Source organism: Pseudactinotalea terrae (assembly GCF_009733845.1).
Classification (GTDB): Bacteria; Actinomycetota; Actinomycetes; order Actinomycetales; family Beutenbergiaceae; genus Pseudactinotalea; species Pseudactinotalea terrae.
The window spans coordinates 1-113,357 of record NZ_WNXZ01000008.1 but is presented as its reverse complement, the minus strand read 5'-3'; the positions used below and the strand labels follow the sequence as shown (position 1 = coordinate 113,357).

The following is a 113,357-nucleotide window of genomic DNA, read 5'->3' as shown; positions in this document are numbered from 1 at the left end:
CGGCAACGCCGCGTTCACCGCGGCGTGGACGCGGCCAGATCGCTTCCGCCGAGTGATCGCATTCGTGTCCAGCTTTGCGCAGATGCCAGGCGGCAATCCCTACCCTGACCTGTTGCGGACCGAACCTCCGAAAGGGCTGCGCGTCTTCATGCAGGCCGCTCGGCGAGATCTCGGGCACGACCGCCCCGAGCACAACTGGTACGCCGAGAACCTTCGAGTCGCTGCTGCACTGGCGGAGGCGGGCTACGACCACAGGCTTGTGGTCGGCGACGGCGGGCACAGCGCGAACCATGGTGGCGTCCTGCTCCCTGACGCACTCCGCTGGCTGTGGCGGGACTGACTCCGCGCTCCCTGCTGCCCCGATGCACGTGGCTGCTGATTCCGGTCCCAGTTCAGGGGTCGGTCGTAGAACTGGGCGCCGGGAGTGCAGCAGCCACGTCATGGGTCACCGGCTCATGGTCCGGATCGGATGCGGCTTATCCCAGCGCTGCCGCCAGCCGCTTCGTCAGTGCCCGGTCCCGCTCTGCCGTGGCGTGCTGGTACCGCAGCGCGACTGAGACGTCGGTGTGGCCGCCGCGGTGGAGGAGCTCGGCGAGGGTGGCGCCCTGCTGGGCGTACATGGTCAGGCCGGTGTGGCGGAGGTCGTGGAAGCGGAATGTCGGGCGGCTGGCCGCGGCGCGGGCGGCGCGCCAGTGGCGGTCGAACGTCGTCTGCGAGATCCGCTCGAGCTTGCGCCTGGGGTGGGCGAGCACGGGCGCGTCGCGCCCCGCTCCGACGTGCTCGCCGAGGTGCTCCACGAGAGCCTCGAGCATGAACGACGGGATCGCGATGCTCCGCACGCTGTCGGCCTTCGGCGGTGTCAAAGGTGCGCCAGGTGCCTTCGAGTTGACCTGCCGCCTGACCTGCAGCAGCGCGCGATCAGGGTCGTCGAGGTGGACGAAGTCGCCGCGCTGCAGTCCCAGCACCTCGCCCAGGCGCAGCGAGCACCACGCCGCCAGCGGGACCGCGATTCGCATGTGCTCAGGCATCGCCTGGGCCATCGCCTCGATCTCCTCCGGCGTCGCGACGTCGCCGTCGGGGTCGACCGGCCGCACCCGCCGCGCCGGCGCTTCGGCTCGAACCGGCGAGACCGGGAGCAGCCCGCGCTTGACCGCCACGTTGAGACAGGCACGCAGTGTCCGCAACACGTTCGGCGCTACCCCGTTCGCCTTCGCCCGTGGGTTGCGCTTGGCGGGCCGGGCCCGCACACCCGCGATCAGCTCATCGACGTCCACCGGCGCGATATCCACCAGCCGCGCCTGCCCGAGCACCGGCAGCACGTGCGCCCGCAGCACCGACCGGTGCGTCACGATCGAGGACTCCGCGCCGCCCTGCTCGCGCAGATGCTCCAGCCACTGTTCAGCCCACCGATCGAGCGTCACCGACTCGCGCTCGATCCGCTCGGCCTCTGCTCGACGCTCCGCCCGCAGCTGCGCAGGCGCGACGAACGTGCCACGCACCTTCTCCGCCTTCGCAATCGCGAGCGCCGCCTTGGCGTCGGTGAGCGTGTCATAGACACCCAGCGAGTGGATCTCGCCGTCGACCGTCAGCCTGACGCGGTAGCGATCACCGTGCAGACTGATTCCGCGAGGCAACGTCGCTGCTCGCGCCATCGGTGCACCAGCCCCTCGACTTCCGCGGATCTTCGTGTCAGCTGCGTGGCAGTTTTACTGCCACAAACTGCCACAGGGTGCGCTCTTCTGCCCTCTCCTGCACATCTAGACGACCACCCGTAAACCGCATCATATCAACGAAAAACCCCGGTTCCACAAGGGGAACCGGGGCCTCGCTGCGGAGACGGTGGGATTTGAACCCACGGAGGGCTTACACCCTCACATCCTTAGCAGGGATGCGCACTAGACCTGACTATGCGACGTCTCCAGATCGGGCCCTAGGTTACCCAACGCACGGCACAGGTCCAAAGCGAGCGAGTCCACCGCCGTCGAACGGGGTGTGATCTACGGTTCATCCATGCGCATCACACTGGTGGGCGGGGGCTCGCGAGGCGACGTCCAGCCCATCGTCGCGCTCGCCCAGGGCATCGCGGCGGCGGGCCACGAGGTCACGGTGGCGGCGTCGGTGGACTCAGGCCCGCTCGTCACCTCCCACGGGCTGCGGTTCGCGCCGTTCGACATCTCGATCGCCAGCCAGATGCAAACCAGCGCGGGCCGCGCCTGGATCGCCGACTCGGCCGGGCGGCCGTTCCGCGAGCTCAGGCACATGCGCCAGGTGTACGCGGAGACCGCCGCGCCGCTCGCCGAGGGGATCCTCAGCCTCTCCGGCACGGCCGACCTGTTCATCAGCGGCATCCTCACGCTCGACTCGGTCGCCTCGCTCGCGCAGCACGACAGCGTCCCGCACACCACGGCGCTGCTGTGCCCCTTCCACCCCACCGCGGATGGCCGAGCCGGCCTCACCGCGCAGCTGCCCCACGTGCGCCCGGCGAACCTGACCCGCACGAAGGTGGCCCGGTGGATGCTGTCCCGCTCGGTCACCCAGGCGGGGCGGCTGGTCCGGAGCCGGCTCGGCATGCCGGAGACCGGGCCGAAGGGCTTCGTCCGAGCCCTCGAGACCGTGACCGCCGCGCTGGGCGCCAGCCCCATCCTGGTCCCCACGCCGCGCGACTGGCCCCGCACCGTCACCATGACCGGGCCCTGGACCCTGCCCGCCCCCGAGGCCTGGCAGCCGCCGGCCGACCTCCAGAGCTTCCTCGACGGCGGTGCGCCGCCTCTGTACCTAGGGTTCGGCAGCATGTCGGTGGTGCAGCCCGAGCGGATCCGCGAGGTCGCGACCGCCGCCGCGCGCGCGGCCGGGGTGCGGCTGGTGCTGGCCGGTACGGACCTGGTGGGTCCGGACGGCGACGACGCCCTCGGCGTGGCCGACGTGCCGCACGCCTGGTTGTTCCCCCGCATGGCCGGCATCGTCCACCACGGTGGTGCCGGCACCACGCACGCCGCCCTGCTCGCGGGAGTCCCTCAGCTCGCCGTCCCGCACATCGCCGACCAGCCCTACTTCGGCCGCCGCATCCGAGAGGAAGGGCTCGGCCCGGCGCCGATCGGGCTCGACAAGCTCACGGCCGAGCGCCTCACCGAACGGCTCCGTGCCCTCACCGACCCCGATCTGGTCCGCCGCGCCCGGGAAGCGGGCGAGGAGGCGCGCGCCGAGCGGGGCGTGGTGAACGCCGTCGAGGTGCTCGTGCCCAGCGCGTGAGCTAGTGGCGCATCACCTTGCGCGCGAGCATGTTCCCGAGCGCCTGCACCAGCTGCACGATGATGATGATCACCACGAGCGCCATCCACGTGACGATCTCGTTGTACTGGCGGTAGCCGTAGGTGATCGCCCAGTTGCCCAGGCCCTCGCCACCCACCAGGCCGGCGACCGCCGACATGTCGACCACCGCGATCACCGCGAACGTGATGCCCAGGATCACCGGCCCCAGCGCCTCCGGCAGGATCACGGTGCGGATGATCCGCCACGGCCCCGCCCCCATCGCGCGCGCCGCCTCGATCATGCCGGGATCGACCGAGACCAGGTTCTGCTCGATGATGCGCGCGATGCCGAACGTGGCTGCGATCGCGATCGCGAAGGTGGCCGCCTCGTTGCCGATGCCCTTGCCGACGACGACCCTCGCCAACGGCTGCAACGCCGCGATGAGGATGATGAACGGGATCGGCCGCACCAGGTTGACCAGCGCGTTCAGCACCCACCACACCACCGGCTGCGCCAGGATCCCGCCCCGCCGCGTGACGTAGAGCGCCGTGCCCACCACGAGCCCGGCCAGCCCGCCGAACAGCATGCCGAGCCCGACAATCTGCAGCATGATCGCCGTCTGCTCGAGCAGGTCGGGCAGATTCTCGCGGATCTCGTTCATGCCACGGCCTCCGCGATGCTCACACCCGGTCCGGCCTCGGCGATGGCCGCCTCGATGGCAGCCTCCTCGCCTCGAACCGCGATCGTGAGCAGCCCGTAGACGCGCCCCTGGATGTCGTCGACGCCGCCGTGCACCAGGTTGAAGTCCACGCCGTTCCGCGCGAGCGCCCCGAACACGCTCGCCTCCGACGCCGCGGCGTCGGTGAACGAGATCGTGAAGAACCGGCCGTCGTGCTTGGCGCGCAGGGCCGCGAGCTCGTCCCCCTCGGGCAGCGCCCGCACCACGGTGCGCACGAACCGCTTGGCCGTCTCGGTGCGCGGCGCGGTGAACACGTCATAGGTCGGCCCCTCCTCCACCACGCGCCCGCCCTCCATCACCGCCACGCGGTGCGCCAGCCGGGTCACGACCTCCATCTCGTGCGTGATCACCACGATCGTGACCCCGAGCTCGGCGTTGACGCGGGCGAGCAGGTCGAGCACCTCGTCGGTGGTCTCGGGGTCGAGCGCGGAGGTCGCCTCGTCGGCCAGCAGGATGCTCGGGTCGCCCGCGAGTGCCCGCGCGATCCCGACCCGCTGCTGCTGCCCGCCGGAGAGCTGCTCCGGGTAGGCGCCGGCGTGGTCGGCCAGGCCCACGAAGGCCAGCAGCCGCTCGACCTTGGCGGCCCGCTCGGCGCGCGGCACCCCCGCGACCTCGAGCGGGTACGCCACGTTGCTCGCGACCGTGCGCGAGCGCAGCAGGTTGAACCGCTGGAAGATCATCCCGATGCCGAGCCGCAGCTCACGCAGCGCCCGCGCGCTCAGGGTGGTGACGTCGACGTCGTCGATCAGCACCGACCCGCTGGTCACCGGCTCGAGGCCGTTGATCAGCCGCACCAGCGTGGACTTGCCCGCGCCCGAGTAGCCGACGATCCCGTAGATCTGGCCGCGTTCGACCTCGAGACTGACGCCGTCGACGGCGGTCACCGCACGCTCCCCGCGACGGCGGGCGGGGAATGTCTTGACGACCTCTCGGAGGCTGATGTGCGGCACGGGCTACTGCGCCTCGATGTCGGCCTGGACCTCCTCGAGGCTGGTCTGCAGGTCCTCGACGGCGGTCTGGGTCAGCACCGCCGCACCACCTGCGGCCTCGAGCACCCCCTCCTGCACCTCGGGCGTGCTCTGGTAGATCTCCACGAGCTGGGCGAGGACGTCGTCGTCGGCGTTGTCCTGCGTGGTGGCGAAGATGTTGATGTACGGAAACGCCGACTCGTCAGCGGGATCATCCTGTGCGATCGCGTCCTCGGGCGTGAGGCCGGCGTCGGTGATGAAGTCGTTGTTGATGATGGCGGCCGCCACATCCGGCAGCGACGACGCCGTGATCGCCGCGTCCAGCGCCGTCACCGTCACACGCGAGGCCGCCTCGTCGACGTCGGCCACCGTGGAGAACGGGCTGCCGCCGTCGGCCAGCGTGATCAGCCCGGCCTGCTGCAGGATCAGCAGCCCACGCGCCTGGTTGGTCTCGTCGTTCGGCACGGCCACCTCGGCGCCGTCCGGGATGTCCTCGACGCTCTCGTACTGGGTGGAGTAGAGCCCGAGCGGGTAGATCGCGGTCGAGCCGATCGGCACCAGGTCGTCGCCCGCGTTCACGTTGTAGTCGGCGAGGAAGATGATGTGCTGGAACTGGTTGACGTCCAGCTCCCCCTCCGACAGCGCGGGGTTCGGCTGGTTGTAGTCGGTGAAGTCCACGATGTCGATCGCGATCCCGGCGTCCTCGACGGCCGCCTCGTAGGTCTCCCAATAGGGCTCGCTCGCGCCGACAACCCCCAGCTGCACGGGGTTCTCCTCGGTGCCCAGCTCGGCGTCGCCCTCCCCAGCGCCCGCGCACGCCGACATCAGCATCGCCACCCCGACGGCGCTGGCGGTCAGGACGATGGTGCGGCGTGCAGGCATGGGTGAGCTCCTCGATGTTCGTACGTGACGGCGGCCACGACAGGAGGTCATCGCACCGGTCAGAGGGCCGCTGACGCAGCCCGTCGGTGCGGACCCGCCCGGCCGCCGGAACCAGCCTCACCCGCTCGCTCGCAGCAGTCGCGCGAGCACCAGAGTTGTCTCAGATCGTGGGCACCCGGCTGTCGATACCCGCGTCAGCGCCGCCGTCGGCGATCGATCACCAACGGGAGAACGGCAGCAACCGGTCCGGCCGCACCAGCGTGTGCCGCAGCCGAGCGAGACGTGCGCGAGGACCGTCAGCCGCACGGCGAACAACGAGCGCGTGCTGCTCACCTGTTGGACCGGGCACCCAGCGCAGGCGCCAGCACCACGATCGCGAGCGCCGCCAGCACGTGCCACACCGCGTGCCCCTGCAGCCACGAGTCCGGCGCGCACCAGGGCCAGCCGGGCCGGCTCATCGTCCCGATCGCGCCACCGAGCCCCAGCAGCACCAGCCCTGGCAGCAGGTGTCGGCGCAGCGCAGGCCGCCGCCAGGGAGCAGCGTGATACCGACCGCAGCGGCGGCCACCGCACCCTGCGCAGCGGCCGACCAGCCCGGCCGCCAGAGCGCCAGCGCCGCGCACACCGCGCCCGGCACCACCCACCACCGCGCCCGCAGCTGCCGCCGCGTGAGGTCGGCAACGCCGTCGGCAGCGACCAGCGCCAGCAACGCCATCAACGGCGGGTCGTGCACCACGGGGTTCCACCACGGCGAGGGGCCGTGCTGCACGACCGACCCCACGCCGATCAGCACGGCCAGCACCGCGACGGCGGCCTGTACCCCAGGGCGAGCACCGCCGTCGGGCCTGCGGCTGCGGGTCAGCCACAGCGCGATCCCGGCGATGACGAACGCGAGGCTGGTCACGGTCGAGGACGGCTCGCCCCAGGCCGCACCACCCGCAACCTCGCACTGCATCGACACCTCCCTGCCGGGTCCCGCACGATGCCTGGCGGAGGGTAAGGGATTCGAACCCTTGGTGCTTTCGCACAACGGTTTTCAAGACCGTCACATTCGGCCGCTCTGTCAACCCTCCAGCACCCGGCCGAGACCGGGCGGGAACCATTGTGGCCCACGTACGCTCGTGCTCATGCGCGCGATGGTGATCACGCCGGAGGGCGGCCTGGAGCCGGCCGACCTGCCCACGCCCGAGCCCGGTCCCGGCCAGGTCCTCATCGAGGTCGCGGCCGCCGGGGTCAACCGAGCCGATCTCCTGCAGCTCCAGGGCCACCACCCGCCGCCGCCCGGCGCCCCCGAGCACCCGGGCCTCGAGGCCTCCGGCCGCGTGGTCGCGCTCGGTGAGGGCGTCACGCGCTGGCAGGTCGGCGACGAGGTGTGCGCCCTCCTCGACGGCGGTGGTTACGCCTCCCACGCCCTCGCCTGGGCGGACTGCGTGCTGCGCGTGCCCGACGGCGTGAGCCTCGTCGATGCTGCCGGGCTGCCCGAGGCGATGGCGACGCTGTGGTCGAATCTCATCGGCGTCGCCGGCCTCTCGGCCACCGACAACACCGGCCGCACCGTGCTCGTGCACGGCGGCTCGGGCGGCGTGGGCACGACGGCGATCCAAGTCCTGCGCGCGACCGGCGCCGTGGTCTTCACCACCGCGGGCGGGCCCGAGCGCGTCGAGCGCTGCCACGCGCTCGGCGCCTACGCGATCGACCACCGCAGCGAGGACTTCGTCGCCCGGGTGCACGAGGCCACGGGCGACCGGGGCGTGGACGTGATCCTCGACGTCGTCGGCGCGAAGTACCTGCAGCAGAACCTCGCGGCGCTAGCGCCGCACGGGCACCTCGTGGTGATCGGCATGCAGAAGGGCACCACCGGCGAGATCGACCTCTCCCCCGTGCTCTCGCGGTGGCTCAGCATCCACGGCACGGGGCTGCGCCGTCGTCCGCAGGAGGACAAGGCCGCGATCATGGCCGACCTGTGCGAACGCGCCTGGCGCTACCTCGACCGCGGCGAGGTGCGCGTGGTCGTCCACGACCGGATGCCGCTGGCCGAGGCCGCCGAGGCCCACCGCCGGCTCGCCGACGGCGAGGTCTTCGGGAAGCTGCTGCTCATCCCCTGACCGCCGACGCATGGAAGAAACCTGACGCCAGATAACCTCCGGCGGCCATGCGAGCGTGCACCGGCAGATCTGGCGCCAGATCTGTTCCACATCCGCGGTCAGGCGAACGTGATCTCGATCAGGTGCGGCACGTACACCGAGGAGTCGATGAAGGTCATGTACGTGACCTTGCCGCCCTCGCGCGCGAACTCGGGGTGCTCCTTGCCCGCGTTGAACAGCGAGTCCGGCAGCGTCTTCTCCGGCCGGTACACCACCTGCGGCTCGCTCCACGGCCCGGTCATCTCCGGCGCCGTGCGGATCACGAGCATGTTCTCCCGCTGGAACGTCGTCAGCGAGATGTAGCAACCGAGGTAGTCGTTCCACGAGGAGGACATCTCGTTCGGCACGTCGGAGAACAGGCACGCCGTGGGCGCGAACTCCGCGGCCCAGCGCGGCTGCACGTCCGGGTGCTCCGGCGTGGGCGCCGCGACCAGGTACTCGTACGCCGCCAGGTCCTCGATGTGCTCGGGCCGCACCCGCGCGAGGTACATGTCGCCCGCCGACTTCGACGCCGGCTGGATCGCACCCCACAGGTAGAGGTACTCGCCCACCGGCTGCACCCACACCCCGAACCCGGGCTGGTCGCCCTTCCACCACTCGTAGCTGCCGTCGGGGGCGTGCAGGCGCTCGAAGTGGTGGTCCGGGCCGGCCTTGGCCACGCCCATGCCGTCGAGCACGAAGCTCTCGAACACATCGACCTCGGGGTCCATCGTGATGCGGTGGTAGTAGAGGTACAGCGACTCCCCCACCTGCGCGCCGTGGATCGCCCACAGCCGCTGCGTCTCCTTGCGCTCGGGCGGGATGAAGCCGATGAGCTGTCGGGCGCGGGCGCCGTCGGGCTCGGTCAGGTACCGGAACTCGCGCACGCCCTGCGACAGGTCCTGCTTCGGCACGATCGCACCGGTGTTCGAGAGCACCTCGGTGAGCTCGAAGCCGCGGATCGAGTCGAACGGCCCCTCGATCGTGTCGCCGAAGATCCAGAACGTGGTGCCGTTACCGAGGTCCACGGACGTCACCGCGTCCTGGCCGGTGATGTCCACGTCGTTGTCGAGGAACTGGGTGCCCAGGTCCCGCACCGATGCGATCAAGGGACTTTCGGGCAGCATGCAGCAACCTCCAGATCGTTGGTCGTGCACCGCTGCCGATCCTACCGGCCGCTCGCTGCGCTGGGCGCCGCCCGCTCGTTCGAGACTCAGACCAGCGCCGGTACAGGCCTGGCACGCTGGGCCCACGAGACGGCGGCTGCCGCCAGGCTCCGCTCGCGCGGGAAGGGCAGCAGCGGACCACCGGTGCCCGCGGCACTGATCACCCAGGCGGCCGGCCTGCGCGCCGCGGCGACCACGGCAGCCGCATACTGCCGCATCGCAGACTCGTAGGCCGCGACCGCGCCGACGACCGACTGCTCTCCCGCCTGCACACTCACCATCTCCTTCCAGAGCACGTGCGCGTCGCGGATCGCGGTGCTGGCACCCATACCTCCCGTGGGCGGCATCGCGTGCACGGCGTCACCGAGTGCCGTCACGGTGCTCGGCTGCCACGGGGCGATGCCGGCCGGGTAGCTGGGTGAGACGTGGAACGGGAACCCGGTCACGCTCGCCGTCTCAGCACGTTCGACCACCTCGACGAGCTGCGGCGACCACTCCCGTGAGTGCAGCTCGCGGGCGAGGGCGGTCCGCAGCTCCTCGCCGTAGAGCTCGGACAGCGGCGCGGTCCGCGCCCACTCGAGCATGACGGCGCCCCAGACGATCGTGGCCTCGGCGTGCAACGGCTCGGGCGTGAAGCTCGAGACCAGGTGTTGATCGAGGCTCTCGTGACGCCCGCTGTACAGCCCGCAGCCACCCGGGCCGACCGCGATGAGCGCTCCGGAACCGTACATCTCCAGCGCCGCTGGAGAGAGCTCTCGCACCGGGGTGCGGCCCGCGAAGCCGACGAGGGCACTCGACTCCGAGGTGGGGTGGCCGGCGAGCTGTGTCGCGATGCTGGACCCGACGCCGTCGGCAGCGACGAGCAGATCGGCCTCGATCTCCTCGCTGCCTGACAGCGAGATCGAGACCTTGCCACTGGGCCGCCGACAGTACCCGGTCACCTCCACACCCGGCCGCAGCACCTCATCGAGATCATCGGCGAGCATCAGTCGCAGCGTGAGCCGATCGGTCATGACGCCCTCGGGTGTCTCCACGTCACGGCTGCCGGCCAGCAGCCTGCCTGTCTGGTCCCGTACCGCATAGCCGGTCTCCACCCAGACGCCTTGGGCCAGTGCGTACAGCCGGCGCATCCACGCTGCCGGCATCATCTCCTGGAGCGCCTCCATGGCGACCGCGTCCAGCTGGAGCCCGTGGCCGACCGTCCGCCGAAGATCGGTCTCCCGCTCCAGCACCGTGACGTCGAACCCGCGCTGCCTCAGCCCGTGAGCCAGGACCAACCCGCCGATCCCGGCTCCGACGATGGCGACTGTGGTAGCAGGATCGTTGCTCGCGATGCTCATCTCCGTCTCTCGGCTGCGGCTGGTCGACCAGATGACGGTCATCACCGCGACTACCACCATTGTGTCAGCCGCGGCACCCACCCCACGCCTCAGCTGGCTGGCATGAGGCAGCCGAGGGAGCCTCAGCTGTCCAGCAGCCCCTGCGCGAGCGCGCTCGCGAGGCTCGGCGTGAGCGGGAGCCGCGGGATGAGGGTCGCCTGGATCGAGTGGTAGATGTCCGGCTTCCCCTCCCACACGGTGGAGCTCGGGCCGTTCGACGGCGAGAGCTCGTGCACCCACGAGCCCCTCTCCTCGTCGATGAGGTGCTGGGCGGCGTACTCCCACCACAGCTGGTACCAGGCGTCGAACTGCTCCTCACCGGTGTGCCGGTGCAGCGCTGCCGCAGCCCCGATCGCCTCGGTGACCACCCAGTTCATCCGCTCGCGCACGAGCGGAACCCCCTCGAAGGTGACGGTGTAGACGAACCCGTCGTCGCCGTCGACCGCCCAGCCCTCCTCGACACCGGCCTCGAACAGCGACCGGGCACCGCTGGCCAGCTCGGGCGGCGCGGTGCGCCCGCGCGCCTGCAGCGCCTCGACCACGTGCAGGGCGAGCCGCGACCACTCGAACCAGTGCCCGATGGTGGCGCCGGCGGGCCGGAACTTGTCGGCCGGGTTGTCGGCGTTGAAGTCCAGCAGCGGCTGCCACTGCGGGTCGAAGTGCTCCGGGATCCGCCACGAGTACGCGGGGGCGAGCTCGCCCACCACCCGCTGCGTGATCCGCAGCGCACGGTCGAGCCAGGCGTCGTCACCGGTGACGTCGGCGGCCGCGAGGTACGCCTCGACCGTGTGCATGTTCGCGTTGACCCCGCGATACGGCTCGCACTCTCCGAACGCGGCGTCGAAGGACTCGACGACCATGCCGGCCTTCTCGTCCCAGAAGTGCTTGAGCTGGACGGCGAGCGCCTCGTCGAGCGCCTCGCGGGCGCCGGGGCGGCCCGCGGCGGCGGCGCTCGAGGTGGCCAGCACCACGAAGGAGTGCGCGTAGGCGGCCTTGGTGTCATCGATCGGACCGTCCGGTCCCACCTGGGCGAACCAGCCGCCGTGCTCACGGTCGGCGAGCGGGCCTGCGAGGGCGGCGAGCCCGTGGTCGACCATCGACGCCGCACCGGGCCGGCCCAGCATGGTGCCCAGCGAGAACGCGTGCACCATCCGGCACGTGATCCACAGGTGGGCGCCCTCCGCGGGCACGAGCTCGCCGTCGGAGTCGAGGTAGCCGAAACCCTCCTCGATCACCGAGCCGGAGGCGAACGCCAGCAGCTCATCGGTCTCTCGCTCCAACCAGCGGGTGTGCGCAGGGTTGCCCAGCCATCTCATGGGGTTGAGCCTAGGGTCACGCAGGTGTCCGAGCCAGTTGGCAAGATGGGGGCATGACGGAGCCGAGCAACGAGACCACCCAGCCCGAGCCGAACGAGCCGGGCACAGAGGCGAGCATCGAGCAGCCCGAGGGCGAGGAGCAGGGCGAGCGCGTCGTCGTCGCATCCTCGGAGCGCATCGGGATCCACGACTCCAAGGACGATCCCACGGCCGCCGTCGAGGAGCCCGCCAAGGTGATGCGTCTCGGCATGATGATCAAGCAGCTCCTCGAGGAGGTGCGCTCAGCACCGCTCGACGATGCCGCACGCGAGCGCATGGCCGAGGTGCACGAGCGCTCGCTGAGCGAGCTGGAGAGCGGGCTCTCGCCCGAGCTGGTGGCCGAGCTGCACCGCATCACGCTGCCGTTCGCCGATGACGGCACGCCGCCCTCGGATGCTGAGCTGCGAATCGCGCAGGCGCAGCTGGTCGGCTGGCTCGAGGGTCTGTTCCACGGCATCCAGACCGCGCTGGTCGCGCAGCAGATGGCCGCGCAGAACCAGCTGGTCGAGATGCGCCGCGCGCTGCCGCCGGGCGTCAGCCTGCCCGGCCAGCCCGGGCCGGGTCAGCAGAACCCCCAGCAGAGCCAGCCCGGGACCGGGCACTACCTCTGACGCGTGCGGGTCAGCCCTTGACCGACCCGGCCAGCAGGCCACGCACGAAGTAGCGCTGCAGCGAGAAGAACACGATCAGCGGGATGATGATCGAGATGAACGCGCCCGCCGTCAGCAGGTGCCAGTCCTGACCACGGTCGCCCGTCAGCGCAGCCAGCGCTGCGGTGAGCGGCTGGATGATCCGGCTGCCGCCCGAGAACGTGAGACCGACCAGCAGGTCGTTCCACACCCACAGGAACTGGAAGATCGCGAAGCTCGCGATCGCCGGCAGCATCAGCGGCAGCATGATGCGCAGGAACACCGTGACGTGGCCGGCACCATCGATGCGCGCCGCCTCGATCAGGTCCCGCGGCACCTCGGACATGAAGTTGTGCAGCAGGAAGATCGCCAGCGGCAGCGCGAAGATCGTGTGCGCCAGCCAGAGCGGCAGGAACAGCAGCACACTGCCCGCACCTGTGTCGTTGAAGATCCGCAGCAGCGGGATCAGCGCCATCTGCAGCGGCACGATCTGCAGCGTGAAGACAGCCACGAAGACCAGGTCGCGGCCGCGCCACTCCAGCACGGAGAACGCGTAGGCCGCCATGATGGCCAACGCCAACGGCAGCAGCGTCGCCGGGATGCAGATCACCAGCGAGTTCATGAAGTACTGCGACAGGTTGGTCGAGGTCGAGCCGCCGAGCACCTGCTCGTAGTTCTCGAGCGTCAGCACCGGGTTGCTGAAGAAGGTCCACCAGCCGGTGCGCTTGATGTCCGACTCCGGGCGCAGCGAGCTGAGGAACAGCCCGAACGTCGGAACGGTCCACAGCACCGCGATGACGATCGCGATCGCGCTGCCGATGCGGTTGCCCAGCAGACCGCGCGCCGTCGAGGCGGCGCTGCGGCGCGGTCCGCCGCCCATCGCCTTCGAGGCGTCCGCGAGCGAGGCGTCGGTCTCGGTGACGGCGGCGGTCATCCCCGCACCTCCCGGTTCTTGGCCATCTGTCGGATGTTGAACATCACCAGCGGCACCACCAGCACGAAGATGAACACCGCCATCGCGGAGCCGAGCCCGTTGTTGCCGAACACGAACGACTCGTCGTACATGAGGTTCGCCAGCACCTGCGTGTCGAACTTGGCACCGGTCATGGTGCGGGTGATGTCGAAGATCTTGAGGGTGGCGATCGAGATCGTCGTCAGCACCACGACCAGCGAGGGCCGGATGCTCGGGATCGTGATGCTCCAGAAGAGCTGCCAGGCACTGGCGCCGTCGAGCCGCGCAGCCTCGATGATGTCCTCCGGAACGGCCTTGATCGAGGCGGACAGGATCACCATCGCGAACCCGGCCTCGATCCAGACGAGCACGAGGATGAGGAAGATCGTGTTCATCCAGGAGTCCTGCAGGAACCGCACCGGTTCCAGCCCGACCCAGGTCAGGAGCGCGTTGATGACGCCGATCTGGTCCTGGCCGGCGCCCTTGTAGTCGTACACGAACTTCCAGATGATCCCGGCGCCCACGAAGGAGATCGCCATCGGCAGGAACAGCAGCGCCTTGGCCACTTTCTCGAGCCGCGACTTGTCGATGAGGACCGCGTAGACGAGCCCGATCGTCGTCGACAGCAGCGGCGTGAGGATTACCCACAGGAACGTGTTCCGGAAGCCCACGAGGTTCGAGGGCTCGGTCAGCGCCGTCACGTAGTTGGCGAACCCGACGTAGTTCTCGGAGCGGTTGTCCATGAAGGACATCCACAGCGTCCGGATGAACGGGTAGATCAGGCCGGCCGCCAGCAGCAGCAGCGCCGGGCCGGCGAAGACCGCGACGACGGCGGGTCGCCTCGCACGCTCACGCAGACTGTCGGCGCCCTTCGCGATGAGCAGCAGCACCGCCACGATCGCGCAGAACAGGATCACGGCCAGCACGAGCTGGCCGACCCGGGTGTTCAGCAGGAAACCCACGAGCTCTTCCTCTCAGGTACCCACGGCACAGGCCGGGGTGCGACACATCGTGCCGCACCCCGGCCGTCGAGCCAGTGGATCAGGGCCAGGAGTTCTCGACGGCGGTGAGCGCCTCCTCGGAGCTCTGCTGACCGTCGACCCAGTTGGTCATCGCGGTCCAGAACGAGCCGGCGCCGACCGAGGACGGCATCAGGTCCGAGCCGTCGAAGCGCGCGACCGCGTTCTCGTCCTGCATCAGCTCCAGCGTCTGCCGCAGCATGTCGGAGGATGCGTTCGCCGGGTCGACGCCCTGGTTCGGGCTGGTCACACCGCCGAGGCTGACACGGGTGTCCGCCCACTCGCCCGAGGACATGAAGTTGTGCACGGCAACCGTGGCCTCCTCGTCGTCGAACGCCGCCAGGTAGTCACCGGCGACCAGCAGCGGCTGGTCCTCGGCCGTCTGGGACGGCAGGTAGAAGGCGTAGATGTCGCCATCGGGGGCCACGTTCGTGCCCTCCGGCAGCTGCGCCTCGAAGAACGACGCCGCCCGGAACAGGAAGCAGTTGTTCTCCAGCACCTGAAGACCGGCGTCCGCCCATGCGGTGGTCGCGATCGAGCGCGGGTCACCGATGCCGCCGTTGACACGCTCCGGGTCCTGCAGGATCGAGCCTGCGGCCTCGAGCGCCTCGACGATCTGCGGGTCGTTGAACGGGATCTCGTGGTTGACCCACTGGTCGTAGACATCCGGACCAGCGGTGCGCAGCACCATGTCCTCGACGAAGTCGGTGGCCGGCCAGCCGGTGGCGCCGCCGGACTCGATACCGAAGCACCAGGGCTTGACGGTGTCGGAGCCGTGATCGGTCGCGATCTGGTCGGTCAGAGCCATCAGCTCGTCCCACGTGGTGGGGATCTCGTAGCCGCTCTCGGAGAACGCGGTCGGCGAGTACCAGACGAACGACTTGACCGAGCCCATGATCGGCACGCCGTAGAGCGTGTCGTCGATGGTGCCGTAGGTCAGCCAGTCCTCGCTGAGGCCCTCGCCCGCGGTGGCCGCCACGTCATCGGCGGCGGGCTGCACGTAACCGTCTGCCACCATCCGCGAGAGCAGACCGGGCTGCGGGAAGATCGCCAGGTTCGGCGCGTTGCCGCCCTCGACCTGCACGTAGATCTGCGACTCGAACTCGTTGGTGCCGTTGTGCTGGATCGTGATCCCGGTGCATGAGGCGAAGTCAGCCCAGGACTCCTCGAGGGCGTCGGCCTCGGCCGGGTCGGAGATCGTGCTCGAGATCGTCACGGTGGCACCCTCGAAGGTGCCGTACTCCTCATAGGCGCTGCAGTCGCCGTCGGCGTTGCCGCCGCCACCGCCCCCGCCGCCGCCGTCGAGGTCCCCGCCGCCATCGCAAGCGGTCAGGACGAGCGCGAGCGCTGCTCCCCCGGCAAGCACGGCGCCTGCGCGCCGGCGCGTGGTCGTCATCCTCACTGATGCCTCCTCAGTCACATACGTGTTCACCCGCCAGTCGGCGCGAGCAAAGTCACTGTAAGCGCTTACGGTCGGGGGTGCGCAAGCCGTATCGCGGATCTGGTGATAACGATCCGATCACTAATCGCGCGAGCCGCCGGTGCCTCACGCACCTCAGATGGGCCTCGTGGACCCTCGCTCGAGGAGCTCGGTGGCGCACACGACGTCGCGCACCACCGGTGTCCCGGTGATCATCTCCAGCACCAGGCCCACCGCCGTCGCCCCCAGCTCGTGGGCGTCCTGCGCGAGCGTCGTCAGGCCGATGAGGTCGCCCAGCTCATGCCCGTCGATGCCGATCACCGACACGTCCTCGGGCACCCGCACCCCACGCTCGCGCAGCACGTCGAGCACGCCGAAGGCCATCTCGTCCGAGTCCGCGACGACCGCCGTCACGTCGTCCACCCGATCGAAGATCTCGACGGCGCCGGATCGGCCCCCGGCACGCTCGAACCGTCCGTAGGACACCAGGGCCGGGTCCTCAGGCACGCCGGCCGCGCGGAGCGCGTCACGGTACCCCTGGGCGCGGCAGATCTCGGTGGCCCACGCCGTCGGCTGCGTGCGATAGCCGCCGATGTGTCCGATACGGGTGTGTCCGAGCGCCAGCAGGTGCTCGGTGGCGCGGCGCGCCGTCACGGTGTCGTCGACGTGCACGCGCACCTGGTCCGGCGGTCCGGACCCGACGTAGACCAGCGGCACCCCGAGCGTCTCCAGCAGGTGCACCTCGGTGGGCGTCATCGTCATCCCGACCACGAGCAGCCCATCGACTCGGCGGCGCAGCACGTCCAGGTTGATCGGCTCGCGCGCGGCGTCGTCGTCGAGCTGGAACGAGTACAGCAGCGCGTCGAACCCGGCCACGCGCAGCGCCTGGCAGGCGCCCTCGATCACGTTGGAGTGGAACCAGCGGGACACCCACGGCGTCAGCAGCCCGATCGTGCGGGTGCGCCCCGATGCCAGCGACACCGCCGAGGGCGTCGGCGCGTAGCCGAGCTGCACGGCGGCCTGCTCCACACGCAGCCGGGTGGACTCGCGCACGTCCGGTAGCCCGCGCAGGGCGCGGGACACGGTTGCTGTGGAGACTCCAGCCGCGCGGGCGACGTCGTCGATCCCGACGGGCATGACCAGATTGTGCCCCACCGGTCAAGCAGACCTGCCCATGGACCAGGTCGTCGCGCAGGCCCACACCCTCGTAGAGTGTCGGTTCATGCCCTTCGGTCCCGAGCTCATCATCGCGTTCCTGACGCTCTTCGTCCTCGAGCTGATCCTCGGCGTGGACAACGTCGTCTTCATCTCGATCCTGACGAACCGCCTGCCCAAGAGCCAGCAGCAGCGCGCGCGCATCATCGGTCTCGCCCTGGCGATGGCGCTGCGGATCGTGCTGCTGTTCTTCGCCACGTGGATCGTGGGACTCACCGATCCGATCATCTCGATCGGTGGCGTCGACGCGCTGGAGTTCTCCGGGCGTGACCTGATCCTGCTCGCCGGTGGTCTGTTCCTCATCTACAAGGCCACCACCGAGATCCACCACAAGCTCGAGGGCGAGGACGAGAACAAGGACGAGAACAAGGGCTCGACGACGTTCGGCAGGGTGATCATCCAGATCATCCTCATCGATGCCGTCTTCTCGCTGGACTCTGTCATCACCGCCGTCGGCATGACCGACAACCTGGTGATCATGATCGCGGCGGTGGTCCTGTCGATCGGTCTCATGATGGTCGTCGCGGGTCAGATCGCCGAGTTCGTGAACCGGCACCCCACGGTGAAGATGCTCGCGCTGAGCTTCCTCATCCTCATCGGCGCCACGCTGGTCGGCGAGGGCTTCGGCTACCACGTCGACAAGGCGCTGATCTACGGCCCGATCGGGTTCGCGATCGCCGTCGAGGTGCTCAACCTGATCTACCGCAACCGGCAGATCAAGCGGAAGGGCGCCGAGCGGGCACCCGTGCACCTGCACGCCGGCAAGCGCGTGGGCATCAAGGAGAGCAGCTCCAGCAGCGCCTCCTAGCGGCTACGTGCTTGGCACGGCGTCCAGCACGCTGACCAGGCCGTCGAGCTCGACGGGCCCGGTGACGGCGGTCGCGGCCGCCTTGGTGGTCTCGTCCGCGCCGTCCATCGCCACCGACACGCCCGCCCACCGGAACATCTCGATGTCGTTCTGCCCGTCGCCGACCACGAGCGTGCGATGCGCGGGCACGTGGTATCGCTGTCGCACCGCCTCGAGCGCGGAGGCCTTGGAGACCCCCTCGGGGGTCATGTCGAGCCAGGCGGACCACCCGACGGCGTAGCTCACGCCGTGCAGGCCGCTCTTGTCGACGAGGTCATGGAACTCCTGCGAGGACCACTCGGGCGCCCGGAGGGTGACGCGGGTGGCCGGGGCGGCCACGAGGTCCTCGAAGGAGACGACCTCCTGGGTGCCGGTCAGCTCGCCCTCGGGGAACGGGCGGGTGACCTTGAAGCCGCGGCCGAGGTCCTCGACGGCGAAGATCACGTCGGGCGCGTGCTCGCGCAGCAGGCGCAGCGCCGGGCCGGGGTCGAAGGTGATGACGTCGACCATCTCGTGACCGCGCTCGTCGAAGGCGATCGTGACCGCGCCGTTGGAGCAGACCGCGAATCCCTTCTGCAGGCCGAGGCGCTCGACCACAGGAAGCACCGCGATGAGAGAGCGGCCGGTCGCGAGCACCAGCCGAGCGCCGGACTCCACCACCCGGGAGATCGAGCGCTGGACCCGCCGCGAGAGGGAGTCGTCGAGCCCGAGGATGGTGCCGTCGATGTCGAGACCGATCAGCAGGTCGGGCCCGAGCGTGAGGCCGGCGACGTGCTCGCGGCCGAAGGTGGGCGCCGCGCTCACGCCATCGCCTCGAGGATCTCGCGCCCGCCGAGGTAGGGCCGTAGCGCCTCGGGCACGTGCACGGTGCCGTCCGCCTGCTGGTGGTTCTCGAGGAACGCCACCAGCCACCGCGTGGTCACGCCGGTCCCGTTGAGGGTGGCGGCGGGTCGGTTGGCCCCCTCGGCGGTGCGCTCACGGACGCCGAGGCGGCGCGCCTGGAACGTGGTGCAGTTCGAGGTCGAGGTCAGCTCCAGCCAGCGCTCCTGGCTCGGCAGCCAGGCCTCGCAGTCGAACTTGCGCGCAGCGGAGCTGCCGAGGTCGCCTGCGGCCACGTCGATCACCCGGTACGGCAGCTCGAGGGCCGCGAGCGACTCCTCCTCGAACGCGAGCAACCGCTCGTGCTCGGCCTCGGCCTGCTCGATCGGGGCGTAGACGAACATCTCGATCTTGTGGAACTGGTGCGTGCGGATGATGCCGCGCACGTCCTTGCCGTGCGATCCCGCCTCGCGCCGGTAGCAGGCCGAGAAGCCGGCGTACCGGATCGGCCCCTGGGTCAGGTCGACGATCTCGCCGCTGTGGTAGCCCGCGAGCGCCACCTCGGAGGTGCCCACGAGATACAGGTCGTCGGCCTCCAGGTGGTAGATCTCATCGGCGTGGGCGCCGAGGAACCCGGTGCCGGCCATGATCTCGGGGCGCACCAGGGTGGGGGTGGTCATCGGCGTGAAGCCGCCGTCGACCAGCCGGTTCAGGCTCCACTGCAGCATCGCCTGCTCGAGCAGCATCCCGATGCCGGTGAGGAAGTAGAAGCGGGACCCGCCCACCTTCGCGCCGCGCTCGACGTCGATCGCGCGCAGCCGCTCCCCGATCGCCAGGTGGTCCTGGACCTCGATGCCCTCGGCCGCGAAGTCGCGCGGGGTGCCCACCCGCTTCAGCTCGACGAAGTCCTCCTCACCACCGGCCGGGACGCCGTCGATGATGATGTTCGGCATCGCCCACAGCAGCCGATCGAGCTCGGCAGCGGCATGGTCGGCCTGCGCCTCCGCATCCTTGACCTGCTCGGACAGCTGCTTCGCGCGGCCCAGCACCGCCTCGCGCTCCTCGGGCGCCGCCTTGCCGATCGACCGGGACAGCTCCTTCTGCTCGGCACGCTGCTGCTCGAACGAGCTGAGCAGGGACCGACGCCGTTCGTCAGCGCCCAGCAGCTGGTCCACGAGGGCCGGGTCGGCGCCCCTCGCCACCTGGCTGGCGCGTGCGGTGTCCGGGTCATCACGCAGTGCCTTGAGGTCGATCACCCTCCGAGCGTAACCAGGTCCGCTCGGCCTGCCGTACCCCCGCGCCCGCCCCCGTACCCGCCCCGCGTTCATCGCCCAGCCCACACGCCGAGTTCGTTCCACAACGTCCAGTTCGGCTGGTGCACCCAGCGAACTCGACGATCACCAGCGAACTCGGCGGGAAGGGGCGGGGGACTGGGATCGGCAGGAGGAGTGGGGCCGGTGCGGCGTGCGGGGCCGGGCGCTGTGGAGTGCCGCGGCGGATGGCCGAAGGCTGGTGGGCGCAAGGCCACCGAGTTCGTTCCACCACGCCCAGTTCGGCTGGTGCACGCAACGAACTCGACGATCACCAGCGAACTCGGCGGGAAAGGGCCGGGCGAGTGGCGGCAGGGACGGCGCGGCCGGGCGAGTGCCGGCGGGGCGGGGCAGCGGGCGGGCGGGGCGGTACCGTCACCGGTGTGACATGGGAGCAGGTCGTCAGCGTGGCGGCGCTGCTGCTCGCCGTGGTGGCGGTGGTGGTCGGCCTGCTCGTGTACAAGCGGCTGACCGCGGGGCCGAGCAGGTCTCCCGTGCTCCCGCCACGAGAGGTTCGCGACCAGGGCGACCGGCCGCCGTCGGGACCTGCGGCGATCGTCGTCAACCCGACCAAGCTGGCGAAGCCGGACGCGCTGCGCGACCTGCTGCGCGAGCTGTCGGCCGAGGCAGGGCTGCCCGAGCCGCTCTGGCTCGAGACCACGATCGCGGACCCCGGGCAGGGGCAGGCCAGGCACGCGCTCGAGGCCGGCGCCTCGGTGGTGATCGCGGCAGGCGGCGACGGCACGGTGCGGGCGGTCGCGAGCACCCTCGCCGGCACCGGGCGGCCGATGGGGCTGCTGCCGCTCGGGACCGGCAACCTCCTCGCGCGCAACCTCGACCTGCCGATGGAGCGCGGGACCCGGGCGCTGCTGCAGACCGCGCTGACCGGCACCGACCACCCGATCGACCTCGGCTGGATCCGGGCCGAGCGTGCCGAGCCGGACGAGCCGGACGAGGAGCACGCCTTCCTCGTGGCCGGCGGCGTCGGGTTCGACGCCGCGATGGTGGCCGGCGCCGACGAGCAGCTGAAGGCGCGGATGGGGTGGCTCGCCTACTTCGTGGCCGGCGTGCGGCACCTGCACGGGCGGCGGCTGCGGCTGGCGCTGCAGGTCGACGACCAGCCGCCGGTGCAGCTCAAGCTGCGCAGCCTGGTGTTCGCGAACTGCGGGCGGCTGCCCGGCGGGATGGTGCTGCTGCCCGACGCCGAGATCGACGACGGCTGGCTCGACGTCGCCGCCCTCGACGCCCGCGGCGGGCTGCTCGGCTGGGCCTCGCTGTTCGGCAAGGTCGTGATGCAGGGGGTGGGCGTGCGCCGCGACCTCCCCGGTCAGCCCGGGTCGATCGAGTTCTGGCGTGGCCGCGAGCTCACCGTGCACTGGGACGAGCCCGAGCCGATCCAGGTCGACGGCGACCTCATCGGCAGGGCCGTCGCCCTCCAGGTCCGGGTGGAACCAGGCAGCCTCGTGGTGCGCACCCGCTGAGGCGACCTCAGTCGGGGTGGACGCCGTCGCGCAGGGCCGCGACCCAGTCACGGCCGAGGCGGAAGTCCTCGTCGGTGAAGCCGCGGCGCACGGCCGAACCACCGCCGTCGACCCTCGGGTACGAGCCGAGGAAGCGGACCATCGGGCACACACGGTGGAGCCCCACGAGCGCGGCGGCCACGCGTTCGTCGTCGATATGGCCCTCGACGTCGATCGAGAACCCGTAGCGGCCGAGCGAGTCGCCGATCGGTCGGGACTCGATCCGCGAGAGGTTGACACCGCGCACCGCGAACTGCTCCAGCATCGTGAGCAGCGCGCCGGCCTCGTTGTCGGGCAGATGGACCATCAGCGTGGTCTTGTCGCTCCCGGTGCGCTCCGGCACCGGACCGGGCGAGGAGACGACGACGAACCGCGTGACCGCGTTCGCGTTGTCCTCGATACCTGCCGCCAGCACCTTCAGGCCGTACTGCTCGGCGGTGTGCGGGGCGATGACGGCCGCCTCGAACCCGTGATCACCCGGCTCGGCGAGCAGGGCCGCCGCGGCGGCGGTGGAGGTCGCGGGCACGTGCACGACCCCCGGGAGGTTCGCCGAGATCCACTTGCGGGTCTGCGCCCACGCGTGCGGGTGGGTCGAGACGTGCCTGACGTCGGCCAACGCGGTGCCCGCGGCCGCCGCGAGCACGAACTCGATCCGCACGAGCGCCTCGCCCACGATCACGAGCGGCTGCCCGGAGGCGAGCGCGTCGAGCGTGGCCGAGACCCCGCCCTCGACCGAGTTCTCGATCGGCACCACGGCACGGTCCACGTCACCGCCGCGCACGGCTGCGAGCGCTGTCGGCACATCGGTCTGGGCCACGGCCACGTCATCGGCGCCGGCCACCGATCGCAGCGCGGCCTCGGTGAAGGTGCCGGTGGGACCGAGGAAGGCGTATCGCAAGGACATGGGCACATCCTCCCGCGATCTTGGCCGGATTCTCGCCGGTGGTGCAGACCGTGCACACATCTGAGCCATACGCTCGTGGCGATGACTGCTCTCGTTGCGCCCGCGCGCCTGACCGTCGCCGTGCTGGCGGGGGTGCTGCTGACCGCGCTGGCGGTCGTGATCCCGGCCGCGCCCGCCGCGGCCGAGGTGGACCGGCCGGTGGTGCTGGTCGGGGCTCCGGGACTGAGCTGGTCGGACGCCGAGGCGATGGGCGGTTTCCTCGGCGGCTGGTCCGACGAGCTGGCAGCCGGGTCGCTCGTGGTCCGCAGCACCCGCGCCGAGGCCTGCCCCGTGGACGGCTGGCTCGCCATCTCGGCGGGCAACCGCGCCAGCGGGGAGCTGCTCGAAGGCGGCTGCGCGCCGATCGGCCCCCCCGCCGAGGGCAGCGCGGTGCCGGACTGGGAGCTCTACCTCCAGCGCGCGGACGACGCCGCATTCGGTTCCGAGCCCGGGCTGCTGGGCGATGTGCTCGCGGACGCCGGGATCGGCACCACGGCCATCGGCGGCGGCGCCGCCGTCGCGCTCGCCACGAGCGAGGGCACGATCGGCGACTACCGGCCCTTCGTCCCCTCGTCGCTGACCGAGGACGTGGGTGCGGCGTTGGAGACCAGCGACCTCGTCGCCGTCGACCTGGGTGAGGTCGGGGACGACACCACCAGCGGGACCAGCACACGCGAGGAGGCCGCGGCCGAGGTCGCCGAGCAGCTGGGCGCCGTGCTCGCCGGCGCCGGCGCGAGCGGTCGCGACCCGCTCGTGCTGATCTCCGGCATCTCCGACGACGGCGGCCCGGCCGGCCTGCGCTTCTTCGCCGCCATCGGCGTCGAGGAGCCTGCCCAGATCAGCAGCCCGAGCACCCGCCAGCCCGGCTACCTGCTCGCCACCGACCAGCACGCCACCCTGCTCGACCTGCTCGGCGTCGACTCCGATGGCACGAGCTCGATCGGCGCGCCGATGACGCTCAGCCCGGCCGATCCGGACGCCCTGGTCGCCGCCGCCACGGACCGCCAGCAGCACGCCGCGGCCCAGCGTCCCTTGATCCCTGGCTTCTTCCTCAGCCTCGTGCTGATCAACCTCGCCCTGTACGCCGTCGTCACCCTGGGGCTGCGCCGCCCACGGCTGGCGCGCTCGGTCGCAGACCGCCGGGTGCCGGTGCTGCGCACGATGCGCGTGATCTCGCTCGCCGTCGCGGGCATCCCGGTCTCGTCCTTCCTCACGAATCTGCTCCCGTGGTGGCGTGTCGAACCCCCGCTGCTGGCACTGCTCGCCGGCATCGCCGTGATCGACGCCGCGATCGTCGCCCTCGCGCTGCTCGGGCCCTGGCGGCGCGCCCTGCTCGGCCCGGCCGCCGTCGTCGCCGGGGTCACCGCGATCGTGCTCGCGGTCGACGTGATCACCGGCGCGCAGCTCCAGGTCTCGGCGATCATGGGCATCCCGACCCTTGTGGCCGGCCGCTTCTACGGGATGAACAACACCTCGTTCGCGCTGTTCAGCTCATCGCTGCTGCTGCTCGTGACCGCGGTGGCGAACTCCTTGGTGCGCAGGGGCCGACGACGAGCGGCCGCCCTGGTGATCGCGCTGATCGGGCTCGCGGCGATCGTGATCGACGGCGCCCCCTTCTGGGGCGCGGACTTCGGCGGGCCGCCCGCGATGCTGGTGGCCTTCGGGCTGCTCACGCTGCTGGCCCTGGGGGTCCGGCTCACGATCAAGAAGGTCGTGCTCGTGGTGCTGGGGGCAGGCGTGGTCACGATGGCGATCGCGTTCCTCGACTGGCTGCGGCCCCCCGCCGCCCGCACGCACCTGGGCCGGTTCTTCGCCGACGTGCTCGACGGCGACTTCTGGGAGGTCATTGGCCGCAAGCTCGATCAGAACCTCACGATCCTGCTCGGCAACCGCCCGCTGACGATCCTGGCGATCTGCGGCGTGCTGCTCGTGGTGCTGGTGCTGATCCGCCCGGTCAAGGAGACGATCTCCTCCCCCGGCGGCGGCGAGTACGCATGGCTGTCCAACGGCGCCCCGATCTCCGCGATGGCCAAGCAGGCACCGATGCTCGGGCCCGGCCTGGTGGCGCTCGCCGTGTGCGCGGGCATCGGGTTCGCCGTGAACGACTCCGGAATCGCGATCCCGGCGATCGGCGTCGCCGTCGCGGTGCCGCTGCTGCTCGCCTCGTGCGCGACGTGGATGCTCGCGCGGGGTGGCGAGTCCGATGCCCAGGCGATGGACGACGACGGGGCTCAGGCCCCGCGGTAGGACTCGCCCTCGTCGTCGAGCGCCTCGGGATCGTCGCCCTCGGGGACGTCCGGCTCGTCCATGACCACCGGCAGGTCCGGGTACCGGCGCAACCGGCGGGCGGCCACGGCGGCCATCACGTCGCGCAGCTGTGCCGCGCGGTGCAGCTGCCCCGCCAGGTCGTTGCCGGAGGGGCGGTGTCGCAGGTCGCAGGGGACCTCGACCACGGCGAACCCCTTGAGCAGCACGTCGATCGTCATCGCGGTCTCGACACCCCACCCGCGCGCGAGCGGCAGGGCCGCCTCGAAGGCCGCCCTGCTCAGGCAGCGCTGGCCGGAGAGCGGCTGCGCGGGCGCCCAGCCGGTGAACCGCTGGATCGAGCGGCGGGCGAATCCGGTCACGATGCCGCGCCCACCTGCTCCCGCCTGCTTCGGGAGCGTCGCGATCGACATGTCCGCACGCTCCGCCCACACCGGGGGCACCAGCGGCGCAGCGTTGACAGCGGTCAGGCCGAGGTCGGCGTCAAGGAACAGCAGCATGCGAGGCAGGCCCTCCTCCTCGTCGCGCATCGCGACGACGGCGGCGCCTGTCTCCATCGCCGAGGCCTTGCCGCGGTTGATGGCGTGCCGCACGACGACGGCGCCGGCGGCCCGCGCCTTGGCGCCGGTGTCGTCCTCGCTGCCGTCGTCGACGACCAGCACGAGGTCCACGTGAGGGATGGCTCGTGCGGCGCGGACCGTGTCGGCGATCCGCTCGCTCTCGTCCTTGGCAGGGATGACCGCGGCGACCCGCTGATCGACCGGCGGCCGCCCGGCGGCACCGCCCTCAGGACGGCGCCGGCGGATGACCGTCAGCGGTTGGGCTGCGGTCTCCTCAGCTCTGTGCCCGTCTGGCCCCTCCACGGTTCCACCCTAGTGTCATGGGGCAGGTGGTCAGCGAAGACTGACCTGTCGTGAGACGAGTCCGGCGCGTGCGCGTCGCTGCTCGGGCGTCAGCGGCTCGGTCGAGGCGATCGCCTCGTCCAGCTTCGGCGCGAAGGCGGCCACCGGGCCCTCGATGTCCGCGGCCTCGGTGCCGTCAGCGAGCTCCCACACGGGCACGAGGATCCCGCACGAACGGAAGGCCCCCACGAATCGCGAACCGTCGTCGAGCGCCGAGGCGCGATCGGCGTGCAGCCGAGCCAGCGCGTCGAGCAGCTGCTCCGGATCCTCCGGACGCGCCCAGCGCAGGAACTCGCGCTCACCCATGCGGCACCAGTACGCGGCGTCGACGCCGGTCAGCCGCACCGTGGGCACGATGCCACCGGCAGCCTCCTCGAGGGCGGCGGCGGCCTCATCGGGAGCGCTGCCGTCCTCGGGGACCGTGTAGGCGAAGGTGTCGTGCACCGTGACCTCGAACGGCACGTCGAGATCGAGCACGTCCTGCAGGCGCGGGCCGGACTCCGGCAGGTCGATGTGCTCGAGCGCGCTGCCGGGCTCGGCGTCGAGAACCTGCAGCAGCGCCGCCGCGACGTCGCGCGAGGGATCCTCCGAGGAGCTGGCCGTCTGCAGCGCGACCAGCACCACGCCGTCGGACCGCTTCATCGCGGGCCAGAGCCGCGGCAGGAGGGTGACGACGAGGACGTCGACGGCGCCGTGCTCCGCCGTCGTCCGCGCGGTCGCGCTCGCGGCCGGGACGACCTCGCGCATGGCCACCCAGTCGGGCTCGCTCGGGAGCCCGTGGAACGTCCTCGACGGCGCGACGACTGCCTCCCCTGCCGCGCCGCTGGCCAGCGCCTGCTGCGCCGCCTTGCGGGCAGCGCGCCGCTCCGCGACCTTCGGGTCGGTGGTCTTCTTGCGCTTGGCCATGCCCGCTCCTTGGTTGCCTCGATGCCGCGCCCGACCTTAACCCAGCCGGCCCTCGCCAATCGCGCTGGTGCGATGCGAAGATCGCTGCATGCACGAGCGCGCAGGACAGCCGGCCCAGCCACAGGACCTGATCGACGTCGACGAGGTGGTGAGCGCGTACTACGACCGCGCGCCCGACATCGGGGACCCGGACCAGCAGGTGACCTTCGGCACCTCCGGCCACCGCGGCTCGTCCCTCGACGGAGCCTTCAACGAGGACCACATCGTCGCGATCACGGCCGCGATCGTGGAGTACCGCCGCAAACAGGGCACCGACGGGCCGCTCTACATCGGCCGCGACACGCACGCCCTGTCCGCCCCGGCCACGACGACGGCGCTCGAGGTGCTCGCGGCCGCGGGCATCGACGTGCGGGTCGACGCGCGCGACGGATACACCCCCACGCCCGCGGTCTCGCACTCGATCCTGCGGCACAACGGCGCAGGCAGCAGCGAGGGCGTCCGCACGCACGGACCGGGCCTTGCCGACGGGATCGTGGTCACACCGTCGCACAACCCGCCCCGCGACGGCGGCTTCAAGTACAACCCGCCCCACGGCGGTCCCGCCGACTCCGACGCCACCGGCTGGATCGCGAGGCGTGCGAACGAGCTGCTGGCCTCCGGCGTGGCGGACGTGCCCCGCTCGACCGACGCCATGAGGGCCGAGACCGTCCACAAGCACGACTACCTGCTCACCTACGTCGACGATCTCGACTCGGTCCTCGACATGGACGCGATCCGCGACGCCGGTGTGCGCATCGGAGCGGACCCACTCGGCGGCGCCGCGGTCGAGTACTGGGGCGAGATCGGCGAGCGGTACGGGCTCGACCTGACCGTGGTCAACCCGAAGGTCGACCCGCAGTGGTCGTTCATGACGCTCGACGGCGACGGCAAGATCCGGATGGACTGCTCCAGCCCGAACGCGATGGCCTCGCTGCGGACCATCATGGAAGGCGGCGCCGGGGCGGCGCCCTACGACGTGGCCACCGGCAACGACGCCGACGCCGACCGGCACGGGATCGTCACACCCGACGGGGGGCTGATGAACCCCAACCACTACCTCGCCGTGGCGATCGAGTACCTGTTCACGCACCGGCCGCAGTGGTCCGCGAGCGCCGGCGTCGGCAAGACGCTCGTGAGCTCGGCGCTGATCGACCGCGTGGCCGCCGGGATGGGGCGGACGCTCCTCGAGGTCCCGGTCGGGTTCAAGTGGTTCGTGCCCGGGCTGCTCGACGGCGGCGTGGGCTTCGGCGGTGAGGAGAGCGCGGGTGCGTCCTTCCTGCGCACCGACGGATCGGTGTGGACGACCGACAAGGACGGCATCCTCCTCGCGCTGCTCGCGAGCGAGATCGTCGCCGTCACCGGGCGGAGCCCGAGCCAGCTGCACGAGGAGCAGGTGCTGGCGCACGGGCAGAGCTGGTACGCACGGGTCGACGCCCCCGCGGACCGGGAGCAGAAAGCGAGGCTCGGGTCGTTGACGCCGGAGGCCGTGACGGCGACCGAGCTCGCCGGGCAACCGATTTCCGAGCGCCTCGTGGAGGCCCCCGGCAACGGCGCCAAGATCGGCGGGCTCAAGGTCACGACTGCCGACGCATGGTTCGCCGCGCGGCCCTCGGGAACCGAGGACGTCTACAAGATCTACGCCGAGTCGTTCGTCTCGCCCGAGCACCTCGCGCAGGTGCAGGAGGCAGCGCGGGAGGTGGTCGCCGACGCGCTGCGATGACGGAACCGTGACCCAGTAACCGGTTTCCAGACGCGGTCTTTCCAGGTATCTTCGTGACCCCGGGCCGATGCCGGCGCGGGGCGGAACACCGATCGCCGACGCCGTCGAGAAGGAAACCCCTCATGAACAGCACCATGAATCGCCGCACCCTCCTGACGATCGGAGGCGGGCTCGCACTGACGGGCTTCCTGGCCTCCTGCAGCCGGGGAGGTGGCGGAGGCGCCGACGAACCGACGACAGGTGGGGGCGCGGGCGGCGGCAGCGGCTCCGCGGACACCGTTCGGATCACCTTCTGGGGATCGGAGTTCCGCTTCGAGTACACGGGCGAGGCCGTGGCGGCCTTCATGGCGGCCAACCCCGAGATCACGGTCGAGCAGGAGCCCGGTGAGTGGAGCGGGTACTGGGACCGGCTGGCCACCCAGGTGGCCGCGAGCGACGAGCCCGACGTGATCAACATGGACGGCAAGTACGTCGCCGAGTACGCCGGCCGCGGCGTGCTCGCCGACCTGGAGCAGCTGCCGATCGACCTGTCCGCCATCGCCCCGAGCGACCTGGACTCGGGGCGGCTCGACGGCACCCTCTACGCGCTCTCCACCGGTCAGAACGCCTGGGTCATCATGGCGAGCCCCACCGTGCTCGAGGCCGCGGGCGTGGAGATGCCCGACGACAAGACCTGGACGTGGGACGACTTCAAGGCTCTGGCGCAGGCGATCACCGACTCGGACGCCGACGCCGTCGGGGTCGCCGGCAACGGCTCGTACGCGGACATGACCATCTGGGCGCGCCAGCACGGCGAGGACCTGTGGAGTGCCGACGGCGTGGCGATGGGCCCGGAGACCCTCGAGTCCTGGTTCCAGCTCTACCTCGACCTGCAGACCTCCGGCGCCGGCCTCGGCGCCACCGCGATGGAGGAGGAGGGCACGCTCTCGCTCGAGCAGCAGGCGTTCAGCGTCGGCAAGGTCGGCATGATGTGGGCCTGGACCAACCAGCTCGGGAGCATCCGCGACGCCTCCGGCCAGGATGACGTCGTGATGCTGCGGCCGCCGTCGCTTGCGGGGAGCGCCGCGGAGAACGGGCTGTTCGGCAAGGCGTCGATGTTCTGGGCGATCTCGTCACGGTCGGACGTGCAGGAGAGCGCGGCGAAGCTCGTGGACTTCCTCGTCAACGACCCGGGCGCGAACGTGCTGCAGATGCTCGATCGCGGCGTCCCCTCGAACCCCGAGGTCGTCGCGCGCCTGGAGGCCGACCTCACGGAGACCGACGCGTACGTCGTCGACTTCATGGGCGAGGTGCTGCAGGAGATCGAGTCGGCTCCCGCGGTCCAGCCGATGGGCGCCAGCTCCGCAGCGGACGTGTTCACCCGGTACCTGTCCGAGGTCCGGTTCGGGAGCCTCACCCCGGCCGCGGCGGCGTCAGCCGCGATCGACGAGGTGAACGCAGGCGTCGCCACGGCGTCCTGACGAACGGTCTCGTGTAAGCGGTTCCATTCGGCGGCGGCTGGCGGTATCTTGAGGCCAGACCTCAGTCGTCACCGCCGCCGATAAGGAACCATCATGAACCCGCAAATCACTCGACGCACGCTCCTCACCGTGGCCGGAGCGCTCGGAATCACCGGTGGCCTCGCAGCCTGCGGGCGCGGTGGAACCGGTACCGGCGCTGGCGGCTCCACCAGCGGCGGTACCAGCGGCGGCTCGGCCGCGGCCATCCGCTTCACCTGGTGGGGCCCGACCTTCTACCAGGAGTTCACCCAGGAGATGGTCGACCTCTTCATGGCGGCGAACACCGAGATCGGCGTCGCTTCCGAGCCCGCCGAGTGGAGCGGGTACTGGGATCGGCTGGCCACGCAGGTCGCCGCGAACGACGAGCCGGACGTCATCAACATGGACGGCAAGTATCTCGCCGAGTACGGCGGCCGTGGTGTCCTCGCCGATCTCGAGCAGCTGCCGATCGACCTCTCCAACGTGGCCGCCGCGGATCTCGACTCCGGCCGCCTCGACGGCACGCTCTACGCCCTCTCGACCGGGCAGAACGCCTGGGTGGTGCTGGCGAACCCGCAGCTGTTCGAGTCCGCCGGCCTGGAGATCCCTGATGACAAGACGTGGACCTGGGACGACGCCGCCGAGCTTGCGGCGGCGTTCCCCGAGGCGCTGCCGGACGTCGTCGGCCTCACCAACGGTGGCTCCTACGCCGACCTGACGATCTGGGCAAGGCAGAACGGTGAGGACCTCTGGAACGACGAGGGCATGGCGGTCAGCGCCGACGTGCTGGCCCAGTGGTTCCAGTGGCTCCTCGACCTGCAGACCTCGGGTGGCACGCTCGGCGCCTCGGCCTCGCAGGAGGACAGCACGCTCTCGCTCGAGCAGCAGGCGTTCGCGACCGGCCGGACGGCGATGAGCTGGGCGTGGACCAACCAGCTCGGCAACTACCGTGAGGCCAGCGGTGTGGAGGACGTCGTGATGCTGCGGCCGCCGTCGCTGGCGGGCGAGGCGACCGAGAACGGGCTGTTCGGCAAGGCGTCGATGTTCTGGTCGATCTCCGCACGCTCGGAGGCGCCGGAAGCCGCTGCCGCCCTCGTGGACTTCCTCGTCAACGACGAGAGCGCGAACGCGATCCAGCTGCTCAACCGTGGCGTCCCGTCGAACCCCGACATGGTGGCAACGATGCAGGACAAGCTCACCGAGACCGACGTCTACGTCGCCGACTTCATCGCCGAGGTGCTCACCGAGATCAGCTCGACCCCAGCGGTGCAGCCGACCGGCTCCAGCACCGCGCAGGACGTGTTCACGCGCTACCTCACCGAGGTCCGCTTCGGGAACATGACCGCTGCCGACGCCGCAGCGGGCACGATCGAGGAGGTCAACGCCGCCGTCGCCTCGGCGTAGCGGCGGTGCCGAGGCGCAGCGCACGCTGAGAGCGCACATGCACGGTGAGTGCGCACTGCGCACCGTGCGCTCTCACCGTCGATGTGCGCACTCAGTGAGGGAGCGGCCTGAGCTGGGCGTCTCGAAGTGGTGGAGGGCGGTGGTGATGTCGGCGTCGGTGGTGGCCCAGCTGGTGACGAGGCGGACGACGCCGGGCTCGATCACGTAGAACTGCACGCCCGCCTGCGCCCAGCGGGCGGAGACCTCGTCAGGGACGGCGACGAAGGCGAGGTTCGCACGCGCCGGCACCACGGGGTGATACCCGAGCTCGGCGAGCCCGGCCAGCAGCCGGGCCATGGCCGCGTTCGCGCGGCTCGCGGAGCGGAGCCAGCGGTCCTCGGTCAGATAGGCGTCGAGCTGCGCGGACTGGAACCGGCCCTTCGAGGCCACGTGCCCGGCACGCTTGAGCCGAAACCGCAGCTCCTGGGCGACCGCGGGGTCGAACACCACGATCGCGTCGGCGGTCATGGTGCCGTTCTTGGTGGCGCCGAGGCTGACCATCTCGACACCGGCACGCCAGGTCAGGTCGGCGGGCACGCACCCGAGCGCCGCGAGGGCGTTGGCCAGCCGGGCGCCGTCGAGATGGACGCGTAGCCCACGCGCGGCGGCCAGCGTTGCCAGCGCGCCGATCTGCTCCGGCTCGTACACCTCGCCCATCTCGGTCGCCTGGGTCACGCTCAGCACGGCCGGCTGCGAGTGGTGCGGGTCGTCCCAGCCGGTGCGCTCGAAGCACGCCGTCAGCGCCTCCGGCGTGAGCCGTGACCCGACACCTGCCAGCCCGAGCAGGGCGGCGCCGCCGCTGAACATCGAGGTCGCCGCCGCCTCGTTGACGAGGATGTGCGCACCCTCGTGGCACACGACCGCTCCCCACGGCGGGCACAGCGCCGAGATCCCGAGCGCGTTCGCGGCGGTCCCGGACACGACCGGGAACACGAACGCCTCGCGCTCGAAGACCTCGCTCACCCGCTGCTGCAGCCGCGCGGTGATCTCGTCGTCGCCGTACGAGGCTGCCGTACCGGTGCCGGCCGCCGCGAGCGCCTCCAGCACGTACGGCGCGGCCCCAGCGGTGTTGTCGCTGCGGAGGTCGACGCTCACGGGTCGAGGAGCACGGCGTCGAAGGTCGGCCGGACCACGTCCCAGTCCATCGTCTCCAGCACCCACCGCTGCGCCGACCGGGCCGCCGAGCTCGTCGGCGGGCTCGGCTTGGCGGCCAGGATCCGGGCGGCGGCGGCCTGCGGGCTGTCGACCACCCACTCCGGCGGGTAGAACGAGGCCGGCCCGCCCCACGAGCGCAGCGCAGGCCAGTTCCGCACCACCGGCAGCGCACCGCTCGCCACGCCCTCGAGCAGGGCCTCGTGGGTGCCCTCGAACCGGCTGGTCGACAGGATCACCCCGACCTGCTGCAGCAGCGCCGGCACATCGTCGGTGAACCCCGTGACCTCGACGGCGTCCCGCAGCTTCACGATCCGGCGCGTGAGGTCCTCGTGGTACTCGAAGCTCTCCTCGAGGCTGTCAGCAGGCTTCTGCTCACCGACCAGCAGCAGCCGCCACCTGTCGTCGGTGACGCGCAGCGCCGCGAGCACGTCGAGGGCCCAGGCCGGGTCCTTGACCGCTTTGTTCCACCCGACCAGCGCGAGCGTGTACTCGGCCCCGGGCAGCTTCTCGCGCTCGCACCGCGCGAGCTCGAGCCGGTTGGGCACCACGTGCACCTCAGTGCCTGCCCGCGTGATCGCCGGTGCGGTCGCCTCCACCACGGCGCGGATGGTCGGGGCCACGAACACGGCCCGTTCCACCGAGCTCCACACGGTCAGCAGCGGCATCGGGGTGGCCACCTCGTACCGGTGCAACCGGGTCACCATCGGCGCCTCGATGCCCCGCACCAGCGAGGCCCAGACCTGGGCGCGGTGCCCCCACTCGACGAAGATGACCTCGGCCCATGCCACGTCCTCGGCGAGGTGCTCCGGCAGCGGTGGCCGGGTCCCGTCGAGCCCGTACCGCAGCCGGGCCTCGACAAGCGCCCGCAGCGACAGCAGCGGCCGCACGCCGGCGTCGGCAGCGAGATCCAGCACGCGGACCTCGACCCCTGCGGCCCGGAGCTCGGCGGCCAGCGGCTCGATGAAGTGGCGGTTGTCGTAGCCGAGCACGAGCAGCCGCTCGGTGCGGGCCTCACGGTGGGGCCGGGGGCGCGGCCGCGGGTCCTCGAGCAGCGCTTCGAAGGCCGAGGACCGCTCGAACGGCTCGAAGAAGGTGCGGTGGTCGGAGAGCAACGGGGAGGGCGCGGTGCCGAAGTGCCGGGCCGGGTGGTAGCAGACGGCGAGCGCACCGGCGAGCCGAGCGGCGCTCGGGCCCACCTCACCGCCGTCGAGATAGCGGTCCGCCTCGGTCAGCGCGTCCTCGACGACGCGGTCCAGGTCCTCCGGGACCACGCCGGCCTCGAGCTCCGCGAGCGCCCGCGCGGTGGCGAGCTCGATGCGCGCCTCGGCGCCCTTCGCCTGCGCCTCGGCCGAGCGGAGCACCGCAGCCGCGTCCTCGTGGTGGCCGCGGTCGGCGTAGAGCTGGGCGACCTGGCGGCTGGAATCGACCAGCACGTCCGCGCGGGTCGGCACCAGCAGGTGCACCCGCCAGGCGGCGCGACCGGCCGACCGCGCAGCACGAAGGCGGAGAACCCGGTCCAACGCACTGCCCACGATGCCCACGCCGTCAGCGTAGTGACCCTGCGAGCAGGTGACGAAGGCAACGTCAGCGCGGCCACTCCATGGGCATCCTCGGCTGCGGCGAGGTGACAGAATCTTGCAGTGTTCGCCCCCTATCGGAAGATCCTCAGCGCGCCTGGTGCCTGGGGGTTCTCGGGATCAGGCGTGCTGGCCCGGCTCCCGATGTCGATGGTGACGATCTCCATCGTGCTGCTCGTGGAGGCGGTCTACCACTCCTACGCGCTCGCCGGCCAGGTCGCCGCGGTCTACACGGTCGCGCAGGCGGTCGGCGCACCCCAGATCTCGAAGCTGGTCGACTCGCACGGGCAGGCGCGTGTGATGCGCCCGTCGCTGCTGGTCGCGATGACAGGCCTCGTCGGGCTCGCCGTCGCCGCGATGCTGCACGGACCCTCCTGGCTGCTCTACCCCACCGCTGCGCTCGCCGGCCTGACCGTCGGCTCGATGGGTGCGCTGGTGCGCTCGCGCTGGAACCGCGTGGTCGAGAACGCGCGCGAGCTCCACACCGCCTACTCGCTGGAGTCCGCGCTCGACGAGCTGGTGTTCGTCGTCGGTCCCGTGCTCTCGACCACGCTCGCGGCCGCGATCTCTCCGGTCGCCGGCCTGCTGATCGCGATCGTCGCGGCCGGGGCGGGCGGGTTCTGGTTCCTGGCGCAGCGGGCCACCGAGCCACCGGCCTCGGGCCGCCCCGAGGTGGGCCAGCGGGGCTCGGTGATGCGCTCCTGGGGGATGGTCATCATCGTCGTCGTGTTCATCTCGATCGGCACGATCTTCGGGTCGGTCGACGTGTCCACCGTGGCGGTCGCGGAGGCTGCGGGCGTGCCCGGCGTGGCGGGCATCGTGCTCGGCGTCGTGGCGCTCGGGTCGCTGTTCTCCGGCCTGCTCTACGGCGCGCGCGAGTTCACGATGCCGGCGTGGAAGAGGTTCGTCATCGGTGTCGTGCCGCTCACGATGGGCCTCGGCCTGTTCGCGCTCGTGGACACGTTGTGGGCGCTCGCCGCTGTTGGGTTCGTGACCGGGTTCGCGATCGCTCCCACGATCATCACCGGCAACGCCCTCGTGCAGCAGCTCGTGCCCCCCAACCGGCTGACCGAGGGCCTGACCTGGGTGGGAACGGCGATCGGGCTGGGCTTCGCCGTCGGGAGCTCGATCGCAGGTCGCGTCATCGACCTGCACGACGCCCACACCGGCTACCTCGTCAGCCTGGGCGCCGCCGGCCTCGCCGCCGTCGTGGCGCTCTCGACGGCGGCGGTGCTGCGCGCCATCACCACCACGGGTCCACGCGTCGCCAGTCGTTAGGCTGGGCTCCTACCGTTTGTCTAGGGGGCCACATGTACGCCTTGATCTTCAACCTGATCCCGATCGTCGGAGCCCTGGTCATCGGCGCTGTGATGGCACCGAAGGCGGGACCCGCGAAGGGCAAGATGTGGCTCGGGCTCGCTCTCATCGTCGCCGGCGCCGTGCTCTCGCTGATCTGGCAGGCCGTCCTGATCGCCCCGGTGCTGCACAGCATGATGTGGGACCGCGGGGTGATGGGCATCTCCGTCATCAGCGGTGGGATCGCCCTGGTGAACACCGTGCTGCTCCTGCTCGGGCTCTATTTCCTGTGCGCCGCGGTCGTCATGGGACGCAGCGGCGCCGCCTACCTCGACCCCAGCAGGCCGGGCGCTCCCCCGAGCACCTACCCGGCTGGCGGTGAGCAGTCCGGCGCGCGGCCGTCGTCGGGGCCCGGCAGCAACCCGTACGTCTGAGTCGTGGACGAGCTCGCGCGCTGGCTCCGGCAGGCCCCCTTCCTGCCGCGGAAGCGGGAGCCCGACGGCGTCCCGCACCCTCCCACCGACCCTCGCCTGGGGCTCGTGCTCAGCGGGGGCGGGGCTCGGTCGTCGTTCCAGATCGGCGCACTGCGCTATCTCTACGACGAGGTCGGGATCACGCCGTCGGTGATCGCGGGCACCTCGGCCGGCTCGATCCTGGCCAGCGTGCTGGCGCAGCACGGCGAGCACGCCGGTCAGCGCGACGCCCTCTCCCAGCTCGAGCGCATCTGGCTCGGGATGACCTCGAGCAGCGACATGTTCACGGAGTACCCGTGGTTCGCACGGCTGCGGGCGCACATGCCGACGTGGCGCAAGGTGCTCGCGCTGCGGCAGCGCACCAGCCACGAGGGCGCGGAGGAGCAGAGCACGGCGTGGAAGCCGAGCACGGCCCTGGAGGCGCTCGGCACCCTCTGGGAGGCCGGGCGCTCCAGCGCCGACCTCCAGCTGATCGTCAACGGGCCCACGCAGGAGCGCGCGGCGTTCATGCCGGGCCCGATCGTGGACCGGCTGCTGGAGCCGCACGTGTTCGACCCGGAGCGGCTCGCGGCCTCGCCCGTGACGCTGCGGATCGCGCTGGTCGGGCTCGAGAGCGGTGAGCTGCGGTACGTCACCAACACCGGCACCTTCACCGACAGGCAGGACCGCCCCGTGCCCGAGCTGGGCGAGGTGGACGTGGTCGAAGCGATTCGGGCCTCCTGCGCGATCCCGGGGGTGTTCCCGCCGGTGCCGCTGGCCGGTGAGTACTACGTCGACGGCGGGGTCCGCGAGAACCTGCCCACCGAGGTAGCGCTCGACCACCTCGGCGTGTCCGAGTGCTACGCGGTGGTCGCCTCGCCCTCCGGGGTCCGGACGCAGCAGTCGTTCGCGGCTGCGGACATCTTCACGATCATCATGCGCAGCACGAGCGGCATCATGTCCGACGAGCTGCAGCGCGACGAGATCGCCTACGCACGTGCGCACGGCGCCACCGTGATCGCGCCGACCGTCGACGTCCACGACCTCGTGACGATCGACCCCGGGCTGATCTCGATCGCCGTCGACTACGGGTTCCTGCGCGCGCGGGACGTGGTCACGGGCGCCGATGCGCAGCGACAGCACCTGACCGACGAGATCATCCGCACCCGGCGGCGGGCGTGGGAGACCGAGGAGGCCGCGTTCGCGCACGGCACCGCGTCCGACGACGACGTCCGCGCGCTGAAGACCGAGCTGCGCGACCTGCTCGCCGAGGTGCCGCCGGGCGAGCTCCCGGAGGGCGCCGACCGCTGGTGGCAGACGTGGGAGCGGCACGCGTTCGAGATCGAGCAGGCGCTCGCCGTCACCTGACGCGCCTGACCCACCACGGGTGGCACGATGGAGGCACCGACACAGGAGGAGACACGGTGAGCCAGCAGGGCAACGACCCCTACGGGAGCCCCGGCACCGAGGACGCCCCGGTGCCCCCGGTCGGCGCCCCCGCGCCGGTGAGCCCGTACCTGTCGCCCGCGCGCAACGCCCCCGCCTACGGCTCGCCGAACGCCCAGTACACCGGGCTCAACCCGCAGGAGTCGTGGAACCCCTGGGCGATCGCCTCGCTCGTGCTCGGCCTGTGCGCGACCGCGGTGCTCGCGGTCATCGCCGGCCACCTGGCGCTGTCGCAGATCAAGCGCACCGGCGAGCGCGGCACCGGGCTCGCTGTCGCGGGGCTGATCCTCGGGTACCTGATGACGCTGTTCTACGCCCTGGTCGTCGTCGGTAGCTTCGGGCTCCTCTGGTGGTCCGCCAGCCAGACCTGAGCCTCACACGCCGGCCCAGCGCAGGGCGGCGAGCACACGCCGGTTGGTGCTGTGGTCGTCGCTGACGAGGCCGAGCTTGCTGAACGACCGTGAGATGTGGGCCTCCACCGTCTTCGGGCTCACGCACAGCTGCTGGGCGATGGCCTCGTTCGAGAGCCCGACGGCGAGCAGGTCGAGCACGCGCTGCTCGCCACCCGTGAGCGTGAGGTCGGCGCGGGTGAGGCGGCGCGCCGCCGGCGCCGTGGTCAGGCGCTCGAGCGCGGCCATCACGGTGTCGGTGTCCGCGCTCTCGAGAGCCACGGCATCCCAGGCGGGATTCGCCACCTGCCAGAGCCGGGACGGCGGCGGCAGCGGCGTGAGCGCGAGCAGCGCCGTGCGCGGGTGCTCGGACAGCACCGAGGTGATCGCGACCGCTCCGCCGCGCGCGTCCGAGACCGCACCGGCGAGGCAGGCCAGCACAGCATCGGCGCCGCCCGCGGCGAGCGCCGCGCTCAGCTCGCCGAGCGTGCGCACCGTCGCCACCACGGCCACGCCGCGATCGACCAGCTCGGCGCGCAGCCCGCGCACGAGGAACGGCGAGCGGCCCATCAGGAGCACACGCATGCGCGCACCCTTCCGCGAGACATCGGGGTCACCGGGGAGGAGCCGGCTCAGGTCGCCCGTGATACGCCCGTCGTCGGCACAGCACCAACGGTAGAGAGCGGAAGGCCCGCCCGGGCGGTTTTGAGGGTTTCCCCCGATGCCGCGGCGAGGCCGGCCGCCCTACGTTGGTCGCGTCCGTCTGGCCCGACACCAACGACAAAGGAGCCGCGGTGCCCCCGAAGCGGCGTGATCCACGCGTGCCCGCGCCGGCCACCCGGCTCCGGCTGCTGCGCACCGACGACTTCGTCGACCTGTCGGTGACGCTGTACGGCGCGACGCTCAGGACCGTCGACGGCGTACGACACCTGCGCACCGACGCCGACGGTGGCGTCCTCGTCCTCACGCTTCCCCCGCAGCACGTCCAGGAGGAGGCCTATCCCGAGTCGGTCCCGCTGCCGAGCCCGCCGCCGGTCGCCGAGCTGCGGATCGCCGAGGCGAGCCGGCTCGCGTTCGACCTGCCGCCCAGCACGAGCCTGCCGCTCAGCATCGAGGGTCTGCTCGAGCTGATCCCGAGCCTGCCGCTGCGGACCACGGCCCTCGCGAAGCCTGCGGCAGCGCCGGCACCCGGACGCGCGATCCCGATCGAGGACCTGATCGCTGACACCGACGTGATCGTCGCCCGGCGAGCGGGCACGGTCACCACCGTGCTCCGCGCGGCGCGGGCAGCGCGCCACGTGCGGCTCGCGGCACGCCTGCGGGGCGTCGTCGTCACAGCCTTCGAACCCGGTGACCAGATCATCGTCAAGCCGGGTCTGCTCCGGAAGGGGCAACCCCGCGTCCCGGGCGAGAAGGAGACCGCGATCGAGGCGCCGTACCGGCTGATCGTCTCCCCCAGCGCCCGGTTCGGGGCGTTCCGCCACCCCTCCCAGCCGGTCCGTGCGCCGTCGGACCCCGCCCGCACCCAGCTCTGGCACACAGACCTGACCACCCGCGTGACCGACGACGACGGTGCTTTCCTCGGCCACGACGAGGCGCCGGGGCAGCGCATCGTGCGCGCCGTGTGGGCGCGCGACCTCAACGAGCACCTGCCGGGCGAGGGGTTCCTCAGCTCCATCGACCCGATGATCAGACGCACGGTCGTGCGGCAGTCGGGCGCGAGCGATGAGGGCGTCACACCGCTGCCGCTGCAGGTGCACCGGCTGTCGCTGTCCTCCCTGGGGGCGTGGATCGACTGGCGCGGGTCGTGGGCCGAGACCTGGAACGAGTACCCCGCCGAGCCCGGCTGGTTCATGGACCTCGAGTCCTACACTCACCAGGCCGCCATGGGCCGCGACACCTACGTGCGGGTGACGCAGCCGGGGTTCCTGTTCCCGTTCGGGCACCGGGCGGTGTGGGTCACGGTGACCGAGCGCAAGATCGATCCGGCCGGCCCGGCGACCGCCTACCTGCGGCAGCGGTACTTCATCGTGCTGCGGGAGCGGACGCGCACCTATGACGGCCGGGACACGCCGTTGCGCCGCGTGACGCTCTCGCCCACCACCACGCCGGACCTCGACCGCCCGGCCGGCATCCCTGCGGACGCCGTGACGGTCTCGACCGTGTTCGTGCCCACCCGCGCCGGCGCCCCGTTCAGATGGGACATCGACGCCGACGACGCTGCCGGCGACCCGGTCTCGCTCAGCGCACCGCTGGTGTTCGTGCCGAGCAACGCCCTCGACGTCGGGGTCACGGACCAGACCATCCGGGACACCTACCAGCCGGTCGCCGACATCCCTGCGGACGGCGCCGGCATCGCGCTCGCGGAGCCGGCCGCGCAGGGCGACACCGCGTTCGAGATCGCCACCCTGAGGTTCGACGCCGAGATCGACCGCGCCGAGGTCCGCTCGCGCCCGTTCATGACCAACGCCGAGGCCGTGGTGCCCGCCATGAGGCATCTCGCACCGGCGTCCCCGAAGGTCGACCTCTCGTTCACGCAGGCCTACCTCGACCACGGCTTCGGGGCCGGCAACCCCGCTCAGCTGTTCCTCGGGCTCGCCGGCACGGCCCCGATCAGCTTCAGCGACGGCAGCGACCGCTCCGGCGGCTTCATCGAGCCGAACTTCGCCGTGCGCGGGCTCTCGCGCACGCTCGGCGCGGTCGGCGACGACGGCACCTCACCCCAGGGGCTGAGCCAGGGCGAGTTCGATCCGGCCACCTTCCTGGACGGGGCGCTGCCGAAGCTGTTCGGGCTGTTCTCGCTGGTCGAGATCCTCGACGCGCTCGGGGTCGACCTCGAGAACGCCCCGGAGTTCGTGACCGAGGCGCTGGACGCGGTCACCTCGATCGCATCCGAGGTCGAGCGGCTGCAGGATGCGCTCGACGGCGGTCTGACGCGCCTCGCGCAGGACCTGGCCACGGCCGCGCACGAGGGCGCCCGCGCCCAGGTGCAGGCCGCGATCGACGAGCTCGAGGCGGCAGCAGCCCCGGCGGTCGCGGCGATCACCGCCCTCCTCGATGCGATCGAGGACCTGATCGGCCACCCCGAGAGCGCCGCCGACGTCCTCGCCAAGGCGCTCGCCGTGCTCAACGCGCTCACAGCGGTCCTCCAGGCAGTGAAGCACCCGATGCTGCCGGCCTCGGTGCGGGCGGCGATCGAGAAGCCGGCGCTGGCACTGCAGCCGCTCCTCGACCAGACCGACCTGCTCACCACCATCGCCGACTTCGCGGAGAACCTGCTCTCGCCGTCGGGCTCGGTGACAGCCCGCTACGAGTGGCGACCGGCGATCGCCGACTGGGCGTTCCCCGGCACCAGCGACCCGGTCTTCATCGCCGACGACAAGCGCGGCCTCAGCCTCGGCGTCGAGGTGCGCGCGAGCGCCTCGGGCTCCCCGAGCGCGGACATCAGCGCCGAGCTGCGGCAGTTCGCACTCCAGCTGATGCCCGGCGAGCCGATGATGCGGATGAACTTCTCGCGGATCGGGTTCCGGGTGGGGACCGGCACCAAGCCCGAGGTCGACGTCGTCTTCGACGGCATGGAGTTCCTCGGCGTGCTCGGGTTCATCGACAAGCTCCGCGAGATCATCCCCTTCGACGGCTTCGCCGACCCGCCGTACGTGGACGTCTCGACCGAGGGTGTCACCGCCGGCTTCGACCTGGCGCTGCCGAACGTCTCCGTCGGGGTGTTCTCGCTCGAGAACATCAGCCTGGGTGCCGACGCCCGGGTGCCGTTCCTCGGCGACGCCGTGACGGTCGGCTTCTACTTCTGCCGCAAGGATTCCCCGTTCCGGCTCACGGTGATGTGCATCGGTGGCGGCGGCTGGGTCGGGCTGCGCGCCTCGCCCAAGGGCCTGGTCGAGCTCGAGATGGGGCTCGAGGCGGGGGCGTCGCTGTCGATCAACCTGGGTGTCGCCTCCGGCTCGGTCTCGATCACGGTGGGCGTCTACCTGCGGCTCGAGGGTGACGCCGGGTCGTTGACCGCCTACTTCCGGATCCGCGGCGAGGTGGACGTCCTCGGCCTGATCTCGGCGTCGATCACGCTCGAGCTGTCGCTGACCTACGACTTCCCGACCGGCAACCTGATCGGGCGGGCGAGCGTGATCGTCGAGGTCGAGGTGCTGTTCTTCTCGGCCTCGGTCGAGGTCAGCTGCGAGCGCAAGCTCGCCGGCTCGAAGGGTGACCCGACGCTCATCGACATCATGCCGCCCGAGCCGGATGGTTCCAGCCCGGCGTGGTCCGAGTACTGCGCTGCCTTCGCGGGGGTCTCAGCATGAGAAGCACCATCATGACGACGGCGTTGCCGTACGACCTGGCCGAGGGGGCCGCGTTCCACCTGAGCGCGTTCGTCACCCACAAGCTCGAGCCCGACGCCGACGCGACGCTCGGTGACTTCCCCGCGGTCGAGACCTGGGTCAAGACCCTCGCGCGTGGCAGCTGGCTGGTCAGCGCCTCCACGCTGTCCGAGCCGGTGCCGGCGACCCTGGTGTCCGCGCCGGACCAGGCGGTGTGGTCGGCGTTGCTGCCGCCCACCACGCTCGTGCGGGGGTTCCCGAAGCCGGTGGTCAGCGGAGCGGAGTGGAAGTCGTACCCCGCGAACGCCATGGACGAGACGGCCGGCTACCTGCACCTGGCGACCATGCTCACCTCGCCGGTGTCGCGACCTCGGGCCGACAACCCCGTCAACCGGATGGTGCTGCGCACGATGACCGAGGTGCACGGCGGTGCCCGCAGGATCCTGGAGATGCTCGAGTCGAAACCGCAGCAGCCCAGGTACACGAAGGCGCAGGTCGACGCGATGGCCACGCTGACCGGGCGGCGAATCGATCGCGACGGGACCGACGCGCCGTACGTGAACGCGATCGAGGTGCTGCTCGAGACCCGCGCCGAGGACGAGCGCCGGCTCACCGAGTGGCTCGACGACCGGGTGGCCAGCGGCGACCGCCCGACCGGGATGCTGGGCACGATGGTCGACCTGCACGCGGCCCGCCGCTACTACCAGCGGCCCGAGGCCCAGGTCGGCTACGAGCCGCGGCCGGTCGAGGGCGCCACGACGCCGCCCGTGGAGAACCCGGAGCCGGACTTCCACCAGCTCGCCGCGGGGGCCGGCAGCACGCCGGCGCTGCTGCGGGCGCTGGGGCTGGCGGTCGACCTGACGGTCGCGGCTGAGCACCTCCCGGTGCTGGCGAAGGCGACCTGGGTGAGCGTGACGTTCGTGCCCGGCGCCGAGGACGAGGGTGCGTTCGAGGCGCTCGAGCCGCCGCGCACCCGGTGCCAGCTGGTCGAGGGAAGCTGGCGGGCGACCGCGAGCGCCGAGTGGAACGGCGGTCGCCTGAAGCTGGGCGACCCCGATCGCTACCAGGTGCTGTCGTTGGACCCCGACGCCACCGGCCTGGCCACCGAGCAGAACCTGCGCAACGCGATCGCCGAGATCGCCGCCGAGCTGAACGGCGACAAGGCCAACGGCGCACCGACCGCGCTGCGCGCCAGCGGGTTCTCGCTCGCCCGGCTCGACCGCGTCGATGCCTCGCGCGACCGGGTGCAGACCGCCGAGGGACTGTCCGCCACGAGCACGCCGTTGTCGCTCGGCTACGACCAGATCGTCCGCGGGGTGCGGCTCCAGGTCCGGGAGGGCACCGAGGGGCCGTGGCACTCGGTCCACCGCCGCCTGATCGACGTGCTGACGCCGGACCGCACCGCGGTCCTGGAGAACGTCCCCGATTCCGGCTTCCTGCCGCTCACCTCGCTCAGCCGTTCCGGCACGGGCGACGCCGACCCGTACTACCTGCACGAGGTGTTCGCGGGATGGGACGGCTGGAGCCTGTCCGCGCCGCGCCCGGGCAAGATCGTGGTGCACGGCGAGGACGGCGAGGAGCAGCTCCTCGACGACCCTCCGGTACCGGCCGACGGCGAGGCCCTCGGGCGGATCCGGAGCCGGGTGGAGCCCGGCACGCTGCCGCGGCTTCGGTACGGCACGAGCTACTCGTTCCGGGTGCAGGGCGTGGACCTGGCCGGCAACGAGGTGCAGGAGGGCGAACCCACCCCGGTCTCGATCAGGAAGAGGCGCACCGCGCTCGCCAGGCACCGCGCCACCTCGCTCGGTTCTCCGCTGCGCAGGACGCTGGCCACGAGCGTGCCCAGACGCACCACGGTCGCCGAGACCGGGCTCTTCGACGAGGTGACGGCCGCGAAGGCGGCGCCCACCTTCCGGCCGCGGCTGGCCGAGTCGGCGCGAGAGATCGCGGGCGACTCGCTGGTGATGCCCGCGAGCCAGATCAAGAGGGCCGAGCGCCGGCTCGCCGACCTGGTGAGCAAGGACGCCCAGGCACGGCCCATGGTGAGCGACTTCGACAGGCTGCGGGACGCCGTCGAGACCACGATCCCGAAGCTGACAGATCTGCACGTGCGACCCGACCTGTTCCCCGGCGTGCTGCCGCCCATCGAGACGTATGCGCCGACCGACACGTTCCCGGTGCCCTTCCTGCGGTGGTCCCCGGTGCCGGCCCCGACGCTCGTCGCGCGGCACGAGCTGAGCCTCGGCGAGTCGCTGGGGCGGCTCGTGATCCGGGAGGGCGAGACCTCCGAGCGGCACGTGGTGCCGGCGAAGACCTCACAGCTGGAGGCCGAGCAGCACGGCAGCTTCGACGCCGCGATCGGCTCGACCGACCCCGATGTGCAGCGCACCGCCTACGGCTGGGCGCTCCGCGAGCGCGGCACCCTCCTCGACGAGTGGGTGCCGGATCTCGACAACCCCGGGCAGTCGATCCAGCAGCCCAGGATCTCGCTGGCGTCCCGGCCGGGCGCGAACCCGGACACCGCCGCCACCCTGCAGCAGATCACCGCGGACCGCGACACCCCGCTGGGCGAGGGTCAGTACGTGGTGCACGACGTCGACCAGCTCGTGCTGCCGTACCTGCCGGACCCGCTCGCCGCGGGGATGGCGCTGGTGTTCTTCGACGCGGGTGCCCCGCACACGCTGCCGGAGCCGCGGGTGCTCTCGGCGGTCGTGGTGCCGTTCCGGGGGCAGTGGCCGCGGGTCGAGCCGCTACGACTGGTGCTGGAGCCGGGTGCCGAGCTGGGCGCGAGCGTCGACGAGGATGTGAACCTGGTGCGCATCACGCTTCCTGCGGGTGAGCAGGTGCGGGTGGCGATCTCCTCCTCGCTGCGCGAGCAGGACCTGCAGGTGCTGGGGCTGTGGCGCACGACAGCTGCGCTGCTGGAGCAGGTCGGGGCCGAGGAGCTGCTGGCCCTGCTGCGCCAGGCGGCGATCTCGGGCTGGACCTGGTGGCTGACGCCGAGCGAGGAGATGCGGCTGGTCCATGCCACGCCGCGACCCGCACGCCGCCCAGCCATGCACGACCTCGCGGTGCTCGCCCGGCCGGAGGGAGCCACGGTGGCCGCGCTGTTCGCGATCACCGAGCTGCACGGCGCGAGCACCGCGCGGCTGGCCGTCACGGCCACGTGGTCGGAGTGGGTGGACGACGTCACCACGGCCGGACCGGTGCGGGTCGAGCGCAGCGACGTGCCGGTGCGGTCGCAGGTGGGCGAGGCGGAGCGCTACGGCCTGCTCTTCCCGTGGGACGACCCGAGCCCCGCGACCGGCGTGCCGTTGCACCGCGCGATCCAGAGCTTCCCCGACACTCACCACCGCCGGGTGACGTACACGCTGATCGGGTCGACCCGGTACGCCGAGTTCTTCGGACCCGACGATCTCGCCGGCGAGGACGACCCCGAGTCCCGCTCGGACCCGGTCGAGCTCACCGTGAGGTCGTCGGCACGGCCGGCGGCACCGGTGGTCACCGAGACCGTGCCGCTGCTCCTGTGGGAGGTGGCGACCGAGCCGGAGCAGCCGTTCGCGCGGCGGCACGTGCGCCGGAGCGGCGCCAGGATCTGGATGAACCGGCCCTGGTACTCCTCCGGCGACGGTGAGCTGCTCGCCGTCGTGCTGGGCGACGAGGTGCCGGCCTCGGCGGCGAGCCGCTGGGGCAGCGACCCGGGTCTGGCGACCACGGCGCAGGTGCCCGCGGCTGCGCTGCCGCCCCTGCTCACCGCGACCGACCTGCTCTTCGCAGCCTCCGACCTCGTCGCCGAGCCCGGCACCGACGCCGACCTGCCGCCGCGACCGGGCGGGCCGGTGGTCTCCGCCCAGCCACGGCCGCTGGTCGACGTGGCACGACGGCCGCAGGCCGCGCTGCTGGGCTACGAGGCGGAGTACCACCCCGAGCGAGAGCAGTGGTTCGTGGACGTCGCGATGACCCCGCGCGACCAGCTGTGGCCGTTCGTGCGGCTCGCCGTCGCGCGGTTCCAGCCGGACTCGCTCACCGACTGCGAGCTGTCCCCCGTCGTCATGACCGACTGGGTGCAGCCGCTGCCGGAGCGCACGGCGACGGTGAGCCGCCCCGACGCCACCCACGTGCACGTCACCGTGACCGGCGCCGCCGCGCTGTACCGAGGGGCGGACCGCGCCCAGCCCGACGATGGCTACGAGTGGGATCGGGAGAACCCGATGGTCGACATCCCGATCTCGCCGCTCGACGCCCTGCTGCTCCCCTCGCGCGTGCTGGTCGCGACCGTGCAGGAGCGTGGTGAGTCCGACATCGAGTGGGTCGACCACGCCGCGGTGCGGCTGCCCGCCGTCGGCCAGGATCCCGGCGACATCTGGCAGGTGACCTGGTCCGACCGCCTCGAGCTGCCTGTCCCGGTGCCGCTCGTCACGCCCGAGCTCGGCACCGGCGAGTACCGCGTGCTGATCGAGGAGCTCGAGGTGATGGAAGCCGACGTCGACCCCGACCCGGCGCGCCCCCAGCGGCTCCGGACCCGCCGCACCACCCGCGTCGTGTACGCCGACACCTTCGCGCTCTGAGCTGCCCGTCGCCCTGTCGGCTGGCTGGCGAGCCTGGTCAGTCCGCCGCCGCGGCCCGATCGGCCAGGGCGAGGGTGCGGCGGGCGGCCTCGACCATGGCGACGTCGAGGAACGTGCCGTCCTCGAGCACCACGGTGCCGGCGCCGTCAGCGGTCGCCTCGCCCACGCGGTCGACGACCTCCCGGGCGCGCTCCACCTGCTGCGGCGACGGCGTGAACGCCTTCTCGATCACGGGCAGCTGGGCGGGGTGGATCGCGGCCCGCCCGAGCATGCCGAGCGAGCGGCCCAGCGCACAGCTCGCGGCGAGCCCGTCCAGGTCCCGCACGTGGGGGTACACGCTCATGGCGGGCGCCGGGAGGCCGGCCGCGCGCGCCGCGACGACCAGCCGCGAGCGCGCCCACGTGAGCCCCTGCTCGGACGCGACACCCAGCTCGGAGCGCAGGTCCGCCTCACCGAGACCGATGGTCGTGACGGCTGGCGTCGCCGTCGCGAGCTCGTACGCCCGCTCGAGCCCGAGCGCGGTCTCGAGCAGCAGGTGCAGCGGCCGCCGGATCGCGGCGAGAGCCCGCACCCCGTCGGGGTCGGAGACCTTGGGCACCCGGATCCCCACGCTGCTGCCGAGCGTGCGCACGGCCTGCACGTCCGCGGCGAACCAGCGCGAGCCGACCGCGTTGACGCGCACCTGGACCGGCCGGCTCACGCCGACCAGCGCCTCGAGCATCGACTCGCGCGCCGCGTCCTTGTGCCCGGCGGCCACGGCGTCCTCGAGGTCGACCACCACCACGTCGGCGCTGCTGGCCAGTGCCTTCGCCACCCGGTCGGGCCGGTCGGCGGGCACGTAGAGCAGCGTCAGCACGGGTGCCGGCGCGGTGCCGCTCATGGCGTCCCCACCGGCCGGTGCAACAAACTCGTGCCCAGATGGCCGAATCGGCCGATGTGAACGTTGCCATGAGCATCTGGACACGACTCTGGTGCACTCATGCCGCACCGTCCTCGTGCAGGCGCGCGATCGCAGCGTCGTCGTACCCCAGCTCGGCGAGCACCTCGTCGGTGTCGGCACCGTGCCCCCGGCCGGTGAACGCGAGCACCGGGTCGGCCTCGGAGAGCCGGAACAGCGGACCCTGCACGGCGATCTTGCCGAGATCCGGGTCCTGCATGCGTCGGATGGTCCCCAGCGCCTGCAGCTGCGGGTCGACGGCGATGTCCTCGGCCGTGTAGATCGGCGCCACCGCCGCCTGTGCCTCCTCGAACGCGGCCACGACCTCGTCGCGGCTTCGCGCGGCGATCCAGCCACCCACCGCCTCGTCCAGCTCGTCGGCGTGCGCCGCGCGCCCGGAGCCGGTGGCGAACCACTCCTCGTCGATCAGCTCGGGCCGCCCGACCAGCCGCATCACCCGCTCGGCGATGCTCTGCGCGCTCGTGGACACCGCCACCCAGCGGCCGTCCGCGGTGCGGTAGGTGTTGCGTGGTGCGTTGTTGCTCGACCGGTTGCCCTGCCGCGGCTGCACCGTGCCCAGCTGGTCCCAGCGCGTGAGCTGCGGGCCCAGCATCGCCATCATCGGCTCGACGATCGCCAGGTCCACCACTTGCCCGCGCCCGGTCCGCTCGCGCGCGTGCAGCGCCACCATCACCGCGTACGCGGTCGCGAGCGAGGCGATGCCGTCGGCGAGCCCGAAGGGCGGCAGCGTGGGCGGGCCGTCGGCCTCACCGGTCATCGCCGCGAACCCGCTCATCGCCTCGGCGAGGGTGCCGAAACCCGGCCGCCGCCGGTACGGCCCGATCTGCCCGAACCCCGTGACCCGGGCGAGCACCAGCCCGGGGTTCACCGCGCTGAGGTCGTCGTAGCCCAGGCCCCACCGCTCCAACGTGTCCGGCCGGAAGTTCTCGATGACCACGTCGGCGGTCGCCACCAGCCGCAGGAACGCCTCCCGACCGCCGCCGCTGGACAGGTCGAGCGTGACCGCCCGCTTGTTGCGCCCGAGGGTCTTCCACCACAGGTTCTGGCCGTCCTTGCTCGGCCCGTGCCCGCGCGAGGGGTCAGGCCGTCGCGGGTGCTCGACCTTGACGACCTCGGCGCCCATGTCACCCAGGTGCATCGCGGCCAGCGGCCCCGCGAACAGCGTCGAGGCGTCGATCACCCGCAGCCCTGCCAGTGCGGCGTCGCTCATCTCAGCTCTCCTCCCAGCAGACACGGAAGCCGATCGAGGTCGACGCGTCCACCCCCAGCCCGGGCAGCAGGAACTTCAGGCTGAAGTCCGGCGCCCGCACCCCGCCGTCGGTGTACCAGTCGGACCCCTCGCTGCGGTGCTCGGAGCCGCCCTTGAGCATGACGAACCGGGTCCGGCCGTCGCTGTGCTCGGACTCGGTCCAGTTCCACACCGCGGGAGCGAGTCGGTCGAACCCCGGCAGCCCCGCGGCCAGCTGCCACTCGTCCTCGGTCGGCAGCCGCCCACCCACCGACGCCGCGTAGGCACGCGCCTGCGTCAGCGTCATTCCGGTGGCCGGGCCCTCGCCTCGCTCGTCGGTGCCCAGGAACTCCGCCATCTCGCTGACCGTCACCTCCTGCGTGGCCACCCGCACGTCGTGCGCCAGCGTGACCGCGCGCTCGAGCGTGCGCTGGTCGTGCAGCCGCGGCGGCAGCGGCTTCCACTCGTCGACGTACGGCGCGCCCAAGTACATGCCCGTCTCGCGTGCCCGGTGCCGCACCGTGAGCACGTGCTCACCCGATCGGACGACGACGGCGTCCCGCGCCAGATCCTCCCGCCTCGCCCCCGTGGGGGCTGGGGCGGGCAACCGCCCCGCCCGGCGGTGCGGGAAGGTTGCGTCGCGCTCGTGCGCGACGTCGCTCAGCTCGGCACGCACCCGCTCGACGAGCTCCGACCAGCGCGCGCCGCCGTCGTCGGAAGCCTCGTGCGAGAGCGCGACGTAGGCCGCGACGCCCTGGGCGGGCACGACCTCCGAGTCGTGCAGCGCCACCCATTCCCGCCCCCAGAGGGCGCCGGCGTGACCGAGCGGCGTGACGTCGGCGTCGCCGCGGTTGGCGAGCAGCAGCAGGTCGAGGCCCTCGTGCGAGAAGAGCGACCCGTACACCCGGGCGTCCTCGGCGGCGGGGCCGAGATCGGCCAGCGGCGTCCACTCGCCGTGCAGGAGCACGTCCGAGAAGCCGCGCTGCACGGGCAGCATGCGCCGGAGCGTCGCGGAGTCGCGGGCCGACCAGCCGACCCAGACCCCGAACACGACCTCCCACACCATGATCCCGACGCCGTTGAGCCAGGCCGAGGCCAGCTCTTCGGAGTGGTCGCGGTGCCAGCGGCGGATGTGGTGCTGCATGTGGCGGCGCTCGAACCAGTGCGCACGCAGCACGCCCGGCACCTCCGAGTCGGCGAACCACTGCGCCCAGGAGGCGGCGTGGTCGGAGATCCGCTCCAGCGCCAGCTTGGACTCGCCCTCGAGCACGAAGCCGCGCCGGGCCTCCTGCAGCGCGGCGACCAGCTCGGGGTCGGCCTTCTTGAGGGTGTCGAGGAAGACGCCGTCGGCGCCGAGCTCGCGCACGAGGTCGGCGAGCTCGACCCGGTCCTCGCGACCGCGACGGGTGCCGACGTCCCAGGGGTTGTAGTCCACGAAGACCGCGACGCCCTGCTCGTGCAGGAAGCGCACCACGTCGGCCAGACCGGGGACCTGTCGATAGAAGTCCCACTGGTTGCGGTCGTCGATCCCGATGACCGGGTAGGCGTGCCAGAGCACGACGCCGTCGAGCCCGCCGAACCGCTGCCGGGTGTCCTCGAGGAACCGCTCCGGCGTGAACCGCTGCTGCTCGAAGTCGAAGAACAGCTCGTCCCAGAGCCAGACCTGCGCCACCGTGAAGCACCGCTGCGCCCACTGCGCGCCGGGCGCCTCATAGGCCTCGCCCCGGTAGCCGAGTCGGCTGCGTGCCTCCTCGCGCCACTGCGCGAGCCGGGCCCGCCACGCCGGCCGGTCCGCGGGCGAGAGCGGGGCGGCGAAGATCTTCGCCTCGTCCAGCTCAGCGAGATCACCCGAGGCGGGCACCGCCGTCGGCAGATCGATCGGGCGCGGGACCAACGGGTCGAAGCTCACCACCGGAGGTGAGGCGGGGGCGGTCACGCCTGCTCCTGCCGTGCTGCGGCCACCTCGTCCGCGGTGGGCACCGCCTCCTGCGCACCCGGGCGCTGGACGGCGAGCGCACCCGCGACCGAGCCCCACGCCGCGGCCTCGACGAGGGTGTCGCCGGCCGCGAGCCGGGCAGCGAGCACGCCGCAGAAGGTGTCGCCCGCGCCAGTGGTGTCGAGCGCCGTGACGGCCAGGGCCGGCACCTCGGTGGTGCCGCCCTGCTCGACGACGAGGCAGCCGCGCGAGCCCAGCGTCACCACCACGGCACCGACCTGGCCGAGCAGCTGCTGGGTCGCGTCCTCGAGATCGAGATCCGGTGCGAGGTCGGCGAGCTCGTGCTCGTTGACGACCAACACGTCGACCTCGCCGAGCAGCTCGTCCGGCAGGGGTGCGGAGGGAGCGGCGTTGAGCACGAAACGAGCGCCAGCGGCGCGGGCCTGTGCCGCGGCGAGCACGGTCGGCAGCGGCACCTCGAGCTGGGCGACGACCACTGCCGCCGAGGCGATCCGGTCCCGCTGCGCGGGCGAGAGCGCGGTGAAGTCGGCGTTGGCACCACCGACCACGACGATGGCGTTCTCGCCGTCGTCGGAGACGGAGATCAGGGCGGTCCCGGTCGGGGCGGGTGACACCTCGACCGCGTCCAGCGCCACGCCCGCGCCGGTCAGCGAGGCCCGTAGCAGGGCGGCGTCGCCGTCGTCACCGAGGCGACCGACGAACCACGTGGGGGCGCCGCCCGCTCGGGCGGCCGCCACCGCCTGGTTCGCCCCCTTGCCGCCGGCGCCGCGCGCCACCGAGGTCGCGAGCAGCGTCTCGCCGGGGCCGGGGATGCGGGGCACCCGGGCGACGACGTCGAGGTTCGCGCTCCCGACCACCACCACGCTCATCTGGACGACTCCTGCGTTCGGGCGCCCGACAGGGCGAGGGTCCGCTCGGCGAGGTCGGCGATCTCGCGCACGGCGGGGCCGGGCAGGGAGGTCGCGATCGTGCCGCGCAGCGGCTCCACCCAACGCTGCGGCAGCGCGGCCGCTCCGCGCAACCCACCGACGACCGACCCGACCGTGGCACCGGCAGAATCGGTGTCCCAGCCGCCCACGACGGCGGTGGCGACCGAGGCGCCGAAGTCACCGCCGCCGGAGGAGAGCGCGTAGGCGATCAGCGCCGCGTTGTTGAGGGTGTGCACCCAGTGCAGGTGCCCGAGCTCGGCGTGCAGCACGTCGAGCGCGTCGGCCTGGTCGCGGCCCGAGGTGCCGAGCTGGCGGCCGAGCGCGATGGCCCGCGCCAGCCGAGACCCTGGGGGCACCACGGCCGAGCCGGCGTCGAGAACCTGCATGACGTCGTCGGCCACCACCGAGGCAGCGCACAGCGCGGCCGCCCACATCTCGCCGTAGATGCCGTTGCGGGTGTGCGAGAGGCGGGCGTCGACGTGGGCCAGACGGGCCGCCGCGCGTACCTCGCCGGGGTGGGCCCAGCCGAAGACGTCCGCGCGGATCAGCGCCCCGATCCACTCGCGGAACGGGTTGTGGTGGGTGGCGGTCTCGGGGACCGGCCGCGCGTCGAGCAGGTTCCGGTAGGCCGCCCGCTCGGCGGTGAACACCCGGCCGGCAGGCAGCGCCCCGAGCCAGCCCTGCGCGATGTCGTCGGTGGTGATCGCCTCGCCGTGCTGCTCCAGGAGGTCGAGCGCGAGCATCGGGAAGTTGAGGTCGTCGTCCTCCGGCATCCCGGCGATGTTCTCGGCGAGCGACGTCGGGGCACTGCGCCGGTTCCACGGCCACCGGGCCGCCACCTCGCCAGGCAGACCGACGGCGGTGAACCAGTCGGCGAGCGGCCACCGGTCCGTGGCGCGCAGGATCTCCTCGATCCCGCGCCGCGGGATCTTCTCGACAGGCTTGCCCAGCAGGCAGCCGGCGGCGCGGCCGGTCCACGCGCCGGCGACACGGTCCAGAGTCGTGCTGGTCGGCAGCACGGGAGCGGCCGGCAGCAGCGCCTCGATGGCGTCCCACTCGTCCGGCTCAGCGGCGGCGGTCGGCTGCAGCGCAGCGAGCTCGTCGAGGAGGTCGCGTGCGAGGGCCCGCAGCGCGGGCGGCGCGGGCTCCGCGCTCGCGCCCGAGGGCTGCAGCACGTCGGAGCCACCGGCGGCGACCCAGCGCTGCCGGACCGGCTCGAGGGCGTCCGGGGCGGCGCCCTGCTCGGTCAGCGCCACCAGCTGGGCCGCGACGAGGTCCTCCGGCTGTGCCCAGGTCAGCCTCATGACAGCGCGGCGATGACGCTCGCCCGGGTGCGCGCACGCTCGGCGTCGGCGGCGAGCACGTCCCGCACGACCGAGGTCATCGTCTCGGCGACGGAGCCCAGGTCGAGCCTGCTCGCCGTCTCGATCGCGCTCACCCACTCCTGCGGCACGGCGGCGGAGCCACCCAGGCCACCGCAGATCGCGCCGGCCATCGTGGCGATGGAGTCGGAGTCGCGGCCGTAGTTGACGGCGCCCAGCACGGCCGCACGCAGATCGCCGTCGTAGGCGAGCACGAACCCGAGCGCCGCCGGCAGCTCCTCGATCGACTTGGTGCGGGATGGCAGCCGAGCGTCCATCGCGGGCGCACGGTAGGCGTCGCCCACGGTGTCGTACGGCGCGACGGCGGCGCGGATGACCGCACCGATCCCGGCGTCGTCGAGGTCCTCCGAGGCGGTCTCCTCGACGGCGGTCAGCACGGCCTCGATCGCAGCAGCGGTGCCGTCGTGGGCGAGCGAGCGAACGGCGTCGAGCACCGAGGCGACCGTCGCACCCGGCGCGACGGCGGCCGCGACCGCGGCGGCGAACACGCCGGCGGCCTCGCGGCCGTAGGAGGACTGGTGCGCGCCGGCCATGTCGATGGCCTCCCGGTACGCGCCCTCGGGATCGCCCGCGTTGACGAGCCCCACGGGCGCCATGTACATCGTGGCGCCGCAGTTGACGATGTTGCCCACGCCGGCCTCGCGCGGGTCCACGTGGCCGTAGTGGAGCTTCGCGACCAGCCACTTCTCGGCGAGGAACACGCGCTGCAGGATGAGCGCCTCGGCCTCGAGCTCGGGCACCCAGCGCAGGTCACCGATCATCTTCGGGACCAGGTCCGAGGCCACGTTGAAGGCATCGAGGTGGGTGCGGCGCTCGGCGTAGACCTCGATGAGCGCGTGGGTCATCAAGGTGTCGTCGGTGACGTGCCCGTCGCCCTTGTGATACGGCGCGATCGGCCGTGCCGTGCGCCAGTTCTCGTAATACGGCGGCACCACACCGGTGACCCGACCGCCCCAGCGCTCGGTGATCTGCTCCGGGGTCCAGCCCTCGGTCGCACCACCCAGCGCATCACCGACCGCAGCCCCGGCCAGCACCCCCGAGACCACGTCGGCCAGTCTGTCAGCGCCACTCATGCCAGTCATCTCATCTCATCTCGCGTCGAACCTGCTGCCAAACCGCCCCCCTGACGGCGGATCCTGGCCTGATCAGGCCAGGATCCGCCGTCCGGGTCAGGGCTAGCGGTTGACCTGCTCCCAGCCGTCGGTGAGGTCGGCCTGCAGCTGCGCGCTGTCGATCTCGTCAGCGAGGAACCGCTGGAACGCCGGGGTGGCGACGGTGTCCTTCCACTGCGTGTAGGCGTCGACCGTCAGGAACGGCGGAGCCACGAGCGAGTCACCCGAGGCGAGCACGGCGGCCCATCCGTTCTCGTCGGCGGTCTGCTCGGCGAGCGCGTCCCGCGCGGAGGCCGAGGCCGGCACCAACGCGTCGGCGTAGGCTAGCGCGGCGAGGTTCTCCGTCGAGGTGAAGAAGTCGAGGAACTGTGCCGACTCCTCCACGTGCTCGGAGTCGATGTTCACCGAGTAGGTCTGCGGGTTGGCAGCCTGGTCGGCGCTCACCGAGCCCTCGAGAGGCGGCAGCACCGTCCAGTTGAATCCCTCAGGAGCGTCGGTGCCGATGCTGGCGACCCGGAACGATCCCTGCACGGTCAGAGCGGTCTCTCCGGCGTACCAGGAGGGCAGCACCTCGGAGCCGGACTGCGTGAGGGAGACCGGGTCGAGCGAGAGGTCCTCGTAGGCCATCTGGTGGATCGCCTCGGGCACCGCGAGCTCGCCCTCGCCGACATCGATCGTGACATCGCTGCCGCTGCCCTCGAAGTAGCCGCCGTCGAAGCCGAGACCGAGGCTCATGAACGTCGCCGTCGGGCTCGACAGCCCCCAACCGAGGCCGTACTGACCATCGGTGGTGGTGGCCTGCGCGATCTCACGCAGCTCGTCCCACGTCATCGTCGCGCCGGTGGGAACCTCGACGCCCGCCGCCTCGAGGAGGTCGGTGTTCGCGAACACCATGTACGACTGCAGCGTCGTCGGGTAGGCGATGATCTGGTCGTTGACCGTGACCGACTCCCAGATGCCCTCGCTCACGTCGGAGGCGAAGTCCGGGTTGATGAGGTCGGTGAGATCGGCGAGGTAGCCATCGACCGCGAACGGCGCGATGCTGCCGGCCTCGTAGTGGATGATGTCGGGCGCAGTACCACCGTTGAACTGCGTGATCAGCTTGTCGTAGATGCCGTCCCAGCCGGCCTGCACGAGCTCGACCTGGATGTCCGGGTTGTCGGCGTTCCAGGAGTCGACGATGCCCTGCACGGCCTCCATGGCCAGCGGCTGGTCGGACAATGACTGGAACTCGAGCGTGACGACCTCTTCGCCGCCACCGCTCTCGCCACCGCCGTCGTTGTCGTTGTCGCCGCCTCCGCTGGCGCTGCCCTGCTGGCAGGCCGTGAGTGCGAGTGCCGCAGTAGCAGCCATTGCTGCCGCGAGCACGAAGCGCTTCTTCATCTTGCTTTCCTTTCGAGTGTGTTCTGTGGTTCTGGGGTGTGCCGTCAGCCCTTGACGGCGCCGGCGAGGAGCCCACCGGTGAGCTTCTTCTGCAGGATCGCGAACACGACGAGCGAGGGGATCGTCGCGAGCACCGAGCCGGCAGCAAGAGGGCCGAGATCGACCGCTCCGGCGACCCCGATGAAGTTGCGCAGGGTCAGCGGGAGGGTGGAGAGCTCGGGTGACTGGATGAGCACGAGAGCGAGGAAGAACTCGTTCCAGGCTGCGACGAACGTGAACATCGCAGTGGCGATGATGCCCGGCAGCAGCAGCGGGAACACGATCACGCGCAGCACGGTGATCCTGTTGGCGCCGTCCATCGAGCCGGCCTCCTCCAGGTCTCGCGGGATGGCGGAGACGTAGCCCTGCAGCATCCACAGCGAGAACGGCATCGTGAAGGTGACGTAGACGAGGATCAGCCCGAAAAGTGTGTCGTTGAGCTGCAGGGTCCGCAGGATGAGGAACAACGGCAGGATCAGCAGGATCGTCGGGAAGACCTGGCTGAGGAGGATCCACCCTGTCCCGACGGCGCGCAGCCTGCCCTTGAAGCGTGCGAGCGCGTAGGCGGCGGGCATCGAGACCAGCACCGTGAGCACCATCGTGGTGATCGCCACGACGAACGAGTTGCTCGCCGACCCGATGAGGTTCTGCCGCTCGAGCGCGTCCGCGAAGTTGGTGAAAGTCCACTCGACGGGCAGCAGCGTCACGTTGAGCGAGTAGAGCTCGCGGGAGGACTTGAACGAGGCGGAGACCAGCCACAGCAGCGGGAACCCGAGGAAGAACAGGTAGCCGACCAGCGCCAGATACTGCAGCGGTCGGACGAACCACGCGCGCTGATTCATCGCTCGGCCTTCCCCTTGCGGAACTGCTGGATCAGGTACACCGAGAGCACGAGGAGCACGGCGATGACGAGCACGTCACCCATCGCCGAGGCGTATCCGATGTTGCGGTTCTTGAACGCCTCCAGATAGGTGAAGAGCATCGGCAGCATCGTGCGGCCGCCCGGGCCGCCCTCGGTCATCACGTAGACGAGGCCGAAGGAGTTGAAGGACCAGATGAAGTCCAGCGCGGTCGAGGCGAGCACGACCGGCCGCAGCGCCGGCAGCGTGACGTGCCAGAACCTGCGGGCAGCGTTCGCGCCGTCGACGGCCGCTGCCTCGAGCTGCTCGGTGGGGACCTGCTGCATGCCGGCGAGCAGCAGCACGGTCGTCTGCGGCATGCCCGACCAGACAGCCACCACGATGACCGCGGGCAGCGCCGTCGAGAAGTCGCCCAGCCAGTTGACCGCAGGCAGCCCGACCGCCTCGAGCGCAGCGTTGAGCGGACCCGCCGTGGGCGAGTAGATCATCCGCCACATGATCGCGACGACGACCGGTGGCATCGCCCACGGGATCAGCGCCAGCACGCGGGTCAGCGACTTCAGCCGCAGGTCGGTGTTGAGCAGCAGTGCCAGCCCCATCGCGCACAGCAGCGTGAGCACGGAGCAGGCGACCGCCCAGACCAGGCCGATCCGGAACGACTCCCAGAAGAATCTGTCCCCCATCAGCCGGACGAAGTTGTCGAGCCCGATGAAGTCGGCGACGTCGTTGCGGCGCAGCGTGGCGTCGGTGAAGCCGAGGTAGACCCCCGCCATCAGCGGGATCACCGAGAACACGATGATCGGAGCCATCGCCGGCACGACGAGGGCGATCGCCTCCCTTCGCTGCGCTCGGGAGCTGACGCCCGGCCGCGACACCACCGTCGCGCTCATCGCCGGCCCCCCGGTCCTCGCGGCGCTGCGTGAACGTCGCTGTTCATCTGCTCCCCTTCCCATCGCTCGAGCGGCGCACGCTGAGGGAGGCGGGCACCACGATCTGTTGCGGCTTCCGACCGGGGTCCTGCAGTCGCGCCAGCAGCAGCTCGGCGGCGCGTCTGCCACGCTCGGGGGCGCCGAGATTCACGCTGGTCAGCGACGGGCGGAACAGCTTGCCCAGGTCGGTGTCGTCGACACCGACGACGGCGAGGTCGCCCGGGGTCTGCAGCCCGAGCTGATCGGCGGCATGGAGCACGCCGATCGCCAGCAGGTCGTTGGCGGCGAGCACGGCATCGGGGCGGTCGGGGCGGCTCAGCAGCTCGTGCGCGACCGCCTCCCCCGCTACGGCCGTGAAGTCCGTGGCGGCGACCGTGATCGCATCGGCGCCTGCGGCGTCGGTGAAGGCCGTACCGCGCACGCGACCCGGGGTGGTGTCGAAGGGGCCGTTGACGAACGCGATCCGCCGCGCACCTCTCTCACGCAGGTGGGCGACCGCGAGCGCGACGCCGCCTGGCGAGTCGGGCGCCACGGTGTCCACGGCGGCCGCCTCGGGCATCCGGCCGAGCACCACCACGGGAACCGGGGACTGCGCGATCGCCTCCACGAGCTCGTCGGTGACCCGCAGCGGTGACAGCACCATGCCGTCGGCGTAACCACGCTGGAGGCTGGTCACCAGGTCGACCGTGCCGGCCGCGTCACCGGTGTTCGCGACGAGCAGCCGGTAGCCGGCGCCGGCGACGACCTCCTGGATCGCGCCCATCATCTCCACGTAGACCGGGTTGCCGATGTCTGCGACGGCGTAGGCCAGCTGCAGCGTGCGCCCCAGCTTGAGCGAGCGCGCCGTCGCGTCCGGGATGTACCCGAGCTCGCGTGCGGCTGCGCGCACCGCCTCGACGGTGGCGGTGGCGCTGGTCAAGCCGTTGAGAGCGCGCGACGCCGATGCCACGGAGACACCCGCACGCTGGGCGACCTGCGTGATCGTTGCTCGCTGCGCCATGCCTCACCTCTTCTTCGAGAGCGCCGTCATCAACCTGCACGCACGGTAGCCGTAAACGTTTCCAGGTTGTCCCACTCTAACGCAAACGTTTCCGAACCGTGACCTGCGGTTCAGCTCGCGCGCTCGCCCGGCCGCATCGCGCCCGAGGCGTCAGCGGGTCAGAGGCCGATGAGCCTGCGCACCGCGGCCGCGCCCTCCACCTCGATCGGCTCCCCGCGCACGAAGGTCTCCGGCGTGAGCCGCAGCGCCAGGTGCTCGGCCATCTCGCCGTCGCGGCGCTTCTTGCGACTGATCCCGTTGTCGGCGTAGCCGACCTTGTGGCTGACGGCGATCGAGGCCGGGTTGTCGAGGAATGCGCCCGAGGTGACCTCGTCGGCGTCGAGATGGTCGAACACGAACGCGCACATCGCCTGCCGCATCCGGGTGCCGATGCCGCTGCCCTGGTGCTCGATCCCGAGCCAGGACCCGGTCTCGCCGGTGCGGGTCACCAGGTAGTCGCTGGTGCCGAAGCCCTGGCAGCCCACGAGCTCGCCGTCGACCCACACACCCAGCTCGAGCGACCAGGCCGCGGGCGAGAAGCGAGCACGCACGCCCCAGTGGTACTGCGCCATCCCGAGCGGGATCTGCTCGACCGGCATATCGGTCCACGGGTGGTAGAACGGCATCCGCTCGGGCGGGTGCACGCCACCCTGGGCCAGGACGCCGAGCGCGGCGAGATCGCCGTCGGTCAAGCCACGCAGCTCGAGAGAACCCGCGGTGATCCGTAGGCCGAGCACCGGGTAGACATCGCTGATCACGCTCATCGAGCGAGCGTCGCAGCCGCCGCACCGCCTCCGCAAACGCATTCCGCGGGGTAGCGTGCGAGGCGTGCCCGCTCGCCGCAGGTCGTGCTGCTGTGCTCGAACCCCGTGACCTCGACCCTCGCGCCACACTGCCCGCCCGGCTCGGCGCAGGCGGCCCGGTGAACGCGCGGCCGGTCGATCCCGTGACACACCTCGCGCTTGCCGCCGACTGGGCGGCGGCGCAGGTCGCCGGGGTCTACGAGGTGTCCACGCGGGGGCGTTCGCTCGCACAGGAGGGCTTCGTGCACGCCGCGTTCCCGCACCAGGTCGACGGCGTGGCTCGGCGCTTCTACGCCGACGTCACCGAGCCGCTGGTCCTGCTGGAGATCGATCCCGGCGCGCTCGATGCGGAGGTCGTCGTCGAGGCCGGGGATCCTGCCGACCCGAGCAGCGAGCGGTTCCCGCACGTGTACGGGCCGATCCCCGTCAGCGCGGTGGTCTCCGCGCGGCCGTTCGCGCTACCGGAGCGGGCGGCGCAGCCCCAGCCACCCGACGCCGAGGACCAGCGCCGCTGACACCCGGGGCGATCGCGTTCCACGAGGGTGGCGTGCCACCAGCCGTAGCGGCACCGCGGCCCTGACCTGCGCGAGAACGGCGAGCAGCAGCCAGCGAACGTGTCTCCCGCGCCGAGTCGGCGTCAGCCGCCCGATGTCGTCTCGCGCCGCCGGCGGACCCGCACGTCACGGACGAGCAGCACCGCCATCGCCGCAATCACGACGCCGAGCACGACCGTCCCCCACGGAACGCCGGCGCGAGGCAGCTCAGCGCCGCCGGGCTCGGGCGTCGAGGACTCCCAGCCGGCGATCGCCTCGGCGGCCTCCGGCATCTGGATCGGCAACGGGATGCTCGAGCAGACATCGCTGCTGAAGGTCGGCGTCTGCCCGCGCAGGAACAGCAGATAGCTGCGGCCCGCGGCTGCGCCGTCGAGCCCGCCACCGCCGCTCTCGACGGCGATCAGCTCCTGGACCGATCCGTCGAAGACCTCGGAGATCTCGACCCAGTACGTCACGGGCTCGCCCGAGGACTGCAGGCCGAACCAGCTCCCGGAGCGATCGATCTCGACGATGGTGCCGATCGCAGTGGCGTCGGCGTCGTCGCGCATCTGCTCGACGGATCGCGATTCGCAGCCGGCGAAGGCGGGCTGCGGTGCGGCGAGGGTCAGGGCGAGTCCCCACGCGCAGGCGAGGGCCCCGAGGAGGCCCACCAGCCACGCGCGCACACGTCGAGCGTGGCACGCGGGACCGACTCGGGCCAGCACGGTCGTGTCACGATCCGTGCCGGCCCGAGAGTGCGGATCAGCGGGGCTGGAAGGTGAGGCAGTCAGCGAGGTCGTTGCCGGCGCCGATGCGCACCGCGGTGGCGGTGCAGCTGAGGTTCTCGTTGTACGTGCAGTTGGCGCGCTGACAGGCGCCGACGCTCGCGAGAACCGTGTCGAGCCCACCCTTGACGTTGAGCGGGATGAAGGTGGCGCACTGGGCGTCGCCACCGACGCCCGCGATCGTGACCGCACCCGCGTGGCAGCTCGAGTGGTCGTTGTAGGAGCAGCCGGACACGGTGCACTCAGACACCTGGGGCAGCTCGGCAAGGGTAGCCATGACATTCCTCCGGTCCGGGGCAAACAATTGCTATCCAGAATAGGAGCCTTCGATGCGAAAAGATAGCAAGGAGAGGCTTACCTACCGACTAGCAGAATGTGCACGATACGCTTTTCGAAATGGCGTCGTTATTCAATTGCTCAGCCTTTCGGATATGCAGGCGTCGAGCCTCGCACCGAACGCGCCCGGGCCCGAGCGGGCAGTTCTGCCACTTGTCGAGGTCGCGCGGTACCCACCACTCTTGCGTCGGCCCTGCCCCTACCAGCAGCTGCGGACGTACATGACGACCACGAGCACCGACAGACCGGCGCCCATCGACGAGGCAACCCCTGAAGCCGAGCCGGCAACCTCGCATCGCTGGTTCGGCCGCGCAGCGATGGGCCGCTGGATCGAGTCACCGCCTGTTCAGAACGTGATCATCGCCGTCATCGTTCTCAACGCCGCGACACTCGGGTTCGAGACCTCCGACGCCGTGATGGGCCGGTACGGCGACGCGCTCCACCTGCTCGACAAGATCTGCCTCGCGATCTTCGTCGCCGAGCTCGGAATCAAGCTGTACGCATTCCGCCTGGCGTTCTTCCGGACGAGCTGGAACGTGTTCGACCTGCTCGTCGTGGGCATCGCCCTGATCCCCGGTTCGGGGGCTTTCGGCGTGCTCCGGTCGCTCCGGGTGCTGCGAGTGCTGCGCCTGATCTCGATGGTGCCGCAACTGCGACGAGTCGTCGAGGCGCTGGTCAAGGCCGTGCCGGGGATTCTGTCGATCGGCGCACTTCTGCTGCTGCTGTTCTACGTCTGCGGCGTCATGGCCACGATGCTGTTCAAGGACACCTTTCCGGAGGAGTTCGGCAACCTCTCCGCCTCCCTGTTCAGCCTCTTCCAGATCATGACGCTCGACAACTGGAGCGGGATCGCACGCGGAATGCTCGACGTCCACCCGTGGGCACCGGTCTTCTTCGTCCCCTACATCCTGCTCAGCGCTTTCACGGTGCTGAACCTCTTCATCGCCGTGATCGTCGACGCGATGCAGCACCTGCGCAGCGACGCCGACGCCGCGGCGGAACCGACCGGGGATCCGGCCGAGCCCGAGCCACCCGCGGCGGCTGCGCCGTCGAGCATCGATGGCGAGATTCGCGCGCTGCGTCAGCAGCTCAGCGAGCTCACGGAGCTGGTTCGCTCCCGCTCCTGAGCGCTGCGTGGCACGATCGAACGATGGTGCTGCCGAGGCGACTCGCCCTCCTCAACAAGCACGTCACCAACCGCGCGCTGCGGCACCTGGTCGGGCTCGGGCCGTTCGCTGAGATCGAGCACGTCGGGCGCCGCTCGGGAGGCACCTACCGCACCACGCTGCTGGCATTCCGCGACGACGAGAGCGTGACCGTCGCGCTCACCTACGGGTCCGACGTCGACTGGCTCAAGAACCTGCGCGCCGCCGGCGGCGGGCGGATGCGGCTACGCGGCGACCTGGTGATCCTCGGTGCCCCGCACGCGATCTCGACGGCGGAGGGACTCTCCCGGATGCCCGTCGGGCCCAGGCAGATCCTCCCGCTCGCGAAGGTCGGGGAGTTCGTCGAGTTCCCCGTGCTCAGCGTCCGCCGCCCCACCCGGAGCTGACCCAGCCCCGAGGCGGCCTCCGGCCCGAGCCGACCCCTGCCCCGTGCGCGCACTCCTGCCCTCGGCCTGCCCCTGACCGCCGAGTTCGTCCCAGATCGGCCAGTTCGGTGGGTGCACCCGACGAACTCGACGGTCTGCAACGAACTGGGCGGGGCCGGCGCGCAGGGCGGGGCCGGCGCGCAGGGCGGGGCCAGCGCGCAGGGCGGGGCCGGCGCGCAGGGGGTCGGCGCGCAGGGCGGGCTCGGGACGGTCGGCACACGACGCTGTCGCCACCCCTCTTGACACGTGTCTGGTTGCCGTGTCACGCTAGCGTTCACCTCGACCTGACACGTGTCTGATCCTCAGGTCGCCCGGCGGGCAGCGACCCGCGCACCACAACGATGTGAGGAGCAACCGGATGGATCTCAGCCGCCGAGCCGTGCTCGGACTTGCAGGCCTGGGGGCGGTCGGAACCGCGCTCTCGGCTCCACGCCTCATCGCCTCGGACATCCCGGGGCGAGGCGATGACGTGCTGACCGTCGCCATCCTCGGCAACGCCCAGGATGCCGCTGCTCGCGCGAGCCTCGTCGCCGCCTTCAACGAGGTGCACCCCGACATCGGCGTCCGCATCATGCCGATCCAAGGCCAGGACTGGGGCAACTTCTTCGCGAAGATCCTCACCCTCGTGGCCGCTGGGACACCGCCAGACGTCGTCGTCGTCGCCACCGAGGGGGCACAGCTGTTCGCGGACCGGCTCGCGCACCCCCTCGACGACTTCGTCAAGCGCGACGCCGCCGACCTCAAGGACTACTTCGAGGACGTCAACCCCTCACTGATCGAGTCCTTCATGTACGAGGGCAGCCTCTACCAGCTGCCGATCGACTTCAACGCCGCGAACGTGTACTACAGCTCTAGCGCCTTGGAGAACGCCGGGCTCGAGCGGCCGCCGGACGACTGGAACCACGAGGACTTCCTGCGCTACGCGCGTGCGATGGGCGGGGCGAGCACCGGCTCGTTCCTCCCGTTCTTCTGGACGAACCGGCTGTGGGGCGGGGTGGTGCCGTGGCTGTACGTGAACGACACCAGCTTCCTCGCCGAGACCACAGCGCCCGGGGGCGACTGGCTCTGGGACACCTTCTACCCCGGGGAGAGCGGCCGCTCGGGCGGCTATCGCTGGCTCGAGCCGAACGCCGACGACCCCCGGGTGTTCGAGAGCTTCGACTACCTGCGAACGATCGTCGCCGAGGGACTGGGCTCCAGCCCCGCCCAGGGCGGCGGTGGCGAGCTGGTGGCCAGGTTCGCCCAGGGTCAGATCGGCATGACACCCGCGGGCGGGTTCTGGGTCCAGGGCCTCGCCGAGGGCGGCATGAGCCCCACCGACTACGACGTGTCTTTCTTCCCGCAGTGGCGGGGCCAGCGGCACCAGTTCGGCGCCGCGGGCTACGCGATGATGTCGACGTCGGAGCGCAAGGACGAGGCGTGGGAGTGGATCAAGTTCTGCACCACGCGTGAGGGCATGCAGCTCGCGTTCCCCACGCCCAACACCACCCCGGTACGGCGCTCGATGTGCAACGAGTCCCTCTACGGCGAGATCGGCCCCGCCCACTGGAAGGTCTTCTACGACACCCTCGACACACTGCCCAGCGGACCCATTCCGGCACCGCCGCAGCAGGCCGCCGTCGAGACGGCACTGATCAAGAACGTCGTCGGTGCCGTCACAGCCGGCTCCGACGCCGGTGTCCGATCCGCGCTCGGAACCCTGCAGCGCGACCTCGCCCTGGCCCTGAGGAGGTCGGCATGAGCGCCACCGTTGCTCCCACACCTGCGGTCGCCGAAGCTCCCAAGGCCGCACCCACATCCGTGCCTCGCGCAGACCGCCGTGCCACGCGGTGGCTGACCTGGCTGTTCCTGGCGCCCACGCTGCTGGGCCTCGGGCTCTTCACGATGGTCCCGATCCTCGGCTCGATCCTGCTCGCGTTCTTCCGGTGGGACATCATCACCTCGCCCCAGTTCGTGGGTCTGGCCAACTTCGCCGAGCTCGCAACCGACCCCACCGTGCGGGTCTCGTTCCTCAACACCTTCGGGTTCGTGATCATCGCGGTGACGCTGCAGCTGGCGGTCGCGCTGTTCCTTGCGCTGCTGGTGCAGTCCCGGATGCCGGCCTGGCTGCGCACGTTCTTCCGGTCCGCGTTCTTCTTCCCGCTGATCCTGTCGGCCGCCTCGGTCTCGCTCGTGATGGCATACCTGTTCAACGCCGAGTTCGGGCTGGTCAACCAGGTGCTGGCAGCGGTCAACCTGCCGGAGGTGGGATGGCTGACCACGCCAGCGGGCGCGATCGCCGTCGTCATCCTCGTGTACGTGTGGCAGAACTTCGGCTTCACCTTCCTGCTCTTCGTGGGTGGCCTCGCCTCGATCCCGCGCGATGTGTACGAGGCCTCCTCGATCGATGGAGCCACCGGCTGGAAGCAGTTCCGCGCGATCACCTTGCCGCTGCTGTCGCCGACCGTGCTGGTGGCCTCGGTGATGGCGATCATCTCGGCGCTGCAGATCTTCGACCAGCCCTACGTGCTCACCCGCGGTGGCCCCGGCGATGCGACCCGGACAGCCGTGATGGTGATCTTCGAGTCCGCCTTCCAGCAGCTCGAGTTCGGTCGCGCGTCGGCCATCGGCATCGTGCTCACGCTCATCATCATCGGCGTGACCGCGCTGCAGTTCCGCCTCTCCCGCCGCTTCGTCTTCTACAGCTGAGCCGAGGAACCGACATGACTACTGCAACCTTTCCTGGGGTCAGCACCCCACCGATCCGACGCAACCGCGAGCGTGGCGGTCTCGGCAGCGCGGGCAAGATCGTCGTGATGGCGGTCGCTGCCTTCCTCACCCTCGGCCCTGTCGTGTGGACCCTGTGGACCTCGCTGACACCGCTCGATGCCGCCAGCGGCGAGCCGTCGCTCGGTCTGGGCGCCTACGCCGACGTGTTCACGCAGGTCGACATGTGGCTCCTGGTCTGGAACAGCGCCCTGGTCACCGGCCTGTGCGCCGCCGGGCAGATGATCACCGCGGCGATGGCGGGTTACGTGTTCGCCAAGATGGAGTTCCGTGGCAAGGGCCTGCTGTTCGGCCTGGTTCTCGCCACCATGATGGTCCCGATGCAGGTGACGATCGTGCCGGTGTTCCTGCTGATCCGTGGCATGGGCCTGGCGGACACCCTGCTGGCCCTGATCATCCCGGCGCTGCCGACGGCGTTCGGCACCTTCCTCATGCGGCAGTACTTCCTCGGGCTCCCGCACGAGCTCGGCGAGGCCGCAGCGCTCGACGGCGCAGGTCCGTTCCGCACGTTCTTCTCGGTGTTCGCACCGCTCGCCGCCCCCGGCCTGGCGATCGTGGGCATCCTCGCCTTCAACTATCACTGGAACGAGTTCTTCCGCCCGCTGATCATGCTGATCAGCGAGCAGAACTTCACGCTCCCGCTCGGGCTCGTGACGCTCCAGGGCAACCTGGGCACCGGCAGCGTCGCCACGGTCCTCGCGGGCGTCGTCCTCTCGATGATCCCGGCGCTGGTGGTGTTCGTCATCGGCAACAAGCCGTTGCGTGAGGGCCTGACCGCCGGCAGCAACAAATGACTGGAGATTCTGTGAACGACCCCGCCTTTCCGACCCTGCACGGGCGGCCCCCGTCCGGCTGGATCAACGACCCCAACGGATGCTCGCGCATCGATGGCACCTGGCACGTGTACTACCAGCACAACCCGAACGCGCCCGTGCACTCCGACATCCACTGGGGCCACATGTCCTCCTCGGACCTGCTGCACTGGACGACGGAGCCCATCGCGCTGGCGCCCCGCCCCGGCGGCCCGGACGAGAAGGGCTGCTGGTCGGGGACCCTCACCGACGACGACGGCGTCCCCACCGCCGTCTTCACGGGTGTGGACGGCGGAGGTCGCCCCAGCACCGTGCTGGCGCGGTCCGACCGGGCTGCGCGTGTCTTCACCCGTGACGAGCCGCCGGTCGCGGGGCTCCCGCGCGACCCCGCCCTGACGGACGTGCGGGACCCGTTCATCTTCACCTTCGACGGCCACCGATGGGCTGTGCAGGGTGCTGGTGCGCCGGGCGGCGTCGGCGAGGTGCTGCTCTACTCCTGCGACGACCTGACCCGCTGGGAGGAGGTCGGCACGCTGCTGCGCGCCGACCACCCGGTGGTGGCCGACACGGTCCGGGCCGACATCTGGGAGTGCCCCAGCCTGGTGCAGGTGGGAACCGACTGGGTGCTGATCGTCAGCCTGTGGCGGCACGTCGACGGCGGGCATCTCCTGGACTCGGTGCGCTGGATCCTGGGTGACCTTGCCCGCGAGGGCGACGCCGCGCCGTCGTTCTCGCCCCGCGCAGCGGGCCGACTCGACTCGGGCGACGCGTTCTACGCGCCCCAGGCACTCGCCGTCGACGGCCGGGTACTGCTCTGGGGGTGGTCCTGGGAGACGGACCACGGCAGCGAGCGGTTCGCCACGGCGCCGTGGCACGGCGTGCTGACCTACCCGCGCGAGCTCGGCGTGATCGAGGACCGGGTGGTGCTCCGGCCCGCGGCCGAGCTGGTCGGGCTGCGGGTGGGCGGCGCCGATCCCGACGACCTGCCCGGCGCCTTCGAGATCGTGGCCGAGCCGGCCCGGGCGGTGGCGCTCACGCTCGACGGCGAGCCGTGCTGGCCCGCCGAGCTGGCGGTCAGCCGGGTCCTCGTGGACGGCAGCCTCGTCGAGGTGTTCACGGCAAACGGCGGGAGCTTCACCACGCGCGCGTACCCCACGGCGGGATCGAGGTGGGAGCTCGCCGGAGACCTGACCGATGTGCAGATCCATGGGCTGGGGCTGTAGAACGAGCACATGAGTCGCAAGCCCACCGCCAAGGACGTGGCCGCGCGCGCCGGGGTCGCACGGAGCGCCGTGTCGATGGTGATGAACGGGCACGACGCCGGCATGGTCGCGCCCGACAAGCGGCAGCTGATCCTCGATGCCGCCGCCGAGCTGGGCTACACCCCCCACAGCGTGGCCCGCAGCCTCCGGAACCAGCGGACGCACACGATCGGGCTGGTCACCGACCAGATCGCGTCCTCGGCGTTCGGTGGCCAGCTGATCCGTGCCGCCACCGATGTCGCGATGGAGGCGGGCTACCTGCTCCTCACCGTCGACATCCACGGAGATGCGAGCCGTGAGGGCCCCGCGTACGAGGCGCTGCGGCACCGTGAGGTCGATGCGTTCATGTTCGCCGCGCTGTCGCTACGGACGTACGACCCGCCGACACAGATGCGTGAGCGTCCCTCCATGCTGGCGAACTGCTTCGACCCCAGCGGTGTGATCCCGGGCGTGATCGCCGACGAGGTCGAGGGCGGCCGCCGGGCTGCGCAGCTGCTGCTGGATGCCGGTCACCGGGATGTCGTGGTGCTGGCCGGCGACCCGCCCCTGGTGGCGATGCCGCGGCGGCTCGCCGGCATCACCGCCGCGTTCGAGGCGGTCGGGGCACCGGCGCCTCGCGTCGTGACCAGTGGGTCAGGGTGGGAGATCTCCAACGGGATCCGGGCCGCCACGGAGGCACTGTCGCAGCCGCAGCGGCCCACCGGCCTGCTCTGTGCCAACGACCGGGTGGCGAACGGTGCGTATCTCGCGGCGGCGCGGCTCGGCCTGGACGTCCCCGGCGATGTCTCGATCGTCGGTTACGACGACGACGAGAACGTCGCCCAGCGACTCCTTCCCGGACTCACCACGATCGCGCTGCCTCACCATGAGATCGGTGCCACCGCCATGTCCGCGCTCATCGCGCACCTCGACGACGGCGCTCCCCTGCCGGACTCGGATCGGCTCCTCCCCTGCGAACCGGTGCCGCGGGACTCGGTACGACCGCTGCACGGTTAGCCCTCGGCTGCGGCTCCTGCGCGACGAACCCGACGGTCACAGGCGAACTCGGCGATCCATCAGCTCCAGCCGCGGCTCCAGGTGCACGGCCTTCGGCACCGCTCGAAGCAGTCGCCGGAACGCCTTGTCGGGATCGTCCCGCTTGTCGTGCCGCGTGAAGCGCACGACATCGCCGCTCGTGGCCTGCTTCAGCAGCTGCTCACGGTCGGTCTGAGCGACGATCGCAGCGCCCACACGGTCGTCGTCGTCGTCCTCGTACTTGTCCATGCCGTCGTACTCGGCCATGAGCGGTCCGAGATCCGGCCACATGAGATCCGGGTAGAGGATGCCGCGTGCGGTGCCCACCGGGAGCTGCAGCTCGGGGATCGGGAACCCGTGGGCGAGCGAGACCCAACGGAGCCACGACTCCGGGCCTGACTCGGCGAACCCGTTCGCGTGCTCCATGACGGCGCGAGCACGTCGGACGTGGCGCACCGGACCTCGCCGCGCGAGGCGCTCGAGCAGCTCCGCTCGGCACTGTTCCTGGCGCGTGATCGACTCGGCCCGTTCGAATCTGCTCACGTTCGCCATGGTGCGGAGCGCGGCGTCGACGATCGGGAGCGATATCCACGGTGGGTATGCGAGCGCGCAGTCGACCGCTGTGCGTGCGTGCCCGGTCACCGGCAGCCCTTTCACGTCGATGATGTCCTCGTCGGGGATGTCGGGGCAGAAGTGTCGGACGATGTCGGCCGACATGCCGGGGCCGGACCGGAACCGCTGCCCGATGTGGACGTGCGAAGCGACCGGGCCAGGCCATTCGTGGATGAACGCCGCGGTCTCGTGCGTGAACGCGAACCAGCTGGAGAGCGTGCTCGCCACGGCTCTGGACCGTGCCTCGAGGTGCGCCGCGTCCACCTGCCACCGCTTCATCTCAGACGGAACGGGTGGTACGTACGCTCCGTACCGGAGTCGTTCGATGTCGCCCCTGCGGAGCACGGGTCGCAGCTCGTCGAAGCCGTAGGACGACGTCAGGTACAGGGGAATCGTGCGGTGCGAAGCCATGCCCTACGGTCGCCCGCGAGAACGCCGCCGCGCCGAGGCCGCGAGGGGTGCTGTGGACGACGGTGCATCGGCGTGCATCTGTGGAGACGCAACCCCTCCCGCCCCTCAGGACCCGGCACCGGACGCCGAGTGCGGTCCAGACCGGCGAGTTCGGTGGGAGCACCCGACGAACTCACCGATCAGCGACGAACTCGCGGGGTAGGGGCCGGTGGAGGGGGCAGACTGCGCCAGCCTGCCGGGCCGGACTCCCGGGGCGGGCAGCCAGCACTCGCACGGGCTGGAGGTCGCCGTCGGACCCGAGGTCACGCCAAGGTCACGCCTCGGTCACGCATCTGTGGAAACGGCCCCGAAATCTACGGGCACCAGCATGATGGGCGGATCACATCTCCGACCCACCTACTGGAGGTTTCCGTTGGCAACCGTGCGAGCCGCGATCAGTCAGACGACCTGGACCGGCGACAAGGACTCGATGCTGGACAAGCACGAGCAGTTCGCTCGCGATGCAGCGGCGCAGGGCGCCCAGGTGATCTCGTTCCAGGAGCTGTTCTACGGGCCCTACTTCGGGATCACGCAGGACCAGAAGTACTACCGCTACGCCGAGCCCGCCGACGGGCCGATCGTGCAGCGGTTTGCCGCGCTCGCCAAGGAGCTGGGGCTGGTCTCGGTGCTGCCGATCTACGAGGAGGCGCAGACGGGGGTCTACTACAACACCGCCGTCGTGGTCGACGCTGACGGCTCGATCCTGGGCACGTATCGCAAGAACCACATCCCGCACCTGGAGAAGTTCTGGGAGAAGTTCTACTTCCGCCCGGGCAACCAGGGGTACCCGGTGTTCGAGACCGCCGTCGGCAAGGTCGGGGTCTACATCTGCTATGACCGTCACTTCCCCGAGGGGTGGCGCGAGCTCGGGCTGAACGGTGCGCACATGGTCTTCAACCCGAACGCGACCAAGCCGGGGCTGTCCAACCGGCTGTGGGAGGTCGAGGGACCGTGCGCCGCGGTCGCGAACGGCTACTTCGTGCTGCAGCCGAACCGGGTGGGTCTGGAGGACAACGAGTACGGCGAGGAGGCCGTGAACTTCTACGGCACCAGCCAGGTCATCGACCCGCGCGGGAACTTCGTCGGCGAGCGGGGCAGCGCCGAGCACGAGGAGCTGCTGATCCGCGACCTCGACATGGACATGGTCCAGCAGATGCGTGACGACTGGCAGTTCTACCGCGATCGCCGCCCCGACTCCTACGCGCGCATCGCCCAGGCCTGAGGAAGGAGAGCAGATGAGCACCCTGCTGATCACCGGCGGCACCGTTGTCTCCGCGACCGGCCGCACCGAGGCCGACGTCCTGGTCGACGGCGAGAAGATCGTCGCCGTCCTGGCACCCGGCTCCACCGTCCTCGGGCACGACCTGGCGGGCTCTGTCGACAAGGTCGTCGACGCGAGCGGCAAGTACGTCATCCCCGGCGGCATCGACGCCCACACCCACATGGAGCTGCCGTTCGGCGGCACGAACGCCTCCGACACCTTCGAGTCCGGCACGACCGCAGCCGCCTGGGGTGGCACCACGTCGATCATCGACTTCGCCGTGCAGCGCTACGGGGAGCGCGTCGAGGACGGCCTGGCCGCCTGGCACGAGAAGGCGGGCGGCAACTGCGCCATCGACTACGGCTTCCATCAGATCATCGGCGGCGTGGACGAGCTCTCGCTCAAGTCGATGGAGCTCCTCGTCGAGGAGGGCATCACGTCCTACAAGCTCTTCATGGCGTATCCCGGGGTGTTCTACTCCGACGACGCGCAGATCCTGAAGGCGATGCAGAAGGCCGCCGACCTCGGCCTGCTGACGATGATGCACGCGGAGAACGGCCCCGCGATCGACGTGCTCGCCGAGCAGCTCTACAACGCCGGCAACACCTCGCCCTACTACCACGGCATCGCACGCGCCTGGCAGATGGAGGAGGAGGCCACGCACCGGGCGATCATGCTCGCCGACGTCACCGGGGCGCCGCTGTACGTGGTGCATGTGTCCGCCAAGCAGGCGGTCGAGCAGCTCGCGGCCGCTCGCGACCGCGGCAAGAACGTCTTCGGCGAGACCTGTCCCCAGTACCTGTACCTGTCGCTGGAGGACCAGCTGGGAGCGCGGAGCCAGGAGTGGGGTGAGTTCGAGGGCGCCAAGTGGGTGTGCTCGACGCCGTTGCGCAGCCGCGAGGAAGGTCACCAGCACGCGATGTGGCAGGGGTTGCGGACCAACGATCTCCAGATGGTCTCCACCGACCACTGCCCGTTCTGCATGAAGGACCAGAAGGAGCTCGGCGCCGGCGACTTCCGCGCCATCCCCAACGGCATCGGCTCGATCGAGCACCGGATGGACCTGATGTACCAGGGTGTGGTGACCGGTGAGATCACCCTGGAGCGTTGGGTCGAGCTGACGTCCGCGACGCCGGCCCGCATGTTCGGTCTGTACGGCCGCAAGGGTGTGATCGCGCCGGGCGCCGATGCCGACGTGGTCGTCTACGACCCGTTGGGGCACACCTCGATCGGGTATGGCAAGACCCATCACATGAACATGGACTACTCCGCGTGGGAGGGCTTCGAGATCGACGGCCACGTCGACGTGGTGATCTCGCGGGGGGCGGTGCTGGTCAGCGACGGGCAGTTCCACGGCCGTGCGGGCCACGGCAGCTACCTCAAGCGCGGCCTGAGCCAGTACCTGATCTGAGGAGCAACCTGATGGATTTCGGTGTCGTCCTGCAGACCAACCCGCCCGCGTGGCGGACCGTGGGCCTGGCCAAGCAGGCCGAGGAGCACGGCTTCGACTACGTGTGGACGTTCGACTCGCACCTGCTGTGGCAGGAGCCGTACGTCATCTACTCCGCGATCCTCGCCGAGACCAGGCGGGTGATCGTGGGACCGATGGTCACCAACCCCTCGACGCGGGACGCGACCGTGACGGCGTCCGTCTTCGCCACGCTCAACGAGATGTACGGCAACCGCACCGTGTGCGGTATCGGCCGTGGCGACTCGGCGGTGCGGGTGCTGGGCGGCAGACCGGCCAACTTGCAGGCGGTCCGCGACGCCACGCACGTGATCCGCGAGCTGGCGAACTGCCGGGCGGTCGAGATCAACGGCGCGACGCTGCAGTTCCCGTGGGCCAGGACGTCGGAGCTCGAGGTGTGGATGGCCGCGTACGGCCCGCTCGCCCTGAAGACCACCGGTGAGGTCGCTGACGGCTACATCCTTCAGCTCGCCGACGTCGACATCGCGCGCTGGATGATCGAGGCCGTGCGCAAGAGTGCCGAGGATGTGGGCCGCGACCCCGATGCCATCACGTTCTGCGTGGCCGCCCCCGCGTACGTGGGATCCGAGGACCAGCTGCAGCACATGCGTGACGAGTGCCGGTGGTTCGGCGGCATGGTGGGCAACCACGTGGCGGACATCGTCGCCCGTTACGGCGCCGACGGCGGCACCGGCAACCCCATCCCGCAGGCGCTCACCGACTACATCCAGGGGCGCAAGGGCTACGACTACAACCAGCACGGCCGGTCCGGCAACACGCATGCCGAGTTCGTACCCGACGACATCGTCGACCGGTTCTGCCTCCTCGGCACCCCCGAGCAGCACATCGCCAAGCTCGAGGACCTCAAGGCGATCGGCGTGGACCAGTTCGCGGTCTACCTCCAGCACGACAACAAGGAGGAGACGATGCGGGTCTACGGCGAGTCGATCATCCCGCACCTGCGTGAGCACGTGACGGCGAAGGCATGACGGCGCAGCAGGCACGCGCGTGACCACCGAGCAGGCATCGCTACGGACCGGGCGGCCGCGCGCGCGGACCCGTGGTGCCCAGCTGCGAGCCACGGCGTTCGGCCTGCTCGGGATCATCTCCGTCGCGGTGCTCTGGGAGGTGTACAAGGCGGTCGCACCCGAGAACGGCGTCGTGATCGCTGGCACCCGGGTCCTGCCCCGCACCACCGACCTCGCGATGCCGCACACCTGGGAGATGGTCGCGCGGCTGCTCGAGCCGACCACCAGCCAGGCGGGTGCCGCGCCGCTGTGGCTGACCGTGGCCGAGGCAGCGCTGCTCTCGCTCGGCATCGCGGCGGTCGGATGGCTGGTGGGCACCGTGGTGGGCGTCGGGCTGGGGCTGCTGATGCAGTTCTTCCAGGTGGTCGAACGCGGGCTGCTGCCGTGGATCGTGCTCAGCCAGACCGTGCCGCTGATCGCCTTCGCGCCGGTGGTGCGCAGCTGGGGCAGCCGCATCGAGATCCTGGGCTGGCAGTGGCCGCAGTGGCTCTCGGTCGCGGTGATCGCGAGCTATCTGGCGTTCTTCCCGGTCGCGATCGGGATGCTCAAGGGGCTGCAGTCGCCGCAGCGCACCCACCTGGAGCTGATGCACACCTACGCCGCGAGCCGCTGGGCCACGCTGCGCACGGTGCGGCTGCCGGCCGCTGTTCCCTACCTGCTGCCCGCCCTCCGGCTGGGGGCTGCGAGCGCGGTGGTGGGCACGGTCGTCGCCGAGGTGTCCACCGGCTACCTCGACGGCATCGGCCGCCAGCTCATCTCGTTCGCCGGTCAGGCCTCCGGGGATCCCGCCAAGGCATGGGCACCGATCTTCGGCGCGATCGCGCTCGGACTGGTCGCGGCAGGACTGGTGGGCCTGATCGGACTCGCCTTGAGGACCTATCGACGTGGAGAAGCCGCATGAGCACGACGACCGAGGAGACGAGCAGCGAGGCAGCTGTGGTCGCGACCGGGATCGGCAAGACCTTCGACACCAGGGACGGCGAGGTGCAGGCACTCACCGGCGTCGACCTCGAGATCACCGCAGGAGAGTTCGTCTCCCTGATCGGTCCCTCCGGCTGCGGCAAGTCCACGCTGATGAGGCTGATCGCCGACCTCGACTCCCCGACCGAGGGCACGCTCGAGGTCTTCGGCAAGTCGCCCGCGCAAGCGCGCCGTGACCAGGACTACGGGATCGCGTTCCAGCAGGCGGGGCTGCTGCCGTGGCGCACCGTGGGAGCCAACATCGGCGTCCCGCTGGAGCTGCACGGCGTGGCGAGGCCGGACCGTGAGAAGCGGGTCGCCGAGCTGGCCGAGCTGGTCGGGCTCACCGACTTCATCGACCGCTACCCCGACCAGCTCTCGGGTGGCATGCAGCAGCGCGTCGCGATCGCCCGGTCGCTCGCCGAGCAGCCGCGCCTGCTGCTGATGGACGAACCCTTCGGGGCGCTCGACGAGATGACGCGCGAGCGGATGCAGGCCGAGCTCGCGCGGATCGTCGGCGAGTCCGGCGCCGCCGTGGTGTTCGTGACGCACTCGATCCCGGAGGCGGTGTTCCTCTCCGACCGGGTCGTCGTGCTGTCGGCGCGGCCCGGGCGGATCACGGGGGTCGTCGACATCGGGATCGGCCGCGACGTCCACCGTGACGAGGCGCTCCGCGAGACGGCGGGCTTCTTCGAGAAGGTCACCGAGGTGCGCGAAGCCCTCCACGGCACACCTGTGACAGCCGCCGCGCGAGAGGCACGCTGATGTCAGTGCTCGACGGCGGAGCTCGCCCACGCATGGACAGGGCCTCTCGCATCGGGGTGCCGATCGCCGTGGGGCTCCTCGGTCTGGGGGTGTGGCAGCTCCTCGTCGGGGTCGTGGGGGTCTCGGCGTACCTCCTGCCGAGCCCCGCCGAGATCGTCGGGGAGTGGCGGGCGAACGTCGGCCCCATCGCCGAGGCCACATGGATCACGGGAAGCAACGCCGTGCTGGGCCTGATCGTCGGCGCGGCGTTCGCGGTGCTGCTGGCGGCCCTCGCCTCCCGGTTCCGCTGGTTCGACCAGATGCTCGTGCCCGTGGTCGCGGCGCTGGCCGTGGTCCCGATCGTGGCGCTCGCGCCCGTGCTGAACTCGATGTTCGGCGCGGACAGCGAGATCGGTCGCCGCACGATCGCCGCGATCGCCTCGTTCGTGCCGGTGTTCCTCAACAGCCTCCGCGGGCTCCGGCAGACCACGCCCCTGCACCGCGACCTCATGCGCGCCTACGCCGCCTCCGGGTCGCAGACCTTCCGGCTCCTCACACTGCCGGCGGCCGCGCCGTACGTGGTGACCGGCCTCCGGGTGGCCAGCTCGCTCGCCGTCATCTCCGCGCTGGTGGCCGAGTACTTCGGTGGGCCACGCGGCGGCCTCGGCGCCTTCATCTCGACATCGGCCGCGACGAGCGCGTACGCACGCGCGTGGGCGTACGTCGGGGCCTCGATCCTGCTCGGGCTCGGCCTGTACCTCCTGACCGTCGCCCTCGAGCGGGGCGTCAACCGGCTGCTCGCCGGCGGTGCCCGCTAAGCCTCCCCTCTGCCCCGTGATGCCTCACCCACCCCCGAAAGGACCACCACCATGAAGATGACACGACGCGCGTTCGCCGCGGGCGCGGGCGGCATGACCCTCGCTGCGTTCCTCGCCGCCTGCAGCGACACCGGCGGCGGCAACGGTGGCGGTACCGGTGGCGGAGGCGGTGAGGGCGGCGAGCTCACCCCGGTGAAGCTGCAACTGCAGTGGCTGCCGCAGGCTCAGTTCGCGGGCTACTTCGCAGCCGCCGATCAGGGCTTCTTCGAGGAGGAGGGGCTCGAGGTCGAGATCATCCCGTCCGGTGGTGACATCGTGCCTCAGGACGCCCTGGCCAGCGGCAACGCCGACTTCTGCATCGCCTGGGTACCGAAGGTGCTCGGCTCGATCGAGCAGGGGGCGAACCTCACGAACATCGGGCAGATCTTCCAGCGCTCGGGCACGCTGCAGGTGGCGTTCAAGGACTCCGGCATCACCACGGTCGCCGACTTCGAGGGCAAGCGCATCGGGTCGTGGGGCTTCGGCAACGAGTGGGAGATCTTCGCCGCGATGGCAGCCGAGGGCCTGGACTCCACCACGGTCGAGATCGTCACGCAGGACTTCAACATGAACGCGTTCCTGCAGGGTGACATCGACGCGGCGCAGGCGATGACCTACAACGAGTGGGCGCAGGTGCTCGAGACGATGAACCCCGCCACGGGCGCGCTCTACACGCCCGAGGAGTTCGACGTCATCTCCTACCAGGAGACCCCGGGCGGCATGCTGCAGGATGCGATCTGGGCCGACCAGGGCCGCCTCGCCGACGACGCCGACTACGAGGCGACCGCCGTCTCCTTGCTGAAGGCCGTGATCAAGGGCTGGGCGTACGCCCGCGACAACGTCGAGTCGGCCGCGGAGATCACGATCGCCGCCGGGTCCACATGGGGCCCGAGCCACGAGCTGTGGATGGCGAACGAGACGAACAAGCTGATCTGGCCCTCCGCCAACGGCATCGGTGTCATCGATGCCGACGCGTGGGAGCAGACGGTCTCCGGCGCCCTCGCCGCCGTCAACGAGCAGGGCCAGCACCTGATCACGGCCGAACCTCCGGAGACCGCCTACTCCAACGACTACATCGAGCAGGCGATCAGCGACCTCGGCTCCGACGTCGACACCACGGGCGACGGATTCCAGCCGATCGACGTCACCCTCGCCGAGGGTGGGAACTGAGGGGTCCTCAGGCGCTCGGTGCCGGGTTGGCGGGCAGCCACTCCTCGAGGGTGGTGGTGAAGAGCTCGGCGCCCTCGACCGGGATCAGCGTCCGCTCGGCGACCCGCGCGCCGTAGTAATGCGCGTCGTCGTCGCGCACGACGGGGCGCGGGTCGCCGCGGAAGGCGAGCCCGCGGCGCACGAGCTCGTCGAGCCCGAGCTGCTCCGGCCCGGCCACCTCGACGTCACCTCGGGGCTCACCAGCAGCAGCCCGCGCCACCGCGGTCGCCACGTCCTCGGCGGCCATCGGCTGCACGAGCGCGCCGGGCAGCCGCACCGTGGTGCCGTCGGTGGAGATGTCGGCGATGCTGCCGAGGAACTCGAAGAACTGGGTGGCGTGCACGAGGGTGTAGTGCTGACCGGAGTCGCGGATAAGCTTCTCCTGCGCCGCCTTGCCCGCGAAGTACCCGATCTCCTGCGGCCGGTTCGTGCCCACGATCGTCAGTGCCACATGGTGCTTCACGCCGGCCTCACGCTCAGCGACGATCAGGTTGGTGGTGGACGTCGTGAAGAAGTCCCGCACGGCCGCCGGCTCGAAGGACGGTGAGTTCGAGACGTCGACGACGACGTCTGCCCCCGCCAGGGCCTCGGCCAGGCCCTCGCCCGTGATCGAGTTGACGCCCGTGGCCGGTGCAGCCGCGACCGCCTCGTGCCCGTGCTCGCTCAGCTTGGCCACGACCTTGGAGCCGATCAGCCCGGTGCCACCGATGACGACGATCTTCATGTCACTGTCCTTCATGTCGTTCGACTGTGCGCCGGTCCCGGCGCTCACCAGACCTGACAACGCAGAGGTTCGATCTGTGACAGCAGCCGCTCAGGTGATGTTCCAGTGGCCCAGCTTGGCGGGCGCAGTCACCATCCACAGCCGGTCGATCCGCTGCCGTCGCGTCGCGAGGCAGAGCACACCCACGACCCGTCCGTCACGTCGCATCACCACCCCCGGCGAGCCGTTCACACCGGCGACGGCGAGCGCACCATCCGGGGGCAGTAGCTCGACCAAGGCGGCCGCGACTTCCCCCGCACGCCGCACGAGGCGACCGCCCGCACCGATCTCTGCACCGCCGTCGACCACCAGCTCGACGTCACGATGCAGGATCGTGGCGATCTCGGTGGGGTCACGCTGCTCCCACACGACCCGCAGCTCGCGGGCGAGCCGGTCACCGCGGCGTCGTCGCCACATGGCCCAGCTTGTCCGGACTCATGACCCAGATCAGCTGGTCGATGCCGCTCGCCGAGGCGCTGATGGTCAGCAACGTGGTGATCACGCCCGCCTCGCGCAGCGCCACACCCGGCTGACCGTTGACCACGACCGTGTCGATCGTCTTGCCGGTCCAGAAGTGGCTGGAGAACGAGGCCACGAAGGCCGCCACCCGAGCCCTGCCGCTCATCGGCCTGCGTGCGGCGAGCTTGACGCCGTTGCCATCGGTGCGGCTGACCACGTCGACGGCGAACAGCTGCTCGAGCGCAGCCGTGTCACCGGCCCGAGCAGCCGCCAGGAACGTCTCCAGCAGCCGCCGCTGCGCCCCGAACGCGACGCTCGAGCGACGCTCGGCCGCCACGTGCTTGCGTGCCCGGCTGACGAGCTGCCGGGCGGCGGCGGTGCTGCTCTCCACGATCTCCGCGATCCGGTCGTAGGGGTAGTCGAACGCCTCCCGCAGCACGTAGGCGGCGCGTTCGGCGGGGCTGAGCCGCTCCAGCAGGATCAGCACCGCGTACTGCAGCGCCTCGGTGTTCTCGGCTCCGAGCGACGGGTCGTCCTCGGTGCTCACCGGCTCGGGCAGCCACGGGCCGATGTAGGTCTCGCGGCGCACGCGCGCCGACGTCAGGGCGTTGATCGACAGCCGCGTGGTGATCGTGGTGAGGAAGGCGACGGGTTCCCGGACGGTCTCGCGGTTGACGCCCTGCCACCTGATCCACGCCTCCTGCACGACGTCCTCGGCGTCGGCGATGCTGCCGAGCATCCGGTAGGCGATGCCGAACAGCCGTGGTCGTGCGTGCTCGAACTCGGCTGCCGCCCGCTCCAGCTCACCCATCGACCCGCCTCCTCTCGCCGACTCGGGTCCCGTCACGATCTTGACCGGACAGGGGTCGGATCTGTGACGGCCGGGCCGGTCCTCGCGAAAGCCGCGAACGCCGTCATGGCCCCCATCCTCTCGCCGGTGGGGCATCCTGGACCTACGACAGTGGTGTCGCCGTCTCTCGGCGCGCCCCGGAGAAAGAGGAGTCGCTGGCATGACTGAGGTGCCCCAGACAGGGCTGGACGATCTCGACGCCCTGGCGCTCGAGCTCGACAAGACCCATGTCTTCCACTCGTGGTCCGCACAGGCCTCGCTCAAGCCGATCTCGATCGCTGGTGGTAGCGGCAGCACCGTCTGGGACCACAGCGGGCGGCGCTACCTCGACTTCTCCAGCCAGCTCGTCAACGTCAACATCGGCTACGCGCACCCTGCGGTCGTCGCGGCCATCCAGGACCAGGCGGCCACGCTCGCCACGATCGGCCCGGCCACAGCCAACCTCACCCGCGGCGAGGCGGCCAAGCGGATCCTGGCCCAGGCGCCGTCGGGCATGAGCAAGGTGTTCTTCACCAACGGTGGTGCCGACGCGGTCGAGAACGCGATGCGCATGGCCCGCCTGCACACCGGGCGGCGCAAGATCGTCTCCCGCTACCGCAGCTACCACGGCAACACCGGTGGCGCGGTGGTCGCCACCGGAGACTGGCGGCGACTGCCGAACGAGTACGCGATCGGCCACGTCCACGCGTTCGGTCCCTACCTGTACCGCACCGAGTTCTGGGCCACCACCCCTGAGGAGGAGGCCGAGCGCGCGCTGCACCACCTGCGACGCGTCGTCCAGGTCGAGGGTCCCGACGACGTGGCCGCGATCCTTCTCGAGACCATCCCCGGCACCGCCGGCATCATCCCGCCGCCGCCCGGCTACCTCGAGGGTGTCCGTGCGCTCGCGGACGAGTACGGGATCATGCTGATCCTCGACGAGGTGATGGCCGGCTTCGGTCGCACCGGCGAGTGGTTCGCGCTCGACAACTACGACGTGCGCCCCGACCTCATCACGTTCGCGAAGGGCGTCAACTCCGGCTACGTGCCGGTCGGCGGCGTGATCATCTCCGAGGAGATCACGAAGACCTTCGACGACCGGGTCTTTCCCGGTGGCCTCACCTACTCGGGGCACCCGCTGGCGGCAGCCTCGATCGTGGCGTCGATCGACGCGATGGCCCACGAGGGCATCGTGGCGAACGCCAAGCAGATCGGCGCCGACGTGCTCGGCCCCGCGCTGGCCGAGCTCGCCGACAGGCACCCGGTGATCGGCGAGGCCCGGGGGCTGGGGGTGTTCTGGGCGCTGGAGCTGGTGGCCGACGCCGAGACCCGCGCACCCCTGCCGGCAGCCGAGATCGCGTTCGCCAAGGCCGCGCTGCTCGAGCGGGGCCTGCTGCCCTTTACGGCCGACAACCGCATCCACGTGGTGCCGCCCTGCGTCGTCACCGCTGACGAGGTCGCGCAGGCGATCGCCACCTATGACGAGGTCCTCACCCTGATGGACGGAAGGCTCTGACATGACTGGCACCGAGATGCTCGACCACTGGATCGACGGCGGCCCGGATGCGGGGTCCGGGACGCGGAGCGGGCCGGTCTACGACCCGGCCAAGGGCATCGTGGCCAAGCAGGTGCGGTTCGGCACCGCGGGCGATGTGGACCGCGCGGTGCAGGCCGCCGCGAAGGCCTTCACGAGCTGGGGCAACGCGTCGATCGCGAAGCGGCAGCAGGTGCTGTTCGCGTTCCGTGAGCTTCTCAACGCTCGCCGCAGCGAGCTGGCCGAGATCCTGACGGCGGAGCACGGGAAGGTGCTGTCCGATGCCGCTGGGGAGATCGCGCGCGGGCTGGAGGTCGTCGAGTTCGCGTGCGGCATGCCGCACCTGACCAAGGGCACGTACTCGCTGAACGCGAGCACCGACGTCGACGTCTACACGGTGAAGGAGCCGCTCGGGGTGGTGGGCATCATCAGCCCCTTCAACTTCCCGGCGATGGTGCCGCTCTGGTTCTTCCCGATCGCGATCGCAGCCGGCAACACGGTGGTGCTCAAGCCCAGCGAGAAGGACCCGACCTCGGCGAGCTGGATGGCCGGGCTGCTGAAGGAGGCCGGGCTGCCGGACGGCGTCTTCAACGTGGTGCACGGCGACAAGGAGGCCGTGGACGCGCTGCTGGAGCATCCCGAGGTGTCAGCGATCTCGTTCGTGGGCTCGACGCCGATCGCGCGGCACGTGTACGAGACCGCCACCAGGGCGGGCAAGCGCGTGCAGGCGCTCGGTGGTGCGAAGAACCACATGCTCGTGCTGCCCGACGCCGACCTCGACCTCGCCGCCGACGCGGCCGTCAACGCCGGCTTCGGCTCCGCCGGTGAGCGCTGCATGGCGATCTCGGTGCTGGTGGCCGTGGATCCGGTCGGCGACGACCTCATCGGGAAGATCACCGAACGGATGGCCACGCTCCGCACCGGCGACGGCCGCGGCGAGGCCGACATGGGTCCCCTGATCACACGTGAGCACCGCGACAAGGTGGCGGGCTACCTCGACGTGGCGAGCAAGGACGGCGCCACCGTGGTGGTCGACGGCCGCGGTGTGAGGGCCGACGGCGAGGCCGACGGGTTCTGGCTCGGCCCCTGCCTGGTCGACAACGTGCCTACCTCCTCGACCGTGTACACCGACGAGATCTTCGGGCCCGTCCTCTCGGTCGTGCGGGTCGGGTCCTACGCCGAGGGCGTCGAGCTGATCAACTCGGTCCCCTACGGCAACGGTACGGCCATCTTCACCAACGACGGCGGTGCCGCCCGGCGCTTCCAGCGTGACGTGGAGGTGGGCATGGTCGGGGTCAACGTGCCGATCCCGGTCCCGGTCGCGTACCACTCGTTCGGCGGCTGGAAGGCGTCGATGTTCGGTGACGCCAAGGCATACGGTCCGCACGGCGTCGAGTTCTTCACGCGGGACAAGACCATCACCAGCCGCTGGCTCGACCCGAGCCACGGCGGTCTCAACCTCGGGTTCCCGCAGAACGACTGACGCCGGGCTCAGCCACGAGCTCGCGCGCAGGCCGCGAGCAGCGCCACGGCGTCGGGCAGGCGGCCGTCGGCGAGGTTGCCGTACCCGAGCACGAGGCGCCGCGAGGACGCCGACGGCGCCGCCTCGTACCGCCGCATGTCGGTGATGCCCACATCGAGCTCGGCCGCGGCGCGCACCACGTCCGCTGCGTCCGGCGACTCGGGCCCGAGCTCCAGGACGAGGTGGAGGCCGGCGGCGAGGCCGGACATCGTCGCCGTCGGCAGGCACGTCTCGATCGCTGCGACGACGGTGTCGTGCCGCCGCCGGTAGCGCAGCCGCGCCGCCCGCAGGTGCCGGTCGTACGCACCGGAGGTCAGCATCTCGGTCATCGCGAGCTGGGCGAGGACCGACGGCGCCTCCCCGGCGGACGCCGTCAACGACTCGCGCCAGCTCGCCGGGGCCACCATCCAGCCGATCCCGAACGCCGGGGACATCGTCTTGCTCGTCGAGCCGAGCAGCAGCACCCGGCCCGGGTCGAGCCGTTGCAGCGCCGCGACCGGCCGGCGGTCGTAGCGAAACTCGGCGTCGTAGTCGTCCTCGATGACGATGCCGTCGGCCTCGCGCGCCCACGCCAGCAGGGCCTCGCGCCGCTCCCCGGCCAGCGGCACCCCGAGCGGGAACTGGTGCGCCGGCGTGACCACGGCGGCGCGGGCACCGGTGGCTTCCGCCGACCGCACCAGGGCGCCGACATCGATCCCGGCGTCGTCCACCGGGACCGGCACCGGGGTCAGCCCGGCCCGCTGGGCCACGTCGCGCAGCATCGGCCAGCAGGGATCCTCGACGAGCAGGTGCGTGTGCCCTGCTGCCCGCAGCGCGGCCCCGACGCGGCCCATCGCATCGGTGGCTCCGCGTGTGATGACGACGGCGGCGGCCGGGGCGTCCACCATCCGCGCCTCTCGGAGGTGGTCGGCCACGGCCGTGCGGGTGGCCGGGTGCCCGGCCGCCGGTGCGGTCGCGAAGTCGTCGTTGGTCGCCTTGGCGAGCGCGTCACGCATCGCGCGTGTCCACGCCTCGCGCGGGACGTGCCGCAGGTCGGCGACGCCCGGTCGGAGGTCGTAGCTGGGCCGCCTGGGAAGTGGTGGCACGGGGCCCGCCAGCTCTCGCTCGCCGCCGGGGCTGCTCGGCGGCCGTGTCCGCGCCACGCGGGTGCCGGCTCCGACCCGTGCTTCCAGCACGCCCTCCGCCACGAGCTGTTCGTAGACCTGGGTGACCACCCATCGTGAGACGCCGAGGGTCTCGGCCATCCGGCGGCTCGGTGGCAGCATGGTGCCCTCCGGCACCTCTCCCGACCTCACGGCACGGCGGAGCCCTTGCTCTACCCGGGTGACCAGCGGTCCGTCGGCCTCGAGGTCGAGGAGCGTGTGCCACGCCAGATTGGTCTGGCTTGCCAGCATGAGATTGGACAGTACACCCAGACCGATATCGACCTAGCGTGGCGGCACACGACAGGAGGAGGCACGGCATGCGCTACACGACCATCGGCGAGGGCGAGCGGGCTCTCGAGGTCTCGACGCTCGCGCTCGGCGCGATGTACTTCGGCACCAGGACCGACGAGGCCACCTCGTTCGCGATCCTCGACCGATTCCTCGAGGCCGGCGGCACCTTCATCGACACGGCGAACAACTACAACGCCTGGGTCGGCGGCCACGGCCGTGAGAGCGAGGACGTGATCGGCCGATGGCTCGCCGCCAGGGGCACCCGCAACCAGGTCACGATCGCCACGAAGCTGGGCGCGGCACAGAAGGACCGGAGCAAGCCGCTGTCCTCGACGCCACCGCACAACTACCAGGGCCTGAGCGCGCAGGTCGTCGACCGTGAGGCCCGCGAGAGCCTCCGGCACCTCGGCGTCGACCGGATCGATGTCCTCTACGGCCACGTGGACGACCGGGACACCCCGATCCCTGAGACCGTCGGCGCCTTCGGCAAGCTCCAGGCGGAGGGCCTCGTGGAGCTGTCCGGCATCTCGAACGTCGCCACCTGGCGGCTCGCGGAGGCGCACGCCGAGGCGAGGCGACAAGGGGTGGCGCCGTACGCCGTCGTGCAGCAACGCCATTCCTACCTCTACCCGCCGCCGGTGCCCCCGCGCACGAACTGGGTGAACGCCGACCTCCTCGACTACGCGGCCGCGGGCGGCGTGGACGGCCGCACGAACGTCACGGTCGTCGCGTACTCGCCGTTGGAGCAGGGCGCCCTGGCTCGGGACGACAAGCCGCTCTTCGGGGGCAGCGACAGCGCCGGTTCGCGTGCGCGGATCCGCGAGCTGCGGGCGGTCGCGCAGGAGCTGGGAGCGACGCCGTCGCAGGTGGCGCTGGCCTGGCTGATGGGCGGCGAGGCGCCGGCGCTCCCCGTGATCGGGCCGAGCTCGCTCGACCAGCTCGAGGACCTCCTGGGCGCGGCGGATCTCGATCTCCCGGCAGAGATCCGGGAACGCCTCGACGCCGTCTGACACGGCGAGGCGCAGCTCAGCCCTGGACGAGGTCCAGCTCGTTGCCCTCCGGGTCGCACATCCGGACCCAGCGGAGCTCGCCGAGCGTCTCCTCGCCCAGTCGCTGGGCGCCGAGCGCGACCAGCCGGTCGACCTCGAGGTCCAGGTCCGCGACGTGCAGGTCGAGGTGCATCCGGTTCTTGCCCTGCTTGGCCTCCGCCACCCGCTGCAGGAGCAGCGTCGGTCTGGAGTCGCCCTCCGGGGGAAGCAGCACCTCGAACGGCCCGACCGCGCCTGCGCGCCGATAGCGCAGCGCCGCCGCCCAGAAGTCGGCGAGACCGGCGGGGTCGGTGGCGTCGAGCACGATCGTGAGCTCGACGACGGCGCTGTCGTTCATGCGCCCACCTCACCACGGGTCGGGGTGCTCGCGCAGCGCGTCGCGCGAGGCGTGGTTGCACCACAGTCGTGGCCAGATGCGCGATCTCACCCGTTCCGGGCGGGATCCGGCCATCTGGGCACGAGTCTGGTGCAGCTAGTTCTCGGCGCGGGCCACCTCGGCGAGGTAGGCCTCGGTGAGGTGGGCGAGAACGGACCGGGCGCCGTCGGGCCTGGCCTTCCCGAGGTGGAGCTCACGGAGCTCGTCCATGAAGTCCTCCCACAGCGCGGGACCACCGCGCTCGAGCAGCTCGGCGCGGATCGAGAGCTCGCGCGAGACCGGCAGGTGCCGCCGCCCCCAGCTGCCGAGCGCCGCCATCACCGGCACGAGCTGGATGCCGGGCTCGGCGAGGCTGTAGACGACCTTCTGCTTGTGGCTCGGGTCGGGTGCGCGGGTGATGAGCCCGGCCTCGACCAGCCGCTGCAGGCGGTCGGCGAGGATGTTGGAGGCGATGCCCTCCTCGGAGCTGGTGAGAAGCTCGCGGAAGTGGCGGCGGTTCCCGAACGTCATGTCACGGATCACCAGCAGGGACCACTTGTCACCGATCACCTCGAGCGAGAGGTTGATCGGGCACCCTGAACGTTTCTCCGCCATACCGGTTGCATCCTACAACTACTCCGCGGTAGCGTCGGAGTGGTTGCAGATCGCAACCAGCAATCGAGGAGAACAATGCTCATCTACTCAGCGACCGGCTCGCTCGACGGCTACTTCGCCGAGCCCGACGGCTCCTTCGACTTCGCCTTCCCCGACGAGGAGCTGCACACCTTCGTCAACGAGGTCCACGCCACCATCGGCACCCTGCTCATCGGCCGCCGCAGCTACGAGCTGATGGAGCCGTGGGACACGATGGACATCGAGACCGCCGACCCGGCCGAGGCACAGTTCGCCCGACAGTGGCGCGAGACCGACAAGGTCGTCTACTCCTCGACCCTGCCCGAGGTCACGTTCCCGCGCACCCGGCTCGAGCGGACCTTCGACCCCGACGCGGTCGCCGAGCTGAAGGCCAGCAGCGATCGGGACCTGGGCATCGGCGGTCCCGAGCTGGCGGGGGCGGCCTTCGCGGCCGGTCTCGTCGACGAGGTCTGGACCTTCCTGGTCCCGACCGTGATCGGCAGCGGCGCGCCGATGTTCGCGGGCGGTCACCGCATCGACCTCGAGCTGATCGACCAGCACCGTTTCGGCAACGGGACGGTGGGGATGCACTACCGCGTGAACGGAACCCGGTCATGACCGTTGTCGCCACCATGTCCATCTCGCTGGACAACGTCGGGACGGGCCTGCACCAGACCGAGGAGCGGCCTTTCGGGGACGTCCCGGAGGGTGCGCTGCACCGTTGGATGTTTGACACCCCCGAGGAGAACCAGGCCGAGATCGATGCGATCCTCGGCGCCGGGGCCTACATCATGGGCCGCAACATGTTCGGCCCGGTCCGCGGTGAGTGGGATCGTGACTGGCGCGGCTGGTGGGGCCCGAACCCGCCGTACCACGCGCCGGTCTTCGTGCTCACGCACTACCCGCACCCCTCGATCGAGATGGACGGCGGCACCACTTTCCACTTCGTCACCGACGGCATCCACGCCGCTCTCGACCGCGCCCGTGACGTCGCCGGCGACCGCGACATCCACATCGCCGGTGGCCCGACCACCACCAACGCCTACCTCGCCGCGGGCCTCGTGGACGAGCTCGCGCTGCAGATCTCGCCGGTCGTGCTCGGCAAGGGGATCCGACTGCTCGACGGCGTGGGCCGTCTCGATCTCGAGCCCATCGCGGTGCGGCCGGCATCGCTGACCACGCACGCGCGGTATCGAGTGCACTACCCGGACCTCGCCGAGAGGCAGGCAGACCGGTGACGTCGGTGCAGACCACCGCCGGCGCCACCCTCGCCTATGCCGATGTGGGCTCCGGGCCGCCGGTGCTCGCGCTGCACGGCGCGTACTCGGCGCACCAGGAGATCCGCGGGTTCCTCGACCCGGTGCTGGCGCACTGCCGGCGGGTGTACCCCGACCTCCCGGGGATGGGTTCCTCGACCGCGACTGGCATCGAGTCGGCGACGGCGGCCCTCGACGCGCTCGACGAGCTCGTGACCGCCGTGCTCGGCGACGAGCCGTTCACCCTGGTCGGCCACTCCTTCGGCGCGCACCTGGCCCGTGGTCTGGCCGCCCGCCGCCCGGTGCAGGTCCGAGGGCTCGCGCTGCTGTGCCCGATGGTCTCGACCGACCACCACATGGAGCCCGCGGTGGTCGTGGCCGACGACGGGTCCGCCACCTCGCTGCCGCCAGAGCTCGCCGAGGCCTACACCGGATACTTCGTGGTCCAGACGGCGGCCACGCTTGCCCGCTTCCACGAGGCCGTCGCCCCCGTGCTGGGTCACTGGGACGAGCAGGCGGTGGAGCGACTGATGACCGACGACACGCTCGACCTGGCGGCCGAGTACACCAACCCCGTTCTCGTCATGACCGCCCGGCAGGACGCCTGGGTGGGATACCGGCAGCACACCGGCCTGCTCGCCGCGTACCCGCACGCGACATCGGTGGTCGTCGCCGACGCCGGTCACGCGCTGCCGCACGAGCGCCCGGAAGCGGTCGGAGCCGCGCTCCGGCTCTGGCACGCCACAGCCACGCGGCCCGCGGCATGACGATCGAGGGCACCCAGATCCGCCTGCGCGGGCACGACCTCTGGTTCGCCGACCTCGGCGATGCTGCGGCCGCCCCGCTGGTGCTGCTGCATCCCGGTGGCGTCGATGCACGGGCGTTCGCGCCCGACTTGGAGGCACTGGGCGCCCACTTCCGGCTGCTGCTTCCCGAGCGCCGCGGGCATGGCCACGTCGCCGACGACGACCAGCCACTGTCCTTCGAGACCGACGCGGCGGACACGATCGCCCTCGTCGAGGAGGTCGTGGGCGGCAAGGTCCGGCTGCTCGGGTACAGCGACGGCGGGGTCGTCGGGCTGCGGGTCGCCGCTCGACGCCCCGATCTGGTCGAGCGGTTCGCGATGGTCGCGGCGCCGTTCCACCGCGACGGCTGGGCGGACGGCGTGCTCGAGGAGCTCGATGCAGAGCCCCAAGCCGTCCTGGCCGAGTCCTACGGCGAGGTCTCACCGGAGGGTGCCGCGCACTACCCCACCCTCGCCCGCAAGCTGGCCGAGCTGCACCGCCGGGAACCGCAGATGACCACGCACGAGCTCAGCGCCGTCGAGGTTCGCACCCTCGTGATGATCGCCGACGACGACGAGGTCACCATCGAGCACGCCACCGCCGCGGCCCGGGCGCTGCCCCGAGCAGAGCTCGCGGTCGTACCGGGCACCTCCCACGGGCTGCTCTGGGAGAAACCCGACCTGTGCCACGCGCTCCTGCTCGACTTCCTGCTCGGCGAACCACCTCGGCTGCTCGCGCCGCGCCGCCGCCGCCCCTCGTAGGCTGCTGCGGTGGTCACCTCAGCCCCCGTCCCCCCGACCATGCGAGCCGCGTTCCTCGACGGGCCGCAGCGGATCGAGATCCGTGAGACCCTCACGCCGCAGCCCGGTCCGTTCGAGGTGCTGGTCCGGCCGACATCGGTCGGGCTGTGCGGCTCCGACGTGCACTTCTGGCAGCACGGCCGCGTCGGGGACCTGGTTGTCACCGAGCCGCTGATCCTCGGGCACGAGGTCGCGGGTGTGATCGCCGCCGTCGGGCAGGGCGTCGACCCGGCGCGCATCGGCGAACGCGTCGCGGTCGACCCGCAGCGACCCTGCCGCCGCTGCGGCTACTGCCTCGGCGGGCAGTACAACCTGTGCCGCGACGTCGAGTTCCCCTCCGCTCCCCCGGTCCACGGGGCGTTCGCCGACTACATCGCCGTCCCCGCCGACTTCGCGTTCGAGCTCCCCGAGGGCATGTCCGACGACGAAGCCGCGCTCCTGGAGCCGCTCAGCGTGGGCATCGCAGCCGTCCGCAAGGCGGGCGTGGTGCCCGGCTCACGCGTGCTCGTCACCGGCGCCGGCCCGATCGGGGTGCTGACGGCGGCCGCCGCGGCCGCGTTCGGCGCCACCGAGGTGGTCGTGTCCGACCCGCTCGGGAGCCGCCGCGCGGTGGCGCTCGCGCACGGCGCGACCGCCGTGCTCGACCCGACCGTGGAGCCGGTGCCCGAGGAGCACTTCCACGCGCTCGTCGACGCCTCGGGTGCACCACGAGCCATCGACGCCGGCATCCGGGCGCTGCGTGCGGGCGGCACGGCCGTCATGGTCGGTATGGGCTCGGACCGCATCGAGCTCGACCTGTTCCGGGTGCAGAGCCGCGAGCTGCGCCTCGAGGGCCTGTTCCGGTACGTCGACACCTGGCCGACGGCGATCGCCCTGGTGAGCTCGGGCCGGGTGAGGGTCGCGGACCTGGTGACCGCCGCCGTCGGGCTCGACGACCTCGACGCCGCGATGCGGCGCAACGGCGATGCCGACGTCATGAAGATCGTTGTCAGGGTCTAGCTCGCGCCCGACTCGCACCCCCCTCGGTCGCCGGTCAGGACGAGGGACCTCAGGGCGCGGCTGAAGTCGGCGGCCGAGGGCGTCGCCTCCGGCTCGATCAGCCACTGCAGCGCGGTGCCCGTGATGATGGCCAGCACCAGCGATCCGAGCCGACGCCCGCTCTCGTCGACCTCGGCAGTCTCCACCCCCTGCAGCATCGCCCCGATGCTCTCGCGGCTTCTCTCGTAGGTATCGGCGAGCTGCCGTCTGACCTCGGGGACGAACTCGGCCTCGGCGAACGCCTGGGCACTGGCCACGAGCGTCGCACGTTGCTCGACCGAGCCCTCGAGAAAGCCCGCGAGGAACCGCTCGAACCGATCGAGCGGGTCGCCGCCGGCGTCGACACCGACCTCCTCGATCGCGGCTCCCCACTCCTCGAACGAGTCGAGGACAGCTGCGTTCATCAGCGCCTCCTTCGATCCGAAGTGATAGCCGATGGCGGCGAGGTTCGCACCGGACGCCGCCGTGATGTCACGGGCGGTGGTGCGCGAGTAGCCCTTCTCGACTATGCATCGCTTCGCTCCGGCGAGGAGGTCTTGACGTTGGCCCATGCCCCGATGCTACTTCATGTTGATACACGCGTCTTGTACACGCGTATTAGACGTGTGTACAGTGACGGGCATGCACTCGATCACTGCTCCTCGCGCATCGACGCGGGACTGGGTCGGCATGGCCGTCCTGGTCCTGCCTGCCCTGCTCGCCTCCATGGACCTGTCCGTGCTGTTCATGGCATCGCCGTGGATCAGCGCCGACCTGGCGCCGACCGCCAGTCAGCACCTGTGGATCATGGATATCTACGGCTTCGTGATGGCCGGCCTGCTCATCACCATGGGCAGCGTCGGCGACCGGATCGGGCGGCGCAGGCTGCTGCTCATCGGCGCCGTCGCCTTCAGCGCAGCCTCGCTGCTGGCAGCGTTTGCGTCCAGCCCCGAGACACTCATCGCCGCCCGCGCGCTCCTCGGTCTGGGCGGTGCGACGCTCGCGCCGTCGACCCTCTCCCTCATCCGCGGGATGTTTCTGGACGAGAACCAGCGCCGCACCGCGGTCGGCATCTGGACCGGCGCCTTCACCGGCGGGATCGCCGTCGGGCCCATCGTCGGCGGGCTGCTGCTGGAGCATTTCTGGTGGGGATCGGTGTTCCTCATCAACCTCCCGGTGATGCTCCTGCTGCTGGTGGTGGCGCCGATCGTCATCCGCGAGTCCCGCGACCCGAGGCCCGGACGGTTCGACCTGATCGGGGCGGCGCTGTCGCTGACGGCGATCCTGGCCGTCATCTACGGGATCAAGGGGATCGCCGAGAACGGCCCGGACGGTACCTCCATCACCGCGATCGCGGCCGGCATCCTCGTGTCCGGACTCTTCGTGGTGCGGCAGCGCACAACGGCCAGCCCCATGATCGACGTCAGCCTGTTCGCCCGCCCGGCGTTCAGCGGGTCGATCATCGCCAACGCGATCGTCGTGTTCGCCACCGCGGGCATGGGCCTGCTCTCGGTGACGTTCATGCAGACCGTGCTCGGCTTCGCCCCTGTCGCGGCCGCGCTCTGGATGCTGCCCACGGTCGCGGGCAGCTTCATCGGCGTCGCCATCGCCTCCCTCCTCGCACGCACAATCCCTCCCGCACGGCTGGTCACGCTGGGTCTGCTGGTCGCCGCCACCGGTTTCGCCCTCGTCAGCCTCGTCACCCCGGACTCACCTGTCGGCCTCCTGGTCGCCGCCTACAGCGTGCTGACCCTCGGTGTCGGCATGACCGCCACGATGGTCACCTCGCTCGTGCTCACCACTGCCCCGCCCGAGAAGGCCGGCGCCGCCTCGGCGCTCGCCGAGACGAGCAGCGAGTTCGGCGGCGCGCTCGGCATCGCCATCCTGGGCACCCTCGCTGGCACGGCCTACCGGAGCACGATGGCGGCCGACCCGGTGCTGGGCGCCGAGGAGGCCGCCGACACGATCGGTGCAGCGGTCGCGATCGCGCAGGAGCTGCCGCCCGAGATCGCCGAGCGGCTGCTCCACGCGGCGTTCGACGCGTACACGCACGGGTTCGCAGTCTCGGCGGTCGTCGGCGCCGTGGTGCTCACGGCAGCCGCCGTCGGTGCCGGGTTCACCCTCCGCAAGGTCACCACCAAGCAGGTCACCGAGGGTCGGGAAGCAGTGACGCAATGAGCCATTCCCCAGTCCGGTCTCCGAGGGCCCAGGCGTACGTCGGCGCCAGCGTGATCGATGCCACGGGTGCCCCACCTCGACCCGACCAGACCCTGGTCGTCATCGACCGGACGATCGCGGCAGTGGGTCCGTCGAGCCAGGTGCCGATTCCTCACGGCGCCACCGTTCATGACATCCGGGGCAAGTACGTCATCCCCGGTCTCACCGACATGCACGTGCACAGCGAGTCCGAGACCGATGACCCACGGCACTTCGCCAGCCTCTACATCGCCAACGGCGTCACCGCCGTCCGTGAGATGTGGGGCAGGCCCGGCCTGCACCGGATCCGCCGGATGATCGACTCCGGCCGACTGCTCGGACCACGGATGACGATCGCGAGCCCGCTCCTCGACGGTGAACCCGCCTTGTGGTCCGACGTCCCGGAGTCCCCGGTCGTCACCGTCAGCTCGCCGGAGCAGGCCCGCCGTGCCGTGCCGCAGGCGATCGATGGCGGCGCGGACTTCATCAAGGTGTACTCCCGGCTCGGCCCTGAGGCCTACCGCGCGATCCTCGCCGAGTCCCAGCGTCGAGGGATCGCCGTGGCCGGCCACCGGTCCGACCGTATGCCGTTCCTCGAGCAGCTCGAGTCGGGCCAGCGGTCCTTCGAGCACATGTTCGGTGGGATCTGGCCGGCCGCGTCGTCGGACGTGGACAGGCTCGAGGCGGCGATGGCGCGGATCCAGACCACTCCGCAGTTCCACCTCGGCAGCTGGATCCAGCAGGTCAGCCGGATCGAGTGGGACGCCCTCGCGAGCCACAGCTCCACCAGGGCGACATCGATCCTCGAACGGATGGTGGCCGCCGATGTGGCCTACACGCCCACGCTCGCGGTGCACGCCTTCATCGACCGTCCCGGGGCCATCCGTGCAGACGACCCCCGCATGCAGTACATGGCCCCCGGCACGCCCGACTCCTGGGACTTCCTCCGTACGCACATCTACTGCGGGGGCGGCCGATCGAAGGAAGAGGCCGACCAGCATCGCGACCTGAACAGGTGGCGGCTCGCGACCGTGGCTGCGATGGACGAGGCCGGGGTGCGGCTGCTCGCCGGCACGGACTCCGTCGGCCCCGGTCTGTTCCCCGGCTTCAGCCTGCATGACGAGCTCGAGCTGCTCGTGTCGGCCGGTCTGACCCCTCTGCGTGCTCTGCAGTGCGCCACGCTGGAACCGGCCAGGTTCCTGGGTCGCGAGCAGCAGGCGGGCACGGTCGAGCATGGTCGTGTGGCCGATCTCGTGATCCTGGACGCCGACCCGCTGGACGACATCCGGAACACCCGATCGATCCACGCCGTCGTGGTCGACGGCCGCCACGTCGGTCAGGCCGAGCGTCAGGAGCTGCTCGCGACCGCGCGCCGGATTGCCGGAGGTGAGCCCGGAGAGGTGTGATTGCGCAAGGGCGCGGGGGCGAAGACCACTCGCCAACACGGGTCGGGTTGTGCCACGCTCCCGCCATGACAGGGGCCACATCCGGTACGTCGACACCTGGCCGACGGCGATCGCCCTGGTGAGCTCGGGCCGGGTGAGGGTCGCGGACCTGGTGACCGCCGCCGTCGGGCTCGACGACCTCGATGCCGCGATGCGGCGCAACGGCGACCCGGACGTCATGAAGATCGTGATCCACCCCTGATCTTTGTACATCTATGTACATAGATGTACAATTGACTGATGGCAACGATGAGCGTCAGCGAGGCGAGGGCGGAGCTGCCCGCCGTGCTCGATCGGGTGGCCGCGGGCGAAGAGATCACGATCACGCGGCACGGAGCTCCAGTCGCCGTCGTGGTACACCCGGATGTACTCCGGCGGCGCGGACGCGCCGATCTCGCGTTCGCGATGGCAGAGAAGATCCGCGTCGAGATGGAGGAAGCCCGGCGGCGGCCACTCTCGCTGTCGGATCCAGCAGCGCTCGATCCGGAGTACGCAGAGGAGCTGGTCGCGGACATCCGCCGTGGCCGGGACAGTCGGCCCTGATGGTCGACGCCTTCGACTCCGACGTCCTGATCTACGCGGCTGTGGGCCACGACCTCGGCCATGGCGTCAAGCGGATGTTCGAGAGGCTGGACCACCCGAGGCAGCGTGTGGGCATCGGTTCGGTGATGTTGCTCCCTGAGGTACTCAGCAAGCCGCTGCGCGATCAGCAGGCTGCCCAGCACGTCAAGCTCCAAGGCATGCTGTCACGGCTCGAGCTGCATCCGGCGGATCAGCAGATCGCTTTGCTGGCGACCTCCTTGGGTGCGACGTATCGCCTGCGCGCGGCCGACGCGATTCACCTCGCCACCGCTGTCGCCGGCGGCGCGGATCGGTTCATCACGAACAACCGCTCGGACTTCACCGCCGAGATCACCGAGATCGACGTCGTCTACCCGGATCAGCTGGCCTAGGCCGTGAGCCCTCGCCAACAGAACCGTGTGTGTGCCACGCTCCCGCCATGACAGACACGACGTCTGCACCCGAGGGCACGGCCGCCGTCGGGCAGGACACCCGCATCGAGACCACCGGCATCGAGATCGTCACGCCGGACAAACGGACCGCGCAGCCGCGCGACCTGTTCTGGCCGTGGTTCGCCGCGAACATCTCGGTGTTCGGCGTCAGCTACGCCTCGTTCGTGTACGGGTTCGGCGTCAGCTTCGGCCAGGCGGCGATCGTCACGGTCATCGGGATCACGCTGAGCTTCCTGGCGTGCGGCATCATCGCCCTCGCCGGCAAACGGGGCTCGGCGCCCACGATGATCCTGTCGCGCGCCTCGTTCGGGGTGGCGGGCCAGAAGGTGCCCGGCGTGTTCTCCTACCTGATCTCGATGGGGTGGGAGACCTTCCTCGCGATCATGGCGGTGCTCGCCACGGCCACGATCTTCACGCGGCTGGAGTGGGGCGGCGGCACCACCACCAAGGTCCTGGCCATGCTCGTGGTCGCGGCGCTGATCGTGGGCGCCTCGGTCGCCGGGTACCACCTGATCATGAAGCTGCAGTCGGTGCTCACCTGGGTCACCGGCGCGGTCACGCTCGCCTACATCGTGCTGACGATCGGCGAGATCGACCTCGGTACCGCCGCTGCGATCCCGGCCGGCTCGGGTCAGGCGATGGTGGGCGCGCTCGTCATGGTGCTCACCGGCTTCGGGCTCGGCTGGGTCAATATCGCCGCCGACTGGTCGCGCTACCAGCGCCGCGACGCGAGTGGCGGTGCGATCGTCTTCTGGAACACCTTCGGCGGCGCGATCGCCCCGATCCTGCTGGTGCTCTACGGGCTCGCGCTCATCGGCACCCGGCCCGACCTCATGGACGGGATCTCCGCCGACCCGATCGGCACGCTCGCCACGCTGCTGCCCACCTGGTTCCTGGTGCCGTTCCTGGTGGCGGCCGTGCTCGCCCTGGTCTCCGGTGCCGTGCTCGGCATCTACTCCTCGGGCCTGACGCTGCTGAGCCTCGGCCTGCGGGTCAAGCGCCCGGTCGCCGCAGCGATCGACGGCGCCATCCTCACCGTCGGCGCGATCTGGGTGGTGTTCTTCGCGCAGGACTTCCTCGGCCCGTTCCAGTCGTTCCTCATCACGCTCGGGGTCCCGATCGCTGCGTGGGCCGGGATCGCGATGGCGGACACCCTGCTGCGCCGCCGCGACTACGACGACACGGCGCTGTTCGACCGCCGCGGCCGCTACGGCAGCTGGAACTGGACCTCGATCGCGCTGATGGCGGTCGCGTCCGTGATCGGCTGGGGCCTGGTGATCAACAACTTCGCCGACGCCGCACCGTGGAACAACTGGCAGGGCTACCTGCTCGGCCCGCTGGGCCTCGGCGGCCGGGACGGCGACTGGGCGTGGGCGAACCTCGGCGTGCTGTTCGCGCTGCTCATCGGGTTCCTCGGCTACCTGCTGCTGCAGCGCGGCGCGGTGCGCCGTCAGGAGGCCGGCTCGTGAGCGCGGCTCCCTGGCTGGTGGTGATCGACCACCAGCGCGTCTTCGCCGACCCAGCCTCCGCCTGGGGCTCGCCGATGTTCGCCGCGACCGTGCCCGTGGTCGCGGAGCTCGCGCGCGAGCACGGCGATCGCGTCATCACCACCCGCTGGGTGCCGGCGGCCGGCCCCGAGCGGATCGGCTCCTGGGTCGACTACTTCCAGGCCTGGCCGTTCGCCGACAAGCCCGCCGACGACCCGCTGTTCGACCTCGTCCCCTCCGCCCGGGCGCTCGCCGCGCCGCACGTGCTCACCCGGCCCACGTTCGGCAAGTGGGGCGTCGAGCTCGAGGCGATCACCGGACCGGGGCCGCGGATCACGCTGGTCGGGGTGTCGACCGACTGCTGCGTGATCTCGACCGCTCTCGCGGCCGCCGACGGCGGGGCGAGCGTTCGCGTGGTCGCGTCCGGTTGTGCGGGGTCGACTCTCGAGGCGCACGAGAACGCCCTGGCCGTGATGCGCCTGTACGCGCCGCAGATCGAGGTCGTCTGAGCCGCCGATCTCAGCACGGCCGGCACTGGTAGAAGCGCCCCTGACCTACCGTGTGTCCATGCCCGTCGTCGAGTCCAGCGTCGTCGTCCCCGTCGATCCGGCGACGGCCTTCGCGGTGTCGCAGACGACCGGACCCACGCGGCTGCGCTGGGATCCCTTCATCCGGCACCAGCATTTCCTCGACGGCGCGACGAGCCCCGCGAAGGGGGTGCGCACGATGACGAAGCACACCTCGGGCATACGGATGGTGAGCGAGTACGTCTCCTACGCCCCGCCGTCGAACGTGGGCATGACCATGGTGACCGGTCCGTGGTTCTTCGCCGCGTTGGCCGGCGGGTGGCGGTTCAAGGCGTCCGACGGCGGCACCCTCGCCACCTGGAAGTACAGCTTCAGGTGCCGGCCGGCCTGGCTCGCCCCGCTCGCCGAACGGATCGGCGCCCGCGTGCTCAAGCGCGAGATCGATCGCCGCATCGAGGGATTCGCACGAGGCTGCACCGACCCCCAGGTGCTCGCCGCCGTGCGTCCCACGGCATGAGCTCGGCGGAGCGGGCCACGCCCGGCGCCACCGACCGCCGCACCGGCGCGGGCATGGTGCTCGCGCTGGTCTCAGCGCTCGTGTTCGGGACCTCCGGGGCGTTCGCCAAGGGGCTGCTGGACGCGGGCTGGACCCCGGCGGCAGCGGTCACCGCCCGGGCGACGATCGCCGCGGTGCTGCTGGCCGTCCCGGCATGCCTGGCACTGCGGGGTCGCTGGCGGCTGCTGCTCACCGGCTGGCGCACGGTCCTGCTCTTCGGGGTGGTCGCGGTGGGGGTCACCCAGCTCGCCTACTTCCAGGCCGTGCAGCACGTCTCGGTCGGGGTGGCGCTGCTGCTCGAGTACCTCGGCGTGCTGCTGGTGGTGCTCTGGCTGTGGCTGCGCCACGGGCAACGGCCCCGCCCGCTGACGATCGGCGGCGGCGCGGTCGCGCTGCTCGGCCTCGTCGGCGTGCTCGACCTGATCAGCGGCGCCAGCGTCAACCTGATCGGCGTCGCCTGGGGGCTCGTGGCCGCGATCGGGCTGGCGACGTACTTCGTCGTCTCTGCCGACGACCGCACCTCGATCCCGCCACTCGCGCTCGCGGCGGCGGGCTTGCTGACGGGGCGGTCGCGCTCGGTCTCGTCGGAGCGATCGGCATCCTGCCCATGCGCGCCACCACCGCTGACGTCACGCTCGCCGGGCACGCGGTGCCGTGGTGGGCGCTCGTCGGCGCGCTCGGGCTGATCTCGACCGCCATCGCCTACAGCACGGGGGTCGGCGCCGCACGCGCGCTCGGCTCGAAGGTCGCCTCGTTCGTGGGCCTGACCGAGGTGCTGTTCGCGATCCTCATCGCCTGGGCGCTGCTCGGCCAGCTCCCCCGGCCCGTCCAGCTGGTGGGCGGGGTACTCATCCTGATCGGCGTGATCGCCGTCAAGGCCGATGAACGCTCTCAGGTGGCCGATCTCGCCGTCGAGCCGGAACCTCCCGATCCGACCCTTGACGGCGACCGCAGCGCTGTGTAAGCATCTTCTTACGTAAGAAGTTGCTTACCTAGGAGTGCGCATGGTGGTCGCGGCGGATGGCCTGAGCCGGATCTTCGCCGCCCTCGCTGATCCGACGCGGCGCGACATCCTCACCCGCCTGGAGGCCGGCCCGCTGTCGGTCACCGAGCTCGCCGAGCCGTATCGGATGAGCCGGCCGGCTGTCTCGCAGCACGTCACCGTGCTCGAGGAGGCCGGACTCATCACGCGCTCCGCCTCGGCACAGCTGCGCCCCTGCCACCTCCGGCCGGAGGGCATGAGCGAGGCGTCGGAGTGGATCGCGATGCACAGCGCGGCCTGGGAGCAACGATTCGACCGGCTCGATGAGCACCTGCGCCGCACGGCGCCCGGAGAGGAGAAGGAAGCATGACCGACAAGGAGTTCACGATCGTCCGTGAGTTCGACGCGACCCCGGACCGGGTCTGGTCCGCGTGGGTCGACCCCGATCAGATGGTCCACTGGCTGCCCGACGGCGTGAGCACGCCGCGTGAGAGCGTCCACGTCGACCTGCGCGTGGGCGGCACGTACGGCTACACGATGATCAACGTCGAGACCGGCGCGAGGTTCCCGACCGGTGGCGAGTACGTCGAGATCGACGAGCCCCGCCGTCTGGTCATGAGCTGGGGCCACCCGACCGACAGCGTCGAGGAGTCGCCGCGGATCACGCTCGAGCTCGAACCGCTCGACGGCGATCGGACCCGGCTGTCCTTCACCCTCCGGGGTATCGACGGCGCACCTGGAGACGGCAACGTCTACGACGGCTGGGACGAGGCCCTTGCCAGCCTCGCCCGCTGGGTGAGCTCATGAAGCGCGAGGCGGTGCTGTCGCTGCTCAACGACGACCCGTTCGCGCAGCGGTTGCTCAACACGGCGATCCCGGCGCGGCTCGCCTACACCGCCACCGACGGGACGCCGCGAGCGATCCCGATCGGGTACCACTTCAACGGTGCCGACTTCGTGATGGCGACCGCGGAGGGCGCTCCGAAGATCGCGGCGTTGCAGCAGAACCCGGCGGTGGCGCTCACGATCGACACCACCACCTTCCCGCCGCTCGTGCTGCTGGTACGCGGCACCGCGCGCCTCGAGATGGTCGACGGCGTGCCGGAGGAGTACCTGCTCGCGAGCCGCCCGTACGTGGGCGAGGAGGCCTACCCCGCGTTCGAGGAGGAGGTGACGGGGTTCTACGACCGGATGGCGAAGATCACCATCACACCCACCTGGGCGCGCGTGCTCGACTTCGAGACCCGGATCCCCGAGACCATCCAGCGGATCATGGACGAGAAGAGCGGGGTGTAGGACTCAGGCCAGCGCGCCGCGCACCGCCGGTGCCACCTCGTTGCCGTACAGCTCGATGCACCTGACGATCAGGGGGTGCGGCAGGGTTCCGGCGGAGTACTTGAGGTCGAAACGGGACAGGCCCAGCGCCGTCGCCGCCCGCACGATCTTGGCGGTCACGGTCTCGGGCGAACCGACGAACATCGCACCCTCGGGGCCGGCCTCGGCCTCGAAGCGGGCGCGTGTCATCGGTGGCCAGCCGCGCTGGCGGCCGATCCGGTCGGCCATCGCGGCGTAGTGGGGGTAGTACTCGTCGCGGGCCTGCTCGTCCGTGGCGGCGACGTAACCCGGGGCGTGCACCCCGACCGGGAGCATCGCGTGCCCATGCTCTGCGAGCGCATCCTCGAAGAGCTCGACGAACGGCTTGAACCGCACCGGGTCCCCGCCGATGATCGCGAGCATGAGCGGCAGCCCGTAGCTGGCCGCGCGCACCACCGACTCGGGGCTGCCGCCCACGCCGATCCAGGTCCGCAGCGAACCGCTCGCGGTCTGCGGGTGCACGGTGACGCCCTCGAGCGGTGGGCGCGTGGTGCCCGCCCAGGTGACCGGCCCTTCGCGCAGCAGCGCCGCGAAGAGGTCGAGCTTGTCGGCGAACAGGGTCTCGTAGTCGGCGAGGTCGAACCCGAACAGGGGAAACGACTCGGTGAAGGAACCACGGCCCAGGGTGACCTCGGCGCGACCGTTCGAGACGGCGTCGAGCGTGGCGAAGCGCTGGAACACCCGGATCGGGTCGTCCGAGGAGAGCACCGTGACCGAGGAGCCGAGCCGGATCCGCTCGGTGCGAGCAGCGACCGCGGTGAGGACGACGTCGGGAGCGGACACGGAGAAGTCGTCCCGATGATGCTCACCGACGCCGAAGAAGTCGAGCCCGACCTGCTCGGCGAGCACGCCCTCCTCGACGACGTCCCGGATCACCTGATGGTGCGGGACCGCCCGGCCCTCGCCGTCGACGGTGACATCTCCGAACGTGTCCACACCCAGCTCGATCACACGGACCAGAGTAGGCACTGGCGCCCGCCACCGCGCCACCGGGCGCTCTGGCCGCGCGGTGATCACCAGGCGAGCACGCTCGTACCGAGGCGCAGACAACCACCACCCACCGACCACGTCACGCTCCTAGACTCGGGGCCCAGGTACGCCGTCGTCCGAGGGAGCAGACTGTGTCCACCGCCGGAACCGCCCAGGATGTCGGTGACACGATGCGCGAGCGTGTGTTCGCCGCGACTGCCGAGCTCGCCACGGCTGCCGACGACGAGACGCTGCAGCCGCTCGTCGAGCGCGTCCTCGAGCATGTCGCGACCGAGGACCTGATCGAGCGCGAGCCGCGCGACCTCGTGGGAGCTGTCGCGGCGCTGCGCGACCTCGCAGCCACGCGCGCGCCGGGCCAGACGCTCGTGCGCGTGCTCTCCCCCTCGCTGCGGGAGAACGGCTGGACGTCGAGACGGACCGTGGTGCAGATCTGCACCGACGACTCGCCGTTCCTCGTGGACTCGGTGACCGCTGGCGTCGCGCAGGACGGGCTCGCCGTCCACCTGATCGTGCACCCGTTGCTCGTGGTCCACCGCTCCGCGGACGGCGTCCTGGAGCAGGTCAGCGACGAGCGCCCGCCCACGGCGAGCGGCGTGACCGAGTCGTGGATGCATCTCGAGGTCGACAGGCTGTCCTCAGCCGCAGCCGAGAGCGCCCTGGCCACGCACCTCGGTGAGGTGCTCGACGACGTCCGTGCCGCCGTGGAGGACTGGCTGCCGATTAAGGCCGCGTGCGAGCAGATCGTGCGTGATCTCGACGCGGGGGTCCCGACGACGGTCGACGCCGCCGCGGTGCAGCCCACCCAGGAGTTCCTGGAGTGGCTCGCCGACGACCACTTCACGTTCGTGGGGTACCGCGAGTACCTGCTCGACGAGGTCGACGTCGAGGGGCGGGCCGAGCTCGCGCTCCGGCCGGTCGAGGGCTCCGGTCTCGGCATCCTGCGCGTGCCCGACGGGGCGTACACGCGGCTGCGCCCGGAGGCGCAGCGCACCGCACGTGAGCCGCGTCTGCTCACGATCACCAAGGCGAACTCCCGCAGCACTGTGCACCGCCCGGTGTACCTCGACTACATCGGCATCCGCACGTTCGACGCCGACGGCGCGGTCACCGGCGAGAAGCGGTTCCTCGGGCTGTTCACCTCGACGGCGTACGCGGAGTCGGTCTTCCGGCTCCCCATCGCCTCCGCCAAGGCCGCGGAGGTCCTCAGGCGCTCCGGGTTCGCCGCGAGCAGCCACTCGGGCAAGGACCTCTCGCAGATCCTCGAGGCCTACCCGCGCGACGAGCTGTTCGCCGTCGACATCGACAGGCTCACCGAGACCGTGCAGGAGGTCGCCTACCTCGCTGAGCGGCGCCGCCCGAAGCTGTTCGTGCGCAAGGACGAGTACGGCCGGTTCGCCTCGGCGCTGGTCTTCGTGCCGCGCGACCGGTACACGACCGCGGTGCGGCTCCGGATCGAGGCGATGCTCCGCGAGGCGTTCCACGCCGAGCATGTCGACTACACCACCCGGCTCTCGGACTCCCCGCTCGCGCAGCTGCACTTCGTGGTGCGCTCCGGTGCGGGGAAGTCGGTCCCGGACGTGGACGTCGCGGTGCTCCAGGACCGGGTGCTGGCAGCGATCCGCACCTGGGACGAAGAGCTGGCGGATGCCCTGCACGCGGGCGCGGAGGAGGAGGCCGAGGACCACGCCAACGAGCTGCTCGCCACGTACGGCTTCCCGGAGGCGTACAAGGAGGACATCGCGCCGGCCGACGCCGTGGGCGACCTCGCGCGCCTGGGCGAGCTGGCGACATCGGGCGGGTCGGTCCATCTGGCGCCGGGCGAGGGCCCGGACCGGCGGCGGTTCAAGGTGTTCTCGAGCAAGCCGCTGTCGCTGACCAAGGTGCTGCCGGTGCTCACCGACCTCGGCGTCGAGGTGGTCGACGAGCGGCCCTACTCGATCACGACCCCCACCGGCTTGCTTGGCGACGATCCTGACCAGGGTGACCTGCACATCTACGACTTCGGGCTGCGCGCCAGCCCCGAGATCTGGGACGTCGACGGCGCGGCCTTCGAGGAGGCATTCACTGCCATCTGGGGCGGGGCGGCCGAGTCGGACGCGCTCAACTCGCTCGTGCTGACGGCCGAGCTGAGCTGGCGCCAGATCGTGGTGCTGCGGGCGATCGGCCGGTATCTGCGCCAGATCGGCTCGGCGTTCTCGATGGAGTACATCGAGGAGGCGTTGGTGGCCAACCCCCGGCTGGCGGCGGGCGTGGTGCGGCTCTTCGAGACGCGCTTCGACCCCGACCGGCCCGGGAGCCAGACCGAGCGCGAGGAGGATGCCGCCGCGCAGGTCGAGAAGCTGCTGCACGCGCTCGACGACGTCGCGAGCCTCGACGCCGATCGGATACTCAGATCATTCATCGGGATCGTGCGCGCGACCCTGCGGACCAACTTCTTCCAGACCGCCGAAGAAGAACAGGGCTCGCACAAGCCGTACGTGTCGATGAAGCTCGACTGCCGACGGGTGCCGAACCTGCCGCAGCCGCACCCGATGGCGGAGATCTGGGTCTACGCGCCCTCGGTGGAGGGCGTGCACCTGCGGTTCGGGAGGGTAGCGCGCGGCGGGCTGCGCTGGAGCGACCGACGCGAGGACTTCCGTACCGAGGTGCTGGGGCTCGTGAAGGCGCAGATGGTGAAGAACGCCGTCATCGTCCCCACCGGGTCGAAGGGCGGCTTCGTGGGCAAGCAGCTGCCCGACCCGACCGTCGACCGGGGCGCGTGGGTCGAGGCCGGCAAGGAGGCCTACCGCACCTTCATCCGCGGGCTGCTCGACCTGACCGACAACCGGGTGGGCGGCGAGGTGGTGCCGCCCGAGCGGGTGGTCCGGCACGACGTCGACGACCCCTACCTGGTGGTCGCCGCCGACAAGGGAACCGCCAGCTTCTCCGACATCGCCAACGGGATCTCCCGCGAGTACGGCTTCTGGCTGGACGACGCGTTCGCCTCCGGCGGCTCGGCCGGCTACGACCACAAGGGCATGGGCATCACGGCGCGGGGTGCGTGGGAGTCGGTGAAACGACACTTCCGCGAGCTGGGCGTGAACACGCAGGAGGAGGATTTCACCGTCGTCGGCATCGGCGACATGAGCGGCGACGTGTTCGGCAACGGCATGCTGCTGAGCGAGCACATCCGCCTGGTGGCTGCCTTCGACCACCGGCATGTGTTCGTGGACCCGAACCCCGACGCCGCTACCGGGTTCGCCGAGCGCAAGCGGCTCTTCGAGCTGCCCGGCTCGAGCTGGGCCGACTACGACACCTCGCTGATCAGCGAGGGCGGCGGCGTGCACCCCCGCTCGGCGAAGTCGGTGGCGATCACGCCGCAGGTGGCCGAGGCGCTCGGGATCGAGGCCGACGTGCAGGAGCTCACGCCGGCCGAGCTGATCCGCCGGGTGCTGCTCGCGCCGGTCGACCTGCTCTGGAACGGCGGCATCGGCACCTATGTGAAGGCGTCCACCGAAACCGATGCCGACGTCGGCGACCGTGCGAACGATGCGATCCGCGTCAACGGTGGTGACCTGCGCGTGCGGGTGGTCGGTGAGGGCGGCAACCTCGGCGCCACGCAGCGCGGCCGCATCGAGGCCGCGCTGGCCGGGGTGCAGATCAACACCGACGCGATCGACAACTCCGCGGGTGTGGGGACCTCCGACAAAGAGGTCAACATCAAGATCCTGCTGGCGGATCCGGTCCGTTCGGGCGAGCTGACGCTCGACGAGCGCAACGAGCTGCTGGCCTCGATGACCGACGAGGTCGCCACCCAGGTGCTGCGGGACAACTACGAGCAGAACGTGCTGCTGGGCAACAGCCGTGCCAACAGCGCCGTGATGCTGCCCGTGCACAGCCGGCTCATCAGCTGGCTCGAGGAACGAGGCGATCTCGACCGTGAGCTGGAGCACCTGCCTGGCGACGCCGAGATCGCCCGGCGCATCGAGGCGGGTGAGGGGCTGACGCGGCCCGAGTTCGCCGTCGTGCTGGCCTATGCGAAGCTCGCCCTCAAGGCGGACCTGGCGGCCACCGAGCTGGCCGACGAGCCCTGGTTCGCCCGCACGCTCGCGGCGTACTTCCCCGAGGCGGTCCGGGAGAGGTTCCCCGAGGCGCTCGCCGCGCACCCGCTGCGCACCGAGATCATCGTCAACTCGGTGGTGAACTCGATGGTGAACCGCGGGGGCATCACGTTCGCGTTCCGCGCCGCCGACGAGACAGGCGGCTCGGTCGAGCAGATCGCGCGCGCGTACGTGACCTCACGTGAGATCTACGGGCTGCGCAGCTTCGTGAGCGGTGTCGAGGAGACCGACAACGTGGCACCCACGCTGGTGCAGACCGATCTGTACCTGACGTTCCGCAGGCTGCTGGACCGGGCCTCGCGCTGGTTCGTGCTGAACCGGCCCGACATGGTGGACGTGGCCGCCGAGGTCGAGCGGTTCGCCGGCCACGTGCAGACCTGGACCTATCGGATGGGCGAGCTGCTGCAGGGCGACGACGCCGCGCGTCACCGCGCGAGGGTCGCCGAGCTGCAGGAGGCGGGCTTCCCTGCGGAGTTCGCCGAGCGCGGGGCGGCGCTGCTCGCGTCGCTGTCGTTGCTCGACATCGTGGCGACGGCAGGCGACGACCCGGCCAGGGTGGAGGAGGTTGCGAAGGTCTACTACGCGCTCTCGCCGGAGATCGGCTTCAACTTCCTCATGCAGCAGGTCAACGACCTGCCGCAGGACGACCGCTGGGACTCGATGGCGCGAGCCTCGATGCGTGACGACCTGTCGTCGGTGCTGATCGCGCTCACCCGTTCGGTGCTCGCCGCCACCTCCTCGGAGGCTTCGGCGAAGGAGCGGATCGCCAGCTGGGCGAAGGCGGGCGGCACCTCGACCACCCGGGCCCTCGACGCGCTCGCGAGCGTGCACGCCGTCGAGGACCCCGGGCTGGCGACGCTGTCGGTGGCCGTCAGGACGCTGCGGACGCTGGCAGGCTGAGGTCGGTCACGCCGGGGTCGCCTCGAACTGCGGCTCGGCGGCTTCCTCGGCGGCCTTCTCGGCCTTGAGCTGCTTGTTCTTGCCGAGCGCGACGACGATCAACGCCGCCCAGATCACCGCGAGCACCGCGTACATCCACACCTGCTCGACGTCGAAGGCTCGGATGATCGTGCGGGTGTTCGTCACGAGGATCACCCCACCGACCAGCGCACCCAGCAGCGGGAGCGAGACCCTGCGGACCAGGTAGGCCGCGAACGGTGCGGCGACGACGCCGCCGGCGAGCAGCGCGATGACGATCGACGGCTCGAGGCCCTGCGTGCCGAGCGCCGTGATGAAGCCGATGCTGGCGGCGACCGTGACAGCGAGCTCGGCGGCCGAGACCGAGCCGATCACGCGGCGCGGGTCGAGCTTGCCGGTCGCGAGCAACGTCGGCGTCGCGACGGGCCCCCAGCCGCCACCACCGGTGGCATCGACGAAGCCGGCGACGAGACCGAGCGGTGCCAGCAGCACGGTGCGGGGCCGCGTCCCCGGCTGCACCTTCGGCGGCCTGCGGAAGGTGAAGCGGAAGATGATGTAGACGCCGAGGGCCAGCAGGACCAGTGCCATCCACGGGGTGGCCGACTCCGTCGAGAGGTTCGTCAGCACTGTCGCACCGAGGAAGGCACCGACGGCGCCCGGCAGCCCGATGCGTGCCACCACGCGCCAGTCGACGTTGCCGAAGCGCCAGTGCGAGAAACCCGACACCGCGGTGGTGCCGATCTCCGCGAGGTGGACCGAGGCCGAGGCAGCCGCCGGTGCGATGCCGGCCGCGAGCAGCAGCGTGCTCGAGGTGACGCCGTACGCCATTCCCAGCGAGCCGTCGACCAGCTGGGCCGCCAGACCCACCAGGGCGAAGATGATGACGCGTTCCATGTGCCTGCTCCTGCTCGACTGCCTGGACACGACGAGACTAAGCAGACCTGATTACTCTACTTCGGGCTGCGGTCGAGCGCTCAGATGGTGAGATGCGCTCGGTGCGGCAGAATCGGGGCGTGCGGATCACGGCGAAGGTCGACTATGCGGTGCGGGCCATGGTGGCGCTGGCATCGCGGCGCTCGGACGTGCCCACCGCCGCCGATGCGATCGCGACCGACCAGGAGATCCCGCTCGCGTTCCTCATCAAGATCCTCGCCGATCTGCGCACCGCCGGTCTGGTGAGCAGCAGGCGGGGTGCCGCCGGCGGCCACCTCCTGGCGCGGGACCCCGCCTCGGTCTCGATCGCCGACGTCATCCGTGCGGTCGAGGGGCCGCTCGCCGATGTCCGGGGGACACCGCCGGAGGACATCAGCTATCCGGGCGCCTCGGCACCGCTGCGCGACGTGTGGCTCGCCACGCGTGTCGCCCTTCGTGAAGTTCTCGAGGAGACCACGATCGCTGACGTGGTGACCGGCGCGCTGCCCGCGCACGTCACGTCGGCGCTGGCTCGCCCGGGCGCCGATCGGCGTCGCTGACCGCTCCTTTTGCACTCGAACCTGCACGCAACCTTCACGAGTGATGCACCGGGTGGGGCTTCGACATGCAGGCCGCCATGCACTTCTGCCCTTCATGCGGCAAGATGGGTCAACTAACCCGAAGGGAGCCACACATGGCGAAGTCCAAGAAGGCTGACAAGAAGGCCGGCAGCAAGGACCTGAAGGCCACCGTCAAGAAGCTCGAGCGCAAGCTGAAGAAGACGGAGTCGCAGGCCAAGAAGGACGTCAAGAAGGCCACCGCGAAGAAGGACAAGTGGAAGTCGCGTGCCAAGGACGTGCAGACCGGCAGCCAGGCTTCCGCCGTCGGCGCCGGCGGTGACGCAGCGCGTCCATCGGCTGCCGCACCCGCGACGCAGGCTGCACCGGTCGGCGCCGGCGGCTCCGCCGCTGGTTCGTCGCGCACCAAGCGCGCCACGAAGGCTGCACCGGTCGGTGCGAGTGGTTCCGCAGCACGTTCGCGGGGCGCCAAGTCCGCGAAGGCTTCCGCCGTCGGGGCCGGCGGCTCCGCAGCGAAGCCTGCAGCCAAGCCGGCCACCCGCCGCACGAGCGCTCCGCGCGCCGCCCGCGGCGCGAGCGCAGCCACCGCGGCGGGCGCTCCGAGCGCGAGCTGGACCGTCGCGCAGCTGCGCGACGAGGCCAAGAAGCGCAAGGTTCCCGGCTACTACAGCAAGAGCAAGGCAACGCTGCTGGCCGACCTCAAGGTCTGACCATCAGCTGACGAACGCACGAAGCCCCCGGCGCGATGCCGGGGGCTTCGTGCGTTCCAGATCCTGATCGATCAGGCTCGCGTGAGCGTCTGGCTGAACTCCACACCGGCCAGCTCGGTGGTCAGCGTGAGCTCGGCGTCGGTGCAGGTGTAGGTGACCGACTGGCCGCCCATCTGGTCGGCGGTCTCGGCGAAGTCCGCCTCCTGCGTGGTGTCGCCGATCTGCACGGAGACCGTGCCTTCAGCCGACACGACGTCGGTGTAGGTGATGGCCTGGTCGTCAGCGGTGTAGTTGATCACGGCGGTGCCATCGGTCGTGGAGGCGCTCTCCACCGTGGTGCCCTCGACCTCGACGGAGGTCGTGCTCGAGCTGTTGACCTCGGTGGTCGCGGTCGTGCCGTCGAAGGTCATCGTCGAGGTGCCCTCGACGCTCACCTCCCCCTCGCCGCCGAGCTGCGCGAGCACCTGCTCCTCCATGGCCTCCGGGGTCATCTCCCAGGTGCCGATGAGGCACTCGGGCCCGGCCGCCGCCGCGTCGCCACCCTCGTCCTCGTTGCCGCTGCCGGCGTCGGTCTGCTCGGAGGTCGTCTGCTCGCCGCCCTCGTTGCCGCTGTCGGTGGTCTCGTCGGCACCGGAGTCGCCGGAGCACGAGGCCAGGGTCAGGCCGAGCGCGGTCGCAGCAGCCAGGTACAGGAATCGGTTCTTGGTGATAGTCACGGTCGCCGACGCTAGTTCAGGCCACGGCCTGTCCCGTCACCCAGACGGGGGGATATCTCCCCATCGGACGTTCCGACGACGGCGGTCCCATCGATCTGCTCGTCACGTCTGACGCTCGTGGTGAAGCCGTTCTCCGCGAGCGCACGCTGGGTCAGCTCGACCTGTCGGCGGCTCGTCTCGATCACCACGACACCAGCCGGTGCGAGCCAGATCACACCCTCGGAGGCGATGCGACGATGCAGCTCGACGCCGTCGGCACCGCCGTCGAGCGAGAGCCGCGGCTCGTGCTCGCGAGCCTCGATCGGCATCATGACGATCTCGTCCGTGGGCACGTACGGCGCATTGGCCACGATCAGGTCGATGCATCCCTGCAGCGCCGGCGGCAGGCCGGCGAACAGGTCGCCCTCGACCACCCGCTCGCTCGGCAGGTTGCGCCTGGCCATCTCGACGGCGGCGGGGTCGAGGTCGGACGCCCACACCTGGGCATCGGGTCGCGCACGGGCGATCGCCGCACCGATCGCTCCGGCGCCGCAGCAGAGCTCGAGGACCACAGGCCCCACCACGCCGGTCAGCAGCTCGAGCGCCGCGTCGACGAGCACGCGCGAACGCTGCCGGGGTACGAACACGCCGGGCCCGACGGCGTACCGCTCACCGCGGAGCTCGATCCAGCCGAGCACGTGCTCGAGCGGCTCCCCCGCGACCCGGCGCTCCAGCAGCGCAGTGAGCTCCGCCGTCGAGGTGGCGGCCTCACGCAGGAGCGCGGCCTCGTCCTCGGCGAAGACGCATCCGGCGGCACGGAGTCGCTGGACGACCTCGTCGCTGGTCACGAGGAGCGAGTCTGTCAGAACAGCGTCACGGGTGTCGGATCCACCGGGGCGGGCGGGGGCGGCGTGTGCCTACGACGGCGCTCCTGGTGCACCTCGAGCCGATGCCTTCGCCGCACCGTGCTGACGCGTTCGCGCAGCCAGCTCTGGTAGTCGCGCGTGGCGTTCGGGCCACCGGCGTACAGCTCCTCGTAGCGGCCGACCAGCTGCGGGTGCTCGCGCTGCAGCCACGCGAGGTACCACTCGCGAGCGCCCGTGCGCAGATGGAGTGCTGTGGTGTGGACCGCCGTCGCCCCCGCTTCGGCCAGCGCAGCGAACGCTCGGTCCAGGTGTTCCTCGGAGTCCGTCAGCCACGGCAGCACCGGCATCATCAGCACGGTGCAGGACAGCCCGGCGTCACGGATCGCGCGCACCGTCGCCAGCCGTGCCGCCGTGGTGGGTGTGCCGGGCTCGACGGAGGCCTGCAGCTCGTCGTCGAAGACCGCGATCGACATCGCGAGATCGACCGGCACGTGCTCGGCGGCCTCGGCCAGCAACGGGATGTCGCGCCGCAGCAGGGATCCCTTGGTGAGGATCGAGATGCCGACGCCGTGCTTCATCAGCGTGCGGATGATGCCCGGCATCAACCGGTACCGCCCCTCGGCTCGCTGGTACGGATCGGTGTTGGTGCCGAGCATGACCCGCTCGGGACGTTCCCGCTTGCGGCTCAGCTCGGCATCGAGCGCGTCGGCGACGTTGACCTTGACCACCACGCGGCTGTCGAAGTCCGCACCCGCATCGAGGTCGAGATAGGTGTGGGTGTTGCGAGCGAAGCAGTTGTGGCTGATGACACCGTTGGCGATGAAGTCGCCTGTTCCCGTCGTGATGTCGACCATGTCGAGCTCGGTGCTCAGATCAGTGATCTCCGTGACCCTCAGGTCGCTGAAGGACGTCACAGCCACACCCTCGACCACCGGTTTGCCCATCAGCCGGTCGTTGGTCGTCAGGTAGGGCCGCTGGTCCGGTCCGTTCATCGAGCCGATGACGTGCTTCCACCCTCGTGCGGTGAGGAAGCGGTGGTCAGCACTCGCCACGATCTCCGTGCCGTCAGCGAGGGTCACGCGAAAGGCGCGCTTCCGTGTCGACCAGGTCGCTCTGACCTCGGTGCGGACGTAGCGTCGATCTCGGCCCGTGAGCTCGGTCCCGATGATCTCGTCCCCGACGACGAGCTCCCCGATCGGGCGGTGCCGGCCATCCGCCATCAGGACCGGCGTGTCTGGGCTCAGGCAGTAGACGCAGGCGTGCTGGCAGCCCCGGTACGGGTTGACGGTCGACGCCCCACCCATGAAGCCGTTGCCTGGCACCTTGTTGAGGGCGCTGCGCGAGGTGACCTCGAGGAACTCCATGCCGCGGAACTCGGGGGTGTCGAAACGCCGGACGAGGCCACGGCTCCCTTCGAGACCGGGCAGCGCATCGCCGTCGGCCGCGTCCAGTCGTTGTCCGTCCCATCGCACCCACTCAGTAGAACATGTGTGCGAGTCGAGCGCCAGCGACCGACATGCCGCGCGATCTCAGCCTGGCGGGCTCCCGGCGGCAGCCCGCTGCCGCACCGCCTCGTAGAGGACCACGGCCGTGGCGTTGGCGGCGTTGAGCGAGGATGCGTGCCCGGCCATCGGGATGCGGGCGAGGACGTCGCAGGCATCCCGCCAGGCGGCTGACATGCCGGAGTGCTCGTTGCCGGTGACGACGATCGTGGGCCGGACCAGGTCGACGTCCCAGACATCGTGCGTGCCCGTCTCGTCGGTGCCCACGACCTGCAGGTCGACACCACGGGCACGGACGTCATCGACCCACGACAGGATCGGCTTCACGGTCGGCAGCCGCACGGTCGGCGTCATGATCGTCGAGCCCGTGGAAGCGCGGAGCGCCTTCGGATCGTAGGGGTCGGCGGCATGACCGGTGACCAGCACCCCGTGACCGCCGAGCGCATCGAGCGTGCGGATGATCGAGCCGATGTTGCCGGGGGACGCGGGGCGGTCGAGGGCCACGAGGAGCGCATCCTGCGGGGTCGAGATCCGGGCGAGGTCGTCGTCGGGGATGGCCACGACGAGCAGCACCTCGGGGGCGTCCTCGTCCTTCTCGCCCAGCTCGAGCATGAGCTCCTCGGCCACGAGGTACTGCACGACACCCGTGCCCGCGAGCTGGGCCACGGTGTCCGCTGCCCACTGCGAGCGAGTCTTCCGCTGGGTGACCAGGACCGCCCGCACCTCGAGCTCCGACTGCAGGGTGAGGCCGATGGGTCGGACACCCTGCACGATCATCTCGCCGGCGCGGTTGCGCTTGGTGCGGTTGCCGATCAGGGTCTGCCAGTGCTGGAAGGTGGCATTCCTGGTCGTCACCACCTGCACGCGCTCGGCACGGCGGTTCTGACTGGCCATCTGAGTTCCTGCGTTCTCGTCTCGGGCGCGGCTGGTCCTGCGCTGCCCCGAACGTACTCGGGTCAGGCCTCCTGGATGACGGCGCAGGCTCCGGCCTCGACCTTGTACCCCGGCTCCGTTGCCGCACCCGTGAGCAGCTCGGTGCCGGTCAGGTCGATCGGGACGGCCTCCTCGGTGTGATTGATGACCACCACAAAGCTGCCCTGCTCCCCGACCCGGCGCACGGCCTCCACGCCTGCCGGGGCGTCGAGCGTGGGCTGCACACCCGACTCGGCGATCAGGGCGTCCACCAGCGCCGCGGTCCCCGCCTCGTCCTGCCGGGTCGCGACGTACCAGGCGGCACCGGAGCCGACCTGGCGCCGGGTCACGGCGGGCCGGCCGGCCATCGGGCCGTCGGTGAAGGTCCGCACCGGCTCGGCACCGGCAAGCTCCACCCGCTCGCTCCACAGGTCCGCGGAGGTGCCGTCGTCGAGCGTGGTGATCTCGCCGTCGAGAAGCGGGAAGAACTCGTCCACACGCACACCGAGCAGGTCCCGGAACGCACCCGGGTAGCCGCCGAGGCGGATGTGGTCGTCGGGGTCGACGATCCCCGAGAAGTAGGTGATCGCGACCGTGGCGCCGCGCTCGGCGGCGGCGGCGATGTTGGCGGCGCCCTCGTCGGAGACCAGGTACAGGGTTGGGGCGATCACGAGGTCGTAGCCGCGCAGGTCGTCGGTGGAGCCCACTACGTCGGTCGTGATGCCACGGCGCCAGAGCGCGGCATGGAGCGCCCGCATCCGGTCCATGTACTCGACGTCGGCGCTGGGGTGCGCATCGAGCTCGACGGCCCACCAGGCCTCGTAGTCCCAGATCAGCGCGGTGCGCGACTGCACCTCGGACCCGGTGAGCGGGGCCAGCGCGGTCACGGCCGCGCCGAGATCGACGGCGTCGCGGAACATCTGGCTGTCGCGGCCCGCGTGCGGCACGAGCGCCGAGTGGAACTTCTCCGCGCCGGCCTGGGAGGCACGCCACTGGAAGAACATCACGGCGTCCGAGCCACGCGCCACGTGCGCCAGCGAGTTCCGCATCATCTCGCCCGGACCCTTCGCCCGGTTCCGCGGCTGCCAGTTGACCGCGCCGGAGGAGTGCTCCATCAGCAGCCACGGGCGTCCGCCGGCCACGCCACGGGTGAGGTCGGCGGACAGCGCGAGCTCGATCTCGCGGTCGGCGTCGGCGGCGATCGAGTAGTGGTCGTTCGCGACGATGTCGACCTCGGCGGCCCAACGCCGGTAGTCCATCCACTTCGTGGCGCTGGTGCACATGAAGTTCGTGGTGATCGGCACGCCGGGCGAGATCGGGCGGATCGCGTCACGGAGCTCGACGTAGTAGGACAGCAGCTCGTCCGAGGAGTACCGCGCGAAGTCGAGCTGCTGGGTCGGGTTGGAGTGGCTGGGTGCGGCCCGCGGCGGCAGCACGTCCGCGAAGTCGCCGTAGCGCTGCGACCAGAACGCGGTGCCCCAGGCGGCGTTGAGGGTGTCGATGTCGCCGTAGCGCCGTTGCAGCCAGGACCGGAACGCCTCGGCGGCGCTGTCGGAGTAGTCGTGCGGCACGTGGCAGCCGATCTCGTTGTCCACGTGCCACAACGCGAGCGCCGGGTGGTCGCGGTAGCGCTCCGCCACGGCCACGGCCATCCGGACGGCGTAGTCCCGCCAGGTCCGCGAGCTTACCGAGTACGCCTGCCGGGCACCCGGCGAGAGCACGCTGCCATCGGCCGTGCGGGGCAGGATCTCGGGGTGCTTGCGGGTCAGCCACGGCGGCGGGGAGGCGGTGGCCGTCGCGAGCGAGACGCGCACACCCGCCCCGTGCAGGCGATCCATGGTGGTGTCGAGCCACGACCAGTCGTAGCTGCCCTCGCGCGGCTCGATGCTGGCCCAGCCGAAGATGGCGAGGCTCACCACGCTGACGCGCGCCTCACGCATCAGGTCGATGTCGGCGAGGCGGACGTCGTCGTCCCACTGCTCGGGGTTGTAGTCGCCCCCGAAGCCCACTCCGTGCAACCCATGAATCGATTCGATCACGGGGACAGGTTACAGATCCGCACCCGCTCCCGCGACCGCCGCCCACGGAGCCAGCCGCCGGGGGCCCACCCTCGCCCCGGGCCCCACCCGACCTCCGCCGGGGGGCCGCCCGCGCTCCCACCCCGCCGAGTTCGTTGCCCACCGGCGAGTTCGTGGGGAGCACCCGCCGAACTCGACGGTCTCGGAACCTGTCAACCTGTCTGGAGTCGGTCGTCGGTGGTGGGGTGGTTGATGGCGACTTGTGCCATCGGGGTGTGGATGACGGGTCGGGCTCGGAATCGTTCGGGGTGGGCCTGGTAGAGGTGTCCC

General features: G+C 71.0%; 104 protein-coding genes and 2 tRNA genes (1 of these 106 running past the window's edge). 55 read left to right on the top strand and 51 right to left on the bottom strand.

Annotation, left to right across the window (positions count from 1 at the left end):
• A protein-coding gene (locus GPA03_RS20360) for an alpha/beta hydrolase (RefSeq protein ID WP_156253892.1) crosses the window boundary here: on the top strand, positions 1–340 show its 3' portion. It extends 506 nt beyond the left edge of the window; only the last 340 of its 846 coding nucleotides appear in the window; its start codon lies beyond the left edge, outside the window; its stop codon occupies positions 338–340.
• Positions 341–476: 136 nt separating this feature from the next.
• Here the strand turns inward: GPA03_RS20360 and GPA03_RS20355 are convergent, their stop codons facing one another.
• Together GPA03_RS20355 and GPA03_RS20350 are read right to left on the bottom strand one after the other, a co-directional pair.
• Positions 477–1,652: a tyrosine-type recombinase/integrase gene (locus tag GPA03_RS20355; RefSeq protein ID WP_156253891.1), complete on the bottom strand. Its 1,176-nt coding sequence runs from the start codon at positions 1,650–1,652 to the stop codon at positions 477–479.
• A 179-nt stretch (positions 1,653–1,831) separates the two neighbouring features.
• A tRNA-Ser gene (locus GPA03_RS20350) sits at positions 1,832–1,920 on the bottom strand.
• A gap of 90 nt (positions 1,921–2,010) precedes the next feature.
• On the opposite strand from GPA03_RS20350, the gene GPA03_RS20345 reads away from it, so the two are divergent.
• On the top strand, positions 2,011–3,249 hold the full coding sequence (locus tag GPA03_RS20345) for a glycosyltransferase (RefSeq protein ID WP_156253890.1): 1,239 nt from the start codon (positions 2,011–2,013) through the stop codon (positions 3,247–3,249).
• 1 nt (position 3,250) lies between these two features.
• On the opposite strand, the gene GPA03_RS20340 is transcribed toward GPA03_RS20345, so the two are convergent.
• The 6 genes from GPA03_RS20340 to GPA03_RS20320 form a co-directional block, all read right to left on the bottom strand.
• Positions 3,251–3,910: a methionine ABC transporter permease gene (locus GPA03_RS20340; protein ID WP_156253889.1), complete on the bottom strand. Its 660-nt coding sequence runs from the start codon at positions 3,908–3,910 to the stop codon at positions 3,251–3,253.
• Entirely contained in the window at positions 3,907–4,938 is a 1,032-nt protein-coding gene (locus GPA03_RS20335) for a methionine ABC transporter ATP-binding protein (RefSeq protein WP_156253888.1), read from the bottom strand. Before GPA03_RS20335 ends, GPA03_RS20340 begins: the two co-directional genes overlap by 4 nt.
• A gap of 3 nt (positions 4,939–4,941) precedes the next feature.
• The gene (locus GPA03_RS20330; protein WP_156253887.1) at positions 4,942–5,838 is read right to left on the bottom strand and encodes a MetQ/NlpA family ABC transporter substrate-binding protein; all 897 of its coding nucleotides are present in this window, start codon (positions 5,836–5,838) and stop codon (positions 4,942–4,944) included.
• 329 nt (positions 5,839–6,167) lie between these two features.
• Positions 6,168–6,296, bottom strand: coding sequence for a hypothetical protein (locus tag GPA03_RS23090; RefSeq protein ID WP_277755261.1), 129 nt, complete (start codon positions 6,294–6,296; stop codon positions 6,168–6,170).
• Positions 6,293–6,793: a hypothetical protein gene (locus GPA03_RS20325; RefSeq protein ID WP_241681412.1), complete on the bottom strand. Its 501-nt coding sequence runs from the start codon at positions 6,791–6,793 to the stop codon at positions 6,293–6,295. Before GPA03_RS20325 ends, GPA03_RS23090 begins: the two co-directional genes overlap by 4 nt.
• Before the next feature lie 32 nt (positions 6,794–6,825).
• A tRNA-Ser gene (locus GPA03_RS20320) sits at positions 6,826–6,911 on the bottom strand.
• Between the two features lie 54 nt (positions 6,912–6,965).
• Here GPA03_RS20320 and GPA03_RS20315 point away from each other — a divergent pair.
• A complete protein-coding gene (locus tag GPA03_RS20315; RefSeq protein WP_156253886.1) occupies positions 6,966–7,943 on the top strand; it encodes an NAD(P)H-quinone oxidoreductase in 978 nt (325 codons plus the stop codon).
• A 98-nt stretch (positions 7,944–8,041) separates the two neighbouring features.
• Here GPA03_RS20315 and GPA03_RS20310 read toward each other — a convergent pair whose 3' ends face one another.
• The 3 genes from GPA03_RS20310 to GPA03_RS20300 form a co-directional block, all read right to left on the bottom strand.
• Positions 8,042–9,088 carry a DUF4185 domain-containing protein gene (locus GPA03_RS20310; RefSeq protein ID WP_156253885.1) on the bottom strand — a complete coding sequence of 349 codons (1,047 nt, stop codon included), beginning with the start codon at positions 9,086–9,088 and terminating at the stop codon, positions 8,042–8,044.
• Between the two features lie 86 nt (positions 9,089–9,174).
• Positions 9,175–10,467, bottom strand: coding sequence for an FAD-dependent oxidoreductase (locus tag GPA03_RS20305; protein ID WP_162458448.1), 1,293 nt, complete (start codon positions 10,465–10,467; stop codon positions 9,175–9,177).
• A 122-nt stretch (positions 10,468–10,589) separates the two neighbouring features.
• Positions 10,590–11,822, bottom strand: coding sequence for an AGE family epimerase/isomerase (locus GPA03_RS20300; protein WP_156253883.1), 1,233 nt, complete (start codon positions 11,820–11,822; stop codon positions 10,590–10,592).
• Between the two features lie 53 nt (positions 11,823–11,875).
• Here GPA03_RS20300 and GPA03_RS20295 point away from each other — a divergent pair, with 53 nt between their 5' ends.
• Positions 11,876–12,472 carry a bacterial proteasome activator family protein gene (locus GPA03_RS20295; RefSeq protein ID WP_156253882.1) on the top strand — a complete coding sequence of 199 codons (597 nt, stop codon included), beginning with the start codon at positions 11,876–11,878 and terminating at the stop codon, positions 12,470–12,472.
• Positions 12,473–12,482: 10 nt separating this feature from the next.
• On the opposite strand, the gene GPA03_RS20290 is transcribed toward GPA03_RS20295, so the two are convergent.
• The 4 genes from GPA03_RS20290 to GPA03_RS20275 all read right to left on the bottom strand — a co-directional run bounded on the left by GPA03_RS20290 (position 12,483) and on the right by GPA03_RS20275 (position 17,018).
• Positions 12,483–13,424, bottom strand: coding sequence for a carbohydrate ABC transporter permease (locus GPA03_RS20290; RefSeq protein WP_156253881.1), 942 nt, complete (start codon positions 13,422–13,424; stop codon positions 12,483–12,485).
• A complete protein-coding gene (locus GPA03_RS20285; protein ID WP_156253880.1) occupies positions 13,421–14,404 on the bottom strand; it encodes a carbohydrate ABC transporter permease in 984 nt (327 codons plus the stop codon). The genes GPA03_RS20290 and GPA03_RS20285 overlap by 4 nt, the downstream gene beginning before the upstream one ends.
• Before the next feature lie 79 nt (positions 14,405–14,483).
• Positions 14,484–15,857 carry an ABC transporter substrate-binding protein gene (locus tag GPA03_RS20280; protein WP_156253963.1) on the bottom strand — a complete coding sequence of 458 codons (1,374 nt, stop codon included), beginning with the start codon at positions 15,855–15,857 and terminating at the stop codon, positions 14,484–14,486.
• A gap of 159 nt (positions 15,858–16,016) precedes the next feature.
• Positions 16,017–17,018, bottom strand: a complete 1,002-nt coding sequence (locus tag GPA03_RS20275; RefSeq protein ID WP_156253879.1) for a LacI family DNA-binding transcriptional regulator — start codon at positions 17,016–17,018, stop codon at positions 16,017–16,019.
• A gap of 85 nt (positions 17,019–17,103) precedes the next feature.
• On the opposite strand from GPA03_RS20275, the gene GPA03_RS20270 reads away from it, so the two are divergent.
• Positions 17,104–17,904 (top strand): TerC family protein, encoded by an 801-nt coding sequence (locus GPA03_RS20270; RefSeq protein ID WP_156253878.1) that lies wholly within the window; start codon positions 17,104–17,106, stop codon positions 17,902–17,904.
• 3 nt (positions 17,905–17,907) lie between these two features.
• Here the strand turns inward: GPA03_RS20270 and GPA03_RS20265 are convergent, their stop codons facing one another.
• The gene (locus tag GPA03_RS20265) at positions 17,908–18,747 is read right to left on the bottom strand and encodes an HAD family hydrolase (RefSeq protein ID WP_206673663.1); all 840 of its coding nucleotides are present in this window, start codon (positions 18,745–18,747) and stop codon (positions 17,908–17,910) included.
• Positions 18,744–20,018 (bottom strand): serine--tRNA ligase, encoded by a 1,275-nt coding sequence (gene serS, locus GPA03_RS20260; RefSeq protein ID WP_156253877.1) that lies wholly within the window; start codon positions 20,016–20,018, stop codon positions 18,744–18,746. The genes GPA03_RS20265 and serS overlap by 4 nt, the downstream gene beginning before the upstream one ends.
• Positions 20,019–20,455: 437 nt before the next feature.
• On the opposite strand from serS, the gene GPA03_RS20255 reads away from it, so the two are divergent.
• A complete protein-coding gene (locus tag GPA03_RS20255) occupies positions 20,456–21,553 on the top strand; it encodes a diacylglycerol/lipid kinase family protein (RefSeq protein WP_156253876.1) in 1,098 nt (365 codons plus the stop codon).
• A 7-nt stretch (positions 21,554–21,560) separates the two neighbouring features.
• On the opposite strand, the gene pheA is transcribed toward GPA03_RS20255, so the two are convergent.
• Positions 21,561–22,496 (bottom strand): prephenate dehydratase, encoded by a 936-nt coding sequence (gene pheA / locus GPA03_RS20250; RefSeq protein WP_156253875.1) that lies wholly within the window; start codon positions 22,494–22,496, stop codon positions 21,561–21,563.
• Positions 22,497–22,577: 81 nt separating this feature from the next.
• Between pheA and GPA03_RS20245 the strand changes: the two genes are divergently transcribed.
• Positions 22,578–24,782, top strand: coding sequence for a hypothetical protein (locus GPA03_RS20245; protein WP_156253874.1), 2,205 nt, complete (start codon positions 22,578–22,580; stop codon positions 24,780–24,782).
• On the opposite strand, the gene GPA03_RS20240 is transcribed toward GPA03_RS20245, so the two are convergent.
• Positions 24,767–25,663, bottom strand: coding sequence for a glycosyltransferase family 2 protein (locus GPA03_RS20240; protein ID WP_206673662.1), 897 nt, complete (start codon positions 25,661–25,663; stop codon positions 24,767–24,769). The genes GPA03_RS20245 and GPA03_RS20240 overlap by 16 nt on opposite strands.
• A gap of 30 nt (positions 25,664–25,693) precedes the next feature.
• Complete coding sequence (locus tag GPA03_RS20235; RefSeq protein ID WP_241681411.1) at positions 25,694–26,608, bottom strand: DUF5926 family protein; 915 nt, start codon at positions 26,606–26,608, stop codon at positions 25,694–25,696.
• Between the two features lie 88 nt (positions 26,609–26,696).
• Between GPA03_RS20235 and pgm the strand changes: the two genes are divergently transcribed.
• The 3 genes from pgm (at position 26,697) to GPA03_RS20220 (ending at position 31,249) form a co-directional block, all read left to right on the top strand.
• A complete protein-coding gene (gene pgm / locus GPA03_RS20230) occupies positions 26,697–28,367 on the top strand; it encodes a phosphoglucomutase (alpha-D-glucose-1,6-bisphosphate-dependent) (RefSeq protein ID WP_156253873.1) in 1,671 nt (556 codons plus the stop codon).
• Between the two features lie 122 nt (positions 28,368–28,489).
• A complete protein-coding gene (locus tag GPA03_RS20225) occupies positions 28,490–29,827 on the top strand; it encodes an ABC transporter substrate-binding protein (protein WP_156253872.1) in 1,338 nt (445 codons plus the stop codon).
• 93 nt (positions 29,828–29,920) lie between these two features.
• Entirely contained in the window at positions 29,921–31,249 is a 1,329-nt protein-coding gene (locus GPA03_RS20220) for an ABC transporter substrate-binding protein (RefSeq protein WP_156253871.1), read from the top strand.
• A gap of 72 nt (positions 31,250–31,321) precedes the next feature.
• Here the strand turns inward: GPA03_RS20220 and GPA03_RS20215 are convergent, their stop codons facing one another.
• Together GPA03_RS20215 and GPA03_RS20210 are read right to left on the bottom strand one after the other, a co-directional pair.
• A complete protein-coding gene (locus GPA03_RS20215) occupies positions 31,322–32,383 on the bottom strand; it encodes a threonine aldolase family protein (protein WP_156253870.1) in 1,062 nt (353 codons plus the stop codon).
• A complete protein-coding gene (locus GPA03_RS20210; protein WP_156253869.1) occupies positions 32,380–33,984 on the bottom strand; it encodes a glycosyltransferase in 1,605 nt (534 codons plus the stop codon). The genes GPA03_RS20215 and GPA03_RS20210 overlap by 4 nt, the downstream gene beginning before the upstream one ends.
• Positions 33,985–34,083: 99 nt before the next feature.
• Here GPA03_RS20210 and GPA03_RS20205 point away from each other — a divergent pair, with 99 nt between their 5' ends.
• The 4 genes from GPA03_RS20205 to GPA03_RS20190 are packed head-to-tail and all read left to right on the top strand — an operon-like array spanning position 34,084 to position 37,585.
• Positions 34,084–35,298 carry an MFS transporter gene (locus GPA03_RS20205; protein WP_241681410.1) on the top strand — a complete coding sequence of 405 codons (1,215 nt, stop codon included), beginning with the start codon at positions 34,084–34,086 and terminating at the stop codon, positions 35,296–35,298.
• 32 nt (positions 35,299–35,330) lie between these two features.
• The gene (locus tag GPA03_RS20200; RefSeq protein ID WP_156253868.1) at positions 35,331–35,750 is read left to right on the top strand and encodes a hypothetical protein; all 420 of its coding nucleotides are present in this window, start codon (positions 35,331–35,333) and stop codon (positions 35,748–35,750) included.
• A gap of 3 nt (positions 35,751–35,753) precedes the next feature.
• Entirely contained in the window at positions 35,754–37,136 is a 1,383-nt protein-coding gene (locus GPA03_RS22720; RefSeq protein ID WP_206673661.1) for a patatin-like phospholipase family protein, read from the top strand.
• Between the two features lie 56 nt (positions 37,137–37,192).
• Positions 37,193–37,585, top strand: coding sequence for a DUF4190 domain-containing protein (locus GPA03_RS20190; protein ID WP_156253867.1), 393 nt, complete (start codon positions 37,193–37,195; stop codon positions 37,583–37,585).
• Positions 37,586–37,588: 3 nt separating this feature from the next.
• Here the strand turns inward: GPA03_RS20190 and GPA03_RS22715 are convergent, their stop codons facing one another.
• A complete protein-coding gene (locus GPA03_RS22715) occupies positions 37,589–38,188 on the bottom strand; it encodes a helix-turn-helix transcriptional regulator (protein ID WP_206673660.1) in 600 nt (199 codons plus the stop codon).
• A 209-nt stretch (positions 38,189–38,397) separates the two neighbouring features.
• Between GPA03_RS22715 and GPA03_RS20180 the strand changes: the two genes are divergently transcribed.
• Both GPA03_RS20180 and GPA03_RS20175 read left to right on the top strand, forming a co-directional pair.
• Complete coding sequence (locus GPA03_RS20180) at positions 38,398–41,916, top strand: hypothetical protein (protein WP_156253866.1); 3,519 nt, start codon at positions 38,398–38,400, stop codon at positions 41,914–41,916.
• On the top strand, positions 41,913–46,502 hold the full coding sequence (locus GPA03_RS20175; RefSeq protein WP_156253865.1) for a hypothetical protein: 4,590 nt from the start codon (positions 41,913–41,915) through the stop codon (positions 46,500–46,502). Before GPA03_RS20180 ends, GPA03_RS20175 begins: the two co-directional genes overlap by 4 nt.
• A 37-nt stretch (positions 46,503–46,539) precedes the next feature.
• Here GPA03_RS20175 and GPA03_RS20170 read toward each other — a convergent pair whose 3' ends face one another.
• The 11 genes from GPA03_RS20170 to GPA03_RS20120 form a co-directional block, all read right to left on the bottom strand.
• Positions 46,540–47,382 carry an HpcH/HpaI aldolase/citrate lyase family protein gene (locus GPA03_RS20170; protein ID WP_156253864.1) on the bottom strand — a complete coding sequence of 281 codons (843 nt, stop codon included), beginning with the start codon at positions 47,380–47,382 and terminating at the stop codon, positions 46,540–46,542.
• Positions 47,383–47,479: 97 nt separating this feature from the next.
• A complete protein-coding gene (locus GPA03_RS20165; RefSeq protein ID WP_156253863.1) occupies positions 47,480–48,670 on the bottom strand; it encodes a CaiB/BaiF CoA transferase family protein in 1,191 nt (396 codons plus the stop codon).
• Between the two features lies 1 nt (position 48,671).
• Entirely contained in the window at positions 48,672–50,624 is a 1,953-nt protein-coding gene (locus GPA03_RS20160; protein ID WP_241681409.1) for an SUMF1/EgtB/PvdO family nonheme iron enzyme, read from the bottom strand.
• The gene (locus GPA03_RS20155) at positions 50,621–51,514 is read right to left on the bottom strand and encodes a ribokinase (RefSeq protein ID WP_156253862.1); all 894 of its coding nucleotides are present in this window, start codon (positions 51,512–51,514) and stop codon (positions 50,621–50,623) included. Before GPA03_RS20155 ends, GPA03_RS20160 begins: the two co-directional genes overlap by 4 nt.
• On the bottom strand, positions 51,511–52,878 hold the full coding sequence (locus GPA03_RS20150) for an ADP-ribosylglycohydrolase family protein (RefSeq protein ID WP_156253861.1): 1,368 nt from the start codon (positions 52,876–52,878) through the stop codon (positions 51,511–51,513). The genes GPA03_RS20155 and GPA03_RS20150 overlap by 4 nt, the downstream gene beginning before the upstream one ends.
• Positions 52,875–54,029, bottom strand: coding sequence for an ADP-ribosylglycohydrolase family protein (locus GPA03_RS20145; protein WP_156253860.1), 1,155 nt, complete (start codon positions 54,027–54,029; stop codon positions 52,875–52,877). Before GPA03_RS20145 ends, GPA03_RS20150 begins: the two co-directional genes overlap by 4 nt.
• Positions 54,030–54,131: 102 nt before the next feature.
• On the bottom strand, positions 54,132–55,451 hold the full coding sequence (locus GPA03_RS20140) for an ABC transporter substrate-binding protein (protein ID WP_156253859.1): 1,320 nt from the start codon (positions 55,449–55,451) through the stop codon (positions 54,132–54,134).
• 44 nt (positions 55,452–55,495) lie between these two features.
• The gene (locus GPA03_RS20135; protein ID WP_156253858.1) at positions 55,496–56,332 is read right to left on the bottom strand and encodes a carbohydrate ABC transporter permease; all 837 of its coding nucleotides are present in this window, start codon (positions 56,330–56,332) and stop codon (positions 55,496–55,498) included.
• Complete coding sequence (locus GPA03_RS20130; RefSeq protein WP_156253857.1) at positions 56,329–57,240, bottom strand: carbohydrate ABC transporter permease; 912 nt, start codon at positions 57,238–57,240, stop codon at positions 56,329–56,331. Before GPA03_RS20130 ends, GPA03_RS20135 begins: the two co-directional genes overlap by 4 nt.
• 43 nt (positions 57,241–57,283) lie before the next feature.
• The gene (locus tag GPA03_RS20125; RefSeq protein WP_156253856.1) at positions 57,284–58,279 is read right to left on the bottom strand and encodes a LacI family DNA-binding transcriptional regulator; all 996 of its coding nucleotides are present in this window, start codon (positions 58,277–58,279) and stop codon (positions 57,284–57,286) included.
• 158 nt (positions 58,280–58,437) lie between these two features.
• Positions 58,438–59,082, bottom strand: coding sequence for a GNAT family N-acetyltransferase (locus tag GPA03_RS20120; protein ID WP_170296907.1), 645 nt, complete (start codon positions 59,080–59,082; stop codon positions 58,438–58,440).
• A gap of 92 nt (positions 59,083–59,174) precedes the next feature.
• Between GPA03_RS20120 and GPA03_RS20115 the strand changes: the two genes are divergently transcribed.
• Positions 59,175–59,636, top strand: coding sequence for a DUF952 domain-containing protein (locus GPA03_RS20115; RefSeq protein ID WP_241681408.1), 462 nt, complete (start codon positions 59,175–59,177; stop codon positions 59,634–59,636).
• Between the two features lie 122 nt (positions 59,637–59,758).
• On the opposite strand, the gene GPA03_RS20110 is transcribed toward GPA03_RS20115, so the two are convergent.
• Positions 59,759–60,340, bottom strand: a complete 582-nt coding sequence (locus tag GPA03_RS20110; RefSeq protein WP_156253854.1) for a hypothetical protein — start codon at positions 60,338–60,340, stop codon at positions 59,759–59,761.
• Between the two features lie 76 nt (positions 60,341–60,416).
• Positions 60,417–60,716: a DUF1540 domain-containing protein gene (locus tag GPA03_RS20105; protein WP_156253853.1), complete on the bottom strand. Its 300-nt coding sequence runs from the start codon at positions 60,714–60,716 to the stop codon at positions 60,417–60,419.
• Positions 60,717–60,768: 52 nt separating this feature from the next.
• On the opposite strand from GPA03_RS20105, the gene GPA03_RS20100 reads away from it, so the two are divergent.
• The 7 genes from GPA03_RS20100 to GPA03_RS20070 all read left to right on the top strand — a co-directional run bounded on the left by GPA03_RS20100 (position 60,769) and on the right by GPA03_RS20070 (position 68,202).
• A complete protein-coding gene (locus GPA03_RS20100) occupies positions 60,769–61,902 on the top strand; it encodes an ion transporter (RefSeq protein WP_206673659.1) in 1,134 nt (377 codons plus the stop codon).
• A 23-nt stretch (positions 61,903–61,925) separates the two neighbouring features.
• Positions 61,926–62,327, top strand: coding sequence for a nitroreductase family deazaflavin-dependent oxidoreductase (locus GPA03_RS20095; protein WP_156253851.1), 402 nt, complete (start codon positions 61,926–61,928; stop codon positions 62,325–62,327).
• Positions 62,328–62,724: 397 nt separating this feature from the next.
• Positions 62,725–64,107 carry an ABC transporter substrate-binding protein gene (locus tag GPA03_RS20090; RefSeq protein ID WP_156253850.1) on the top strand — a complete coding sequence of 461 codons (1,383 nt, stop codon included), beginning with the start codon at positions 62,725–62,727 and terminating at the stop codon, positions 64,105–64,107.
• Entirely contained in the window at positions 64,104–65,054 is a 951-nt protein-coding gene (locus GPA03_RS20085; RefSeq protein ID WP_156253849.1) for a carbohydrate ABC transporter permease, read from the top strand. The genes GPA03_RS20090 and GPA03_RS20085 overlap by 4 nt, the downstream gene beginning before the upstream one ends.
• A 14-nt stretch (positions 65,055–65,068) precedes the next feature.
• Positions 65,069–65,926 (top strand): carbohydrate ABC transporter permease, encoded by an 858-nt coding sequence (locus GPA03_RS20080; protein WP_156253848.1) that lies wholly within the window; start codon positions 65,069–65,071, stop codon positions 65,924–65,926.
• 11 nt (positions 65,927–65,937) lie between these two features.
• The gene (locus GPA03_RS20075; RefSeq protein ID WP_162458447.1) at positions 65,938–67,167 is read left to right on the top strand and encodes a glycoside hydrolase family 32 protein; all 1,230 of its coding nucleotides are present in this window, start codon (positions 65,938–65,940) and stop codon (positions 67,165–67,167) included.
• A gap of 9 nt (positions 67,168–67,176) precedes the next feature.
• Positions 67,177–68,202, top strand: a complete 1,026-nt coding sequence (locus GPA03_RS20070; RefSeq protein ID WP_156253846.1) for a LacI family DNA-binding transcriptional regulator — start codon at positions 67,177–67,179, stop codon at positions 68,200–68,202.
• Between the two features lie 36 nt (positions 68,203–68,238).
• Here the strand turns inward: GPA03_RS20070 and GPA03_RS20065 are convergent, their stop codons facing one another.
• A complete protein-coding gene (locus tag GPA03_RS20065) occupies positions 68,239–69,243 on the bottom strand; it encodes a hypothetical protein (protein WP_156253845.1) in 1,005 nt (334 codons plus the stop codon).
• A 412-nt stretch (positions 69,244–69,655) separates the two neighbouring features.
• Here GPA03_RS20065 and GPA03_RS20060 point away from each other — a divergent pair, with 412 nt between their 5' ends.
• From GPA03_RS20060 to GPA03_RS20030, 7 genes are read left to right on the top strand one after another with little or no spacing between them, the layout of a single operon-like run.
• Positions 69,656–70,504, top strand: a complete 849-nt coding sequence (locus GPA03_RS20060) for a nitrilase-related carbon-nitrogen hydrolase (RefSeq protein ID WP_156253844.1) — start codon at positions 69,656–69,658, stop codon at positions 70,502–70,504.
• 13 nt (positions 70,505–70,517) lie between these two features.
• Complete coding sequence (gene hydA / locus GPA03_RS20055) at positions 70,518–71,954, top strand: dihydropyrimidinase (protein ID WP_156253843.1); 1,437 nt, start codon at positions 70,518–70,520, stop codon at positions 71,952–71,954.
• An 11-nt stretch (positions 71,955–71,965) separates the two neighbouring features.
• Positions 71,966–73,000 (top strand): TIGR03842 family LLM class F420-dependent oxidoreductase, encoded by a 1,035-nt coding sequence (locus GPA03_RS20050; protein ID WP_156253842.1) that lies wholly within the window; start codon positions 71,966–71,968, stop codon positions 72,998–73,000.
• Between the two features lie 19 nt (positions 73,001–73,019).
• Positions 73,020–73,940, top strand: a complete 921-nt coding sequence (locus GPA03_RS20045; RefSeq protein WP_156253841.1) for an ABC transporter permease — start codon at positions 73,020–73,022, stop codon at positions 73,938–73,940.
• Positions 73,937–74,764: an ABC transporter ATP-binding protein gene (locus GPA03_RS20040; protein ID WP_156253840.1), complete on the top strand. Its 828-nt coding sequence runs from the start codon at positions 73,937–73,939 to the stop codon at positions 74,762–74,764. The genes GPA03_RS20045 and GPA03_RS20040 overlap by 4 nt, the downstream gene beginning before the upstream one ends.
• Before the next feature lie 32 nt (positions 74,765–74,796).
• Positions 74,797–75,561 (top strand): ABC transporter permease, encoded by a 765-nt coding sequence (locus GPA03_RS20035; protein ID WP_156253839.1) that lies wholly within the window; start codon positions 74,797–74,799, stop codon positions 75,559–75,561.
• A gap of 51 nt (positions 75,562–75,612) precedes the next feature.
• Complete coding sequence (locus GPA03_RS20030; RefSeq protein WP_156253838.1) at positions 75,613–76,770, top strand: ABC transporter substrate-binding protein; 1,158 nt, start codon at positions 75,613–75,615, stop codon at positions 76,768–76,770.
• A 7-nt stretch (positions 76,771–76,777) separates the two neighbouring features.
• On the opposite strand, the gene GPA03_RS20025 is transcribed toward GPA03_RS20030, so the two are convergent.
• From GPA03_RS20025 to GPA03_RS20015, 3 genes are all read right to left on the bottom strand, one after another.
• Positions 76,778–77,548 (bottom strand): SDR family oxidoreductase, encoded by a 771-nt coding sequence (locus GPA03_RS20025; RefSeq protein WP_241681407.1) that lies wholly within the window; start codon positions 77,546–77,548, stop codon positions 76,778–76,780.
• Between the two features lie 75 nt (positions 77,549–77,623).
• On the bottom strand, positions 77,624–77,989 hold the full coding sequence (locus GPA03_RS20020) for a sigma-70 family RNA polymerase sigma factor family protein (RefSeq protein WP_156253837.1): 366 nt from the start codon (positions 77,987–77,989) through the stop codon (positions 77,624–77,626).
• Positions 77,967–78,842 carry an RNA polymerase sigma-70 factor gene (locus tag GPA03_RS20015; protein WP_156253836.1) on the bottom strand — a complete coding sequence of 292 codons (876 nt, stop codon included), beginning with the start codon at positions 78,840–78,842 and terminating at the stop codon, positions 77,967–77,969. The genes GPA03_RS20020 and GPA03_RS20015 overlap by 23 nt, the downstream gene beginning before the upstream one ends.
• A gap of 199 nt (positions 78,843–79,041) precedes the next feature.
• On the opposite strand from GPA03_RS20015, the gene GPA03_RS20010 reads away from it, so the two are divergent.
• Together GPA03_RS20010 and GPA03_RS20005 are read left to right on the top strand one after the other, a co-directional pair.
• Positions 79,042–80,376: an aspartate aminotransferase family protein gene (locus tag GPA03_RS20010; protein WP_156253835.1), complete on the top strand. Its 1,335-nt coding sequence runs from the start codon at positions 79,042–79,044 to the stop codon at positions 80,374–80,376.
• A gap of 1 nt (position 80,377) precedes the next feature.
• Complete coding sequence (locus tag GPA03_RS20005) at positions 80,378–81,877, top strand: CoA-acylating methylmalonate-semialdehyde dehydrogenase (protein WP_156253834.1); 1,500 nt, start codon at positions 80,378–80,380, stop codon at positions 81,875–81,877.
• Positions 81,878–81,885: 8 nt separating this feature from the next.
• On the opposite strand, the gene pdxR is transcribed toward GPA03_RS20005, so the two are convergent.
• Entirely contained in the window at positions 81,886–83,310 is a 1,425-nt protein-coding gene (gene pdxR / locus GPA03_RS20000) for a MocR-like pyridoxine biosynthesis transcription factor PdxR (RefSeq protein ID WP_156253833.1), read from the bottom strand.
• Between the two features lie 68 nt (positions 83,311–83,378).
• Between pdxR and GPA03_RS19995 the strand changes: the two genes are divergently transcribed.
• Complete coding sequence (locus GPA03_RS19995; RefSeq protein ID WP_156253832.1) at positions 83,379–84,362, top strand: aldo/keto reductase; 984 nt, start codon at positions 83,379–83,381, stop codon at positions 84,360–84,362.
• 16 nt (positions 84,363–84,378) lie between these two features.
• On the opposite strand, the gene GPA03_RS19990 is transcribed toward GPA03_RS19995, so the two are convergent.
• Complete coding sequence (locus GPA03_RS19990; protein WP_156253831.1) at positions 84,379–84,738, bottom strand: VOC family protein; 360 nt, start codon at positions 84,736–84,738, stop codon at positions 84,379–84,381.
• 135 nt (positions 84,739–84,873) lie between these two features.
• Positions 84,874–85,371: a winged helix-turn-helix transcriptional regulator gene (locus tag GPA03_RS19985; RefSeq protein WP_156253830.1), complete on the bottom strand. Its 498-nt coding sequence runs from the start codon at positions 85,369–85,371 to the stop codon at positions 84,874–84,876.
• Between the two features lie 75 nt (positions 85,372–85,446).
• On the opposite strand from GPA03_RS19985, the gene GPA03_RS19980 reads away from it, so the two are divergent.
• From GPA03_RS19980 to GPA03_RS19960, 5 genes are read left to right on the top strand one after another with little or no spacing between them, the layout of a single operon-like run.
• Positions 85,447–86,007 carry a dihydrofolate reductase family protein gene (locus tag GPA03_RS19980; protein WP_156253829.1) on the top strand — a complete coding sequence of 187 codons (561 nt, stop codon included), beginning with the start codon at positions 85,447–85,449 and terminating at the stop codon, positions 86,005–86,007.
• Positions 86,004–86,627, top strand: a complete 624-nt coding sequence (locus tag GPA03_RS19975; protein WP_156253828.1) for a dihydrofolate reductase family protein — start codon at positions 86,004–86,006, stop codon at positions 86,625–86,627. The genes GPA03_RS19980 and GPA03_RS19975 overlap by 4 nt, the downstream gene beginning before the upstream one ends.
• The gene (locus GPA03_RS19970; RefSeq protein WP_162458446.1) at positions 86,624–87,412 is read left to right on the top strand and encodes an alpha/beta fold hydrolase; all 789 of its coding nucleotides are present in this window, start codon (positions 86,624–86,626) and stop codon (positions 87,410–87,412) included. The genes GPA03_RS19975 and GPA03_RS19970 overlap by 4 nt, the downstream gene beginning before the upstream one ends.
• Positions 87,409–88,191 (top strand): alpha/beta fold hydrolase, encoded by a 783-nt coding sequence (locus tag GPA03_RS19965; protein ID WP_156253826.1) that lies wholly within the window; start codon positions 87,409–87,411, stop codon positions 88,189–88,191. Before GPA03_RS19970 ends, GPA03_RS19965 begins: the two co-directional genes overlap by 4 nt.
• A 9-nt stretch (positions 88,192–88,200) precedes the next feature.
• Positions 88,201–89,229, top strand: coding sequence for an NAD(P)-dependent alcohol dehydrogenase (locus tag GPA03_RS19960; protein WP_241681406.1), 1,029 nt, complete (start codon positions 88,201–88,203; stop codon positions 89,227–89,229).
• Here the strand turns inward: GPA03_RS19960 and GPA03_RS19955 are convergent.
• Positions 89,226–89,819 (bottom strand): TetR/AcrR family transcriptional regulator, encoded by a 594-nt coding sequence (locus GPA03_RS19955; RefSeq protein ID WP_156253825.1) that lies wholly within the window; start codon positions 89,817–89,819, stop codon positions 89,226–89,228. The two genes, GPA03_RS19960 and GPA03_RS19955, sit on opposite strands and share 4 nt — an antisense overlap.
• A 70-nt stretch (positions 89,820–89,889) precedes the next feature.
• Between GPA03_RS19955 and GPA03_RS19950 the strand changes: the two genes are divergently transcribed.
• Genes GPA03_RS19950 through GPA03_RS19895 form a run of 13 tightly spaced genes read left to right on the top strand, consistent with a single transcriptional unit; the run spans position 89,890 to position 98,748 of the window.
• A complete protein-coding gene (locus GPA03_RS19950; RefSeq protein WP_156253824.1) occupies positions 89,890–91,425 on the top strand; it encodes an MFS transporter in 1,536 nt (511 codons plus the stop codon).
• Entirely contained in the window at positions 91,422–92,849 is a 1,428-nt protein-coding gene (locus tag GPA03_RS19945) for an amidohydrolase family protein (RefSeq protein ID WP_156253823.1), read from the top strand. Before GPA03_RS19950 ends, GPA03_RS19945 begins: the two co-directional genes overlap by 4 nt.
• A 49-nt stretch (positions 92,850–92,898) precedes the next feature.
• Entirely contained in the window at positions 92,899–93,090 is a 192-nt protein-coding gene (locus GPA03_RS19940; protein WP_156253822.1) for a hypothetical protein, read from the top strand.
• A 38-nt stretch (positions 93,091–93,128) separates the two neighbouring features.
• Positions 93,129–93,431 (top strand): type II toxin-antitoxin system Phd/YefM family antitoxin, encoded by a 303-nt coding sequence (locus GPA03_RS19935; RefSeq protein WP_156253821.1) that lies wholly within the window; start codon positions 93,129–93,131, stop codon positions 93,429–93,431.
• Positions 93,431–93,841, top strand: coding sequence for a type II toxin-antitoxin system VapC family toxin (locus GPA03_RS19930; protein WP_156253820.1), 411 nt, complete (start codon positions 93,431–93,433; stop codon positions 93,839–93,841). Before GPA03_RS19935 ends, GPA03_RS19930 begins: the two co-directional genes overlap by 1 nt.
• 47 nt (positions 93,842–93,888) lie before the next feature.
• On the top strand, positions 93,889–95,370 hold the full coding sequence (locus tag GPA03_RS19925) for a purine-cytosine permease family protein (RefSeq protein WP_156253819.1): 1,482 nt from the start codon (positions 93,889–93,891) through the stop codon (positions 95,368–95,370).
• Positions 95,367–95,897: a cysteine hydrolase family protein gene (locus GPA03_RS19920; protein WP_241681405.1), complete on the top strand. Its 531-nt coding sequence runs from the start codon at positions 95,367–95,369 to the stop codon at positions 95,895–95,897. Before GPA03_RS19925 ends, GPA03_RS19920 begins: the two co-directional genes overlap by 4 nt.
• Before the next feature lie 58 nt (positions 95,898–95,955).
• Positions 95,956–96,432, top strand: a complete 477-nt coding sequence (locus GPA03_RS19915; RefSeq protein WP_156253818.1) for an SRPBCC family protein — start codon at positions 95,956–95,958, stop codon at positions 96,430–96,432.
• Positions 96,429–97,157 (top strand): DMT family transporter, encoded by a 729-nt coding sequence (locus GPA03_RS22490; protein ID WP_162458445.1) that lies wholly within the window; start codon positions 96,429–96,431, stop codon positions 97,155–97,157. Before GPA03_RS19915 ends, GPA03_RS22490 begins: the two co-directional genes overlap by 4 nt.
• Entirely contained in the window at positions 97,079–97,435 is a 357-nt protein-coding gene (locus GPA03_RS22485; protein WP_162458444.1) for an EamA family transporter, read from the top strand. Before GPA03_RS22490 ends, GPA03_RS22485 begins: the two co-directional genes overlap by 79 nt.
• Before the next feature lie 40 nt (positions 97,436–97,475).
• Entirely contained in the window at positions 97,476–97,823 is a 348-nt protein-coding gene (locus tag GPA03_RS19905; protein ID WP_156253816.1) for an ArsR/SmtB family transcription factor, read from the top strand.
• Positions 97,820–98,260 carry an SRPBCC family protein gene (locus tag GPA03_RS19900; RefSeq protein WP_156253815.1) on the top strand — a complete coding sequence of 147 codons (441 nt, stop codon included), beginning with the start codon at positions 97,820–97,822 and terminating at the stop codon, positions 98,258–98,260. Before GPA03_RS19905 ends, GPA03_RS19900 begins: the two co-directional genes overlap by 4 nt.
• Positions 98,257–98,748, top strand: coding sequence for a pyridoxamine 5'-phosphate oxidase family protein (locus tag GPA03_RS19895; protein WP_156253814.1), 492 nt, complete (start codon positions 98,257–98,259; stop codon positions 98,746–98,748). The genes GPA03_RS19900 and GPA03_RS19895 overlap by 4 nt, the downstream gene beginning before the upstream one ends.
• Before the next feature lie 3 nt (positions 98,749–98,751).
• Here the strand turns inward: GPA03_RS19895 and GPA03_RS19890 are convergent, their stop codons facing one another.
• Entirely contained in the window at positions 98,752–99,786 is a 1,035-nt protein-coding gene (locus tag GPA03_RS19890) for an LLM class flavin-dependent oxidoreductase (protein ID WP_156253952.1), read from the bottom strand.
• A 200-nt stretch (positions 99,787–99,986) separates the two neighbouring features.
• On the opposite strand from GPA03_RS19890, the gene GPA03_RS19885 reads away from it, so the two are divergent.
• Positions 99,987–104,816, top strand: coding sequence for an NAD-glutamate dehydrogenase (locus tag GPA03_RS19885; RefSeq protein WP_156253951.1), 4,830 nt, complete (start codon positions 99,987–99,989; stop codon positions 104,814–104,816).
• Positions 104,817–104,822: 6 nt separating this feature from the next.
• Here GPA03_RS19885 and GPA03_RS19880 read toward each other — a convergent pair whose 3' ends face one another.
• Entirely contained in the window at positions 104,823–105,728 is a 906-nt protein-coding gene (locus GPA03_RS19880; RefSeq protein ID WP_156253813.1) for a sulfite exporter TauE/SafE family protein, read from the bottom strand.
• Between the two features lie 119 nt (positions 105,729–105,847).
• On the opposite strand from GPA03_RS19880, the gene GPA03_RS19875 reads away from it, so the two are divergent.
• Both GPA03_RS19875 and GPA03_RS19870 read left to right on the top strand, forming a co-directional pair.
• The gene (locus GPA03_RS19875) at positions 105,848–106,306 is read left to right on the top strand and encodes an RrF2 family transcriptional regulator (RefSeq protein ID WP_156253812.1); all 459 of its coding nucleotides are present in this window, start codon (positions 105,848–105,850) and stop codon (positions 106,304–106,306) included.
• A 134-nt stretch (positions 106,307–106,440) separates the two neighbouring features.
• On the top strand, positions 106,441–107,034 hold the full coding sequence (locus tag GPA03_RS19870) for a hypothetical protein (RefSeq protein WP_156253811.1): 594 nt from the start codon (positions 106,441–106,443) through the stop codon (positions 107,032–107,034).
• A 71-nt stretch (positions 107,035–107,105) separates the two neighbouring features.
• Here the strand turns inward: GPA03_RS19870 and GPA03_RS19865 are convergent, their stop codons facing one another.
• From GPA03_RS19865 to GPA03_RS19845, 5 genes are all read right to left on the bottom strand, one after another.
• Positions 107,106–107,750: a hypothetical protein gene (locus GPA03_RS19865; RefSeq protein WP_156253810.1), complete on the bottom strand. Its 645-nt coding sequence runs from the start codon at positions 107,748–107,750 to the stop codon at positions 107,106–107,108.
• Between the two features lie 11 nt (positions 107,751–107,761).
• Positions 107,762–108,577, bottom strand: a complete 816-nt coding sequence (locus GPA03_RS19860; RefSeq protein ID WP_156253809.1) for a putative protein N(5)-glutamine methyltransferase — start codon at positions 108,575–108,577, stop codon at positions 107,762–107,764.
• Between the two features lie 14 nt (positions 108,578–108,591).
• Entirely contained in the window at positions 108,592–110,067 is a 1,476-nt protein-coding gene (locus GPA03_RS19855; RefSeq protein ID WP_194239544.1) for an Rv2578c family radical SAM protein, read from the bottom strand.
• A 57-nt stretch (positions 110,068–110,124) separates the two neighbouring features.
• Positions 110,125–110,991 (bottom strand): TrmH family RNA methyltransferase, encoded by an 867-nt coding sequence (locus tag GPA03_RS19850; RefSeq protein ID WP_156253808.1) that lies wholly within the window; start codon positions 110,989–110,991, stop codon positions 110,125–110,127.
• Between the two features lie 62 nt (positions 110,992–111,053).
• Positions 111,054–113,048 (bottom strand): beta-galactosidase, encoded by a 1,995-nt coding sequence (locus tag GPA03_RS19845; protein WP_241681403.1) that lies wholly within the window; start codon positions 113,046–113,048, stop codon positions 111,054–111,056.
• Positions 113,049–113,357: the final 309 nt, after the last annotated feature.

Excerpts from the sequence above, each read along its gene's own strand:
- GPA03_RS20355 (WP_156253891.1), bottom strand. The coding sequence starts at position 1,652 with ATGGCGCGAGCAGCGACGTTGCCTCGCGGAATCAGTCTGCACGGTGAT.
- GPA03_RS20345 (WP_156253890.1), top strand. The coding sequence starts at position 2,011 with ATGCGCATCACACTGGTGGGCGGGGGCTCGCGAGGCGACGTCCAGCCC.
- GPA03_RS20340 (WP_156253889.1), bottom strand. The coding sequence starts at position 3,910 with ATGAACGAGATCCGCGAGAATCTGCCCGACCTGCTCGAGCAGACGGCG.
- GPA03_RS20330 (WP_156253887.1), bottom strand. The coding sequence starts at position 5,838 with ATGCCTGCACGCCGCACCATCGTCCTGACCGCCAGCGCCGTCGGGGTG.
- GPA03_RS23090 (WP_277755261.1), bottom strand. The coding sequence starts at position 6,296 with ATGAGCCGGCCCGGCTGGCCCTGGTGCGCGCCGGACTCGTGGCTGCAG.
- GPA03_RS20325 (WP_241681412.1), bottom strand. The coding sequence starts at position 6,793 with ATGCAGTGCGAGGTTGCGGGTGGTGCGGCCTGGGGCGAGCCGTCCTCG.
- GPA03_RS20315 (WP_156253886.1), top strand. The coding sequence starts at position 6,966 with ATGCGCGCGATGGTGATCACGCCGGAGGGCGGCCTGGAGCCGGCCGAC.
- GPA03_RS20310 (WP_156253885.1), bottom strand. The coding sequence starts at position 9,088 with ATGCTGCCCGAAAGTCCCTTGATCGCATCGGTGCGGGACCTGGGCACC.
- GPA03_RS20305 (WP_162458448.1), bottom strand. The coding sequence starts at position 10,467 with ATGAGCATCGCGAGCAACGATCCTGCTACCACAGTCGCCATCGTCGGA.
- GPA03_RS20300 (WP_156253883.1), bottom strand. The coding sequence starts at position 11,822 with ATGAGATGGCTGGGCAACCCTGCGCACACCCGCTGGTTGGAGCGAGAG.
- GPA03_RS20295 (WP_156253882.1), top strand. The coding sequence starts at position 11,876 with ATGACGGAGCCGAGCAACGAGACCACCCAGCCCGAGCCGAACGAGCCG.
- GPA03_RS20290 (WP_156253881.1), bottom strand. The coding sequence starts at position 13,424 with ATGACCGCCGCCGTCACCGAGACCGACGCCTCGCTCGCGGACGCCTCG.
- GPA03_RS20280 (WP_156253963.1), bottom strand. The coding sequence starts at position 15,857 with ATGACGACCACGCGCCGGCGCGCAGGCGCCGTGCTTGCCGGGGGAGCA.
- GPA03_RS20275 (WP_156253879.1), bottom strand. The coding sequence starts at position 17,018 with ATGCCCGTCGGGATCGACGACGTCGCCCGCGCGGCTGGAGTCTCCACA.
- GPA03_RS20270 (WP_156253878.1), top strand. The coding sequence starts at position 17,104 with ATGCCCTTCGGTCCCGAGCTCATCATCGCGTTCCTGACGCTCTTCGTC.
- pheA (WP_156253875.1), bottom strand. The coding sequence starts at position 22,496 with ATGTCCTTGCGATACGCCTTCCTCGGTCCCACCGGCACCTTCACCGAG.
- GPA03_RS20245 (WP_156253874.1), top strand. The coding sequence starts at position 22,578 with ATGACTGCTCTCGTTGCGCCCGCGCGCCTGACCGTCGCCGTGCTGGCG.
- GPA03_RS20235 (WP_241681411.1), bottom strand. The coding sequence starts at position 26,608 with ATGGCCAAGCGCAAGAAGACCACCGACCCGAAGGTCGCGGAGCGGCGC.
- pgm (WP_156253873.1), top strand. The coding sequence starts at position 26,697 with ATGCACGAGCGCGCAGGACAGCCGGCCCAGCCACAGGACCTGATCGAC.
- GPA03_RS20225 (WP_156253872.1), top strand. The coding sequence starts at position 28,490 with ATGAACAGCACCATGAATCGCCGCACCCTCCTGACGATCGGAGGCGGG.
- GPA03_RS20220 (WP_156253871.1), top strand. The coding sequence starts at position 29,921 with ATGAACCCGCAAATCACTCGACGCACGCTCCTCACCGTGGCCGGAGCG.
- GPA03_RS20200 (WP_156253868.1), top strand. The coding sequence starts at position 35,331 with ATGTACGCCTTGATCTTCAACCTGATCCCGATCGTCGGAGCCCTGGTC.
- GPA03_RS22715 (WP_206673660.1), bottom strand. The coding sequence starts at position 38,188 with ATGCGTGTGCTCCTGATGGGCCGCTCGCCGTTCCTCGTGCGCGGGCTG.
- GPA03_RS20175 (WP_156253865.1), top strand. The coding sequence starts at position 41,913 with ATGAGAAGCACCATCATGACGACGGCGTTGCCGTACGACCTGGCCGAG.
- GPA03_RS20170 (WP_156253864.1), bottom strand. The coding sequence starts at position 47,382 with ATGAGCGGCACCGCGCCGGCACCCGTGCTGACGCTGCTCTACGTGCCC.
- GPA03_RS20165 (WP_156253863.1), bottom strand. The coding sequence starts at position 48,670 with ATGAGCGACGCCGCACTGGCAGGGCTGCGGGTGATCGACGCCTCGACG.
- GPA03_RS20155 (WP_156253862.1), bottom strand. The coding sequence starts at position 51,514 with ATGAGCGTGGTGGTGGTCGGGAGCGCGAACCTCGACGTCGTCGCCCGG.
- GPA03_RS20150 (WP_156253861.1), bottom strand. The coding sequence starts at position 52,878 with ATGAGGCTGACCTGGGCACAGCCGGAGGACCTCGTCGCGGCCCAGCTG.
- GPA03_RS20145 (WP_156253860.1), bottom strand. The coding sequence starts at position 54,029 with ATGAGTGGCGCTGACAGACTGGCCGACGTGGTCTCGGGGGTGCTGGCC.
- GPA03_RS20140 (WP_156253859.1), bottom strand. The coding sequence starts at position 55,451 with ATGAAGAAGCGCTTCGTGCTCGCGGCAGCAATGGCTGCTACTGCGGCA.
- GPA03_RS20135 (WP_156253858.1), bottom strand. The coding sequence starts at position 56,332 with ATGAATCAGCGCGCGTGGTTCGTCCGACCGCTGCAGTATCTGGCGCTG.
- GPA03_RS20130 (WP_156253857.1), bottom strand. The coding sequence starts at position 57,240 with ATGAGCGCGACGGTGGTGTCGCGGCCGGGCGTCAGCTCCCGAGCGCAG.
- GPA03_RS20125 (WP_156253856.1), bottom strand. The coding sequence starts at position 58,279 with ATGGCGCAGCGAGCAACGATCACGCAGGTCGCCCAGCGTGCGGGTGTC.
- GPA03_RS20120 (WP_170296907.1), bottom strand. The coding sequence starts at position 59,082 with ATGAGCGTGATCAGCGATGTCTACCCGGTGCTCGGCCTACGGATCACC.
- GPA03_RS20105 (WP_156253853.1), bottom strand. The coding sequence starts at position 60,716 with ATGGCTACCCTTGCCGAGCTGCCCCAGGTGTCTGAGTGCACCGTGTCC.
- GPA03_RS20100 (WP_206673659.1), top strand. The coding sequence starts at position 60,769 with ATGCGAAAAGATAGCAAGGAGAGGCTTACCTACCGACTAGCAGAATGT.
- GPA03_RS20095 (WP_156253851.1), top strand. The coding sequence starts at position 61,926 with ATGGTGCTGCCGAGGCGACTCGCCCTCCTCAACAAGCACGTCACCAAC.
- GPA03_RS20090 (WP_156253850.1), top strand. The coding sequence starts at position 62,725 with ATGGATCTCAGCCGCCGAGCCGTGCTCGGACTTGCAGGCCTGGGGGCG.
- GPA03_RS20085 (WP_156253849.1), top strand. The coding sequence starts at position 64,104 with ATGAGCGCCACCGTTGCTCCCACACCTGCGGTCGCCGAAGCTCCCAAG.
- GPA03_RS20080 (WP_156253848.1), top strand. The coding sequence starts at position 65,069 with ATGACTACTGCAACCTTTCCTGGGGTCAGCACCCCACCGATCCGACGC.
- GPA03_RS20070 (WP_156253846.1), top strand. The coding sequence starts at position 67,177 with ATGAGTCGCAAGCCCACCGCCAAGGACGTGGCCGCGCGCGCCGGGGTC.
- GPA03_RS20065 (WP_156253845.1), bottom strand. The coding sequence starts at position 69,243 with ATGGCTTCGCACCGCACGATTCCCCTGTACCTGACGTCGTCCTACGGC.
- hydA (WP_156253843.1), top strand. The coding sequence starts at position 70,518 with ATGAGCACCCTGCTGATCACCGGCGGCACCGTTGTCTCCGCGACCGGC.
- GPA03_RS20050 (WP_156253842.1), top strand. The coding sequence starts at position 71,966 with ATGGATTTCGGTGTCGTCCTGCAGACCAACCCGCCCGCGTGGCGGACC.
- GPA03_RS20040 (WP_156253840.1), top strand. The coding sequence starts at position 73,937 with ATGAGCACGACGACCGAGGAGACGAGCAGCGAGGCAGCTGTGGTCGCG.
- GPA03_RS20035 (WP_156253839.1), top strand. The coding sequence starts at position 74,797 with ATGGACAGGGCCTCTCGCATCGGGGTGCCGATCGCCGTGGGGCTCCTC.
- GPA03_RS20030 (WP_156253838.1), top strand. The coding sequence starts at position 75,613 with ATGAAGATGACACGACGCGCGTTCGCCGCGGGCGCGGGCGGCATGACC.
- GPA03_RS20025 (WP_241681407.1), bottom strand. The coding sequence starts at position 77,548 with ATGAAGGACAGTGACATGAAGATCGTCGTCATCGGTGGCACCGGGCTG.
- GPA03_RS20020 (WP_156253837.1), bottom strand. The coding sequence starts at position 77,989 with ATGTGGCGACGACGCCGCGGTGACCGGCTCGCCCGCGAGCTGCGGGTC.
- GPA03_RS20015 (WP_156253836.1), bottom strand. The coding sequence starts at position 78,842 with ATGGGTGAGCTGGAGCGGGCGGCAGCCGAGTTCGAGCACGCACGACCA.
- GPA03_RS20010 (WP_156253835.1), top strand. The coding sequence starts at position 79,042 with ATGACTGAGGTGCCCCAGACAGGGCTGGACGATCTCGACGCCCTGGCG.
- GPA03_RS20005 (WP_156253834.1), top strand. The coding sequence starts at position 80,378 with ATGACTGGCACCGAGATGCTCGACCACTGGATCGACGGCGGCCCGGAT.
- pdxR (WP_156253833.1), bottom strand. The coding sequence starts at position 83,310 with ATGCTGGCAAGCCAGACCAATCTGGCGTGGCACACGCTCCTCGACCTC.
- GPA03_RS19995 (WP_156253832.1), top strand. The coding sequence starts at position 83,379 with ATGCGCTACACGACCATCGGCGAGGGCGAGCGGGCTCTCGAGGTCTCG.
- GPA03_RS19990 (WP_156253831.1), bottom strand. The coding sequence starts at position 84,738 with ATGAACGACAGCGCCGTCGTCGAGCTCACGATCGTGCTCGACGCCACC.
- GPA03_RS19985 (WP_156253830.1), bottom strand. The coding sequence starts at position 85,371 with ATGGCGGAGAAACGTTCAGGGTGCCCGATCAACCTCTCGCTCGAGGTG.
- GPA03_RS19980 (WP_156253829.1), top strand. The coding sequence starts at position 85,447 with ATGCTCATCTACTCAGCGACCGGCTCGCTCGACGGCTACTTCGCCGAG.
- GPA03_RS19975 (WP_156253828.1), top strand. The coding sequence starts at position 86,004 with ATGACCGTTGTCGCCACCATGTCCATCTCGCTGGACAACGTCGGGACG.
- GPA03_RS19965 (WP_156253826.1), top strand. The coding sequence starts at position 87,409 with ATGACGATCGAGGGCACCCAGATCCGCCTGCGCGGGCACGACCTCTGG.
- GPA03_RS19955 (WP_156253825.1), bottom strand. The coding sequence starts at position 89,819 with ATGGGCCAACGTCAAGACCTCCTCGCCGGAGCGAAGCGATGCATAGTC.
- GPA03_RS19950 (WP_156253824.1), top strand. The coding sequence starts at position 89,890 with ATGCACTCGATCACTGCTCCTCGCGCATCGACGCGGGACTGGGTCGGC.
- GPA03_RS19945 (WP_156253823.1), top strand. The coding sequence starts at position 91,422 with ATGAGCCATTCCCCAGTCCGGTCTCCGAGGGCCCAGGCGTACGTCGGC.
- GPA03_RS19935 (WP_156253821.1), top strand. The coding sequence starts at position 93,129 with ATGGCAACGATGAGCGTCAGCGAGGCGAGGGCGGAGCTGCCCGCCGTG.
- GPA03_RS19930 (WP_156253820.1), top strand. The coding sequence starts at position 93,431 with ATGGTCGACGCCTTCGACTCCGACGTCCTGATCTACGCGGCTGTGGGC.
- GPA03_RS19925 (WP_156253819.1), top strand. The coding sequence starts at position 93,889 with ATGACAGACACGACGTCTGCACCCGAGGGCACGGCCGCCGTCGGGCAG.
- GPA03_RS19915 (WP_156253818.1), top strand. The coding sequence starts at position 95,956 with ATGCCCGTCGTCGAGTCCAGCGTCGTCGTCCCCGTCGATCCGGCGACG.
- GPA03_RS22490 (WP_162458445.1), top strand. The coding sequence starts at position 96,429 with ATGAGCTCGGCGGAGCGGGCCACGCCCGGCGCCACCGACCGCCGCACC.
- GPA03_RS22485 (WP_162458444.1), top strand. The coding sequence starts at position 97,079 with ATGCGCGCCACCACCGCTGACGTCACGCTCGCCGGGCACGCGGTGCCG.
- GPA03_RS19905 (WP_156253816.1), top strand. The coding sequence starts at position 97,476 with ATGGTGGTCGCGGCGGATGGCCTGAGCCGGATCTTCGCCGCCCTCGCT.
- GPA03_RS19900 (WP_156253815.1), top strand. The coding sequence starts at position 97,820 with ATGACCGACAAGGAGTTCACGATCGTCCGTGAGTTCGACGCGACCCCG.
- GPA03_RS19895 (WP_156253814.1), top strand. The coding sequence starts at position 98,257 with ATGAAGCGCGAGGCGGTGCTGTCGCTGCTCAACGACGACCCGTTCGCG.
- GPA03_RS19885 (WP_156253951.1), top strand. The coding sequence starts at position 99,987 with ATGCGCGAGCGTGTGTTCGCCGCGACTGCCGAGCTCGCCACGGCTGCC.
- GPA03_RS19880 (WP_156253813.1), bottom strand. The coding sequence starts at position 105,728 with ATGGAACGCGTCATCATCTTCGCCCTGGTGGGTCTGGCGGCCCAGCTG.
- GPA03_RS19870 (WP_156253811.1), top strand. The coding sequence starts at position 106,441 with ATGGCGAAGTCCAAGAAGGCTGACAAGAAGGCCGGCAGCAAGGACCTG.
- GPA03_RS19850 (WP_156253808.1), bottom strand. The coding sequence starts at position 110,991 with ATGGCCAGTCAGAACCGCCGTGCCGAGCGCGTGCAGGTGGTGACGACC.